The organism is Paludisphaera sp. (assembly GCF_037189885.1).
In the GTDB taxonomy this organism is placed as follows: domain Bacteria; phylum Planctomycetota; class Planctomycetia; order Isosphaerales; family Isosphaeraceae; genus Paludisphaera.
Genome location: NZ_JBBCIR010000007.1, coordinates 1 through 115343 on the forward strand (window position 1 = coordinate 1; position 115343 = coordinate 115343).

78 protein-coding genes and 1 pseudogene (1 of these 79 running past the window's edge) are annotated in these 115343 nt (G+C 70.9%); 57 read left to right on the forward strand and 22 right to left on the reverse strand.

The features are described from left to right. Positions 1–114: 114 nt before the first annotated feature. The 6 genes from WG209_RS02545 to WG209_RS02570 are packed head-to-tail and all read left to right on the forward strand — an operon-like array spanning position 115 to position 14584. A complete protein-coding gene (locus WG209_RS02545; protein WP_337173427.1) occupies positions 115–3201 on the forward strand; it encodes an SDR family NAD(P)-dependent oxidoreductase in 3087 nt (1028 codons plus the stop codon). Beyond that, positions 3198–9821 carry a beta-ketoacyl synthase N-terminal-like domain-containing protein gene (locus WG209_RS02550; RefSeq protein WP_337173428.1) on the forward strand — a complete coding sequence of 2208 codons (6624 nt, stop codon included), beginning with the start codon at positions 3198–3200 and terminating at the stop codon, positions 9819–9821. Before WG209_RS02545 ends, WG209_RS02550 begins: the two co-directional genes overlap by 4 nt. 39 nt (positions 9822–9860) lie before the next feature. Next, on the forward strand, positions 9861–10922 hold the full coding sequence (locus WG209_RS02555; RefSeq protein ID WP_337173429.1) for a 3-oxoacyl-ACP synthase III: 1062 nt from the start codon (positions 9861–9863) through the stop codon (positions 10920–10922). Positions 10923–10927: 5 nt separating this feature from the next. After that, a complete protein-coding gene (locus WG209_RS02560) occupies positions 10928–11875 on the forward strand; it encodes an alpha/beta fold hydrolase (RefSeq protein ID WP_337173430.1) in 948 nt (315 codons plus the stop codon). Continuing rightward, positions 11862–13535, forward strand: a complete 1674-nt coding sequence (locus WG209_RS02565) for a fatty acid CoA ligase family protein (RefSeq protein WP_337173431.1) — start codon at positions 11862–11864, stop codon at positions 13533–13535. Before WG209_RS02560 ends, WG209_RS02565 begins: the two co-directional genes overlap by 14 nt. Further along, positions 13532–14584 (forward strand): NAD-dependent epimerase/dehydratase family protein, encoded by a 1053-nt coding sequence (locus WG209_RS02570; RefSeq protein ID WP_337173432.1) that lies wholly within the window; start codon positions 13532–13534, stop codon positions 14582–14584. The genes WG209_RS02565 and WG209_RS02570 overlap by 4 nt, the downstream gene beginning before the upstream one ends. Here the strand turns inward: WG209_RS02570 and WG209_RS02575 are convergent. Further along, the gene (locus tag WG209_RS02575; RefSeq protein ID WP_337173433.1) at positions 14548–15663 is read right to left on the reverse strand and encodes an ATP-binding protein; all 1116 of its coding nucleotides are present in this window, start codon (positions 15661–15663) and stop codon (positions 14548–14550) included. The genes WG209_RS02570 and WG209_RS02575 overlap by 37 nt on opposite strands. 197 nt (positions 15664–15860) lie before the next feature. Between WG209_RS02575 and nadA the strand changes: the two genes are divergently transcribed. Beyond that, positions 15861–16973, forward strand: a complete 1113-nt coding sequence (gene nadA, locus WG209_RS02580; RefSeq protein ID WP_337173434.1) for a quinolinate synthase NadA — start codon at positions 15861–15863, stop codon at positions 16971–16973. Between the two features lie 117 nt (positions 16974–17090). Beyond that, a complete protein-coding gene (glgB, locus tag WG209_RS02585; protein WP_337173435.1) occupies positions 17091–19358 on the forward strand; it encodes a 1,4-alpha-glucan branching protein GlgB in 2268 nt (755 codons plus the stop codon). 165 nt (positions 19359–19523) lie between these two features. Here the strand turns inward: glgB and WG209_RS02590 are convergent, their stop codons facing one another. After that, a complete protein-coding gene (locus WG209_RS02590) occupies positions 19524–21506 on the reverse strand; it encodes an alkyl sulfatase dimerization domain-containing protein (protein ID WP_337173436.1) in 1983 nt (660 codons plus the stop codon). Between the two features lie 638 nt (positions 21507–22144). Between WG209_RS02590 and WG209_RS02595 the strand changes: the two genes are divergently transcribed. Together WG209_RS02595 and WG209_RS02600 are read left to right on the forward strand one after the other, a co-directional pair. Next, positions 22145–23116: a cation diffusion facilitator family transporter gene (locus tag WG209_RS02595; RefSeq protein ID WP_337173437.1), complete on the forward strand. Its 972-nt coding sequence runs from the start codon at positions 22145–22147 to the stop codon at positions 23114–23116. 87 nt (positions 23117–23203) lie between these two features. Then, positions 23204–24175: a ThuA domain-containing protein gene (locus WG209_RS02600; protein WP_337173438.1), complete on the forward strand. Its 972-nt coding sequence runs from the start codon at positions 23204–23206 to the stop codon at positions 24173–24175. Positions 24176–24187: 12 nt separating this feature from the next. Here WG209_RS02600 and WG209_RS02605 read toward each other — a convergent pair whose 3' ends face one another. Further along, on the reverse strand, positions 24188–25399 hold the full coding sequence (locus tag WG209_RS02605) for a hypothetical protein (protein ID WP_337173439.1): 1212 nt from the start codon (positions 25397–25399) through the stop codon (positions 24188–24190). A 223-nt stretch (positions 25400–25622) separates the two neighbouring features. Further along, positions 25623–26483: a neutral zinc metallopeptidase gene (locus WG209_RS02610; protein ID WP_337173440.1), complete on the reverse strand. Its 861-nt coding sequence runs from the start codon at positions 26481–26483 to the stop codon at positions 25623–25625. A 241-nt stretch (positions 26484–26724) separates the two neighbouring features. On the opposite strand from WG209_RS02610, the gene WG209_RS02615 reads away from it, so the two are divergent. The 4 genes from WG209_RS02615 (at position 26725) to WG209_RS02630 (ending at position 33923) form a co-directional block, all read left to right on the forward strand. Next, complete coding sequence (locus tag WG209_RS02615) at positions 26725–28212, forward strand: amino acid permease (protein ID WP_337173441.1); 1488 nt, start codon at positions 26725–26727, stop codon at positions 28210–28212. 76 nt (positions 28213–28288) lie between these two features. Beyond that, positions 28289–32359 carry a HEAT repeat domain-containing protein gene (locus tag WG209_RS02620; RefSeq protein WP_337173442.1) on the forward strand — a complete coding sequence of 1357 codons (4071 nt, stop codon included), beginning with the start codon at positions 28289–28291 and terminating at the stop codon, positions 32357–32359. 88 nt (positions 32360–32447) lie between these two features. Further along, the gene (locus tag WG209_RS02625; RefSeq protein ID WP_337173443.1) at positions 32448–33239 is read left to right on the forward strand and encodes a hypothetical protein; all 792 of its coding nucleotides are present in this window, start codon (positions 32448–32450) and stop codon (positions 33237–33239) included. A gap of 15 nt (positions 33240–33254) precedes the next feature. Further along, a complete protein-coding gene (locus tag WG209_RS02630) occupies positions 33255–33923 on the forward strand; it encodes a hypothetical protein (protein ID WP_337173444.1) in 669 nt (222 codons plus the stop codon). Between the two features lies 1 nt (position 33924). Here the strand turns inward: WG209_RS02630 and WG209_RS02635 are convergent, their stop codons facing one another. Further along, a complete protein-coding gene (locus WG209_RS02635) occupies positions 33925–36210 on the reverse strand; it encodes a prolyl oligopeptidase family serine peptidase (protein WP_337173445.1) in 2286 nt (761 codons plus the stop codon). A gap of 223 nt (positions 36211–36433) precedes the next feature. On the opposite strand from WG209_RS02635, the gene WG209_RS02640 reads away from it, so the two are divergent. The 4 genes from WG209_RS02640 (at position 36434) to WG209_RS02655 (ending at position 42473) form a co-directional block, all read left to right on the forward strand. Further along, on the forward strand, positions 36434–38617 hold the full coding sequence (locus WG209_RS02640) for a DUF1549 and DUF1553 domain-containing protein (protein WP_337173446.1): 2184 nt from the start codon (positions 36434–36436) through the stop codon (positions 38615–38617). A gap of 60 nt (positions 38618–38677) precedes the next feature. Then, a complete protein-coding gene (locus tag WG209_RS02645) occupies positions 38678–40000 on the forward strand; it encodes a DUF1501 domain-containing protein (protein WP_337173447.1) in 1323 nt (440 codons plus the stop codon). Beyond that, complete coding sequence (locus WG209_RS02650; protein WP_337173448.1) at positions 39997–41637, forward strand: PPC domain-containing protein; 1641 nt, start codon at positions 39997–39999, stop codon at positions 41635–41637. The genes WG209_RS02645 and WG209_RS02650 overlap by 4 nt, the downstream gene beginning before the upstream one ends. 83 nt (positions 41638–41720) lie before the next feature. Further along, the gene (locus WG209_RS02655) at positions 41721–42473 is read left to right on the forward strand and encodes a DUF72 domain-containing protein (protein WP_337173449.1); all 753 of its coding nucleotides are present in this window, start codon (positions 41721–41723) and stop codon (positions 42471–42473) included. 9 nt (positions 42474–42482) lie between these two features. On the opposite strand, the gene WG209_RS02660 is transcribed toward WG209_RS02655, so the two are convergent. The 5 genes from WG209_RS02660 to WG209_RS02680 all read right to left on the reverse strand — a co-directional run bounded on the left by WG209_RS02660 (position 42483) and on the right by WG209_RS02680 (position 47089). Next, positions 42483–43787 (reverse strand): alpha/beta hydrolase, encoded by a 1305-nt coding sequence (locus WG209_RS02660; RefSeq protein WP_337173450.1) that lies wholly within the window; start codon positions 43785–43787, stop codon positions 42483–42485. A gap of 121 nt (positions 43788–43908) precedes the next feature. Then, a complete protein-coding gene (locus WG209_RS02665; RefSeq protein ID WP_337173451.1) occupies positions 43909–45033 on the reverse strand; it encodes a D-TA family PLP-dependent enzyme in 1125 nt (374 codons plus the stop codon). Beyond that, on the reverse strand, positions 45030–46331 hold the full coding sequence (locus WG209_RS02670; protein WP_337173452.1) for an amidohydrolase: 1302 nt from the start codon (positions 46329–46331) through the stop codon (positions 45030–45032). The genes WG209_RS02665 and WG209_RS02670 overlap by 4 nt, the downstream gene beginning before the upstream one ends. 28 nt (positions 46332–46359) lie before the next feature. Next, a complete protein-coding gene (locus tag WG209_RS02675; protein ID WP_337173453.1) occupies positions 46360–46683 on the reverse strand; it encodes a tetratricopeptide repeat protein in 324 nt (107 codons plus the stop codon). Positions 46684–46783: 100 nt separating this feature from the next. After that, positions 46784–47089 carry a hypothetical protein gene (locus tag WG209_RS02680; protein ID WP_337173454.1) on the reverse strand — a complete coding sequence of 102 codons (306 nt, stop codon included), beginning with the start codon at positions 47087–47089 and terminating at the stop codon, positions 46784–46786. Positions 47090–47256: 167 nt separating this feature from the next. Between WG209_RS02680 and WG209_RS02685 the strand changes: the two genes are divergently transcribed. The 5 genes from WG209_RS02685 (at position 47257) to WG209_RS02705 (ending at position 53008) form a co-directional block, all read left to right on the forward strand. Continuing rightward, positions 47257–48042 carry an alpha/beta fold hydrolase gene (locus WG209_RS02685; protein WP_337173455.1) on the forward strand — a complete coding sequence of 262 codons (786 nt, stop codon included), beginning with the start codon at positions 47257–47259 and terminating at the stop codon, positions 48040–48042. Next, positions 48035–49243 carry an HRDC domain-containing protein gene (locus tag WG209_RS02690; protein ID WP_337173456.1) on the forward strand — a complete coding sequence of 403 codons (1209 nt, stop codon included), beginning with the start codon at positions 48035–48037 and terminating at the stop codon, positions 49241–49243. The genes WG209_RS02685 and WG209_RS02690 overlap by 8 nt, the downstream gene beginning before the upstream one ends. 5 nt (positions 49244–49248) lie before the next feature. Continuing rightward, positions 49249–50082 carry a sugar phosphate isomerase/epimerase family protein gene (locus WG209_RS02695; RefSeq protein ID WP_337173457.1) on the forward strand — a complete coding sequence of 278 codons (834 nt, stop codon included), beginning with the start codon at positions 49249–49251 and terminating at the stop codon, positions 50080–50082. Between the two features lie 166 nt (positions 50083–50248). Then, a complete protein-coding gene (locus WG209_RS02700) occupies positions 50249–51007 on the forward strand; it encodes a CvpA family protein (RefSeq protein ID WP_337173458.1) in 759 nt (252 codons plus the stop codon). A gap of 87 nt (positions 51008–51094) precedes the next feature. Next, complete coding sequence (locus WG209_RS02705; RefSeq protein ID WP_337173459.1) at positions 51095–53008, forward strand: DUF6798 domain-containing protein; 1914 nt, start codon at positions 51095–51097, stop codon at positions 53006–53008. Here WG209_RS02705 and WG209_RS02710 read toward each other — a convergent pair. Both WG209_RS02710 and prfB read right to left on the reverse strand, forming a co-directional pair. Continuing rightward, positions 52966–53586, reverse strand: coding sequence for a hypothetical protein (locus WG209_RS02710; RefSeq protein ID WP_337173460.1), 621 nt, complete (start codon positions 53584–53586; stop codon positions 52966–52968). The genes WG209_RS02705 and WG209_RS02710 overlap by 43 nt on opposite strands. A 31-nt stretch (positions 53587–53617) precedes the next feature. Next, positions 53618–54740, reverse strand: a protein-coding gene (gene prfB / locus WG209_RS02715; RefSeq protein WP_337173461.1) for a peptide chain release factor 2 whose coding sequence is annotated in 2 segments (ribosomal slippage) — positions 53618–54670 and positions 54672–54740 — 1122 coding nt in all. Because the reading frame shifts where the segments join, the coding sequence is not laid out codon by codon here. A gap of 141 nt (positions 54741–54881) precedes the next feature. Here prfB and gluQRS point away from each other — a divergent pair. After that, a complete protein-coding gene (gene gluQRS / locus WG209_RS02720) occupies positions 54882–55895 on the forward strand; it encodes a tRNA glutamyl-Q(34) synthetase GluQRS (protein ID WP_337173462.1) in 1014 nt (337 codons plus the stop codon). 491 nt (positions 55896–56386) lie between these two features. On the opposite strand, the gene WG209_RS02725 is transcribed toward gluQRS, so the two are convergent. The 3 genes from WG209_RS02725 to ybaK all read right to left on the reverse strand — a co-directional run bounded on the left by WG209_RS02725 (position 56387) and on the right by ybaK (position 61425). Next, positions 56387–57793: a DUF1501 domain-containing protein gene (locus WG209_RS02725; RefSeq protein WP_337173463.1), complete on the reverse strand. Its 1407-nt coding sequence runs from the start codon at positions 57791–57793 to the stop codon at positions 56387–56389. A gap of 21 nt (positions 57794–57814) precedes the next feature. Then, entirely contained in the window at positions 57815–60775 is a 2961-nt protein-coding gene (locus WG209_RS02730) for a PSD1 and planctomycete cytochrome C domain-containing protein (protein ID WP_337173464.1), read from the reverse strand. Positions 60776–60939: 164 nt separating this feature from the next. Continuing rightward, positions 60940–61425: a Cys-tRNA(Pro) deacylase gene (ybaK, locus tag WG209_RS02735; RefSeq protein ID WP_337173465.1), complete on the reverse strand. Its 486-nt coding sequence runs from the start codon at positions 61423–61425 to the stop codon at positions 60940–60942. A 165-nt stretch (positions 61426–61590) separates the two neighbouring features. On the opposite strand from ybaK, the gene WG209_RS02740 reads away from it, so the two are divergent. The 10 genes from WG209_RS02740 to WG209_RS02785 all read left to right on the forward strand — a co-directional run bounded on the left by WG209_RS02740 (position 61591) and on the right by WG209_RS02785 (position 71141). After that, the gene (locus tag WG209_RS02740; RefSeq protein WP_337173466.1) at positions 61591–61869 is read left to right on the forward strand and encodes a hypothetical protein; all 279 of its coding nucleotides are present in this window, start codon (positions 61591–61593) and stop codon (positions 61867–61869) included. A gap of 256 nt (positions 61870–62125) precedes the next feature. Continuing rightward, the gene (locus tag WG209_RS02745; protein WP_337173467.1) at positions 62126–63373 is read left to right on the forward strand and encodes a formylmethanofuran dehydrogenase subunit B; all 1248 of its coding nucleotides are present in this window, start codon (positions 62126–62128) and stop codon (positions 63371–63373) included. Continuing rightward, a complete protein-coding gene (locus tag WG209_RS02750; protein ID WP_337173468.1) occupies positions 63370–65031 on the forward strand; it encodes a formylmethanofuran dehydrogenase subunit A in 1662 nt (553 codons plus the stop codon). Before WG209_RS02745 ends, WG209_RS02750 begins: the two co-directional genes overlap by 4 nt. Continuing rightward, the gene (gene fhcD, locus WG209_RS02755) at positions 65028–65924 is read left to right on the forward strand and encodes a formylmethanofuran--tetrahydromethanopterin N-formyltransferase (protein ID WP_337173469.1); all 897 of its coding nucleotides are present in this window, start codon (positions 65028–65030) and stop codon (positions 65922–65924) included. The genes WG209_RS02750 and fhcD overlap by 4 nt, the downstream gene beginning before the upstream one ends. A 92-nt stretch (positions 65925–66016) precedes the next feature. Continuing rightward, the gene (locus WG209_RS02760; protein ID WP_337173470.1) at positions 66017–67030 is read left to right on the forward strand and encodes an SPFH domain-containing protein; all 1014 of its coding nucleotides are present in this window, start codon (positions 66017–66019) and stop codon (positions 67028–67030) included. A 3-nt stretch (positions 67031–67033) separates the two neighbouring features. After that, on the forward strand, positions 67034–67879 hold the full coding sequence (locus WG209_RS02765; RefSeq protein WP_337173471.1) for a formylmethanofuran dehydrogenase subunit C: 846 nt from the start codon (positions 67034–67036) through the stop codon (positions 67877–67879). A gap of 8 nt (positions 67880–67887) precedes the next feature. Beyond that, positions 67888–68838 (forward strand): methenyltetrahydromethanopterin cyclohydrolase, encoded by a 951-nt coding sequence (gene mch, locus WG209_RS02770; RefSeq protein ID WP_337173472.1) that lies wholly within the window; start codon positions 67888–67890, stop codon positions 68836–68838. Between the two features lie 9 nt (positions 68839–68847). Continuing rightward, positions 68848–69735 (forward strand): RimK family alpha-L-glutamate ligase, encoded by an 888-nt coding sequence (locus tag WG209_RS02775; RefSeq protein WP_337173473.1) that lies wholly within the window; start codon positions 68848–68850, stop codon positions 69733–69735. Further along, positions 69732–70595, forward strand: a complete 864-nt coding sequence (locus WG209_RS02780; protein WP_337173474.1) for a triphosphoribosyl-dephospho-CoA synthase — start codon at positions 69732–69734, stop codon at positions 70593–70595. The genes WG209_RS02775 and WG209_RS02780 overlap by 4 nt, the downstream gene beginning before the upstream one ends. Before the next feature lie 54 nt (positions 70596–70649). Then, positions 70650–71141: a 6-pyruvoyl tetrahydropterin synthase family protein gene (locus WG209_RS02785; RefSeq protein WP_337173475.1), complete on the forward strand. Its 492-nt coding sequence runs from the start codon at positions 70650–70652 to the stop codon at positions 71139–71141. Here the strand turns inward: WG209_RS02785 and WG209_RS02790 are convergent. Next, positions 71130–71888: a HisA/HisF-related TIM barrel protein gene (locus tag WG209_RS02790; protein ID WP_337173600.1), complete on the reverse strand. Its 759-nt coding sequence runs from the start codon at positions 71886–71888 to the stop codon at positions 71130–71132. The two genes, WG209_RS02785 and WG209_RS02790, sit on opposite strands and share 12 nt — an antisense overlap. On the opposite strand from WG209_RS02790, the gene WG209_RS02795 reads away from it, so the two are divergent. The 4 genes from WG209_RS02795 to WG209_RS02810 all read left to right on the forward strand — a co-directional run bounded on the left by WG209_RS02795 (position 71887) and on the right by WG209_RS02810 (position 76665). Then, on the forward strand, positions 71887–73989 hold the full coding sequence (locus WG209_RS02795; RefSeq protein ID WP_337173476.1) for a hydantoinase/oxoprolinase family protein: 2103 nt from the start codon (positions 71887–71889) through the stop codon (positions 73987–73989). The genes WG209_RS02790 and WG209_RS02795 overlap by 2 nt on opposite strands. Beyond that, entirely contained in the window at positions 73982–74587 is a 606-nt protein-coding gene (locus WG209_RS02800) for a uridylate kinase (protein ID WP_337173477.1), read from the forward strand. Before WG209_RS02795 ends, WG209_RS02800 begins: the two co-directional genes overlap by 8 nt. Before the next feature lie 85 nt (positions 74588–74672). Then, positions 74673–75122, forward strand: a complete 450-nt coding sequence (gene dtd / locus WG209_RS02805) for a D-aminoacyl-tRNA deacylase (protein WP_337173478.1) — start codon at positions 74673–74675, stop codon at positions 75120–75122. Between the two features lie 25 nt (positions 75123–75147). Then, the gene (locus WG209_RS02810; RefSeq protein WP_337173479.1) at positions 75148–76665 is read left to right on the forward strand and encodes an FGGY-family carbohydrate kinase; all 1518 of its coding nucleotides are present in this window, start codon (positions 75148–75150) and stop codon (positions 76663–76665) included. A gap of 114 nt (positions 76666–76779) precedes the next feature. On the opposite strand, the gene WG209_RS02815 is transcribed toward WG209_RS02810, so the two are convergent. Both WG209_RS02815 and WG209_RS02820 read right to left on the reverse strand, forming a co-directional pair. Next, positions 76780–78048 (reverse strand): NTP transferase domain-containing protein, encoded by a 1269-nt coding sequence (locus tag WG209_RS02815; RefSeq protein WP_337173480.1) that lies wholly within the window; start codon positions 78046–78048, stop codon positions 76780–76782. A gap of 478 nt (positions 78049–78526) precedes the next feature. Beyond that, entirely contained in the window at positions 78527–80359 is a 1833-nt protein-coding gene (locus WG209_RS02820) for a cation:proton antiporter (protein ID WP_337173481.1), read from the reverse strand. A 240-nt stretch (positions 80360–80599) separates the two neighbouring features. On the opposite strand from WG209_RS02820, the gene gatC reads away from it, so the two are divergent. From gatC to ccsA, 9 genes are all read left to right on the forward strand, one after another. Continuing rightward, complete coding sequence (gene gatC, locus WG209_RS02825) at positions 80600–80887, forward strand: Asp-tRNA(Asn)/Glu-tRNA(Gln) amidotransferase subunit GatC (RefSeq protein ID WP_337173482.1); 288 nt, start codon at positions 80600–80602, stop codon at positions 80885–80887. A gap of 49 nt (positions 80888–80936) precedes the next feature. After that, positions 80937–82436 carry an Asp-tRNA(Asn)/Glu-tRNA(Gln) amidotransferase subunit GatA gene (gene gatA, locus WG209_RS02830; protein WP_337173483.1) on the forward strand — a complete coding sequence of 500 codons (1500 nt, stop codon included), beginning with the start codon at positions 80937–80939 and terminating at the stop codon, positions 82434–82436. 207 nt (positions 82437–82643) lie between these two features. Next, on the forward strand, positions 82644–84128 hold the full coding sequence (gene gatB, locus WG209_RS02835) for an Asp-tRNA(Asn)/Glu-tRNA(Gln) amidotransferase subunit GatB (RefSeq protein WP_337173484.1): 1485 nt from the start codon (positions 82644–82646) through the stop codon (positions 84126–84128). Positions 84129–84145: 17 nt separating this feature from the next. Next, the gene (locus WG209_RS02840) at positions 84146–85024 is read left to right on the forward strand and encodes a sugar phosphate isomerase/epimerase family protein (RefSeq protein ID WP_337173485.1); all 879 of its coding nucleotides are present in this window, start codon (positions 84146–84148) and stop codon (positions 85022–85024) included. A 257-nt stretch (positions 85025–85281) separates the two neighbouring features. After that, positions 85282–85725, forward strand: coding sequence for an excisionase family DNA-binding protein (locus WG209_RS02845; protein ID WP_337173486.1), 444 nt, complete (start codon positions 85282–85284; stop codon positions 85723–85725). Positions 85726–85728: 3 nt separating this feature from the next. Next, positions 85729–86295, forward strand: a complete 567-nt coding sequence (locus tag WG209_RS02850) for a PIN domain-containing protein (protein WP_337173487.1) — start codon at positions 85729–85731, stop codon at positions 86293–86295. A gap of 304 nt (positions 86296–86599) precedes the next feature. Beyond that, positions 86600–87487: a sigma-70 family RNA polymerase sigma factor gene (locus tag WG209_RS02855; protein WP_337173488.1), complete on the forward strand. Its 888-nt coding sequence runs from the start codon at positions 86600–86602 to the stop codon at positions 87485–87487. 289 nt (positions 87488–87776) lie between these two features. Beyond that, positions 87777–89930 carry a cytochrome c biogenesis protein ResB gene (locus WG209_RS02860; protein WP_337173489.1) on the forward strand — a complete coding sequence of 718 codons (2154 nt, stop codon included), beginning with the start codon at positions 87777–87779 and terminating at the stop codon, positions 89928–89930. Positions 89931–90031: 101 nt separating this feature from the next. After that, complete coding sequence (gene ccsA / locus WG209_RS02865) at positions 90032–92677, forward strand: cytochrome c biogenesis protein CcsA (protein WP_337173490.1); 2646 nt, start codon at positions 90032–90034, stop codon at positions 92675–92677. On the opposite strand, the gene WG209_RS02870 is transcribed toward ccsA, so the two are convergent. Beyond that, on the reverse strand, positions 92604–93161 hold the full coding sequence (locus WG209_RS02870; protein ID WP_337173491.1) for a DUF309 domain-containing protein: 558 nt from the start codon (positions 93159–93161) through the stop codon (positions 92604–92606). The genes ccsA and WG209_RS02870 overlap by 74 nt on opposite strands. 271 nt (positions 93162–93432) lie before the next feature. Between WG209_RS02870 and WG209_RS02875 the strand changes: the two genes are divergently transcribed. The 3 genes from WG209_RS02875 (at position 93433) to ric (ending at position 97222) form a co-directional block, all read left to right on the forward strand. After that, positions 93433–94830 (forward strand): nucleotide pyrophosphatase/phosphodiesterase family protein, encoded by a 1398-nt coding sequence (locus tag WG209_RS02875; RefSeq protein ID WP_337173492.1) that lies wholly within the window; start codon positions 93433–93435, stop codon positions 94828–94830. Continuing rightward, positions 94827–96254, forward strand: a complete 1428-nt coding sequence (locus WG209_RS02880) for a sulfatase-like hydrolase/transferase (protein WP_337173493.1) — start codon at positions 94827–94829, stop codon at positions 96252–96254. Before WG209_RS02875 ends, WG209_RS02880 begins: the two co-directional genes overlap by 4 nt. Positions 96255–96502: 248 nt before the next feature. After that, a complete protein-coding gene (gene ric, locus WG209_RS02885) occupies positions 96503–97222 on the forward strand; it encodes an iron-sulfur cluster repair di-iron protein (RefSeq protein ID WP_337173494.1) in 720 nt (239 codons plus the stop codon). Between the two features lie 62 nt (positions 97223–97284). Here the strand turns inward: ric and WG209_RS02890 are convergent. The 3 genes and pseudogenes from WG209_RS02890 to WG209_RS02900 all read right to left on the reverse strand — a co-directional run. Then, a pseudogene (locus WG209_RS02890) lies at positions 97285–97824 on the reverse strand (methyltransferase domain-containing protein); the annotation flags it as partial. Between the two features lie 154 nt (positions 97825–97978). Further along, positions 97979–99022: an NAD-dependent epimerase/dehydratase family protein gene (locus WG209_RS02895; RefSeq protein ID WP_337173495.1), complete on the reverse strand. Its 1044-nt coding sequence runs from the start codon at positions 99020–99022 to the stop codon at positions 97979–97981. A 481-nt stretch (positions 99023–99503) separates the two neighbouring features. Further along, a complete protein-coding gene (locus WG209_RS02900) occupies positions 99504–99812 on the reverse strand; it encodes a helix-turn-helix transcriptional regulator (protein WP_337173496.1) in 309 nt (102 codons plus the stop codon). Between the two features lie 32 nt (positions 99813–99844). On the opposite strand from WG209_RS02900, the gene WG209_RS02905 reads away from it, so the two are divergent. From WG209_RS02905 to drmA, 7 genes are all read left to right on the forward strand, one after another. Beyond that, positions 99845–100036, forward strand: coding sequence for a hypothetical protein (locus WG209_RS02905; protein ID WP_337173497.1), 192 nt, complete (start codon positions 99845–99847; stop codon positions 100034–100036). A gap of 866 nt (positions 100037–100902) precedes the next feature. Further along, positions 100903–104055, forward strand: a complete 3153-nt coding sequence (gene drmD / locus WG209_RS02910; RefSeq protein WP_337173498.1) for a DISARM system SNF2-like helicase DrmD — start codon at positions 100903–100905, stop codon at positions 104053–104055. 2 nt (positions 104056–104057) lie between these two features. Further along, positions 104058–104561 (forward strand): hypothetical protein, encoded by a 504-nt coding sequence (locus WG209_RS02915; protein ID WP_337173499.1) that lies wholly within the window; start codon positions 104058–104060, stop codon positions 104559–104561. A gap of 56 nt (positions 104562–104617) precedes the next feature. Further along, positions 104618–108733: a hypothetical protein gene (locus WG209_RS02920; RefSeq protein ID WP_337173500.1), complete on the forward strand. Its 4116-nt coding sequence runs from the start codon at positions 104618–104620 to the stop codon at positions 108731–108733. Further along, complete coding sequence (locus tag WG209_RS02925) at positions 108733–110634, forward strand: RNA-binding domain-containing protein (RefSeq protein ID WP_337173501.1); 1902 nt, start codon at positions 108733–108735, stop codon at positions 110632–110634. Before WG209_RS02920 ends, WG209_RS02925 begins: the two co-directional genes overlap by 1 nt. Before the next feature lie 267 nt (positions 110635–110901). Next, a complete protein-coding gene (locus WG209_RS02930) occupies positions 110902–112395 on the forward strand; it encodes a hypothetical protein (RefSeq protein WP_337173502.1) in 1494 nt (497 codons plus the stop codon). Between the two features lie 56 nt (positions 112396–112451). Then, positions 112452–115343: the 5' portion of a DISARM system helicase DrmA gene (gene drmA / locus WG209_RS02935; protein WP_337173503.1), read on the forward strand. It continues 792 nt past the right edge of the window; the window shows 2892 of its 3684 coding nt (coding positions 1–2892); it begins with the start codon at positions 112452–112454; its stop codon lies off the right edge, out of view.

The window sequence follows — 115343 nt, forward strand, 5'->3', positions numbered from 1 at the left end:
CCCGCCCCGACCGCTATCGCGATCGCGACCGCCCCCGCGCCGATGCCCATGACGCCCGCGCGGCCGACCCACTCCCCCATCGAGCGGACCATGAACGCCCCCGACCGCATTCCCATGCCCTCGACCAACGGCCACGCCCCCGCCCCCGCTCGGGTCGCGCCCGCCCCCTCGCCGGTGCCCGCGCCCGCGACGGCCGACCACCTGCTCGCGCTCCAGCAGCTCGCCCAGCAGACGGCCCGCCTGCACCAGCAGTTCCTGGAAGGCCAGGAGACGGCCCAACGCACGTTCCAGATGCTGCTGGGGCTCGCGCCCGCCCCGGCCGCCGCGCCCGCCCCCGTCGCCGCGATCGCCCCCGCGCCGGTCGTGGCGCCGCCACGCGCCCAGGCACCGGTCGTCGACCGCCCCGCCTCGCCCCGTCCCGCCCCGGCCCCCGAGCCCGAGCCGAAGCCCGAGCCGCCCCGGGAAGAAGCCCGCCGGCCCGAGCCGTCGCCGGCCCCGGCGAGTTCGCCCGCGTCGTCGGCGGTGGCCTCGGCGCTGCTGGAGGTGGTGGCGGAGAAGACGGGCTATCCGGCCGACATGCTGGAACTCGGCATGAGCCTGGACGCCGACCTGGGGATCGACTCGATCAAGCGGGTGGAGATCCTCTCGGCCCTCCAGGACCGCCTCCCCGAGGCGCCGGCCATCGGGCCGGACCAGCTCGGCTCGATCCACACGCTGGGCGACATCGCCGCCTTCCTCGGGGGAGCGGCGGCGGCCCCGGTCGAGGCGCCGACCCCGACTCCGACCCCGACGGTGGCGATCCCCACGCAGGCGTCGCCCGTCCGGCTGGAGCGGCTGACGCCCCGCCCGCGTCCGCTGCCGACGCCCGACCGTCGCGAGCGGCTCCCCCTCGCGCCTGGGGCCGAGATCGCGGTGGTCGATGATGGCTCGGGCCTGGCGGCGGCCATCCGAGCCGAGCTGGAAAAGCAAGGGTTCCAGGCGCGGACGATCGGCCTGGACGCCGCGGATGCCGTCGCTGTCGGCGCGTTCGCCGGGCTGATCCTGACGGCCCCGGCGACCGTCACGCCCGATTTCCTGAAGCGGGCGTTCGGGCTGATCCGCGCCGCTTCCCCGTCGCTCCGTCGCGGCGGCGCCTCGGCGCTGCTGACGGTCTCGCGGCTGGACGGCGCGTTCGGCCTGGACGGGCTCGACATTGAAGCCGACCCGGTCGCCGGGGGCCTGGCCGGGCTGGCGAAGACGGCCGGGCACGAGTGGCCCGAGGTGAACTGCAAGGCCCTCGACGTGGCCCGCGACGTGGCCGACGGCGAGGCCGCGCGGCGGATCGTCGACGAGCTGACGGCACGCGGGCCGGCCGAGATCGGCGTCTCCTCGCGTGGCGTCGTCGAGGTCGCCCTGGAGCGGACCGAGTGGACTTCCGGCAACCACCGTCGCTCGCCGGTCCTGGATCGGGGCGACCTGGTGGTGGTGACCGGGGGGGCCCGCGGGATCGCCGCCGAGGCGGCGATCGAGCTGGCCAGGGCGTACCGCGCCAACCTCCTGCTGCTCGGCCGGACCCCGGCCGCCGACGCGTCCGAGCCCCCCGCGCTGGCCGCCGCGCGGGACGAGCCCTCGCTCCGCGCCGCCATCTTCCGAGAGGGGATCGAGACGACCCCCAGGAAGGCCGACGAACGGGCACGGGGCATCCTCGCCCGCCGCGAGATCGCCGCGACCCTCGCCCGGATCCGCGAGGCGGGCGCCGAGGCGGCGTATGAAGCCGTCGACGTCCGCGACCGCGACGCCGTCCGCGCCGCCGTGGGCCGCGCGGTCGCCCGGTTCGGCCCCGTTCGCGGGCTCGTCCACGCCGCCGGCGTCCTGGCCGACCGGAAGATCGAGGACCAGACCGACGACCAGTTCGCGGGCGTCCTGGACACGAAGGTCGACGGCCTGCTCGCCGTGTCCGACGCGCTCGACCCCGCCGCGCTGCGGGCGATCGCCGCCTATTCGTCGTCGACCGGCCGGTTCGGGCGCGTCGGCCAGGTGGCCTACGCCGCGGCAAACGAGGTCGTCAACAAGTGGTGCCAGGTCCAGGCCCGGCGGCTGCCGGACTGCCGGGTCGTCTCGTTCAACTGGGGCCCGTGGGAAGGGGGCATGGTCACCCCGTCGCTCCGCGCCGTCTTCGAGCGCGAGGGGATGGGACTGATCCCGATGGCCGAGGGCTCCGCCCTGGTCGCCCGCGAGATCCAGGAGTCGCGCGAGAACCCGGTGGAGATCGTCGTCCTTGCCGATCCGCCGGCCTCGCTGGTCGCCCCGCCAGTGGCCCCCGCCGCCGAGCCCGCCGACGCCGACATGCGGACGGCGTTCGAGCGCCCGGTCGACGTCGACGCCTTCCCGGTGCTGCGGTCGCACGTCATCGACGGCCACGCGGTCCTGCCGATGGCCCTGATCCTGGAGTGGCTGGGGGAGGCCGCGCTGCACCGCCACCCGGGCTTCGTCGTCGCGGCCGTGGAGGACCTGCGGCTGTTCAAGGGGGTCGTCCTCCGCGACCGCCGGCCGGTCCCCGTCTCGCTCCGGGCCGGCAGGGGAGACCTCAGCGACGGCTCGTTGGTGGTCCCCGTCGAGATGCGCGGGACGTTGGGCGAGGGGCGCGAGATCGTCCACGCCCGCGCGTCGGTCGTCCTGGCGGATCGCCACCCCGCCGGCTCGCGGGCGATCGCCGACGCCCCGCTGCCGCCGCTCGCCGAGCCGCGCGAGTCGATCTACGACGGAGTCCTGTTCCACGGCCCGGACATGCAGGCGATCGAGCGCGTCGAGGGCTGCGACGATCGCATGATCGCCGCGCGGGTGGCGACCTCGCCGCCGCCGTCGGAGTGGGCCGCCCGGCCGCTGCGTCGCGAGTGGCTGACCGACCCGCTGGCGATCGACGCGGCGTTCCAGGCGATGGTCCTGTGGTGCCGCCGGCGCTCGGGGGTGAACTCGCTGCCGACGGCCGTGGGCGCCTACCGCCAGTACCGGCGCAAATTCCCGGCCGACGGCGTCCGCGTGGTGATCGAGGTCAAGCAGGCCGCCGACCATCGCGCCGTGGCCGACGTCGAGTTCCTGGACGATCGCGGCGAGCTGGTCGCCCGGATCGACGGCTATGAATGCGTCGCCGACGCCTCCTTGAACCAGGCGTTCAAGCGCAACCGGCTGCCCCGGATGCAGGGGGCCGCGAACCCGCGATGAACGGCCGACGAACCGGCGGAGTGGCGATCGTCGGCCTGGGGGCGGCGTTCGCCGGGGCGACGGACGCCGAGTCCTTCTGGCGGCTGGTCGTCGAGGGCCGCGACGCCACCACCGAGGTCCCCCCCGGCCGCTGGCTCCTCGACCCCTCGCGGGCCTTCGACCCGGCGGTCCCCCGCGCGGACCGCGCCTACACTACGCGCGGAGGCTTCCTCCTCGAAGGGGCGTTGGAATTCGACGCGTCGGACCTGGACGTCGACCCCGCGCTCGTCGCCCGGCTCGACCCCTGCTTCCGCCTGGCCCTCCGCGCCGCCACCGAAGCGTGGCGGTCGGCCCGGACGGACGGGCTGGACCGCTCGCGGGTCGGCGTCATCTTCGGCCACATCGTCCTGCCCACCGAGACGACCTCGGCCCTCACCCGAGCGACGATCGGCCGCGAGATCGAGGAGGCGCTGGGCGTCCCGCCGTCCGAGCCGGCCGACTTCGAGGCTCGCAACGCCTTCCCCGCCGGCGCCCCCGCCCGGCTGATCGCCGACGCGCTAGGGCTGGGCGGCCGCGCCTTCACTCTGGACGCCGCGTGCGCGTCGTCGTTGTACGCGCTCAAGCTGGCCTGCGACGAGCTGCTGACAGGCCGGGCCGACGCCATGCTCGCCGGCGGGGTCTCGCGGCCGGACGCCCTCTACACGCAGATGGGCTTCTCGCAACTCCGAGCCCTCTCCCCGCGCGGCCGCGCCGCGCCGTTCGACGCCGAGGCCGACGGCCTGATCGTCGGCGAGGGGGGCGGGCTGTTCCTCCTCAAGCGGCTGGAGGACGCGGTCTCGCACGGCGACGCGATCCTCGGCGTGATCCGGGGCGCGGGGCTCTCCAACGACCTCCGCGGCGACATGCTCGCGCCGGCCACCGAGGGGCAACTCCGGGCGATGCGGTCGGCCTACGAGCGGGCCGGCTGGTCGCCGGACGAGGTCGACCTGATCGAGTGCCACGCCACCGGGACGCCGCTGGGCGACGCCGTCGAGTTCGAGAGCCTGCGCGCCCTCTGGTCGGACCTCCCCCGCCCCGCCGAGCCCGGCCGCTGCGCGCTGGGCTCGGTGAAGTCGAACGTCGGCCACGCCCTGACAGCCGCCGGCGCGGCGGGGCTGCTCAAGGTCCTGCTCGCCTTCAAGACGCGGACCCTGCCGCCGGTCGCCAACCACCGCAGCCCCTCGCCGAAGGCGCCGATCGACGGCAGCCCCTTCCGCGTCCCCCTCGCCGCCGAGCCCTGGCCCGAGACGCCCGGCCGGCCCCGGCGAGCGGCGATCAGCGGCTTCGGCTTCGGCGGGATCAACGCGCACTTGCTCGTGGAGGAATGGCTCGGCGAGGCCGACGCGCCGGCCGCGACCGCGACGGCGGGCGAGCACGTGGCGATCGTCGGCCTGGGGATCCGCCGGGGCGACGAGGCCGGCGCCGACGCCTTCGCGCGCCGGGTCCTGGGCGGCCTGGATCCCGACGCCCGGTCGACCGCGCTCGCGGAGCTGCGCGTCCGGGTGGGCCGGTTCCGCATCCCCCCGCGCGAGCTGGAGGAGATGCTGCTCCAGCAATCGCTGACGCTCCAGGTCGCGGCCGACGCGATCGAGGACGCGCGTTGGGACCCCGACGCCTCCCCCCGGTCGAGCGTCCTGGTCGGGCTGAACCTCGACCTCAACACGACCAACTATCACCTGCGCTGGTGGCTCGCCGAGCGGGCTCCCGCGTGGAATGCCGAGCAGGGCTGGGGCCTGTCGGACGACGAGCTTCGGGCGTGGGTCGCCGAGGCGGCCGACGCGATCCAGCCGGCGCTGACGGCGAACCGGACGATGGGCTCGCTCGGCGGCCTGGTCGCCAGCCGGATCGCGCGCGAGTTCGGCGTCGGCGGCCCCAGCTTCAGCGTATCCAGCGACGAAGCATCGGGCGTCGACGCGCTGCGCGTGGCCGCCGACTGGCTGGCTCGCGGCGAAATCGACGCCGCCGTCGTCGCCGCGGTCGACCTGGCTCGCGACCCTCGCCTCCGGCTCGCCGCCGAACGGCTCCGGCCCGACGCCGAGATCGAGCCCGCCGACTGCGCCGTCGCGCTCGTCCTGAAGCGCCTGGCCGACGCCCTCCGCGACGGCGACCGCGTTTACGCCGTGCTCGGCGACGAGGCCGAGGGGCCGTCGACGCTGGCCCTGAGAAGCCTCGCCGATCGCGAGGGCCAGTATGTCCCGGTCGACGGCGGCGACGTCTCGGCGTTGGAGGTCAACCTGCGCCCCGCCCCGGATGGCTGGACCGGCGCGGCCGAGGGGCTGCTCGACGTCGCGGCGGCCGCCGTCGCGGTCCATGCGGGGCTCGTCCCTCCGGGCGCCCGGCGGGCGGGACCGGGCGGGGAAGCGCCGTGCTGGGGCTTCTGGCCGGCGAACCGCGACGAGCACCGACGCGCGGTCGTCCCCCGCGGCCTCGTCGTGGAAGGGGTCCCCGGATCGCCTCCCCGCTTCGCCCGGCCGGTCGAAGGGCTCGACCCCGCGCTCTTCCCGGTTTATGGCGGCGTGGAAGGGCTGGCGGCCCTGGCGCGTCACCTGGAGGAGCGGCCGGAGCGAAGCGTCCGCGACCTCGCCCGCTCCTGGTGGGCCGAGATCCGCGGGCGTCGCGCGAGCGGCGAGTCGCTGGCGTTCCTGGCCGTAGACGCCGGCGCCCTGGCCGGCTACGTCGAAATCAACCTGGAGTCGATGAGGGAGTCCCGCGACCTCGTCTGCACGACGGCCTACGGGGCCGACCTGTTCGCCTCGGAGCTCGACCTCGGCCTCGACGGCGCGCCGCCGCGCGTCGCGTTCACCTACCCCGGCCTCGGAGCGGCGAAGCCCGCCATGGGCGCACACATCTCGGGGCTGTTCCCGGAACTGATGCGCGAGATGGAGGAGCGGTACGCCACCCTCCGCGACCAGTTCGCCCCCGAGGTGTGGTGGACCCGCGGCCGCACGCCGCCGGCCGACGACCACCGCCCGGCGATCCTCGGCCAGATTTCCGTCGGCTCGCTGATGACGTCGCTGTTCATGAAGCTAGGCGTGAAACCCTCGGCGGCCGTCGGCTACAGCCTCGGGGAATCCGCGGCGCTGGTCTCGCTGGGGGCGTGGGACGACCGCGACGAGATGGCCCGCCGGCTGATCGAGTCCCCCCTGTTCCAGACCGAACTCGCCGGGCCCTGCCTCGCCGCCCGCCGCGTCTGGGGGCTGGCCGACGACGAGCCGGTCGACTGGGTGGCCGCCCTCGTCCCGCGTTCGAAGGAGCAGGCGGAGGCGGCCATCGGCGACGAGCCGCGCGTTTACGTCCTGATCCGGAACACGCCCGACGAGGTGGTGATCGGCGGCCGCCGCGACGCCGTGCACCGCGTCGTCGAATCGCTCCGCTGCCCCTGGCTCCCCCTGCCGACCGTCAGCACCGTCCATTGCCCGATCGGCAAGGAGGTGGAGCCCGCCTATCGCGCCCTGCACGACCTGAAGACCACGCGCGGCGACGACGTCGCCTACTACAGCGGCGTCTGGGGGACCGCGTACCTCCCGGACCACGGCACCGCCACCTCCGCCATCACGGCGCAGGCGTCGCGGATGGTCGACTACCCCAAGGCCGTCGAGAGGGCGTACCGAGACGGCGTCCGCGTGTTCGTCGACATGGGCCCCGGCCCCGGCTGCGCGCGGCTGATCAAGCGCATCCTCGGCGACCGCCCCCATCTGGCCGTTTCGGTCGACGGCGGGACGGCGCGCGACAGTCGCGATATCTTCGACGACTCGTATTCGCCGGACGGCTACCTTGAAGCCCTGGCGAGTCTCATCGCCGCCGGCGTCCCCGTCGACCTGGACTTCCTGTACGGCGACCGCCCCGAGCCGGTCGCGACGCCCTCGGCGCGCGAGGTCGTCATCGAGCGCCGGACGCCCCCCCTCCGCATGCCGTCCCCGCCCCCTGTCCGAGTCCGCGTCCGGGCGACCTCCGCACCCCCGCCGCCCCCCGCCGCGCCGGCCCCGATCCAAGAACCCCTCCCGAGTTTCGCGCCGATGATCCCCGAGCCGACGCCTCCGCTCCCGCCCGCTCCCGCGCCCAACCTCCCCGCCGCGACGCGCGGCTTCCTCGAAGCCCAGCGAGCGACGGCCGACGCCCACGAGGTCTTCCTGCGGCTCTCGCGCTCCTTCGTCGAGTCGGTGGCCGCGATGGCGGCCGGCGGCGTCGCGACGGCCGCCCCGGAACAGGCACGGCAAGTCGCGGTCGCGACCGTCGTGGAAGAGGAGGCGGCGCCTTCGCTGCTGGCCCCGCGCCGCCCCGACCTGTTCATGGACCGCGACCAGTGCCTGGAGTACGCCGTCGGCTCGATCGCCGCGGTGCTCGGGCCGGAGTACGCCGCGGCCGACTCGTACCCCACCCGCGTCAGGCTGCCCGACGAGCCGCTGATGCTGGCGGATCGGGTCGTCTCCGTGGAGGGGACGCAATTCGAGCTGGGACACGGCCGGGTCGTCACCGAGCACGACGTGCTCCGCGACGGCTGGTATCTCGACGCCGGCCGGATCGCGTCGTGCGTGGCGATCGAGTCGGGCCAGGCCGACCTGTTCCTCGCCGGCTGGCTGGGGATCGACCTGATCACGAAGGGGCTGGCGGTCTACCGGCTCCTCGACGCCACCGTCACGTTCCACCGGCCGCTGCCCGGCCCCGGCGAGACGATCCGCTACGACATCCGCATCCTCCACTTCTTCAAGCAGGGCGAGACCAACCTGTTCCGGTTCGAATTCGACGGGACCGTGAACGGCGAGCCGCTGCTGACGATGCGCGACGGCTGCGCGGGGTTCTTCTCGGCCGCCGAGCTGGCCGCCGGCAAGGGGGTCGTCCCCCGGCCGCTCGACGCCATCCCTCGCGCCGGCAAGCGGCCCGACGACTGGCCCGAGCTGGCCCCGCCGGGCCGGTGCGCGCTCGATCGCGCCCAGGTCGACGCCCTCCGCGCCGGCGATCTGGCCGCCGCGTTCGGCGCGCCGTTCGACCGGCTCGGGCTCTCGGCGCCCGTCGCGCTGCCGGGGGGCCGGATGACGCTGGTGAATCGCGTGGAGACGCTCGACACCGCCGGCGGCCGGTTCGGCCTGGGGCACATCCGCGCCGAGTTCGACGTCCATCCCGACGATTGGTTCATCGTCTGCCACTTCGTCGACGACCGCGTGATGCCCGGCACGCTCATGTACGAGTGCTGCCTGCACACGATGCGGATCCTCCTCACCCGCATGGGATGGACCGGCGAATCCGCGCGAGCCCGGTTCGAGCCGATGACCGGCGTCCCCAACCGCCTCCGCTGCCGCGGCCAGGTGACCGAGACGACCCGCATGGTGACGTACGAGGTCACCATCAAGGAGATCGGCCACGGCCCCGAGCCCTACGCGATCGCCGACGCCCTGATGTACGCCGACGGCAAGCCCATCGTCGAGATCTCCGACATGGCCCTGCGCCTGGCCGGCACCGACCGCGACGAGCTGGAGAGGCTCTGGGACCGGGCCCGGCCGACCGCCCAGCAACCCGCGCCCACGCAGGTCTACGAGTCGCCGCGGATACTCGCCTTCTCCGAGGGGAAGCCTTCCGAGGGCTTCGGCGACCGCTATCGGCCGTTCGACGACGGCCGTTTCATCGCCAGGCTCCCGCGCCCGCCTTACCAGTTCCTCGACCGGGCGACGATCGTCGAGGGCAGGCCGTGGGAGCAGGTCGAGGGGACGACCGTCCGCGCCGAGTACGCCGTCCCGCCGGACGCCTGGTACTTCGAGGCCGACCGCCAGCCTCGCGTCCCGTACGCCGTGCTGCTGGAGGCCGCGCTCCAGTCGTGCGGGTTCGTCTCGGCCTTCATGGGCTCGGCCCTGCTGAGCGACGAGCCGCTGAAGTTCCGCAACCTGGGCGGGACGATGACCCAGCACCGCGCGGTCGATCGAGACTCCGGCGTGCTGACGACCACCGCTCGGGTGACGAAGATCAACCGCTCCGCCGGCATGATCATCCAGAACTACGAGCTATCAGTCCGCGACCGCCATGGCCTGGTCCTGGATGGCGACACCTACTTCGGCTTCTTCCACCCCAGGGCGCTGGAGAACCAGGTCGGGCTGCCGGACGCGAGGGCGTACGTCATGACCGACGCCGAGCGGGCCGTCGCCGCGTCGTTCGACGTGCCCGACCGCGTCCCCCTGCCCGACCGTCGCTGGCGGATGGTCGACCGCATCACGGCGCTCCTGCCCTCCGGGGGGCCGAATGGGCTGGGGTTCGTGGCGGGGGAGGCCGACGTGGATCCCTCGGCGTGGTTCTTCCGGGCGCACTTCCTGGGCGACCCGGTGTGGCCCGGTTCATTGGGCTTGGAATCGCTGCTGCAACTCCTTAAAGTCTTTGCTGAGTCCCGATGGGGAGTGGACGCGCGCGCCGTGTTCGCCTCCCCCGCGCCCGGGGCCACGCACGGCTGGACCTACCGCGGCCAGATCGCCCCGGGTTGCGGCGTCGTGACGAGCCAGGCGTGGATCACCGCCGTCGACGACGCCCGCCGTCGCGTGACGGCCGACGGCCTGCTCGCCGTCGACGGCAAGCCCATCTACCACATGACCGGCTACGCGCTGGAATCCCTGCCCGGCTGATCGATCGCTCCGACCACCCCACCCCTTGCGGCGGCCCTCATGGCATCGATGAAATATCAGAACGTCTACATGGAGGCCATCGGCTACGAGGTCGCCCCGGTGGTCGTCTCGTCGGCCGAGCTGGAGGAGCGGCTCGCGCCGGTGTACGAGCGGCTGCACCTGAACGTGGGGCAGCTGGAGGCGCTGACCGGGATCGTCGAGCGGCGGTGGTGGGAGGAGGGGCACCGAGTCTCCGACGGCGCGATCGCCGCCGCCGGCAAGGCGCTGGAGGCGGCGGGGCTGCCCGCCGGCAAGGTGGAGGCCGTCGTCTACGGCGGGGTCTGCCGCGAGGAGTACGAGCCGGCCACCGCCTGCCGCGTCGCCGCCGAGCTGGGCGTGAGCCCCTCGGCCGTCGTCCACGACTTGAGCAACGCCTGCCTCGGCGTGATCGACGGCATGATCGACGTGGCGAACCGGATCGAGCTGGGCCAGATCCGCGCCGGGCTGGTCGTCGCCTGCGAGACGGCCCGCGAGATCAACGAGGCGATGATCGCCCGGATGAACCAGAACCCGACGATGGACTTCTTCAAGCACGCGCTGGCCACGCTCACCGGCGGCTCGGGCGCCGTGGCCGTGCTGCTGACCGACGGCTCCCTCTCCCGTCAGAGGCGGCGCAGGCTGCTGGGCGGCGCGATGCGGTCGGCCCCGCAGTTCAACCGGCTCTGCCGGTGGGGCGTGGAGGACGCCGGGCCGGCGGCCCCGGGGCTGCTCCGGGCGTTCACGTCGACGGACTCGGCCGCCGTCCTGACCCATGGCGTCGAGCTGGGGGTGAAGACCTGGCAGGCGTTCCTCGGCGGCCTGGGCTGGATCCGCGAGCGGGTCGACCGGGTCATCTGCCACCAGGTCGGCGGGTCGCACCGCGACGCCATCCTGCGGTCGATCGGCGTGCCGGTCGAGAAGGACTTCTCCACCTTCGCCTACCTGGGGAACATGGGGACGGTCGCCCTGCCGATGACCGCCGCCATCGCCGAGGACCGCGGCGTCCTGAAGCCCGGCGACCGCACCGCGTTCCTGGGGATCGGCAGCGGCCTGAACTGCCTGATGCTGGGGCTGGAGTGGTGACAGGGATGACGACGACCGCGGCCCCGCCGACCACGACCGCCAACCCCGACCTCGCCGCGTTCCTCGCCGCCCACCCCGGGCGCGATTGGGACCGCGACGGCCTGCGCCTGCACTACCTCGACGAGGGGGACGGCCCCCCGGTCGTCATGCTCCACGGCAACCCGTCGTGGTCGTTCCTCTATCGCACGCTCGCCGAGGCCGTCTCGCCGACGCGCCGGGTGATCGTCCCGGATCACATCGGCTGCGGCTTCTCCGACAAGCCCGACGATTCCCGCTACGTCTACACGCTGGAGAGCCGCGTCGACGACCTCGAACGCCTGCTCGACCACCTGGGCGTCCGCGAGGACATCTCTCTCGTCGTCCACGACTGGGGCGGGATGATCGGGACCGCCTTCGCGGCGCGGCACCCCGGGCGGATCGCCAAGCTGGTCGTCATGAACACGGCCGGCTTCCACATGCCGAGGGACAAGAAGTTCCCCTGGGCCCTCCACGTCTGCCGCGACACGCCCGCCGGCGCGTGGGCCGTCCGGGGGCTCAACGCCTTCGTCCGCGGCACCGCCTGGATCGGCTGCAAGAACCAACGGATGCCGAAACGCCTCCGCGACGCCTACTCCGCCCCCTACGGCAACTGGGCCGAACGCATCGCCATCCATCGGTTCGTCCAGGACATCCCCCTGAAGCCCGGCGACCGCGCGTACGACCTCGTCACCGCGACGCAGGACCGGCTGCCGCTGCTGGCCGACGTCCCCATGTTCATCGCCTGGGGCATGAAGGACTTCGTCTTCGACGAGCCGTTCCTCCGCGAGTGGCAACGCCGCTTCCCCAGGGCCGAGGTCCACCGCTTCCCGAACGCCGGCCACTACGTCCTGGAGGACGAGGCCGCCACGCTGGTCCCGATGATCCGCGACTTCCTGAACCGCCCCTCGGAGCCCCCCGCCGATGGCCGCGGTTGACGCGCGCCCGGCGGCGAACATCGCCTCGCACCTGCGCGCGATGGCCGAGTCGCAGCCCCACCGCGCCGCGGTGGTCGTCCCCCAGGGGCGGGGCCCGGCCGGCAAGACGCGGTACGCGCACTTCACGTTCCGCCAGCTCGACCGCGACAGCGACGCCCTCGCCGCCGGCCTGATCGCCGACGGCGTCGCGCGCGGCGCCCGCGCGGCGGTGATGGTCCCGCCGGGGCTCGACTTCTTCTCGCTGGTCTTCGGCGTCTTCAAGGCGGGCGTCGTCCCGGTGCTCATCGATCCCGGCATGGGGATCAAGAGCCTGGGGAAGTGCCTCCAGGAGGCCGAGCCCGAGCTGTTCATCGGCATCCCCAAGGCCCAACTCGCCCGCCGCGTCCTGGGCTGGGGCAGGCGGAGCATCCGGCGGACGATTCGGACCGGCCGCCCGCTGGACGAGCTGCGCTCGCGCGGCCGCGCCGCCATCGCCGACGGCCGCGTCGCGTCCCCCGTCGAACGCGGCGTCGAGGAGGGCGAGACGGCCGCCGTGCTGTTCACCAGCGGCAGCACCGGCGTCCCCAAGGGGGCCGTCTACACGCACTCGATCTTCGAGGCCCAGGTCGCCGCGTTCCGCGACCTCTATGACATCCGGCCCGGCGAGATCGACCTCTGCACCTTCCCCCTGTTCGCGCTGTTCGCCCCCGCGCTCGGGATGACCTCCATCGTCCCCCGGATGGACCCGACCCGCCCGGCGAAGGTCGACCCCGAGGCGATCCACGAGGCCATCGAGGACTTCGGCCCCACGAACCTGTTCGGCTCGCCCGCCCTGCTCAGGCGCGTCGGCCCGGCGTTCGCGAAGGCGGGCCGCAGGCTCCCGACGCTCCGCCGCGTGGTGACCGCCGGCGCCCCGGCGAACCCGAGGACGCTGGAAACCTTCGCCGCGCTGCTCGCCCCCCCCGCGCAGGTCTTCACCCCCTACGGCGCCACCGAATCGCTCCCCGTCGCCTCCATCGGCAGCGACGAGATCCTGAACGACACCCGCGCCGACACCGACGCCGGCCGGGGCGTCTGTGTCGGTGTCCCGTGCGAGACCGTCACAGTCCGCGTCATCAGGATCACCGACGACCCGATCCCGACGTGGTCGGACGAGCTGGAACTGCCGACGGGGGAGGTCGGCGAGATCGTCGTCTCCGGCCCGGTCGTCACCCGCGAGTACTTCGGCCGCCCCGAGGCCACCGCGCTCTCCAAGATCCAGGATCCCGCGCGGGGGACGTTCCACCACCGGATGGGGGACGTCGGCCATCTGGACGACCGCGGCCGGCTCTGGTTCCGCGGCCGGAAGTCGCACCGCGTCGAGCTGGCCGACGAGACGCTGCACACCATCAGCGTCGAGCGCGTCTTCGACACCCACCCGGACGTGGCCCGCACGGCGCTCGTCGGGGTGGACGGGCCGACGGGCAGGACGGCGGTGCTCTGCGTCGAGCCGGCCCGCCGGCTGGGGCGTCGCGACCGCGCCCGCGTCCGGGCGGAGCTGCTGGCGATCGGCGACCGGTTCGACCACACGCGCAAGGTGCGGACGATCCTGTTCCACCCGTCGTTCCCGGTCGACGTGCGGCACAATTCCAAGATATTCCGCGAGAAGCTGGCGGCCTGGGCCGCGAGGAAGACGCCATGACCCTCGACCCCGCGCGTCCCGTCCTGGTCACCGGCGGCGGCGGCTTCCTCGGCGGGGCCGTGGTCGCCATGCTCCGCGGGCGGGGGCTGCCGGCGCGGTCGCTGTCGCGACGGCGGTACGACCGGCTCGACGCGATGGAAGTCGAGCAGATCCAGGGGGACGTGGCCGACCCCGCCGCCGTCGATCGGGCCGTCGCGGGCTGCCAGGCAGTCTTCCACGTCGCCGCGAAGGCGGGGCTGTGGGGCCCCCACGCGGAGTATTATCGGGCCAACGTGCAGGGGACGCGGAACGTCATCGAGGCCTGCCTGCGCCACGGGGTCCGCAAGCTGATCCACACCAGCTCGCCGAGCGTCGTCTTCCACGGCACCGACCTGGAAGGGGTCGACGAATCCGCCCCCTACGCCGACCGCTACGAGGCCGCCTACCCCGAGACGAAGGCCGTCGCCGAGAAGCTGGTCCTGGCCGTGGACGGCGCGGACCTGGCGACGGTGGTCCTGCGGCCCCACCTGATCTGGGGGCCGGGGGACAACAACATCCTGCCTCGCATCTACGCCCGGGCGCGGGCCAACCGGCTGTTCCGCATCGGCCGGGGGAACCCGCTGATCGACCTGACGTACATCGACAACGCCGCCGCCGCCCACCTGCTCGCGGCCGATCGACTTGACGTGGGCTCGCCGATCGCCGGCAAGGTCTACTTCATCGCCCAGGGGGAACCTGTCCCCCTCTGGGACATGGTCGACCGCTTCCTCGCCATCGCCGGCCTGCCGCCCGTCAGGCGATCCGTCCCCAAGGGACTGGCGGTCACGCTCGCGGGCGCGCTCGAGGCCGTCTACCGGACCTTCCGCCTCCCGGGCGAGCCGAGGATGACGCGCTTCCTCGCCCACGAGCTGTCCACCGCGCACTGGTACAACCTGGAAGCCGCCAGGCGCGACCTCGGCTACGCCCCGCACGTCTCCATCGAGGAGGGCCTGCGCCGGCTGGCGGAGTCGCTGCGGGACGACGACGGCCGCGCTCAGCCGGCCGTCGCGACCGGGGCGTCGGGCTCGTAGGCGGGGAGGAGGACGGAGAAGCAGGCGCCGCCGCAATCGTTATTGGCGGCTTCGAGGCGGCCCCCCATCTCGCGGCAGATCTCGGAGGCCAGGTACAGGCCATAGCCGGTCCCGCGCTCGCGGGTGGTGAAGAAGGGCTCGAAGATGCGCCCGAGGTAGACGTCGGGGACGCCCGGGCCGTCGTCGACGACCTCGATCCGCGTCCAGCGACGGCCCTCCTCGTCGACGCAGGCGGCCCGGACGACGACCGCCCCTTCCTTGCCGGCGGCGACGATCGCCTGGTGGGCGTTGGAGAGGAGGTCGAACATCACCTGCATGAGCCGGCCCGCGTCCCCCCGGACGCGCAGCGACGCGTCGCAGCCGGCGGCCTTGATCGTGACCGGGCGACGGTTCGGCGGCAGGCCCCGGACGAACAGGTCGACCGTCTCGCTCAGCAGCGAGCCGACGTCGATCGGCTGGACCTGGAGCGGGCCCGACCGCACCGCTCCCATCAGGTGCTCCAGGCGGATCTGCAGCAGGCTGGCCCCGCGGAGGATCGAGTCGACCCACTGGGCGTCCTCGGGGCGGTCTTGCAGGCCGATCCGCAGCAGCTCGGCGCTCCCCCGGATGACGGAGAGCGGGCCTCGGATCTCGTGGACGATCCCGGCCAGCAGGCGGCCGACCTGCACGAGCTGGCGGTCGAGCATCGCCAGCCCGGCCATCCGGCGGTAGTGGATCAGCCGGCGGACCCGCGCCAGGATCAGCTCGGGGGCCGAGTCGTGCTGGACGTAGTCGTCGGCGCCGGCGTCCAGCCCCGCCAGGACCGCCGCGTCGGCGTGGGCCGACGACATGATGAGGATCGGCGTGCCGGAGACGGCGGCGTCGGCGCGGATCGCCCGGCAGAGGCCGGTGTCCTCCTCCTCGGAGAGCCCGCGCCCCAGCACGATCAGGTGAGGCCGAACGCGCGCCGCCTCGGCCACGGCGTCGCGCGTCGAGGCCGCCTCGTGGACGACGTGGCCGGCGCGCCCCAGGACGTCGCGCAGGGCCGCGCGGTCGGCCTCGGCCGCGTCGACGATCAGGATGATGGCCTCGGGCTCCAAGGGGGGTCTTCCTCGGCTCGCGACGGGGCGGGCTCGGGCCGGCGGGGACGTCCGCCGGCCGTCCGGCCCGGCATCGCCGGCGCGGCGACGCTTTGTTATCCTGATGGTCGGATATAATGCGGGGGGCGGTCAATGCCGCGCCCCAAGTTTCCAACCCGGCGGGAACGCCGCCAGCCCGAAGGACCAACCGCCGCCCCATGAACGCCACCACGACCCCCCTCGCCGCCGAGCCGCTGCCGTTCGACGACTACCGCCACGCCCCCGACGCCCAGCTCGAGGCGCGCATCGAGGCCGTCAAGCGCGAGATGGGGCGGTCGCTGCTGATCCTGGGGCATCACTACCAGCAGGACGAGGTGATCCGGTTCGCCGACCTCCGCGGCGACAGCCTCAAGCTCAGCCAGCTCGCCGCCGCCGACCGCGACTGCCGCGCCATCGTCTTCTGCGGCGTCCACTTCATGGCCGAGACCGCCGACATCCTCTCGCGCGAGGACGTCACGGTCCACCTGCCGGACATGACCGCCGGGTGCAGCATGGCCGACATGGCCGACCTGGACTCCGTCGAGGCCGCCTGGTCCGACCTCGCCGAGGTCATCGACGTCTCGGACGTCACCCCCGTCACCTACATCAATTCCACCGCCGAGCTGAAGGCCTTCTGCGGCCGGCACGGCGGCATCGTCTGCACCAGCTCCAACGCCCGCAAGGTCCTGGACTGGGCCTTCGCCCGCCGCCGCCGCGCCCTGTTCTTCCCCGACCAGCACCTGGGCCGCAACACCGCCCGATCCATGGGCATCCCGCTGGAGGAGATGATCGTGTGGGACCCCCGCCGCGACATGGGGGGGAACTCGACCCGCGCGATCGAGGACAGCCGCGTCATCCTCTGGCGCGGGCACTGCTCCGTTCACCAGATGTTCAAGCCGGCCCACGTGGCCCAGTTCCGCGAGCGCCACCCCGGCATCCAGATCCTCGTCCATCCCGAATGCTCGATGCCGGTCGTCGAGGCCTCCGACCTCGTCGGCTCCACGGAGTTCATCCTCAAGACGATCGCCGAGGCCCCCGCCGGTTCCGAGTGGGCCGTCGGCACGGAGCTGCACCTGGTCAACCGGCTGGCCAAGGAGCACCCCGACAAGAAGGTCCACTTCCTCTCCCCCATGGTCTGCATGTGCTCCACGATGTACCGTATCGATCTGCCGCACCTGGCCTGGTGCCTGGAGAACCTGGCGCGCGGGACGCCCGTCAACCGCGTCCAGGTCCCGGACGACGTCAAGGCTTCGGCGCGCGAATCGCTCCGGCGGATGCTGGAGCTGGGTTGATCAGGGTCGACCGCCGGACGGGCGTCGCGACCGGGTCGACGCCGGGATGAGGAACACGCCCCGCGACCACGGCACCCCCGATCGGCGCGGATCAAGGTAGAGAGCGAGTCGCGAAACATGGCCCTGATGACACGGCGCTTCTCGACGGTCCCCCAGGCCGACCTGGACCTCATCATCCAGGCGAACCACTGGAACCCGTTCACCGTCCTCGGCCTCCACCCGGCCCCCGGCGCCGACGGGGGCAAGGGCTGGGTCCTCCGCGCCTTCCTGCCGGAGGCCCGCAAGGCCGGCGTCCTGGATCTGACCAAGGGGGAGCCGGGCAAGGCCCTGCCCATGGAGAAGATCCACGCCGACGGCTTCTACGAGGCGTTCTTCCCCGACCGCGACGGCCCCTTCCCCTACCGCCTGCTGATCGAGAACCACGAGGGGCACTCCTGGCAGTCGGTCGACCCCTACGCCTTCGACGCGATCCTGACCGACTTCGACCTCCACCTGCTGGGCGAGGGGACGCACCTCCACAACTACGAGAAGCTCGGCGCCCACCCGATCGTCCACCAGGGGATCCGCGGCGTCCTCTTCGCCGTCTGGGCCCCCAACGCCGGGCGCGTCAGCGTGGTCGGCGACTTCAACCACTGGGACGGCCGCCGCCACCCCATGCGCAGCCGCGGCCCCACCGGCATCTGGGAGCTGTTCATCCCCGACCTCCGACCCGGCGAGGTCTACAAGTACGAGATCAAGAGCCGCAACCACGGCTACACCGTCCAGAAGGCCGATCCCTACGGCTTCGCCTCCGAGATGCGCCCCCGCACCGCCTCGGTCGTCTGGGACATCGACCGCTTCGCCTGGAACGACCAGGAATGGATGGCCACCCGCGCCGCCCGACAGGCGCTGGACAAGCCCATGGCCTTCTACGAGCTGCACCTCGGCTCGTGGAAGCGCAAGGTCGAGGAGGAGAACGGCTTCCTCTCCTACCGCGAGCTGGCCGAGCAGCTCGTCGAGTACCTCGACCAGACCCACTTCACCCACGTCGAGCTGCTGCCGATCACCGAGCACCCCTTCGACGGCAGTTGGGGCTACCAGCCCGTCGGCTACTTCGCCCCCACGGCGCGGCACGGCACGCCGGACGACTTCGCCCAGTTCGTCGACCACCTCCACCAGCACGGCTACGGCGTCATCCTGGACTGGGTCCCCGCCCACTTCCCCAACGACGTCCACGGCCTGGGATACTTCGACGGCACCCACCTGTACGAGCACGCCGACCCCCGCCTCGGCGAGCACAAGGACTGGGGGACGAAGATCTTCAACTACGGCCGCCCGGAGGTCCGCAACTTCCTCCTTGGCAACGCCCTGTTCTGGCTCGCCCGCTACCACATCGACGGCCTCCGCGTCGACGCCGTCGCGTCCATGCTCTACCTGGACTACTCGCGCAACCCCGGCGAGTGGGTCCCCAACATCTTCGGCGGCAACGAGAACCTGGAAGCGATCGACTTCCTGAAGAACCTCAACGAGATCTGCCACCGAGAGCACCCCGGCATCCTCACCATCGCCGAGGAGTCCACGAGCTGGTCGGGCGTCTCCCGCCCCACCTACCTCGGCGGCCTGGGCTTCAGCCTCAAGTGGAACATGGGGTGGATGAACGACACCCTGCGCTACATGGCGAAGGACCCCGTCCACCGCAAGTACGAGCACGGGGCGCTCACCTTCAGCATGATCTACGCCTTCACCGAGAACTTCGTCCTGCCGCTGTCGCACGACGAGGTCGTCCACGGCAAGAAGTCGCTGCTCGACAAGATGCCCGGCGACCTGTGGCAGAAGTTCGCCAACCTCCGCCTCCTCTACGGCTACATGTACGGCCACCCCGGCAAGAAGCTCCTCTTCATGGGCGCCGAAGTCGCCCAGTGGCGCGAGTGGGACCACGACGACAGCGTCGACTGGCACCTGCTCCAGTGGAAGGACCACCAGGGGGTCTACCGGCTGGTCACCGACCTGAACGCCCTCTACCGCCGCGAGCCCGCGCTGCACGAGATCGACTTCGACTGGCAGGGGTACGAATGGCTCGAACTCCACGACTGGGAGAACAGCGTCATCGCCTTCCTCCGCCGGGGCAAGGACCCCAGCGAGGCCGTCGTGGTCGTCTGCAACTTCACCCCGGTCGTCCGTTATGACTACCGCGTCGGCGTCCCCTCCGGGGGCTTCTACCGCGAGCTGATGAACACCGACGCCGAGACCTACGGCGGCTCCAACGTCGGCAACCAGGGGGGCGCCTGGGCCGTCCGCGAGCCTCACGCCGGCCGCCCGTTCCACATCTCGCTCAAGGTCCCCCCCCTGGGCGTCCTCTTCCTCAAGGCCCCCAAGCCCGGCGAGGAGGAACCGACCCCGGCCTGAACGCGGATCGGCCCGGTGAGCGTGAAACCCGCGTCCCCTCCCCCGGCGGCGGAGGGGACGGAGCGTCCGCTCGGCATCGCCTGATTTTTGACCCCGATGCCGACCTGGCGCGGATACTCGGCGTCCGGGTCGGCGTCGGGGCGCGAGCCCGCGTTGGATCGGGGTTCACGGCGTCACGATATCGAACCAGAACTCGAAGGCGTCAAGCGACGCGATCAGCCCCTCCAGCTTCGCGCGATCGCCGTCGATCCTCACGTCGCCGGAACGGACCGCGTCGGCCAGCTTCGCCTCGCCGAGGGCGATCTTGTCGAGCGCGTCCCGCGAGAGGGTCAAGGTCGCGTCGGCGTCGGGGGCCTGGCGGTCCGCCGTGTGGTTCAGCACGCCGTGATCCATCTCGAGCACGTACTTGCCCGCGTCGCCGAGGTCGAGGTTGAACACCCCCTTCGCGTCGCCCGACTTCTCGCGGTTCAGGCGAACGGAGAGGTAGTCGAGGAAAAGCTCCAGCGTCATCGCGCGCACGGTGTCGGGGCTGGCGGCGTTGGGCGTGGGCGGCCTCTTCACCCCCTCGCGCAGCTCCTTGGCGCCGGACAGGTAGAAATTCCGCCACGGTCCCGACTCGGCCTGGTAGCCGAGCTGTTCCAGCGCGTCCGCCTGGAGATCCTTCGCGGCCTGGTTCTCCGGCTCGGCGAAGACGACGTGGTTGACGACCTGGGCCACCCAGCGGTATTCGCCCCTGGCGAACGACTCCCTCGCCTTCGCCAGCACGGCGTCGGCCCCCCCCATGAACTCGACGTACTTCTTGCTGGAGTCGACCGGCGTCAACTCGTGCAGGGTCGCGGGGTTCCCGTCGAACCAGCCCAGGTAGAGGACGTAAGTCGCCTTCACGTCGTGGCTCACCGAGCCGTAGTAGCCGCGGTTGGCCCAGACGTGGGCGAGCCCGTCGGGCATCCGGAACCGTTCGGCGATCTCGTCCCGCGTGTATCCGTGGTTGGCGAGGCGGAGCGTCTCGTCGTTGATGTAGCGGTACAGGTCGCGCTGGGACCGGAGCAGCTTCTTCACCTCGGCGTTGCCGAACGACGGCCAGTGATGCTGGGCGAACATGACCTCGGCCTTGTCGCCCCACATCGCCAGCGCCCGGTTGAGGTACTTCGACCAGGGTAGCGGCTCGCGGATCTTCGCTCCCCGGAGCGAGTAGGTGTTGTGTAGCGTGTGGGTGCAGTCCTCGGCGGCGGAGATCGCCTTCTTCTCCTCGATGAACCAGAGCATTTCGGCCGGGGCCTCCGAGCCCGGGGCCAGCAGGAACTCGTAGGTCAGGCCGTCGATGGTCCGCTTCTCGCCCGTCTCCTTGATGATGTCGGTCGGCGGGATGAGCGTCACCGTGCCGGCGGAGGTCGTCGAGCCCAGGCCGGCGCCGACCTGCCCCTTGGCGTCGGGCGGCAGCAGGTTGCCGTACATATAGCTCGCCCGCCGGCTCATCGCGTTGCCGGCGAAGACGTTCTCCGCGACGGCCGCCTCGAGGAAGCCCTCGGGCGCGTAGATCTTCACCTCGCCGGCCTTCACGTCCGCCTCGTCGATCACGCCGCGGACGCCGCCGTAGTGGTCGACGTGGCTGTGTGTATAGACCACCCCCTTCACCGGCCTCTTGGGGCGATGCTGGAAGTACAGCCCCAGGCCGACCCGGGCCGTCTCCTCCGAGATCAGGGGGTCGACGACGACGACCCCCTCGGCCCCCTCGATGATGGTCATGTTGGAGAGGTCCAGGTTGCGCACCTGGTAGATCCCGTCCGCGACCTTGAAAAGCCCGCCGATGTTGATGAGCTGGGATTGCCGCCAGAGGCTCGGGTTGACGCTGTCGGGCGCCCGCTCGCCTTCCTGGATGAAGCCGTACTTGGCCGGATCCCAGATCGGATTCCCGGCCCTCCCCTTGATGATCTCGGTCGGCAGGGGCGCGATCAGCCCCCGCTTCGCGTCGACGAAGTCGGACTCGTCGGCGAAGGGGAGTCGCTCAAGCACCTCGGCGTTCGCCGCCTTCGTGGCGTCGGACGCGTCCTTGCGGGGAGCCTGGGCCTGCGCGGCGGCGCAGGTCGCCGCCACCGCGAGCAGGAGGCCGAACACGGATGGGCAGGCCGGGCGGGCACCTCGTTTCATGAGCACACCCCTTTCGAGAGGTCGAGGATTCGACGGCGATTCGCCGATGGGAGCCGACGGGACGTGAAGTCAGCTTTTCCCGCGGGCCGGGGCCAAGCCCGGCTTGCGAAGATTCGCGCCGCGCGCCGAGGGGGTGCCCCAGACGCGATGCCGTCGGAGACGGGCGGCCACCCGCGCCATCGTAGCGGGGAGACTTGCGGGAAAAAAGGACCGCCCGCCGGCCTTCGCGAACGCCGTCCGAAAATAAACCGCTGCCATCGCGCCTACTTCGTTCCCAAATTTCGCCGCGCCCCCGTTTCGTGTGCATGGACATGGTGGCGGCATTGCGCACCGAGGGCGGCGAGGAGGGGGGACGAGATGAGCGCGACCCTTCGACATGACAACAGGAACCGGGGCGGTCTCCCCCCCGTCGTGCCCTCGCGCGCGGTCGTCGAGCGGCGCGAGGCCGTCGCCCGGGGGCGTCGCGCCGACCTCGAAGCGGCGACGACGGCCCGCCGAGAGCACATCGTTTTGCGCGAACGAAGCCAACAAAAACCGCGATAATTCCTTTTCTGGAAAGGGCTTACGGTCGGTGGCTTCGTTCGTCTCGTCGACGAACGGACCCACCCCTGGGCGTTGCCGGGCGGGCGGCGGGAGTTATGATGGAGTTCGCCGGGGGCGGGCGCGCCGTCGCCGCGGCGGTGGACGCGACGATGGCGGAGTGCGCGGAGATCGAGAAGCGTCGGCTCTACCGCGAGGCGACTCGCGCGACCACCCTGGGGTTGGTCATCAACCTGGCGCTCGGCGCGGCCAAGCTCGCGGGGGGCCTGATCGGCGGGTCGCGGGCGATGGTGTCGGACGCGGTCAACTCGCTGGGGGACGTCCTGACATCGGCCGTCGTCCTGACCGCCTTCCGGGTCGCCCAGAAGCCGGCCGACGCGGAACACCCCTACGGCCACACCCGCGCCGAGGCCGTCGCCGGGTCGAACGTCGCGGTGCTGGTCATCGTCTCCGCCCTGCTGGTCGGCTGGGAGACCCTGCGCTCCCTCCCCCCCGCCCCGACGACCTTGCTCCCCCCCTGGTGGACCCTCGCCATCGCCGGCGTCAACGTCGCGATCAAGGAGGGCCTGTACCATTACAAGATCCGCCTGGGCCGGCGGCTGGGGTCGAGCGCCCTCGTCGCCAACGCCTGGGACCACCGCTCCGACGCCCTCAGCGCCCTGGCCGTCCTGATCAGCCTGGCGACGGTCCGGATCCTCGGCCCCCGCTTCGCGTTCCTGGACACCGGAGCCGCCCTGGTCGTGGTCGGGATCATCCTGGCCTCGGCGACCCGCCTGCTGGTCTCGTGCGCCCAGGAGCTGCTGGACGCCCAGGCCGAGCCCGAGCTGGTCGACGCCGTGCGGCGCGTCGCCTCCGAGATGGCCGAGGTCCGCCGTGTCGACAAGCTCTGGGTCCGCAAGAGCGGCCTGGAGTACCTGGTGGACATCCACGTCCAGGTCCCCGGCGACCTGAGCGTGGACGAGGGGCACCGGATCGGCCATCGGGTGAAGGATCGCCTGCTGGAGCGTTTCCCCAGCCTTCGCGACGTCCTCGTCCACCTGGAACCCTTCCCCCACGACCACGAGCCCTGACGCCCGCCCGTTGCAAGGCCCGCCCGGCCCCCTTATAACCGCTATCGAAGCCCTCCCCCGCGACGCAACCGGCCCGAGGACGCCCCCATGATCCGCCCGCTCGCCCGCTGGACCTTCGCCGCGCTCCTGCTCACAGGCCTCGCCGCGCGCGGGGACGACAAGGCCCCTCATGTCGTCTTCATCACCGGCGACGAGGAGTATCGGAGCGAGGAATCGCTGCCGATGCTGGCGAGCATCCTCGACAAGGTCCACGGCTTCCGGGTCTCGGTCTGCTACGCGCTCGACGCCGAGGGGAAGGTCGACCCCAACACGCTGACGAACATCGCCGGCCTGGAGGCGCTCGACGACGCCGACCTCGTCGTCATGTACACGCGCTTCCGCAAGCTCCCCGACGACCAGCTCGCCCGGATCAAGAAGTACGCCGACTCCGGCCGCCCGCTGGTGGGCTTCCGCACCGCCACGCACGCCTTCCGCTACGACGGCCCCCCCCACGCGGCCGAGATGAACGACGACTGGCCGCGCAAGGTCTTCGGCCAGAAGTGGATCACCCACCACGGCCACTTCGGCGACGGCGAGGAGATGCTCACCCGCGTCTCCGTCGCGCCGGACCAGGCCGGCCATCCCATCCTCCGCGGCGTGGAGTCCCCCTTCGAGGTCTTCTCGTGGCTGTATCACGTCGAGGGGGGCGGCGACTCGCTGGAAGGGGCTTGCGACCGGCTGCTGATCGGCAAGGCGTTGAAGTCGGGCCACGCTCGGGAGTTCGACCGCTTCCCCGAGACCAACCCCGTCGCCTGGACCAAGACCTTCACGGGCGCGGAGGGGAAGCCGGCGCGGGTCTTCTTCACCACGCTCGGCCACCCCTTCGACTTCAAGGCCGAGCCCATGCGGAAGCTCGCCCTCAACGGCATCTTCTGGGCGCTCGGCAAGGAGGCCGACATCCCCGCCGACGGCCTGGACGCGGACTTCGCCGTGCCCTACGAGCCGAATAATTCCGGCGTCGGGGGCTTCAAGAGGGACCTCGCGCCGGCCTACCTGCCGGCGGCCGGCGCGGGTCGATGACTCCCCGGCCGATCAGGGGGCGATGCCGCCGCCGGCGACGACCGCGTCGGGCTGGATCAGGACCCCGCCGGGGCCGACGATGGGCGGCAGCCCGTTGGTGAACTGGAACCGGCTGAAGCCGCTGACGAAGCCGTTGACCCGGAACTCGCTGTCGATCTTCCGGCCCACGTTGAAGGAGCCGCCGGCGGCGATGATCAGGTCGCCCTGGACGTACGCCGAGACCGGCGGGAACTGCTCCGTCGACTGGGTGCCGACGAGCGGGACGTTCAGCGTCAGGACGTTGGAGCCGGTCCCGGTCCCCTTCGGCGGCTGGGAGACGAGGCCGATGTCGCGGGCGACGTTGAACGCCGAGCCCTGCTGAATCGAGAGGGTCCCCCCCACGTTCAGCAGGTTCAGGTCGCGGCCGATCGAGATGAAGCCGCCGTTCGAGAGGTCGAGCCCCGACAGGACGTCCAGCGTGTTGAGGTCGCCGCCCGTCGTGATCGAGCCCCCCGCCCCGATCGAGCGGAACGCCATCCGGTCGATCGAGTCGGTCCCGTTGACCACCACCGGCCCGGTCAGGTTCGTGGTATGGAACCCCAGGATCGAGGCGATCCGTCCGTTGTTGACGGTGATCGAGCTGACGTCCAGCACGCGGGACTGCTCGGCCTGCCCGTAGGCGAAGCTGTGGGCGTACCCCTTGCGGATCGACCGCGGCAGCGGGTTGATCGTCAGCTCGGTGTTGGCCGTCGAGCCGTCCACGATGATGCCGACCGAGCCGTCGGGCCGGGGGTAGACCCGCACCGTCCCCTGCGGCTGCGGCGTCTCCGTCGGCTGGGCGAGCCCGAAGGCCACGTTGCCCGAGCCGGCCGCGTAGGCGCCGTTGGCGCCCTCGACCGCGGAGACCTGCTGCGTGTTGGAGACGTACCCGAGCTGGATCCGGAACCGCGAGCCGTCGGTGGTCACGACGTTGACCGCCTGGCCGCCGCGGATGGTCTGGATCGCCGGGGCGTAGATCGTCCGGGGCTCCTCGGCGACCCCCGGCGCGTTCTTCGTGAAGGCGGGGAAGCCCACCACTCGCGCCAGCCGGGGCGAGGGGTTGTTGAGCAGGCGTCGCGAGAGCGTCAGGTACTCATGGAGCGTCACCGGCGAGGCGTTCGACATGACCACCCGCTCTTCGAGCCGGGCGTCGGCCGTCGGCCGGAACGAGTGACGCGACGAGCGACGGTTCGACGGGGCGGGCATGCGACGATCCTCCGTGATCGCGGGTACCACGCGGCGCCCGACGGGATTCCTCCCCGGGCCACCCGGCCCGGGCCCGACGCCGCGACGAGACCCGGCGCGTGCCCGCCGGATCCCGAATCACCCTCTGTATCGGCCCCGGCGCCGGGTCGACCGCGCCGATTCGACGCCGTCGACCCGGCGCCAGGTCCCGAGGCGCGGGTTGCGCGGGTCGCGCCGGTCCCGCTCAGAGGTCGGCGGCGTCCACCTTGAACGTGTCCCCCTGGTCGATGTCGCCGGTCTTGAACCCTCGAATGAACCAGCGCGCCCGCTGTTCGCTGGTGCCATGGGTGAAGGAGTCGGGTACGGTGTAGCCTTGCGCCTGCTTCTGGAGCGCGTCGTCGCCGATCGCCGTGGCGGCTCGGAGGCCGGACTCGATGTCGCCGGGCTCCAGCACCTGCTCGCGCTCCTGGATGTGGTGGGCCCAGACCCCGGCGAGGAAGTCCGCCTGCAACTCCAGCCGGACGGAGAGCGCGTTCGCCTCCGCCTGGCCCACCTGCCGCTGGGCCCGCGTGACCTCCTCGCTGATCCCCAGGAGGTTCTGGACGTGATGCCCCACCTCGTGCGCCAGGACGTAGGCCCTGGCGAACTCGCCCGGGGCCTTGAACCGCCGCTCCAGCTCGTCATAGAAGGTGAGGTCGATGTACACCCGCTGGTCGGCCGGGCAGTAGAACGGCCCGACGGCCGAGCTGGCGAAGCCGCACCCCTCGGTCGAGACCTGCCCCGAGAAGAGCACGAGCGTGGGCTCCTGGTACCGCTTGCCCATCTCGGCGAACTGGTCCCGCCACACGTCCTCGGTCATGCCCAGGAGCCGGCGGGCGAACTCGCCCTGCCGCTCCTCCTCCGGGGTCAGCTCGCGCTGCCGTTGCTGCTGGGCGGCGGGCCCGCCGCCGCGGTTCATGACCTGGAGCAATGGCCGGGGATCGATGCCGAAAAACAGCCCCAGGAGGATCACGACCAGCGTCCCGAGGCCGCCCCCCACCATGGCCGGCGACATCCCCCGGCGATCCTCGACGTTCCCGCTCTCCCGCCCGCTTTGCCAGCGCATGACGATCCTCCCCCGATGTTCCGCGTCGAATCGGACGGCCCCCCGCCCGCCCCGTAGCGGTCGCGGCGCTCTCGGAGTGAGGGTATGGGCCGACGGAGCGAGACGCAAGGAGCGTGCCGACGGACTTCCCGGACGACGGGAGCGTCGCGCGCGACGCCGCCTTTACCGCCGGGGCGATGCGCCTTACCCTGGTCTCTCCCACCGACCGCCCGCGACGTGACCTGGAAGGCAGGCCCGACGAATGCGACCCCCCTCAAGTCCACTGTTCCGCCGCAAGCCGGCGTCCCAGCTGCTCGGAGAGATGGACGACGCCGACCGCCTCAACCGGCGGCTGGGTCCGTTGTCGCTGATCGCGCTGGGAGTGGGCGCCACGGTCGGCTCTGGGTTGTACGTCCAGACGGGGATCGTGGCGCGGGACGTCGCCGGGCCGTCGATCGTCCTCTCGTTCATGATCGCGGCGATCGGATGCGGCTTCGCCGCGCTCTGCTACGCGGAGATGGCCAGCATGGTCCCCGTGGCCGGCAGCGCGTACACCTACGCCTACGCCACGATGGGCGAGCTGGTGGCGTGGATCATCGGCTGGGACCTGATCCTGGAGTACGCCGTCGGCTCCTGCTTCGTCGCCAACGGCTGGTCGGGCTACTTCGACTCGATGCTCAGGAACCTGTTCGGGGTGCAACTGGACCCTAGGCTGTGCGCCTCGCCGTGGGACTACGCCTCCCACGGGTTCGTCTGGAACATGGTGACGCTGGCCGACGGCTCGCAGGCGATGGCCTGGTTCAACCTCCCCGCGGTCCTCGTCACTCTGGCGGTGACGGTCATCCTCGTCGTCGGCATCCGCGAGAGCGCCGGGTTCAACGCGGCGATGGTGCTGCTGAACGTCGGAGTCATCCTCACCCTCATCGGCGCGGGGGCCGCGTACATCGACCCGGAGAACTGGAAGCCGTTCCTCCACGCCGAGAACGGCTGGCAGGGGGTGGCGATGGGCTCGGCCAAGATCTTCGTGGCCTACATCGGCTTCGACTCGATCTCCACCCACGCCGAGGAGGCCCGCGACCCGCGCCGGGACATGCCCATCGGGATCATCGGCGCCCTGATCGTCGTCACTCTGCTGTACGTCGGCACGGCCGCGGCGCTGACGGGGATGACCCACTACACCGAGCTGGACGTCACCGCCCCGCTGGCCGCCGCTCTGCAGTCGAAGGGGCTGACGTTCGCCGGGACGCTGGTGACGCTGGGGATCCTCGCCGGGATGACCAGCTCGCTGCTCGTCGGCAACCTGAGCCAGCCCCGCGTCCTTCTCGCGATGGCCCGCGACGGGCTCCTGCCGCTCCGGTTCTTCGGCGCGATCCACCCGCGATTCAAGACGCCCTGGAAGTCGACGATCCTGGTGGGCGTGGTCGTCGCGATCGGCGGCGCGTTGGCGCCCCTGGGATTCCTGGCCGACCTTGTGAGCATCGGGACGCTGTTCGCCTTCGTGGTCGTCTCGGCATCGGTCTGGCTCCTGCGAATCTCCGACCCGGACCTCCCGCGAGCTTTCCGCGCCCCGTTCGTTCCGTTCGTCTCCACGATGGGAGTGCTGATCAACGGCGGGCTCATGTTCTGGCTCGGCCGCGAGAACTGGATCCGCCTCCTCATCTGGCTGGGCATCGGCCTGCTCGTCTACTTCGGCTACAGCCGTCGCCACTCCGCCCTGAACCGCCAGTCAGAGGGCGCGGCCGAGGGGTGATTCCTCCTACAATGCAAATAGGAGGGCCGGCGACATGACGTGGGACGCGACGAGGGCCGCCGTCGGGAGAGGGGACATGGTTCGCGCTACCCTCCCCGTTCTCGCCTTGTTCCTTGCGACCGCCAGCGTCGTCGTCGCCGAACCGTTCCGCGCCGAAGCCGTCCTCGCGACCGGCGATTCCTGGTCGCGCTCGCTGGGCGAGTTGAAGGCCGGCCGGCGCGGCGAACTGGTCGTCTCGATCGTCGCGCCTGGCGAATCGGACCGCGTGGCGGTCGAGTTGACCGGGGCCGACGGGACAGCGCTTCGCAAACAGCTTCACGCCGGCGACCCGGACGTCTACCTCCCGTATCGTCCCGCCCGCGACGGCGAGGCCATCGTCCGCCTCGCGCGCGAGGCCCCGGCGGGATCGGCCCCCCTCCCCGTGTTCGTCTCCTGGAGCATGAACGACCCCGACGACGTCGATGCCCTGGAGGCCGAGCCCAACGACGATTGGCGATCCGCGAACCGCCTCGTCCTGAGCCGCGCGGTTTACGGCTCGGCCGACGACGTCGACTGGCTGGAGAACGCCGAGGAAGGTCGCGCCGGGTTCGACTGGTTCCGCTTCGAGGTCGATTCGGAAGGCCCCATCCTCGCGACGTTCACGCTCAACCTGGTCGACCGCGACGTCTCCGCCGACCTGGCCCTGTATACGATGAAGGACGACAGGCCCGAGCCGTATCTGAGCGGCAAGGACCCGATGGAGATCGTCCACGATCGCGAACGCGAACGGTACTCCAAGAACCTGATGAGGACACTCTCGAAGGGGACCTATTTCCTCCGCGTCAACGCCAACCACCCGGCTTATATCCTCCGATCGCGCGTCTCCGACGTCCCGCCGTTCGAGGATCCCGCGAAGGCCGTCGACGCGGGCCTGCACTACCTGCTGAGCGCCGGGGACGCCTGGCTCGGCCAGGTTCCGCGCGAGGGGAACCGCTTCGTCCGCGCGGCGAATCTCCACGAGACCAGCCTCCGCTGCACCGGCTGCCACGCCACCTCCTTCCCCGCCGAGGCCGCCCTCGACGCCCTCCGCGCCGGTTATGCGATCGAGGCCCGGGCCGCGCTGGCCAACATGGTCGACCGCATCGCCGACAGCCCCGCCCCGCTCTACGGCGGCACCGGGCTGAACTGGCAGCGGTTCAGCGCGACGCCGCTAGAAGGCCTCTCGGCGCAGGGGGGCATCCTGCTCGACTTCGACCGCCAGGTCGCCGACGTCCCGATCGAGACGGTCGGACGCTTCGGCCCGTTCCTCGGCGCCGCGTGGGGATCGCGGACGCATTTGCCCGAGGACGAGCAGAACGTTATCCCGGCGGAGAGCAAGTTCAGCGTCGCCCGCAAGGGCCGGCGCGTGCTCGCGGAGCTGGGCAATCGTCAGGACCGCGACGACTACGCCCAAGCCGCGACGAACATCGCGGCGCTGGCCGGCGGCCGCGCGGCCGACCGCCGGGTCGAGACGCTCCAGGACCGCATCCACCGCCTGATCGCCTGGGCCGAGGTCGACCGCGAGGCCAACGCGAACAAGATTCGCCGCGAGACCGGCATGCTGCTGGCCCTCCAGAACGACGACGGCGGCTGGCACGAGAGCGACGCCCAGCCCGGCCCGAGCGCCGTTTACGCCACCGGACAGCTCGTCGACGCCCTCCTGCAAGTCGGCATCCCTCGCGACCACCCGGCGATCGCGCGAGCCCTGAGGTTCCTGCTGGCCTCGCAACACGATTTCGGAGGCTGGTTCCAGACGGACACGCATGAAAATTTCCGCACGCCCATGCGCGAAACCCGATGGGCCGTCGCCGCGTTGGCGCGGGCCTACCCCCGTGACGAGCCGCCGCGTCGTGGCTGGGGCGGTCCGCCGGCGCGCGAGCCGCGGGTTGGTTCCCTCGCCAGCACGCTCGACGACCTGGAAGCCGCCTGGGACGCCCCGGATGCCGACGCCCCCGCCTTCCTCGCGGCCGTCGTCGCCCTGCTGGAACACCCCTCGCCGCTCGCCCGCGCGTCGGCCGCCTCGTGCCTGGGGCGTCTGGGGGGCGAGGGGAGCGTCGCGTCGCTCGTCAAGGCGCTGGACGACCCGTCGAAGATCGTCCGCCGGGCCGCCGGGGCCGGCCTGCGGGCCCTCGGCAATCGCGGTATCGGAGTCGACGCGACCCTGGATGCCCTCGCCTCTGATTCCCCCCGCGTCCGTCGCGAGGTCGCCGCTCTGCTGAATCGTCAGGTCCCCGGATTCGAAGGCCGACCGGTCGTCGATCGGCTCGTCCGGGTCGCCGACGATCCGGACATGCTCGCTCGCTTCGAGGCCGCCCGTTCCCTACGGCGCTGGTTCTACCGCGTCGACGACCCGACCGCGCGACGGCGGATCGTCGAGGCCTTCCTCGCCCGCCTCGCCGTCGAGCGAGATCCGCGACTCCGGCGGAACCTGAGCGAGAACCTTTACATCCTAATGGATGAGAACCTGGGCGGCGGCGTGAGCCTCCAACGCCAACTGGCCGCGCTGCCGGAGCCGATGCGCGCCCCGGCGATGGAGGCTCGCGCGGACCTCGAACGCGAGGCGATCCTCGGCCCGATCCTGGCTGCGCTCCGCGACGGCGGCGCCCTCCAGCGGTCCGGCGTGCTCCGGGCGTTCGACGGCTCGTTCTTCGCGGGCCGGACCTACGCCAGGCGCCCCGCCGGCGCGGTCGACGTCGGCAACGACCGCGAGTTCGGCTTCGTGCATGAGCCGCCCATCGAGGACGTCGAGCCGACCTTCGCCGCCCTGCTCTCCGCGACCCCGTCCGGCCCCGATCGGCGCGACGCCCTCCGCCTGGCAGGTTTCTTCCAGGTCTTCGAGCGGACGCGATCGCCGGCCGTCCAGGGGGCTGTCCTGGCGGCCGTCGCCGATCCCGACGTCGAGACCCGCGCGGAGGCCCTCCGGATCGTCGCGCGGGAGACGAGCTTCCGCGGGGCCGAAGACTCCCCGGAACTGGTCGCGGCGATCGCCGCCCGGCTCGTCGATTCGCCCGAGGTCCGCCCCGCGCTGATCGCCGCCGTCGGTCGCAACCCGAAGCTGACGGCGCGGCCAGAGGTCGCCGCCGCGCTCACCTCGCTGGCGGGTCGAACCGACGCCTCGCCCGACCTTCTGCCGGTCCTCGACCGGCTCGACCTCCCCGACGCCGAGGTCGTCGCCGCGATCGAGCGGGGGTGGGACCGCCACGACGCAACCCGGAAAGGCCAGGCGCTCGACGTCCTCCTGCGTCTATCGCCGTCCGAGGCCGTCGGGGCGATTCTCACGAAGGCGTCCGCCGATGCATCCGAGTCGATTCGCGAGAGGGCCGTCGCGAAGCTGATCGAGCGGGCGCCGTCGACCGCCGAGGCGGCCGCCGCGATCGTCCCGGCGCTCTCCGACCCCGCGCCGGCGATCCGACGCCTCGCCCTGAACGCGACCGCCCAACGGGCCTCGTTCTGGGACCGCGCCGACGCGCTGGAAGGCCTCGCCCGGCTCCTCGTCGACCCGGACGCCGACGTCCGCGGCGACGCCCTCGACCTGGTGAAGCATCATCGACTCCTGGTCCGCTACCCCGTCCTCGCCCGCCGCGTGAAGGCGCTGGCGGATGACCCCGCGCTCGGCCGTCGCGTCGACGCCATGCTCCGCGCCGCGGGGAGGGAGCCGACGGAAGTCGCGCCCGACGTGGCGACCGATCGGCCCCTGATCCTCGACCCGGAGACGTTCCGCCGAGACGTCAACCCGCTGTTCTACCGCCGCGGCGCCGACGGTCACGCCTGCGTCGACTGCCACGCCAGCCACGCGCTGCTTCGCATCGCCGAACGCCGCGCGGGGGGGCCGACCGACGAGGACGTGGCGCTCAACCTCATGTCCGCGTCCCGCGTCGTCGACCTCGCCCGGCCCGAGGCGAGCCTCCTGCTCCGCAAGCCGCTGAGCCCCCACGGCCAGGGGGAGGACGACCCCGACGGCCCCACCGGGACCACCCACGTCGGCGGCCCGCGCTGGGAGTCCGCCGACGATCCCGAGTACCGCGCCGTGCTCGCCTGGCTCCGCTCCTCCGCCGCGCAAGCCGAGCCGCCTCCCGCCGTCGCCCCGCGCGACGACGATCCGGAGGTGCTGGCGCCAATAATCCCGTGAGACGCGGCGGTCGGCCGTTGACGGACGAGGCTTTGCCTGCCAAAGTGACTCGACTCTGTGTTGCAAAGTCATCGAGGGGAGGCGCGCGATGGGGAACGAGGAGTCGGAACTCGGGGAAGGCGGGGGCTGGTCGCGGGGGTTCCGGGAACTGGACCGAATCCTGCGCGGGGAGATGACGAGCCTGGGGGGCGAGCCGCGTATCGCGGCCGGGCGGCTGACCTGGGTCGTGGTCTTGCTGTGCATGGCTTACGGGGCATGCATGGGGACGTTCGCGGTCCTGGCGCCGGACGGGCCGGGGCCGATGCAAGTACTGGCGTCGATGGTGAAGGTCCCGCTGCTGTTCTACCTGACGCTGGTGGTGACGCTGCCGTCGCTGTACGTCCTGAACGCGCTGGTGGGCTCGCGACTGACCTTCGGCTCGGTGTTCCGGCTGCTCTCGGCGTCGCTGGGGGTGAACGTGGCGGTATTGGCCTCGATGGGGCCGATCGTGGCGTTCTTCTCGGCCTGCACGACGAGCTACCCCTTCATGGTGCTGCTGAACGTGGCGGTCTTCGCGACCGCCGGGTTCCTGGCGATGGGGTTCTTGCTCCAGGCGCTCCAGCGGCTGAGCGACGAGCAGTGGCCGGCGAACGCCGCCGACGCCGAGATCGTGGGCGAGCCGACCGCCGCGACCCGCCCGCAGGCGGCCCGACGGCCGGAGCCTCGGGTGCGGACGATCTTCCGGCTCTGGATGGTGCTATTCGGCCTGGTGGGGGCCCAGATGGGCTGGGTGCTGCGGCCGTTCATCGGCCACCCGGACCTGCCGTTCGCCTGGTTCCGGCCGCGGCAGTCGAACTTCTTCGAGGCCGTGTATCACGCGCTCGTCGCCCTCTTCTCCTGATCGGGGCCGCGACGCATGACGACCCCCCACCTGCTCCACCGCGCGGACGCCCTGCTCCGGGGCCTCCCCGAGCCGTCTCCCCCGGGCGCGACGGCCTGGCGATCGCGGCTGGCGATCCTGGCGGCGTTCGGCGCCCTGTACGGCGCGACGATGGGTTCCTTCGGCGAGAGGCCGCTCCAGGCGGCGTTCTCCGCGCTGAAGCTGCCGCTGATGCTCGGGGCGACGTTCGCCATCAGCCTGCCGCCGTTCTTCGTGGTCAACACGCTGTTCGGCCTCCGCGACGACTTCCGCCGCGTGGTCGGGGCGCTGGCCGCCGCGCAGGCCGGGCTGGCGGTGATCCTGGCCTCGCTCGCCCCGCTGACGGCGTTCGGCTACCACGCCTGCGGCCTGGGACATCGGCCCGCGATCCTCCTCAACGGCCTGATGTTCGCCCTCGCGAGCCTGGGGGCGCAGGTGGTGTTGCGGCGGTCGTATCGCGGGCTGATCGCGGCCAGGCCGGCGCATCGGGCGATGCTGCGGGCCTGGCTCGGGGTCTACGTCTTCGTCGGCATCCAGATGGGATGGGTGCTGCGGCCGTTCGTCGGCTCGCCGGGGCTGCCGACCCGCTTCTTCCGCGAGGATAGCTGGACGAACGCCTATGTCGTGGTGTGGGAGATCGTCGCGTCCGTCCTGTCCGGATCGTGACTCAACGGGCGCGCGGCTCCACGCCCAGCAGGTGCCGGACGAAGAAGTCCCGACGGCGTCGGTCGCCGTAGGGGCTCTCGCCGACGCCGTGGTCCGCGCCGGGGAAGACGACGAGGTCGAAGTCCTTGTCCGCCCTGATGAGCGCGTCGACCACCTGCATGGTCGAGGCCGGGTCGACGTTCCGGTCCAGCTCGCCGACCGTCAGAAGCAGCTTGCCGGCCAGCTTGTGGGCGTTGGTGACGTTGGACTGCTCGGCGTAGTAAGGGCCGACGGGCCATCCCATCCACTGCTCGTTCCACCAGATCTTGTCCATGCGATTGTCGTGGCAGCCGCAGTCGGCCGCGGCGACCTTGTAGAAATCGCCGTGGAATAGGAGAGCCCCCAGCGCGCTCTGCCCGCCGGCCGATCCGCCGTACACGCCCACTCGCGACAGGTCCATCGCCGGCTCCTCCGCGGCGGCGGCCTTCATCCAGAGGATGCGGTCGGGGAAGCCCGAGTCGGCCAGGTTCTTCCAGCAGACGTCATGGAACGCCTTGGAACGGCCGTTCGTCCCCATGCCGTCGACCTGAACCACGATGAACCCCAGCTCCGCGAGCGCCTGATGGCTGTGGAACGCCGCGAACCGCTTGGGGACGAAGGAACCGTGCGGGCCCGCGTAGATCTGCTCGATCACCGGATACCTGGCGTCGGACTTGAACTCGCGAGGGAGGCAGATGATGCCGTGGATGTCGGTCTTGCCGTCGCGCCCCTTCGCGACGAACCGCCGGGGCGGCTTCCAGCCCGTGGCCTCGAGCCGCGAGACGTCGGCGCGCTCCAACTCGCGGACGAGCGAGCCGTCGGCCGATCGCCGTAGTTCGACGACCGGCGGCATGTCGACGCGCGAGTAGGTATCGACGAAATACTCCCGGTCGGGCGAGAATTCGACCTCGTGCGTGCCGTCGCCTTCCGTCAGGATGACGAGATTGTTCCCGTCGAAGTCGGCCCGAGCGAAGTGGACGTGGTACGGATCCTGGCCGGGCCTGATGCCGCCGGCGCGGAACCAGACCTGACGCTTCTCCTCGTCGACGCGGTCGACGCCCAGGACGGCCCATTCGCCGCGGGTTATCGGGTTCTTCACGCGGCCGTCGGTCAGGTCGATCAGGTACAGGTGGTTCCAGCCGTCGCGCTCGGACATCCAGATCAGGTCATTCGTCTTCTCCATGCGGCGTTCGAACAGCTTGGAGGAATAGCAGAAGAAGGTCTCGGGCTGCTCGTCGACTATCGCGGTCGCCACGCCGGTCGTCGCGTCGACGGCGATCAGCCGCATCACCTGATGCCCGCGCTGGTTGTACAGGAACGAGAACCCCGAGGAGTCCGCGGCCCAGGCAAAGCGTTCCACGCTCCAGGGGTTCGGGGCGAGGTCCGGGTCGATCGGGATCTCCTCGCGCGTCTCGACGTCGAACAGGTGGGGCTTCGAGACGGGGATCTGGTCGCCGGGCTTGAGGTAGTCGTGGGTGATCAGCTTCGGCTGCAACTGGTCTCGCGGCGAGGAGGCGACCATGTGGACCTTGTGGTCCGACCCGCTCCGACGCCGCAACGCGACGAATCGGCGCGAATCGGGCGACCAGAACACGCCGGGCTCGTAGGCGTCCACGTCGCTGCCCTCGAAACTGACGCGCGTCTCCCGGCCGCCGTCCTTCTCGCGGAGGATCAGGTTGTGGTCGCGTACGACGACCGCGAGCTTGCCGTCCGGCGAATCCTCCCCGCGCGGGGATTGCCGGGTCTCGTGGCCGACGTCGGGACGCCATCGCCCGCGCCCGCGCCCGGTCCGGGATTCGGTCGGGGACTCCTCGGCCGGCGTGGGTATCTCCTTGAGTTCGCCCGAGGGGTCGAACCGATAGAACTTCCCTTCGAAGGCGAAGCTCGCCGCGCCTTCATCCGCGATGTCGAGGCGTTCGAGCGTCAGCTTCGCCGCGTCGATCGGCTTGCTTGTCGCCGTCCGCAGCGCGTCGGCCAGCGCGGCGTGGTCGAACGCCGGCCGTCGCTCCCCCTTCGCGGGGTCGACCAGGATGTACTCGCGGCCCCCTTCGGCCAGGTCGTTGCGATACCAGAATCGGGGCCCGTCCGCGATCCACTGGGGCCGCGCGGACGACCGGAAGACCGTGTCGCGCGTCGACTCGTGCAGGCCGTCGGCCCGCGCGTAAGCGGCCTTCGACCCCCCGTCGTCCGCCCGAGCGACCGGGACAACCCCCAGGGCCAACGCCGCGACGAACAGCCCGGCGACGCGGGAATCGATATGGACGAACAAGATGCATCCTCCCAGGTCGGACCCCGCGCGCCCCGCGCGCCGGCGGAGCGATCATTATGGCGTCGGCCCCGTTCCCGGAGGAAGGAAGCCGCGGCCCCCGTGGTCGTCGCGCCGATGTTGTTTGGAGGCGGCGCCGCTGTCGAATAATTGTTGAAGCGGGGCCAGCAATGGGTTACAACCGGACGGATGAAGGACTCGATCTGTCGCGAGCCGGGAAGATGAGATGCGTCCGATGATCCTGGGCCTCGTCGCGATCCTCGCGGGGACGGCGGGGGCGGCCGAGCCGTCGCCGACCGTCACGTTCGAGCGGGACGTCCAGCCGATCCTCACGCGGGCCGGCTGCAATGCCGGGGCGTGCCACGGCAAGGCGAGCGGGCAGAACGGGTTTCGGCTCTCGCTCCAGGGCTTCGACCCGACGTTCGATCATATCGCCATCGCTCGCGAGGAGGGAGGCCGGCGCGTCCACCGCCCGGCGCCGGAACAGAGCCTCCTGCTCCAGAAAGGGGCGGCGACCGTCCCCCACGGCGGCGGGCAACGGCTGGACCCCGACGGCCCGTTTTACGAGACCATCCGCCGCTGGATCGCCGACGGCCTCCCGCGCACCCCGGCCGACGCCCCCAAGCTCGCCCGGGTGAGCGTCGAGCCGACCGAGCGCGCGCTGAAGCCCGACGAGGCGTTCGAACTCCGCGTAACGGCCCATTTCTCCGACGGGTCGAGCGAGGACGTGACGGAGCTTTCGACCTACGGCTCCAGCGAGTCGACGACCGTGGCCGTCGACGAGGAAGGCCGCGTCCGCGCGGGCAAGCTCGCCGGCGAGGCCACCATCTCGGCCCGCTACGAGGGCCTCTTCGCCAACTGCGACGTCTTCATCCCTCTCGAAGGGGATGTCGACGAGGCCGAATACGCCGCGTTCCCCCGCGCGAACTTCATCGACGACCTGGCGGTGGCCAAGTGGAAGAAGCTGGGGCTGACGCCGTCGGCCGTCGCCGGGGACGCCACGTTCCTCCGCCGCGCCCATCTGGACGTCATCGGCCGCCTCCCCACGCCCGAGGAGGCCCGAGCGTTCCTCGACGACACCTCGCCGGACAAGCGGGCCCGGCTGGTCGACAGGCTCCTCGAACGCCCGGAGTACGCCGACCACTGGGCGACGAAGTGGATGGACCTGCTGCGGCCCAACCCCTACCGCGTGGGGATCAAGGCGGTCTTCAACCTGGACGGCTGGATCCGCCAGGCCTTCCGCGACAACCTCCCCTACGACGAGTTCGTCCGCCGGATCGTCACGGCCCAGGGGAGCACCTTCGAGCAGGGTCCCGCCACCATCTTCCGCGACCACCGCGACCCGATCGAGATCGCGCCCGTGGTCGGGCAACTGTTCCTCGGCATCCGGCTCGACTGCGCCAAGTGCCACCACCACCCGTTCGAGTCGTGGAGCCAGGAGCAGTTCTACGAGTTCTCGGCGTTCTTCACCCGCGTCGGCCGGAAGGGGACCGGTCTCTCCCCGCCGATCTCCGGCAGCGAGGAGGTCGTCTTCACCGCCAAGTCCGGGTCCCTCAAGCACCCGCAGACCGAGGCGGAGCTGGCGGCCAAGCCCCTCTTCGGCGAGGCCCCGATTCCGGACGACCCCGACGCCGACCCGCGCGAGGCGCTCGCCCGCTGGATGACCGCGCCGGAAAACCGCTACTTCGCCGAGGTGATGGCCAACCGCGTCTGGGGCGACCTGATGGGCGTCGGCATCGTCGACCCCGTCGACGACATCCGGGCGACCAACCCGCCCAGCAACGCCCCCCTGCTGGAAGCCCTGGCCGCCGACTTCCGAGACCACGGCTACGACGTGAAGCACCTGCTCCGCGCGATCATGGCGTCAAGCGTCTACGCGCTCGAGTCCGAGCCCAACGAGAGGAACGTCGCCGACGCGCGGAACTTCTCGCGGCATTATCGGCAGCGGCTGCGAGCGGAGACGCTGCTGGACGCCGTCAGCGACGTGACCGGCGTGCCGGACTCGTTCGACGCCTCGCCGCCGGGGAGCCGGGCCGTCTCGACCTGGACCAACCGCATCCCCTCGCTGTTCCTGGACACCTTCGGGCGTCCCGACGCGAACCAGGATCCCCCCTGCGAACGGACCACCGACACGGCCGTCGTGCAGGCGCTCCACCTGATGAACGCGCCGGGCGTGAACCAGAAGCTGACGTCCGACGAGGGCCGCGTCGCCGCGCTGGCGAAGGGCGACGCGACGCCCCGGGCGATCGTCGAGGAGCTGTTCCTCGCCACCTACTCCCGCCTCCCCTCCGACGAGGAGCGGGAGGTCGCCGAGGCCCTCTTCCAGGTGCCCGACAAGCCCCGCCGCGCCGCCGTCGAGGACGTGGTGTGGGCGCTGCTGAACTCCCCCGAATTCGTGTTCAAGGACTGAGCCGCCGGCCCCGCCGCGCGCCGTCCCCTCCTCCCCCCCTCCTCGGCGAGAGCGAGAGCCATGACCCCACCCCGCAACTGCCAGACGACCGCCTCCCGGCGCGACTTCCTCAAGCTCGGCCTGGGCGCCCTGATGGGGGGCGGCCTGGTCGACGCCCTGCGGGCCCGGAGCGTGGCCGCCCCGGCGGGGGCGAGGCCCGCGAGCTGCATCCTCGTCTGGATGGACGGCGGCCCCAGCCACTACGAGACCTTCGACCCCAAGCCCGACGCCCCCGCCGAGGTCCGCGGCGAGTTCCGCGCGATCGAGACGGCCATCCCCGGCATCCGGTTCTCCGAGCACATGGAGCGCCTGGCGGCCATCGCCGACAAGCTGGCGATCGTGCGGTCGATCCGCCACGACCAGGGGAACCACGGGGCGGGGAATCATTACATGATCACCGGTGCCCCGCCACGCATCCCGGTGGGCTGCGGCGCGTTCGTTAGCTTCCACCCCAGCATGGGCTCCGTCGCCGCGCACGAGCGCTCGGCGCCCGACGGCCTGCCGTCGTACTTCTCCATGCCGAGCATGACCCGCTCCGGCGGGCCGAACTTCCTGGGCGCCCGATACGCGCCGTTCGTCGTCTCCGACGATCCCAACGCCAACGGCTTCCGCGTCCGCGACGTCGCCCCCCCGGGCGGCCTGGAGATTGATCGCGTCGACGACCGCCGCGGCCTCCGCGAGCGGCTCGACAACTTCAAGCGGTTCGCCGACAAGGCCGCCGGCGACCCCGCCCTGGCGCTCGACGAGTACTACCACCAGGGCTACGAGCTGATGGCCTCCCCCCAGGCCCAGCGCGCCTTCGACGTCTCGCAGGAAGACCCCAGCGTCCGCGACATGTACGGCCGGAATTCCTTCGGCCAGCGCTGCCTGCTCGCCCGCCGCCTGGTCGAGGCCGGCGTCCCGTTCGTCACCCTCAACGAGGGGGGCTGGGACCACCACGTCGGCATCTTCGACGGCTTCAAGAAGCGCATGCCCCGCTTCGAGGGGGCCATCGCCGCGCTCATCCAGGACCTCGACCGTCGCGGGCTGCTGGACTCCACGCTGGTCGTCGTGCTCGGCGAGTTCGGCCGGACGCCGAAGATCAACAAGGACGCCGGCCGCGACCACTGGTCGAACGCCATGTCGGTCCTGATGGCCGGTGCCGGCACGCCCGGCGGCCAGGTCGTCGGCGCGACCGACGCCTACGGATTCGCCGCCAGCGAGCGCGTCCTGTCGCCGGAGAACTTCGTCTCCACGATCTACCACAAGCTCGGCATCGACCCGGCCAAGATCCTCCACACCCCCTCCGGGCGGCCCACGTTCATCGTCTCCGACCCGACCCCGATCCGGGAGCTGATGGGATGAGGCGGCACCGTGTCGCCGCCTCGCTCGCCGTGCTCCTCGGCATCGCCTCGACATGCGCGGCCAAGCCGCCGACGATCACCGCGCTCTTCCCCGCCGGGGCCGAGCGCGGCCAGACCGTCTCGGTGAAGCTCTCCGGGAATTTCGACCACTGGCCGGCGAAATGCTGGCTGGACGGCGAGGGCCTGACCGTCACCCCGGCGGAGGAGAAGGGCGTCCTCTCCATCGCCGTCGCCGGGGACGCCCTCCCCGGCGTCCGTTGGTTCCGCGTGTTCGACCAGGACGGGGCGTCCTCTTCGCGGCCGTTCGTCGTGGGCGTCCTCCGCGAGATCGCGGAGGTCGAGCCCAACGACGACCCGCGCAAGCCTCAGAAGGTCGAGGAGCCCCGCGTCACGATCAACGGCCGGCTGGCGAAGAACGGCGACGTCGACGGGTTCGCGGTCGAGCTGAAGGCGGGCGCCGTCCTGACGGCCGACCTCCAGGCCGCCCGCCCGATCGGCTCGCCGATGGACGGCGTGCTCCAGGTGGTCTCGGCCGACGGCTTCGTCATGGCCCAGAACGACGACGACGTCGGCATGGACCCGCGGATCGTGTTCGAGGCCCCTTCCGACGGGACCTACATCGTCCGCCTGTTCGCCTTCCCCGCCGCGCCGGATAGCAGCATCCGCTTCTCCGGCGGCGACGCCTACGTCTATCGGCTCACCCTCACCACCGGCGGCTTCGTCGACCACGCCTTCCCGCTGGCCGTCGCGGCCGGCGGCCCGGCGGAGGTCGCCGCCGTGGGGCCGAACGTCCCCGCGCCCGGCCCGGGCTCCGCGCTCGCCGTGCCCGCCGGCGACGACCCCGGTCGCGTCGCCCTCGCCCACCCTTCCCTGCCGGGGATCGCGGAGGTCCGTCGCGTCGCGGGGCCTACGGCCGTCGAGGCCGAAGTTGCGGCCGACGACCATCCCCAGCCGCTCGCGGATCTCGGCTCCGTCAGCGGCCGACTCGATCTTCCGGCCGAACGCGACATCTACCGGATCGCCCTGAAGAACGGGGAGACGCGCGTGTTTCGCGTGGAGTCGCGCGAGTTCGGCCTGCCGCTGGACCCTGTCGTCGCGGTCCTTGACGCCGAGGGGAAGGCCCTGGCCGAGGCCGACGACCGTCGGCGATCGTCGAAGGATCCCGAGCTGAAGTTCGCCCCCAAGGCCGACGGAGAATACCGCGTGGTCGTCCGCGATCTCCACGGACGGGGCGGCCCGCGCTACGCGTACCTCCTGAGCGTGGCGAAGCCCGAGCCCGACTTCGAGCTGACGCTGGCCGCCGACCAGTTCGAGGTGACGCCCGGCAAGGAATCCAAGGTCGCCGTGACGATCGACCGTCGCGAGGGATTCGCGGGGGAGATCGAGATCCGAGCCGAGGGACTCCCCGCCGGCGTGGAGGCGACGAAGGTCGTCTCGAAGTCCGGCGACGACTCGGCGAAGTCCGTGACGCTGGAGATCCGCGCCGCGGCCGACTCCAACGCCCCCGCCGGCCCCTTCCGCGTCTTCGGACGACCCGTCGAGGGAGACGGCCGGGATCGGCCCGCGCGGGTCAACCTCGCCGATTTCGGGGCCGAGACGGAGCAGCCCTGGCTGACGGTCCTCCCCGCCCCGAAGTGAAACCCCGGGGCGATCGGCCCGCCCCTTGCGAGGGCCTAATCCTCGCACGGGTGTGATGGCCGGCCGCCTACGGGGGTGTCGACGTGACGAGGAAAGAGCCAGCCGGGAGGCACGCCGTCCGGGTCGGGGTCGCCGGCTGGTCGATCCCAAAGGAGCACGCCGAGCGGTTCCCCGCCGAGGGGACGCATCTGGAGAGGTACGCCGCGACCCTACCCGCCGTCGAGATCAACTCGTCCTTCTACAGGCCTCATCAACCGAAGACCTACGCGCAATGGGCCGAATCGGTCCCGGAGGGCTTCCGGTTCGCCGTGAAGGCGCCGAGGGCCGCCACCCACGAACGGCGCCTGATCGACGCCGACGACGTGCTCGACAGGTTCCTCGCGGAGGCCGGCCAACTCGGCGAGAAGCTGGGGCCGATCCTCGTCCAGCTCCCGCCGAGCCTGCCGTTCGCGTCGGACGTCGCCGATCGGTTCCTCGGCTCGCTCCGGGATCGGTTCGACGGGCTCATCGCCCTGGAGCCCAGGCACGCGACGTGGTTCGGCCTGGAGCCGGAACGACTCCTGACGCGGCGGCGCGTCGCGCGAGTGGCCGCCGACCCGGCGGTGGCGCCGACTGCCGGGGAGCCGGGGGGATGGGACGGCCTGGTGTACTACCGCCTTCACGGCACGCCGAAGGTCTACTATTCGGACTACCCGGCCGAGTACCTTGCGGCCGTCGCGCGGAAGCTGGAGGAGGCCGCGCGGACGGCCGAGGCGTGGTGCATCTTCGACAACACCGCCGCCTTCGCCGCGCCGGGGAACGCGCTCGACGTGCTCGAACGGCTCGGCGCGGGCTGACGGCGGGCCTTAACCCTCGATCTCGGCCGGCTGGCATTCCTCGGCGAACTCGGCCAGCAGCCGGTCGAACTCGCCGTGGTGCTCGACCAGGCCCAGGTGCCTGGCCGGGGAGAGCGTGGCGAGCCTGCCCCCGGGGACTTGCCCGGCGATGAACTCGCCGGCCTCCGGCTTGGTCGTCGTGTCGAGGTCTCCCACGACGACCAGCGTCGGTACGTTGATCCGCGGGAGAGCCTCGGTCGCGTCGTACGCCAGCATCCCGAGCATCCCTCGGGCGAGGACGTCAGGCCGGGCGCGCGGCATGAACTCGGCGAAGAAGTCGAGCTGGCCGCGGGTCTCGCCGCCCGCGAACGACGACCTGTGCGTCGACCGATGGACGGTGCCGTTGAGGTAGCTCAGCCAGTTGAGCGCCCAGGCCAGCGGCCACAGGCCGATGGTCAGGTATAGCAGCGGCACGATCACCGGCTCCTCGAGCGCCGTGTACAGGGCGGCCATCTGGGTCGTGCGGACGGGGTTCGTGTAGGTCGTGTGGACGAGGACCACGCCGGCGACCCGCGCGCCGAGCGCCTCGGGATGCTCCTTGCAGTAGGTCAGCGTGGCCATGCCGCCGATGCTGTGCCCGACGAGCACCGCGGGACGGCCGTCGGCGAGCGCGAGCACGGCGTCGAGGTCGGCCGCGAACTTCTCGAGCCGATAGTCCTTATTGGCCGGCTGCGTGGAGAGGCCCAGCCCCGGCTCGTCCCAGATGATCACGCGGAACCGCTCGGCCAGGTATCGCTTCTGGTAGAACCACGCCGTGCTGTCGACGCCCCAGCCGTGGGAAAAGACGATCGGGGGCGCGTCTCGGCGGCCATGACACTCGACGCGTAGCTCGGTGCCGTCGGGGCGCCGGATCGTGTGGCTCTCGCCGGTCCGATCGCCCGATGGATCGACGTCCGCCTCCGGGCCGATGGTCGCGGCACCGCCCCGAGCGCGAGCGTCCCGGGCGTCGGTCGCGCCAGACGGCGCGCCTCGCCTGAGCGTCAGCCTGGAGAGGCCGTGCCCGATCGCCCCGCCCGCGGTCCCCCAGATCAGCAGGGCCAGGGCGGCACCCAGTTCCAGGGTGGGCCGGTTCCAGCCGGGGTCGAACCGGAACACGCGGCGATTCGCCACGGTCTCGACCGTCGCCCCGTCGGCGCGGCGCGAGGTGGGGATTCGCTCCACGACGTGGGCGTCGTCGTACCAGCGATTCAGCAGGTAGACCCCGCCGGCCAGGATCGCGACGGCGAGCAGGCCCCGGAACCACATCCCGAGGATGTTGAACGGCATGAAGAACATGGCGCGACCCGATGACGATGCCGGGGGCGTCGAAGGCGCGGCGACCCGCCGCGCCGCTCGGCCCCGGGGCACGGCCTGTCTAGCAAACCACATGCCCGGCTCGACGGGTCGCGCCCGCGGTTCAGAACGTCAGGCGACGGTCGCGCGCGGTGGTCTCCCACTCGTCCACGACGTGGCCGCCGGCGACGACCAGGGCGCGGCGGTGGAGGGCCACGGTGGGGCAGATGTGGGCGGGGATCGCCAGCAGGGGCGCGCCGATGGGGAAGCGCTCGGCGTCGGCGACGTCGAGGAACAGGTGCTCCTCGCTGTGGCCGGCGACCCTCGCGTCCGGCAACGCGGGGAGCCACGCGCGTAGGCCGGGCGGCGGCGTGTCGGCGGCGACGGCCTTGTGGCCCAGGTCCAGGCAGAGGCGGCCGGCGCGTGGCCGGCTGACGACGCGAGTCAGGAGGAGCGCGGCCGGCGTGAACGGCAGGTCGGGGAACCGCGACGCGTAGTTGTAATCGTGGTAGACGACCGTCCCCGGCGAGCATTCGACGCCCGGCTCCCGGAACGCGCCGTGGATCGGGAACGTCGGCGTCCCCCCCATCACCAGGCGGGGGACCGGCAGGCCCGACCCCGCCAGGCGGTCGCGGAACCCCACGACGACCTCCTCGACGCCCCTCGCCGCGGCCGTCCGTTCGCCCACGTCCGCGATGCCCAGGTGGCCGTCGTAGGCGTGGATGCCGTCGGGGACCAGGCCCGGCGACAGGTCGATCCGCTCGTACACCCGCGCCGCGGCGTCCCCCGGCGCGATCCCGGTCCGGCCCATGCCGACGTCCAGGTCGAGCAGCGTGGGGATGGGCCGGTCGAGCTGCGCGGCGGCGTCGGACAGCCCCAGGACGTGCTCGGCGGCGTCGACCACGGCGCGGAAGGCGACATCGGGGAAGGCGGCCGAAAGCGAGGCGAAGCGGGCGAGGTTCGGCCCGACCAGCGGGTAGGCGAGCAGCACGTCGGTCGCGCCGGCCCGCGCGAGCATCTCGGCCTCGGCGATCGTGGCGCACTTGTGCCTGGTGATCCCCCGAGCAAGGCCCATGCGGATGACGTCGGCCGATTTGTGGGTCTTGGCGTGCGGCCGGAGCCGATCGGCCCCCCGCGCCAGCCCGATCATGGCGTCCAGGTTCGCCGCGACGAGGTCGCGGAAGACCAGCAGCGACGGGCTGGGGATCGAGTCGGGGTCGTCCAGACGGTACGGCGGCGAATCGATCATGGCTGGGGCCGCCGGTTCGGCGGGAGGAGGCCGGAGACGGCGGCGGTCATGGCCTTCACGCCGACGGCGATGCTCCCCTCCGGCTCGGGATAGTACTTGTTGGAATGCAGGCCGGGGAGCGGCTCGCCGGCGTCCTTCGCCGCCTGGATGCGCTCGGCGGGGACGGTCCCCAGCCAGAGCATCATGATCGGCACGCCGTCGCGGGCGTAGAGGGCGAAGTCCTCCGACCCCATGACGGGCTGGGCCTCGTGGACGTGGTCGTCGCCGAGGGCCTCGCGCAGCATGGGGGTCACGCGGGCCACCAGCTCAGGGTCGTTCGAGGTCTCCGGGGTGTGCTCGACCACCTCGACCGTGGGCTCGGGGGCGCGGTGAGCCTCCGACAGCGCTCGGGCCCGGCGCTCGATCCCCTCGATCAGGGCGAGGCGGACCGAGTCCTTGTACGAGCGGAGCGTCAGCTCCAGCTTCACCTCGTCGGGGATGACGTTGTGCTTCAGGCCGCCGTGGATCGAACCGACGGTGACCACGGCCGGGTCCAACGGCGAGATCTCCCGGCTCACGATCGTCTGGATGTCGAGCACCACCAAGGCGGCGAGGGTGATCGGGTCGATGGTCTTGTCCGGCATGGAGCCGTGCCCGCCGCGGCCCCGGATCGTCACGTCGAGCGCCGTGGAACTCGCGAGCATCGGCCCGGCCCGGTAATGGACGTCGCCCACGGCTCCATCGGCCATGCAGTGGAGGGCCAGCGCGAAGTTGGGCTTCGGGAAACGCTCGTAGAGCCCGTCGTCCAGCATGGCGCGGGCCCCGGCGATGCGCTCCTCGGCCGGCTGGGCGATCAGGACGACCGTGCCGCTCCAGCGGTCCTTGTGATCGGCCAGCCAGTTCGCGACGCCGACGAGCGTGGTCATGTGGACGTCGTGGCCGCAGGCGTGCATCACGCCGACTTCGCGCCCCTGGGGGTCGACCGCCTTGGCCTTGCTCGCGTAGGGGAGCCCCGTCTCCTCCGTGACCGGCAGCCCGTCCATGTCGGCGCGGACCAGGACGACGGGCCCGGCGCCGTTCTCCATCACGCCGACGACGCCGAGTTGGCCGACGCCCGTCGTGACCTCGGCGCCGGCCTTGCGCAGCTCGTCGGCCATGCGGGCGGCGGTCTTCTCCTCCCGCATCGACAGCTCGGGCGCACGGTGCAGGTCGGTGTAGAGCTTCAGCAGCTCGTCGCGATGGGCGTCCAGCTTCGGCCCCTCGGCGCGGGCCGAGGCGGCCGACGCCAGGAAGGCCGCGAGGATCAAGGCTCGGCGCATGGTCGGGCTCCGGTCGTTGGGGGTCGGATCAGTCCTCGATGCCGTGCTGCTTGTTCCACGACATCGCCTTGGCGTGCTCGGCCTCGGCGATCCGGCCGCAGCGGACGTAGATGACCGAGAGCGCCGTGTAGCTGAACGCGTCTTCCGGCTCCAGCTCCACGACCTTCTGGGCGTGCGCGATGGCCTTCTCGGACTCGCCGAGATCGACGTAGAGCCTGGCGAGCATCCCGTGGCCGATGGCGAACCTCGGGTCGGCCGCGACGGCCTCCTCCAGCTTCGCGATCGCGCCGGGCTTGTCGCCCTGGTCGCGGAGGTTCACGGCTTCGTCGTAGAGCTGGTTCGGCGTGGGCATCGGGGCGATCCTGGCTTGAACTGGGGGACGCGGGCGAGCCGGCCCGCGGCGAAGGACCCATTCTAGGCTCGCCGCCGCGGGGCCGCCACTGGGCCCGCGATTACCCCACCCGCGCGTGGCGGACCTTGTTCTCGGACAGCCAGGCGAGCAGGTCTTCCTGCTCCTCGGACAGCTCGACCTCGGTGGCGTTGTCGGAGTCCAGCGGGGAGACGAGGTGGATGACCCCGTCGTCGAGCCACTTCGCGACCTCGTCGCGGTCGAACCAGTATTCGTTCTCGCCCAGCTCGGGCCGGTCGGGGGCGTCGGGGCCGGACACGAAGTAGACGAGCTGGCCACGGAGCCGATCCGAGATCGGGAGCGGCGGCAGCTCGGGGCGGTCGAGGGGGATCAGCTTCGGTCGGTCCATCGTGGTCGCGTCCGGTGGGAGGGGGTTCGGGGGGCGTCGTCGATGATTCTCCCCGCCCGCCCCGCGGAGATCAAGCGCGGGCGGGCTTGGCTACTCGCGTTCGGGCCGGCGGCACACTAGAATGGCGGGCGTGACGGGGGGACGACTCGACCGAAAGGGGTGGCGCCATGCGATTGGCATTCAGCGACGTGGGGAGCGGGCCGGTCGTGGTCCTGCTGCACGGGTTCCCGCTGAACCGCGCGATGTGGGACGCCCAGATCCGGGCGCTCGCGCCGAATCACCGGGTCATCGCGCCGGACCTCCCGGGGCACGGCGAGTCGCCCGCGCCGGATGGCGTCTATACGATGGACGAGATGGCCGACGCGGTCGTGGCGACGCTCGACGAGCTGGGCGTCGAGGGCCCGGTGGTGGTCGGCGGGCTGTCGATGGGCGGATACGTCGCGCTCTCCATGGCCCTGAACCACCAGTCGCGGGTGGGCGCCCTGGTCCTGGCCGACACCCGCGCGGCGGCCGACACGCCCGCGGCCGCCGCCAAGCGCGAGGAGACGGCCCAGGCCGTCCTGCGGTCGGGCGACGTCGGCCCGGTCGTCGAGGGGATGCTCCCCCGCCTCTTCTCCCAGGCGACCTTCCGCGAGCGGCCCGGGCTGGTCCCGCCGCTGAAGGCCGCGATGGAGGGGACCCCGCCGCCGGGCGTCGTCGGCGCGCTCCGCGGGATGGCCTGCCGTCCCGATCGCCGCGAACGCCTCAAGGAGATCTCCTGCCCGGTCCTCGTCGCGGTCGGCGAGGACGACGCGATCTCGCCGCGCGACGAGATGAAGGCCATCGCCGACGCGCTGGGCGAGTGCCGGTTCGTGGTGGTCCCCGCCGCGGGGCACCTGGCGCCCTACGAGAACCCCGACGCCTTCAACTCCGCCCTCCTCGACTTCCTGAGAGACTTCCCCCTTGATGCCTGACACGAGACAAGAGGGCCTCGTCGCCACCGCGGCCGGCCTCCGCGAGCTGGTCGATCACATCCGCGAGGAGCGGCGGCTCGGCTTCGACACCGAGTTCGTCTCCGAGGACACCTTCGAGCCGGTCCTCTGCCTGATCCAGGTGGCGACCTCGAAACGCCTGGTCGTCGTCGACCCGCTGGCCGTGGGCGACGTCGACCCGTTCTGGGAAGTCGTCCTGGACCCCGAGATCGACGTGGTCATGCACGCCTCCGGCGAGGACATGCGGATCTGCCACCTGAGGACCGGCAGGCTCCCGCGGCGGGTCTTCGACGTCCAGATCGCGGCCGGGCTGGTCGGCTACAGCTACCCCCTGTCGCACACGAACCTCGTCCATCAGCTCCTCCGCGCCACGGTCTCCGGCAGCGAGACCCGGACGGACTGGCGCCGCCGGCCGTTGTCCTCGGCGCAGGTCAAGTACGCGCTGGACGACGTCCGATTCCTGCTGGCGATGGAGGAGAAGCTCCGGGGCGAGCTGGACCGGATGGGCCGCGCCTCGTGGGCCGAGGCCGAGTTCGCGGACTATCTCAAGACGATCGAGCAGCGCGCCGACCAGGACCGCTGGCGACGCCTGCCCGGCCTGAACCAGCTCAATCGGCGCTCGCTGGAGGCCGCCCGCCGGCTGGCCGACTGGCGCGAGAACGAGGCGCGTCGGCAGAATCGGCCGATGCGCCAGGTCATGCGCGACGACCTCGTGACCGCCATCGCCCGGCGGATGCCGGCCAACCGCCGCGACCTGGAAGCCCTGCGCGACTTCAACCGCCCCGGCCTGCTCCAGCGGGCCGACGACATCCTGGCGGCCGTGGCGGCCGCCCGCGCCGTCCCCGAGGACCGGCTGCCCGAGCCGGCAAGCCGGCCCGACGACGCCCCGGGGGCCTCGACGGTCGCGAACCTGCTGGCCGCCGCGCTGGCGCAGTGCTGCCTGGAGAACCAGGTGGCGGGCTCGCTCGTCGCCAGCAACGCCGACCTCCGGAGCCTGATCCGCTGGCGGCTCGAGGGGCGGCCCGACGGCCACCTCCCTGCGCTGGCCGAGGGCTGGCGGGCCGAGCTGTGCGGCAAGCTCCTGCTGGACGTGCTGGACGGCCGGACGGCCCTGCGCGTGGTCGACCCGGAGAGCGAATTCCCGGTGGCGCTGGAGCCGATCCGGGACGGAGAGGGATCCTGAAAGTTATGCACACTCTGAGCTGCTTCACCAACTGCTACGGCGCCGCCGGCGTGCGCGCGGCCGTCGAGATGATCCGCGACGCCGGCATCCACCACCTGGAGCTGGCCCTGCGCGGGCACGACTTCGGCGGCCTGGTCATCCCCGAGTCGGCCGTCGTCACCGAGAAGGCCGACGACGCCACCGCCCAGGCGTTCGTCGACCTGCTGGACCGCCACGAGGTGAAGGTCAGCGGCTGCAACGTCGGCGGGGCCGACATCCGCACCGAGGACGGCGTCGCCCTGACCGAGCGCCGGATCCGCTTCGCCGCTCGCTGGTTCAACGTCCCGATCTGCGTCACCGGCGCCGGACAGCCCGCCGACGCCGACCAGCGCGCGACGGTCGTGAAGGCCCTGCGACGGCTGGGCGACGTCGCCGCGAACGTCGGCGTGACGCTCGCGCTGGAGACCCACAAGGGCCCGACCCAGAACGCCGACGCCATGCTCGCCCTGATGGGCGAGGTCGACCACCCCCACGTCCTGCTCAACTTCGACACCGGGAACATCGCCTACTACAACGAGGGCGTCGACCCCTGCGACGAGTTGGAGCGGGTCAAGCACCTGGTCCGCAACGTGCACGTCAAGGACAACCGGGGCGGGCTGGAAGACTGGTACTTCCCCGCCGTCGGCGACGGCGGCGCGGTCGACTTCGGGCGTGTCCGCTCGATCCTCGACGGCGTCGGCTACCGAGGCGCCTACACGATCGAGATCGAGGGGATCGGCGGCGAGCCCGAGCCCGGCCTGGAGGAACGCCAGCGTCGGATCGCCCGCAGCGTGGCCCACCTCAAGGCCCAGGGCTACTGAGCCGACCCCGATCCCGCTTCCTCCCCGGATTCCCTCAAGCCTCGCGGCGGCCGGGCCGATGACAGCCGATACGGCCATCGAGTTTCATCGGGGATCAAGAACCGGCCGCCGGCGGCGAATAGCTCATCGGGCGATCTCGCCGTTTCCGGTTCGGGAGGAGGGGGAGATGGGGCTGGACCTCGCGCTGGGGGCGGTCATCCTGATCGCCGCGATCCGCGGTTGGCTGCGGGGGTTCGTCGGCCAGGCGATCCGCATCGCGGGGTTCGTGGCGTGCTTCTATCTCGCCAGCCCGGTGCGAGACCAGGCGCGGCCGTATGTCCTGGAGCGTCTCCCGAAGGTCGATCCGGCGTTGATGGATCGGATCCTCTGGTGGACCTCGGCCGCGGCGGCATACGTGGTGATCGTCGGGACGACCACGCTGCTCGTCAGGCTCGCCCGCCGGCCAGACCCCTCCGGCAAGGCGGAAGCCCGGCGCGACGACCGATTCGCCGGCCTCATCCTGGGCGCCGGGAAGGGGGCGCTCGTGGCGGTGTTCCTGCTGGCGGCGTTCCAGAAGTACGCCGGCGAACTTCGGGATCGGATCGGCTGGGTCGGCGACATGGCCGACGGCTCCAAGGCCCTGGAATGGAACCGAGAATACGATCCCGCGCCGAAAATCTGGGAGTCGGTCCCGGTGCGTCGGTTCGTCGACCATATCCGCCGCAATGGCCTGAGCAAGCCGACCGAGGGCCCCGTGGCGAGCGAGGCCGACGGCCAGGTCGCCGAGGCCCGCGACCCCGAATCCCCGCGCCCCATCCCGCGTCTGGAACTCCCGGAGCCCCCCGCCGCGACCGACTTCGACCCCGAGATCCTCGCGGACCTCGAACGGTTCAAGGCCGAGCGAGACGCCCGCCGCGACCGTGGGCCCGAGCCCGACTGGCGTTGACCCCTCGCCCGGTCGGGCTAACATCCCGGGTTGAGCACGCCGGGAAGGCGGGCCGATCGCGGTTCGGGGAAGGTCATGGACGACGCAATGGATCGACCGCGCGGGACGCCCCCATGGCGCCTCGTCTTCCTGGCCCTTGGCGCCTATCTGACGATCAAGGGCTACCACAGCCTCGACGGCGATCAAGCCCATCGGCTGCCGATCCTCCTGCATCGGCTCGACCCCGCGGTCTTCGCCGACGACCCGTTCGTCCGGTGCTTCGACGACTTCAACCCCCATCGCGGGTCGCTGCAACTCCTGGGGGCGCTGACGCTGGCGATCGGCCTGCCCGCCACGCTCGCGGGGATGTTCGCGCTGACGTTCGCCCTCACCGTCCGCGGGGTGCATCGACTGGCCTCGGCGTTCTGGGGCGAGCGAGCCGGGGCGATCGGGTGGACGGCGGTCGTCATGTTCATGGCGGCGAAGGCCGGGAACATCGGGACGAACCACCTGTTCGAGGCCATGCTCCTCGACCGTTTGCTGGCGCTGGCGCTGGGGTGGGTCGCCGCGGCGGAGGTGGTCGAGGATCCCCGGCGCGGTTGGCGGCGGTCGGCCGCGCTGCTCGGGCTGGCGGCGTGGATCCATCCGTCGATGGGGCTGCAACTGGCGATGGTCTTCTCCGGGGCGTGGCTCGCGTGGGCGATCCTGGACGGGGCATCGCGGCGGCTGGCGGTCGGGGCGATCGCCGCGATGGGCTTGGCGATCGCGCCGGGGCTGCTGGTGAACCTGGCCCCGTTCGGGAACCTGCGAGAGGGCCTGCCCCCGGAGACCTTCCGGCTGCTGACCGTCGAACTCCAGAGCCCGCAGCACATGCTGCCCCACCTGTGGCGGAAGCCTCAATGGCTGGCGGCCGGGGCGTACCTCTTGCTGGCGGGCGTGGCGATGGCGTGGCCGCGGCCCGAGGCGGCGGCCTCGCCGCGACGGCGGTTGCTGTCGATGCTCGGCGTGGCGCTGGCCTGGCTGGCCGGGTCGTGGGTGGCGGTGGAAATCGTCGAGCATGTCGGCGCGACGGTCTTCCAGCCGTTCCGCGTGGCGACGCTCGCCCGCGGGCTCTGCCTTGTTGTCGCGAGCGGGCACGTCGTCGGGCTATGGCGGCGTGGAGGGATCGTCGACCGCGCGCGGGCGCTGCTGGTGGTCGTCGCTTGCACCGGCGACTGGACGTTCGCGGTCGTCGCGGCGATGGAAGTGGTGCTCACCGCGATGGAGTCGGCGAGGGTCCGCGGCCGGATCCGCGACGCGGCCTTCGTCGGAATGCTGATCTGGGCCGCGGCGTTCCTCTCCCGCCACGACACGGAGCGCGGGCATTGGGCGTTCCTAGGCGCGGCCGTCGCCGGGATGGCGATGGGGCTCGCCGCCGGTCGGGTTCCATTCGGCTACCCCGCCATCGGGAGGCGGCGGCTGTACCGGATCGCGCTCGTCGCGGCGTGGGGGGGGCCGGCGGCCGGGCTGATCGCCGGGTTGGCGCCGACCTCCCACCCGGCGGCGGCGGAGCTAGCGTCGCGGTGGCGGTTCGCGCCGGTCGCGGCGACGGATGACGAGCGGCTGGGGGAGTGGTGCCGAGAGAACACGCCGGCCGACGCCCGGTTCATCGGGCCGCCGGGGCCGAAGGGGCTCCGCCTCTGGTCGCGGCGAAGTTGGGCCTTCAACCGCGCGGGGAGCCCGTACCACGCGCGGGGGTTGGGCGACTGGTACGAGCGGTTCCGCGACCACGTCGCATTCGAGGGCCCGCCGGAAGGACTGGTCCGCGCGTACCACGAGGGGCGGCATCGGTTGGAGGGGCGGTACGACGCCATGACCGACGCCCAACTCGCGGCGCTCGCGGGTCGCCAGGGGGCGGAGTACGTGGTGGCGGGGGCCGATCGAGACGAGGCCTCCGGCGGTCCGCTGGCGCGGCTGCACGCGGAGGGGGAACTCGCGGTCTACCGAGTGATGCCGGGACGGGTCGCCCAGGTCCAGCGATAGCGCAGGCGGTGGGTGAAGGTGCCGGGCGAGATGACCGCCACGGCCTGCGCCAGCATGGAGCGCGGGCCCTTGGCGGTGGTCGCCAGGCCGGTGCCGCCGATCGCGGCCATCGTCAGCGAGGCGTCCCCGAGCGACCACGTCGCGACTTCCGGGGTCGCGTCTTCCAGCTCGCCGGGGGCGAGCCGGACCTCGTAGGTGGCGGCCAGTCGCGATACGGCGTCGCGGCAGCGATCGGCGACGTCCAGGTCGACGATCGTGGCCCCCGAGTCGTCCACCTCAATGGTCAGCACGGCCGAGAAATGGTGCTTGTGCAGCAGCCCGGTGAGCAGCAGCCGGACGCGACGATCGTCGTCGTCGAACGAGTGGTGCTGGACTTCCTGGTAGACCGGGCTGACGACCTGGGAAGGGTCGTCGGCGTCCGGCGGGTTCTCGACCGTAGCCAGCCAGGGGGGGCCGTCGGCCGGGCCGACCTCGTGTATCCATCGATCGGCGACTCGACGGAGGTCGACCCGGACGGCGCGCGTCCGGATCGTCACCAACTCGTCCCCCTCCGACAACTCCCACGAGGCACCCGGCATCCCGTCGGCCCTTCTTTTATATATGGCGGCGTTACTGCTTGCTCAGCTCGGCGCCCTTGGCCAGCTTCGCGCGGAGGTAGGTCTCGATGAAGCCGTCGAGGTCGCCGTCGAGGACGGCGCGGGGGTTGCCCACCTCGTGGCCGGTTCGCGAGTCCTTGACGAGCTGATAGGGCTGGAGGACGTACGAGCGGATCTGGCTCCCGAAGGAGACCTCGCCCTTCTCGTCGTACTTCTTGGCATACTCGGCCTCGCGCTTCTCCTCCTCCATGCGGATGAGCTTGGCCTTGAGGGCGGCCAGCGCGATGGCGTCGTTCTTGTGCTGCGAGCGTTCGCCGCGGGATTCGGCGGCGACGCCGGTCGGGAGGTGCGTGTAGCGCACGGCCGACTCGGTCTTGTTCTGGTGCTGCCCGCCGGGGCCGCCGGCGCGGAAGACGTCGCGCTTCAGCTCGTCGTCCTTCAGGACGATGTCGATCGTGTCGTCGACCTCGGGGATGACGTCGACGGAGGCGAACGAGGTCTGTCGCCGGGCGTTGGAGTCGAACGGGCTGATCCGGACGAGGCGGTGGACGCCGGTCTCGCCGCGGAGGTTGCCGTAGACGTAGGGCCCGGTGATCTGGATGGTGGCCTCGGCGATGCCCGCCGCGCCCCCTTCCTCGCGGTCGGTGATCTGGACCTTGAAGCCGCGCCCCTCGGCCCACATCATGTACATGCGCAGGAGCATCTCGGCCCAGTCGCAGGCCTCGGTGCCGCCGGCGCCGGCGTGGACGGTGAGGAAGGCGTTGCAGTGGTCGTTGGGGCCGCTGAGCATGGACTGGAGCTCGAAGGCGGCGAAGTCCTTGCTCGCCTTGTCGGCGGCGGCGCGGACGTCGTCGTCGAACTCGTCGGTCTCCATCTCCTCGGCCAGCTCGATCGAGGCGGCCAGGTCGTCGGCCTGCTTGACCAGGTCCTCGAACGGCTTGAGGACGCCGTTGAGCGTCTTCAGCTCGGCGATGGTCGCCTTGGCCTTATCCTGGTCGTTCCAGAACGACGGACCTTCCATCTCGGACTGGAGCGTGTCGCGGCGGGACTGCTTTTCGCCCAAGTCAAAGAGAGTCTCGCAGATGGATGATCCGGTCGATCACGTTCCTGGCGGCTCGCTTCAGCTCGGCGTCCACGGCGATGCTCCGTTCGATGTCGGGCGCGATCCGGCCTGGCCGTCCCGCGCGTCGGGATACTAAACTCATGCCCATTAGAACCGAACGCGCGGCCCGCCACCAGGCCAGTCGGGCCCGGCGCGGGGCCCGGAGGGGACGGACTTGGAGCCTCGGCAAGATATCCGAGCCGGTTGCGGCCGGCTGGCCCCGTCGCCGACGGGGGGCCTGCACTTCGGCCACGCCCGCACCTTCCTGATCGCGTGGCTGGCGTCGCGCCGCGAGCGGGGGCCGATCGCGATGCGGATCGAGGATCTCGACGCCGCCCGCGCCCGCCCCGAGGCGACCGCCGCGGCGCTCGTGGATCTCGCCTGGCTCGGCCTGGACTGGGACGAGGGCCCGGACGTCGGCGGCCCGCGCGGGCCCTACGTCCAGTCCCAGCGGCGGGCGATTCACGACGAGGCCCTCGCGCGATTGAAGGCGGCCGAGCTGGTCTATCCCTGCGTCTGCACCCGCGCCGAGATCGAGCGCGCCGCCTCCGCGCCCCACGCCGAGGACGAGGGCCCGACCTACCCCGGCACCTGCGCCGGGCGCTCGGCGGCCGACGCCGAGGCGCTGGGCGACCGGCCCTTCGCCTGGCGGTTCCGCGTGCCCGACGGCCCGGTCGTTTGGGACGACCTGGTGCTGGGGCCGAGGTCGCTCGACCCCGCGCGGCTGGGGGGCGATTTCCTGGTGGGACGCAACGGGCTCGGCCCTTCGTATCAGCTCGCGGTGGTGGTGGACGACGCCCTGATGGGGGTGGACCGCGTGATCCGGGGGGACGACCTGGTCCCCAGCACGCCGCGACAGATCTTGCTGTACCGGGCACTCGGCTGGACGCCGCCGCGCTTCGGCCACGTCCCGCTGGTGCTCGGCCCGGACGGCCGGCGACTGGCGAAGCGCGACGGCTCGATCAAGCTGGCGACCCTGCGCGAGCGGGGCCTCGACCCGCGCCGGCTCGTCGGCCTCCTGGCGCGTTCGTGCGGCCTCGCCGACGAGTCGATCGACTCCGCCCCCGCCGACTGGATCGACGCGTTCGACCTCGCCCGGCTCCCCCGCGAGCCCTGGACGGCCGACCCGGAAGCCTGGCTCCGTTTGGGTTCGTTCGTCGTCGCGCCCGACGCGGGAGGCAAGTCGTAAAGCGTTGTAGTGGCGAATTCTAGCGTCGGTTTCAGCCGCCTGAAAGTTGGCTTCGTTCGTCGAAATCGATCGCGTTTCGCGAGGTGTCGCTCGACGCGGGGCCGCGACGAGGCGGGCGGGTTGGATGGCCGCCACCAGACCCAGGAAGTCGTCAGCCGCCGCGCGGCCGCCCTCTCCCGGCGAGACGGGGGACGCTTTCAAATCGGCCTGCTGTCGCGCCGAGCGGTAACCGCCCGATGCCCGAACGGTCGGACGCCAGGGAGACGGCCGGCGTCCCTGGGGCCGACCCCGCGCGGGGACGTTGGTGAGGGTCGAGCAAGCCGCTTGATCGACCAGTCCCGCCGTTTCGATCGTCCCCATCGGCCGCTCTCCGGTCGAACGCGCGATACCCCCATTGTGACGGTGTATACGGATTGCGCGGAGGGAGGAGTTTGCGATGAAACACGGCCGAGGACGGACGGAATGGAACCGGAGACGGGCGGGGCGCGGTCTCAGGCCAGGATGGGGGTGACCACTTCGCCGTGGACGTCGGTGAGGCGCATGTCGCGTCCGCCGAAGCGGTAGGTCAGCCGCTCGTGGTCCAGGCCAAGGAGGTGGAGCATCGTGGCGTGGAGGTCGTACATCTCCACCTTGTCGACGACGGCGTGGTAGCCGTAGTCGTCGGTCTCGCCGTGGGTCACGCCCCCCTTGACGCCGCCGCCGGCCAGCCAGACCGTGAAGCCGAAGGGGTTGTGGTCGCGGCCGTCCTTCCCCTGGGCCATGGGCGTCCGGCCGAACTCGCCCCCCCAGAAGACCAGCGTGGAATCCAGCAGCCCGCGTCCCTTCAGGTCCGTCAGTAGCCCGGCGATGGGCCGGTCGACGGCGCGGGCGTTCCGCTCGTGGCCCCCCTTCAGGTCGGAGTGCTGGTCCCAGCGGTCATGGCCGACGGACGGGCAGAGGACCTCCACGAACCGCACCCCGCGCTCGACCAGTCGCCGGGCGGCCAGGCATTCGCGGGCGAAGATCCGCGTCGGCTCGTACTCGTCGTCCAGGCCGTACAGCTTCTTCGTGGCGGGCGATTCGCCGTCCAGGTCCATCAGGCCCGGCACGGACGCCTGCATCCGGAACGCCAGCTCATAGTTGGCGATGGCCGCCTCCAGCGCGTCGGGGCGGCCCATGCGGTCGGCGACGCCGCGGTCGAGGTCGCGGATCAGGTCGAGCTTGCGGAGCTGGCCGCCGGGCGCGGACTCCGCCGGCCGGATGTTGGCGACGGCCTCCGCCGATGGCCGAAAGACCGACCCCTGGAACGCGGCCGGGAGGAAGCCGTTGCTGAAGCAGTCCATCCCCCCCGGCGGGATCAGGCCGCCGCTCAGGACGACGAAGCCTGGGAGGTCCCGCGACTCGCTCCCCAGGCCGTAGGTCGTCCAGGCCCCGTGGCTGGGCCGGCCCTGGAGCCCGCTGCCGGTGTGCAGGAAATAGTTGGCCGTGGTGTGCTCGGAGAACTCCGAGGTCATCGACCGGATGATGGCCATCTCGTCGACGTGCCGCGCCACGTTCGGGAAAAGGTCTGAGACCGGGGCGCCGCACTCGCCGTATCGGCGGAACTTCCAGGGGCTCTTGAGCACGGCGCCCACGTCGTTGAATTGGGTCGGCGCCGTCTTCACCCCGATCGGCCTGCCGTGCTCGCGGTCGAGCCTGGGCTTGGGGTCGAAGGTGTCCATCTGCGACGGGCCGCCGTCCATGTACAGGAAGATGACGCTCGTCGCCATCGCCGGGTGGTGCGTCCCGGCGGCGGACGGATCGGCGGCGAAGGCCCGGTCGCGCAGCAGGGCCGAGAGGGCCACCGCGCCGAAGCCGTTGGCGCAGCGGGCGAGCATGCCGCGGCGGTCGATCGGAGTGGAGAAGCTTCGGCGATGCATGGCGGGCCCCGTTCGCGGCGGTCAGTCGACGTACACGAATTCCTTGACGTTGAACAGCGCGTGGGCCAGCTCGGCCCACGCCCCCTCCGCGCCCGCGGGCCGGTCCGCCAGGAAGGCGAGGCATCGGGCCGACTCGTCGGCGGTCGGCGGCCGGGCGAACGCCTCCTGGTACAGCCGCTCGACGCGCGCGGCGTCGTCGGACACCTCGGACAGGACGCGCGCGGCCCACGCCCCGGCCAGCTCGACCGTCAGCGGGTCGTTCAGCAGGGCGAGCGCCTGCGCGGGGACGTTGGTGGCGTGGCGCCGGCCCGTCGTCGCGGCCGGGACCGGGGCGTCGAAGACCAGGAACAGCGGGTTCAGGAAGTTGCGCCGGACCTGGAGGTACAGGCCGCGGCGGCCGTCGCCGTCGAGCGGGCCGCTCCGGCCGGGCCGCCCGCGGCCTTCCATGTACGGCGAGAGGTGCGGCGGGACGCTCGGCCCGCCGGCGCGACGATCCAGGCGGCCGGAGACGGCCAGGAGCGCGTCTCGCACGGCCTCGGCCTCCAGCCGGCGGACGTTGGACCGGTGCAGCAGGGCGTTGGTAGGGTCGGCGCGGTCGGCGTCCGGCGTGGCGCGGGCGACCATCCGATACGCGGACGAGCCGACCATCAGCCGGTGCATCGCCTTCAGCGACCAGCCCCCGCGGACGAACTCCGAGGCGAGCCAGTCGAGCAGCTCCGGGTGCGAGGGCTCGCGGCCCATCGCCCCGAAGTCGTCGACCGAACTCGCCAGGCCCTCGCCGAAGTGATGCCGCCAGAGCCGGTTGACCAGGACGCGGGCGATGAGGGGATTCGCGCGGACGTCCACCATGGCGCGGGCCAGCTCCAGCCTCCCGCTGCCGGGGGCGTCCGGCGCCGGGCCGCCGCCGCCGAGGATCGCGAGCAGCCGGCGAGGGACGGCATCGCCCAGCGTCCTCGGGCTGCCGCGGACCATGAGGAATTCATCCTCGCCGTCGCCGTCGAGGGCCGCGGGGGCGAGCGCCGGGTCGGGGATGCGGGCTTCGATCTCGCGATGCTCCTCCAGCGCCGCGGCGATCCGCGCGGCCAGGGGCGAATCCACCGCCGCGATCTCCCGGACGAGGTCGGCCGGATCGACCGCGACCGCCGTCGGGACCTCGACCGCCGGCGGGGCCGGGCCGTCGCCGAGCCGGACGGCGTGAAGGTTGATCCAACCCCTCCCATCCACGAGGGTCGCGACGGACCCGCCGAAGTCGGGCGTCGCGCCGTCGCAGGCCTCCAGGTACGCGCGGTGGCCGACCCACGCGGCGACGTCGATCGTGATCCAGCGCGGCGCGTCGGGATGGTTTACCGCGACGGTCAGGCCGTCGTAGATCGGCCCTCGGATCTTCTCGAATCCGTCGATGACGACGTTGAGCCGCCCGCCGGCCCCGCCGGCCAGGACGTGCAGACGACTCCCCGCGATGGTGAACGTGGGCGACCTTGCGACCCCCTGGAGCCGGTCGGAGATCCAGCCGCTGCCCGGCGAACCCGCCGGCGCGGCGACGAGGCGGGAGGGCTCGACCCGGAAGGGGACCGTCGGCCGCGCCCGGAATGCGTCGCCGGAGAGGCGCCAGGCTGCCAGATCCTCGGGCGCCGGGCGAGCCTCGCCCGCCCCGGCCTCGGGAGCGCTCAGGAGCGCCTCGACCTCGGCCCGGCGAGGCGCGGGGAGCTTCGGCGCCGCCTCGGCGAGCATCGCCGCGAGCGCGGCCTTGCGCTCCTCCAGCTCGGCGACGATCGGGGCGATGCGGACGTCCGAGTCGAGGAACGCCTGCTGGATGCGCGTGCTCCGCATGAACCCGGCGAGGGCGTAGTAGTCGCGGGCGCCGATGGGGTCGAACTTGTGGTCGTGGCACCGGGCGCAGGCGACCGTCAGGCCGAGGAACGTCTTGGAGACGACGTCGATCTGGTTGTCGACCCGGCGCGCGCCCTCGTCGCGGAGGTCCAGGGGCGAATGGACGCCCTCCCCCAGCCAGAAGAAGCCGGTCCCCTGGATGGACTCGTTGGAGCCGTCCGCCGGGTTCCGACGGGGCTCCGGGAGGAGGTCGCCGGCCAGGTGCTCCACGACGAACTGGTCGTAGGGGAGGTCGGCGTTGAGGGCGCGGACGACGTAGTCGCGGTAGCGCCAGGCGTTGACGATGTCGTAGTCGAACTCGTGTCCGGAGGTCTCGGCGAAGCGGACGAGGTCCAGCCAGTGCCGCCCCCAGCGCTCGCCGTAATGGGGGCTGGCGAGGAGCCGCTCGACGAGGCGGTCGTAGGCGTCGGGGGCGTCGTCGGCCAGGAACTCGGCGACTTCCGCCGGCGTCGGCGGCAGGCCGACGAGGTCGAACGACAGGCGGCGGATCAGGGTGCGGCGGTCGGCCTCCGGGGACGGCTCCAGACCCTTCTCGGCCATCGCCGCCAGCAGGAAGCGGTCGATCGCCCCGCGCGGCCAGTCGCCGCCCACGGCCGGGGGCTCGACCTCCCGGATCGGCTGGAAGCTCCAGGACCGCGCGCGGCGGGCGAACTCTTCGGAGTCCTCGAACGCGCCCCCCTTCGGCGACGCGGCGGGCCTTTCCGGCTCCGGGCCCCACGGCGCCCCGCGGGCGATCCACGCCGTCAGGATGTCGATCTCGGGCTGATCGAGCTTCGACCTGGGCGGCATGCGCACGTCGCCATCATGGCGGATGGCCTCGGCAAGCATGCTGGCGTCGACGTCGCCGGGCTCCACGGCCGGGCCGCTGTCGCCGCCGGCCAGCGCCCCGGCGCGGGAGTCGAGGCGCAGCCCCCCCTTCGCCTTCTCCGGGCCGTGGCAGCTCACGCAGCGCTCGACCAGGATCGGCCGGACGCTCCGCTCGAAGAACTCCACGGCCGCCGGATCGGCGGGCTCGTCCCCGAAGGCGACCGTCGCCAGGGCCAGCCAGGCCGTCCATCCCAAGGCCGCCCGAAGGCGTCGTCCCCACATCATGCGCCCGCCCCGAGGGTGTGCCGATCGTCCGCCCGCCAGCTTGCACAACAAAAATCCTACGGGGCGGGAGGGCACCTCGCCACTCCGATCCGGGGCGGATCGACGATCACGCGGCCGAGATCACGGCCGCATCCGGGATGCGGCGGGGCGTCGGCGTCGATCGGTCACGCCTTGGGCTTGGCGATGGGCGCGATCGTGGCGGCGACGGCCCGGATGTAGTCGGCGGGGGCGAGGAGGATCTGGACGCCGCGGATGCCGGCGGAGACGGATATTACGTCGAACAGCTCGGCCGTCTCCTCCAGGAAGACGGGATAGGTCTTCTTGCACGCCATGGCCGTGACCCCGCCGCGGATGTAGCCGGTGAGGGGCTCGACCTCCTTGAGCGAGACGGTGTCGATCTTCTTGTCGCCGGTGGCCTTCGCGAGCGCCTTGAGGTCCAACTCGCAGTCGGCGGGGACGACGGCCAGGCAGACGCCGCGCTTGTCGCCGCGGGCCACCAGGGTCTTGAAGACCTGCTCCGGCGGCAGGCCGATCTTTCGGGCGACCGACTCGGCGACGAGGTCGTCGGGGTCCACATCGTAGTCGCGGAGTTCGTAGGGTATCCCCAGACGGTCCAGCAGTCGCACGGCGTTGGTCTTGGCGATGGCCACCGATCGGGCCCTCCATCCGTCGTAATCGTCGCGGTCGGAAGCCGCGAGGATACCCGGGCGGGGGGGACGCGGCCAATCGCGGAATCGGTGGCACGCGGCGACGGCCGAGCGGCATGGGCCGGATGGATGCAGCCTCGATCCCTTCCCGAAAAAGGAGCCCGGCCGATGGGAATGTTCCTCGTCCACGCCCTGCTCATCGCCCTGATCCTCCCCCTCGCCTCCCTGCTGGGGGGGCCGGAAGGCGCGCCGTCGCGATCGAGGTCGGACTATCGCGGGCCGGCGGCCGTCGCCCTGGCGCTGGCGGCGGTCTTCTTCGGACTGATCCTGGTCCACCCCCACGACTCCCCCGACGCCTGGGCCTTCCGCGCCTTCTACGGCGTCCTCTGCGGCCTGACCGTGGCCGCCGCCAACCTGTTCGTCTGCCTGGAGCACTCGCACGCCTGAAGGGGACCGCGTTTCCTCAACTTTTGGGCGAGCGCGCAACGCGCGTCCCCTCTCCCGCCGCTCTCGCGGCCTTGCTCTTTCGGCGGGAGAGACTACCAGACCGGCGGCCTGGACGACGAAAGTCCGGGCCCATCCCCAAGCGTTGTCGGGCCGCGGCGTTGATGCCTGATCCCTTGGTCGGCGTCCGCCGGCCTGCTATGTTCATGGGCGGCCCGGCGCGAGGCCGGACGATGGGTGACTCGACGACCGGCGGACCATGCTTCCCTACACCTGCACGCTCTGCGGCTGCCTGTGCGACGACCTGGAGATCCGGGCCGATGCGGGCGTCGTCGTCGAGGCCCGAGGGGCCTGCGAATTGGCCAGGCCGAAACTCGTCGGCCTGTCGGTCGAGCCGGCGGTCGCGCCGCCTTGTCGGGTAAATGGCCGCGAGGTGGTCGCGGACGAGGCGGTCGAGGCGGCGGCGGCGATTCTGGCGGGGGCGAACGCCCCGGTGGTGCTGCGGCTGGAGCGCGCGACGAACGAGGCGGCCCGGCGGGCCGTCGCGCTGGCGGACCGGATCGGCGCGGCGATCGAGGCCGGGGACGCGGCGACGGCCTGGCCGCGGGTCGTCGCGATGCAGCGTTACGGGGCCGTCGGCGCGACGCTCGGCGAGGTCAAGGCCCGCGCGGACGTCGTCGTCTTCTGGGGCTGCGACCCGGCGACCACCCATCCTCGTCACTTCGAACGCTACTCGCTCCCCGATCGCGACGGCCGCCGCGCGATCGTCCTGGACGCGACCGAGACCGACACCGCCCGGCGGGCCGACGTCTTCCTGCAAGTCGCGCCCGAGCGGGAACTCGACCTGCTGCTGACGCTCCGGGCGCTGGCGCGCGAGGCGCCGCTCGATCCCCATCGCGTGGAGACCGCGACCGGGCACGGTCTGGCGACGTTGCAAGAGTTGGTCGAGACGCTGCAAGGCGCCCGCTACGGCGCGTGGTTCACGGGAAGCGCCGCCGGCCGGGGGGCTGGCTCGCTGGTCGAGGCCCGCCGGCAGGCGGTCACAGCGCTCGTTCGCGATCTGGCCCGCAACACGAGGTTGGTGACAATCGGGCTGGGCGAGGCGGGCAACCCGCACGGGGCGGAAGGCGTGATGGCGTGGCAGACCGGGTTCGCTCCCGGGGTCGACCTGGGCGCCGGCTTCCCGGAATCGTGGCCGGGCGAGTCCTCGGCCGCCGCCAGGCTGGCGCGCGGGGCGTTCGACGCCGCGCTGGTGATCGGCGGGCCGACTTCGGGAGCCGTCCCGGGCGGCAATCCGTGGATCTTCATCGGCGACCCGGGCGACGAGGCGTTCGCGCTGGCGACGGTCGCGCTGCCGGCGGGGACGCCGGGGGTCGACGACGCCGGCACGTTCACGCGCGTCGACGGCGTTTCGCTGCCGGTCCGGGCGTTGCGGGCGGCGACCATGCCGGGGGCCACGGAATGGCTGGAGCGGCTGCGGGCGGCGGTCGGGGAGGAGGCGCCGTGAGCACGCTGCTGATCCGCGGGGGCCATGTGGTCGACCCGGCGAACGACGTGGACGGCGTGGCGGACGTCTGGATTCGCGACGGCCAGGTCGTCGCCGCGCCGGCCGATCCCGACGCCCGCGCCGACCGCGTCATCGACGCGCGGGGATATGTCGTCATGCCGGGGGGCGTGGACGTCCATTCGCACGTCGCCGGCTCCAAGGTGAACGCCGCGCGGATCATGCGGCCGGAGGAGCGCCGGGGCGAGGACGACGTGCTCCGGCGCGCGCGCGGCTTCCGCTCGGGGACGCTGGGGAGCGTCCCCAGCTCGTTCGCCACCGGCTACCATTACGCGGGGCTCGGCTACACCACGGCCGTCGACGCCGCCATCCCTCCGCTGGCCGCGCGGGGCGCGCACGCCGAGTTCGCCGACGTGCCGCTCGTCGACAAGGCCATGCTCGTCCTGATGGGGAACAACCACCTGATACTGGAAGCCGTGCGGGCCAGGGACCGGGCGGCGGTCGAGCGGACGGTGGCGTGGCTGCTAGAGTCCACGCGGGGCTTCGGCGTGAAGGCGGTCAACCCCGGCGGGGTCGAGCAGTGGAAGGAAGGGGGCTCGCGGCTGTCCGGCTGGGATGACCGCGTCGACGGCTTCGACGTCAGCCCGCGCGAGATCGTCACGGCGCTCGCGGAGGCGGCCGACGCGCTCGCCCTGCCCCACCCGGTCCACTTCCACGGCCTGAACCTGGGGGTCGCCGGCAACTGGGAGCAGACGCTGGAAGGGATGCGGACGCTCCAGGGGCGTCGCGTCCACATGGCGCACGTCCAGTTCCACAGCTACGGCGGATCGCCCGACGCGCCCGAGGACTTCGGCGCGATGGTCGGCCCGCTCGCCGATTTCGTGAACGCCCACGACGGCATCACCGTCGACGTCGGCCAGGTGATGTTCGGCGAGACCACGAGCATGACCGCCGACGGCCCCACCGGCCACTACCTCGCCGCGCTGACCGGCCGCAAGTGGTACAACCACGACGTCGAGCAGGAGGACGGCTGCGGCGTCTCGCCCATCGAGTACAGGGACCGGAACTTCGTCCACGCGATCCAGTGGGCCGTGGGCCTGGAATGGTTCCTCCGCGTCGACGACCCCTGGCGCGTCGCACTCTCCACCGACCACCCCAACGGCGCCTCGTTCCGCTCGTACCCCGACGTGATCGCGCTGCTGATGGACCGGAACCTCCGCGACGAGACGCTCGGCCGGCTGCCGGAGAAGGCCCGCGAGCGCACCGGGCTGAAAGACCTCACGCGCGAGTACACGCTGAGGGATGTCGCGATCGTCACCCGGGCCGGCCCGGCGCGGATCCTCGGGCTGGACCGCAAGGGCCACCTCGCCCCCGGCGCCGACGGCGACGTGACGATCTACGCCCCGGACGACGACCGCCGCCGGATGTTCGCCCTGCCGCGATGGGTCGTGAAGGCCGGCGAGGTCGTGGTGGACGACGGCACGCTGGCCGCCGCGCCGGTCGGCCGGACGCTCTTCGCGGAAGTGGGCGTCGATGCCGACGCGGGCGCGGCGCTCTCGGCGCGGCTGGGCGAGAAGGCGTCGTTCCACCCGGCGAACTTCGCGCTGGGGCTCGACGACGTGGCGAATCCGCTGGGAGTGCGGACGGGGGCCCGGCCATGATCCTGGACGGCGTGGCGATCGTCGACACGTTCGCCGAGGCGTTCCCGATGACCGCCGCTCGCGCGATCATCACGGCGGATTCCGCGCGATGGGCCGGCATCGCGGGCGCGACGATCTCCGGCTATGGCACCAGCGTCATCGGCTGCGACGCCGAGGTCGCCGTCGAGCGCCGGCTCTCCGAGGCCGAGACGCCCGACGGCCGACCGGGCGTGAGCGTCCTGGCGTTCGCGTTCAGCCGCGACGCCCTGGAGAAGGCGCTCGTCAACCGCGTCGGCCAGTGCGTCATGACCTGCCCCACGACCGCCTGCTTCAACGGCCTCCCGCTCGGGGAGAAGGACATCGTCGTCGGCGGCCGTCTGCGGTACTTCGGCGACGGCTGGCAGATCTCGAAGCGGCTCGCGGGCCGTCGCTACTGGCGGATCCCGGTCATGGACGGCGAGTTCGTCTGCGAGGAAGCCTTCGGCACGACCAAGGGGGTGGCCGGCGGCAACATCATCATGATGGGCGCCGACCCCGCGGGCGTCCTCGCCGCCGCCGAGGAGGCCGCCGACGCGATGCGAGCGGTCGAGGGAATCATCCTCCCCTTCCCCGGCGGGATCGCGCGGTCGGGGTCGAAGGTGGGGAGCAAGTACAAGAAGCTGCGCGCCAGCACCAACACCGCCTACGCGCCGAGCCTCCGCGGACTCGTCCCGACCGACCTGCCGGCCGACGTCCGTTGCGGCTACGAGATCGTCATCGACGGGCTGACGCTCGAAGCCGTCGAGCGCGCCACGGCCGTCGGGGTCCGGGCCGCGGTCCGTGGGGATCGCGGGCTGGTGGCGATCACCTCGGGAAATTACGGCGGCAAGCTGGGGCCGCACCACATCCGACTGCGCGACGCGCTGAAAGCGTGACGGCGCGGCGTGTCCGGCGTAAGAAAATCGGCCGCCGTGCGAATACACGATCGCGACGGATCAAGGTTCCAACGATGTGAGGTAGGTGGCCCATGGAGTATCTGATCGGCATCGGCGTGCTGGTGTTCCTGGGGCTGATCGTGATGATGATCTTCGGGCCGTTCTTCACGGTGCAGCAGCAGACGGCCGCGATCATCCAGAGCTTCGGCAAGTTCGTCCGGGTGGCCCAGCCGGGCCTGAACTTCAAGGTGCCGTTCGTCGAGCTGGTGGCCGGCCGGATCAACCTGCGGGTGCAGCAGCTCGACGTCCGGGTGGAGACGAAGACCGAGGACAACGTCTTCGTCCACGTCGTCGTCTCGGTGCAGTACGCGGTCCTGCCGGACAAGGTGTATGACGCCTTCTACAAGCTGTCCGACCCGCACACGCAGATGGCGGCGTTCATCTTCGACGTCGTCCGCGCCCGGGTGCCGCGGCTGAAGCTCGACGACGTGTTCGAGAAGAAGGACGAGATCGCCGACGTGGTGAAGAACGAGCTGTCGCACGTGATGTACGACTTCGGCTACGGCATCGTCAAGGCGCTCGTCACCGACATCGAGCCCGACCGCAAGGTGAAGGAGGCGATGAACGAGATCAACGCCGCCCAGCGCCTGCGGATCGCCGCCACCGAGAAGGGCGAGGCCGACCGAATCCTGAAGGTCAAGGCGGCCGAGGCCGAGGCCCAGAGCAAGGCCCTTCAAGGCAAGGGCATCGCCGACCAGCGGCGCGCGATCGTCGAGGGCCTCCGCGAGTCGGTCGACGAGTTCCAGAAGTCGGTCCCCGGCACCAGCGCCCAGGACGTGATGAACCTGGTGCTGATGACGCAGTACTTCGACACGCTCAAGGAGATCGGCGCCAGCTCGCGCAGCAACACGATCCTGATCCCCCACACGCCCGGCAATCTCGGCGAGCTGTCCAACCAGATGCGCGACGCGATGGTCTCCGCCGGGCTGGTCACGGCCGACGTCCAGGCCGGCGCCCGGAACGGCGAGCCCATCGAGGCGGTCTCTCACCCGTCCGCCCGGCGCCATCGCCACGATCAAGACCACGATCACGACCATGAGTCCTGACACATGAGCCTCACCCTCAGGCGGCGGGCGTCGATCGGCATCCCGGTCGACGGCTCGCCGATCAAGCCCGAGACGTTCCGCGGGCGGTCCCCCTCCGAGGCCGCCCGCGTCCCCTTGCGCCTGGGGAACGCGACGGCCGAGCTTGGCGAGCTGTTCGATGTGAGCGGCGACGCGGGCGACGACCGACTGACCGTCGAGGGAGACCTTTCGGACGTGGCGGCGATCGGCCGGGAGCTGGCCTCGGGCACGCTGGTCGTCCGGGGAGACGTTGGGCCTCGATTCGCGGCGGGGATGTCGGGAGGAGAGGTCGAGCTGCACGGGTCGTGCGGCGACTGGGCCGGCGCGGAGATGTCCGGCGGGCTGCTGCGGATCCGGGGGTCCGCCGGCGACGGCCTGGCCGCGGCCTTCCCCGGCAGCCGTCGCGGCATGCGCGAGGGGATCGTGCTGGTCGAAGGCGACGCCGGGGCCGACGTCGGCCTGATGATGCGGCGGGGCCTGATCGCCGTGCGCGGGTCGGTCGGCCCGCTCCTGGGGCGGGGGATGATCGCCGGGACCATCGTGGCCTGCGGCGCGGTCGGGGCGTCGCCCGGGGTCGGCATGAGGCGCGGGACGCTCGTGCTGGCGGGGCTGGACGACGACGGCTCGTCGCTCATCCCGCCGACGTTCGCCCGCGCGGGGTGCTTCGCCTTCCCTTTTTTGCGGATGTATCGCGACCACCTGGCGGGGCTCGGCTTCGAACTGCCGCGGGCGGTGTCGTCGGCGCGGTTCGAGCGGTACAATGGCGACCTGGCGGGGGGGGGCCAGGGCGAGGTCCTCATCCCATCGCCGAGCGTCGTCTCGCCCGCTTGAGGTCCGCCATGCCGCTGAACCTGAACGCCCGCGCCGCGGGGATCGTCGAGGCGTTGGTCGCCGCCGCCGAGGAGCGCCGGGTCGCCTCCAGCGAGATCGACGGCGGCGGCCGGCTGATCGATTGCGGCGTCAAGCAGCGCGGGGGCCTCGCCGCCGGGCTGGACCTGGCGCGGGCGTGCATGGGGGGTCTGGCCGAGGTTTCCCTCTCCATGGGGGAGGTCGACGGCCACGCCATGCCGATCGTCCGCGTGTGGACCGACCATCCCGTCCAGGCGTGCCTGGCCAGCCAGTACGCCGGCTGGGCCCTCTCCGAGGGGAAGTTCTTCGGGATGGGCTCCGGGCCGATGCGCGCGGCGAGGGGCAAGGAGGAGATTTTCGACAGGATCGGCTTCCGCGAGGACTCCGAGTCGATCGTCGGCGTGCTGGAGACCGGGAAGATCCCGCCCCCGGAGATCTACGCGAAGATCGCCCGGGAGTGCGGCGTCGAGCCGTACAACGTGACGCTGCTGGCCGCCCCCACCGCCAGCCTGGCCGGCGGCTTGCAGGTGGTCGCCCGGTCGATCGAGACGGCGCTGCACAAGCTGGCGGAATTGAAGTTCGACCTGTCCCGGATCGTCTCGGCCCACGGCTCGGCCCCCCTGCCCCCCGTGGCCGGAGACGACATGGCGGCGATCGGCCGCACGAACGACGCGATCCTCTACGGCGCGCGCGTCGTGCTGCACGTCGCCGGCGACGACGACATGCTGGCCGAGAACGGCCCGCGCGTCCCCTCGTGCGCCTCGGCCGACTTCGGCGAGCCCTTCGCCGCCATCTTCGCCCGCTACAACCACGACTTCTACGCCGTCGACCCCCACCTCTTCAGCCCCGCCGAGGTGACATTCCAGAACGTCGACACCGGCCGCTCGCACACCTTCGGCGCCCCCCGCCCGGAGATCGTCGCGCGCTCCTTCCGGGGCTGAGCGAGTCGAATGCCCTCATTCGCCGCGCTGACATCCGGGACCGGCTGGCACGTCGAGGATCTGCTGCGCGCGGCGGGGGCGCTCGGGGTGTCGCTGCGCGTGCTGCCGTTCGCGGAAGTCGAGGCGAACGTCGGCGGCGGGCCGTGGGGCGTGGGCGCCTCGGGTGTCGGGCTGGACGGGGCGGACGGAGTACTGGTGCGGATGATGCCGCCGGGAGGCCTGGAGCAGGTGGTGTTCCGGATGGACGCGCTCCAGCGCCTGTCGGCCGCGGGGGTGCCGGTGTGGAACCCGCCGAAGGCCGTGGAGGCGGCGGTGGACAAGTACCTGACCCTCGCGCTGCTGGAGCGTCGCGGGCTGCCCGTGCCGGAGACGTGGGCGGGGCAGACGGCGGCCTCGGCGCTGGCGGCGTTCGAGGCGATCGGCGGCGACGCGGTCGTCAAGCCGCTGTTCGGGTCCGAGGGCCGCGGGCTGACGCGCGTGAGCGACCGCGAGATGGCCTGGCGATGCTTCCACGCGCTCGAGCGCATGGGCTCCGTCATCTATCTGCAAAAGCCCATACCGAACGACGGCCGCGACCTGCGGCTGTTCGTCCTGCGGGGGCGGGTCCTCGCGGCCATGAGGCGCTTGGCGCGTCCTGGCGACTGGCGGACCAACGTGGCGCTCGGCGGCCGGGCCGAGGCGTGGACGCCCGACGCCGAGGCCGAGGCGCTGGCGGTGGCCGCGACGGCGGCGGTCGGCGCCGAGTTCGCGGGGGTCGACGTGATCGAAGACGAGGATTCGGGCCGACGACTGATCATCGAGGTCAACGGCGTCCCTGGCTGGAAGGCGCTCTCCCGGGCGACGGGCGTCGACGTGGCGGTCGCCGTGCTGGACGCGCTGCGGGAGGCGTCGCGATGAACGGCCTCTCGCCCGGCGCGCTGGCCCAGATCGCCTGCGTCATGGAGGCCACGGCGCGGAAGCCGGGGAACGTCCACCGCTTCGCCGACTTCGCCGACCTGGATTATCTCGACTTCCTGCTCGCCGCGTCGGCCGTCGCCGGGCCGCTGGACCGGGCCGCCGCCGACGGCGTGGGCCTCGCCGTTCTGCGGGCCGTCGAGGCGACGCGCCGGATCGTCGCCACCAACGCGAACCTCGGGATCATCCTGCTCCTCGCCCCGATGGCCGCCGTGCCGACGGGCGTCGACCTGGCCGTCGGACTCCCGCGCGTCCTCGAAGGGCTGGACGTCGACGACGCCCGCCACGTCTATCGGGCCATCCGGCTGGCGAACCCCGGCGGCCTGGGCCGCGCCGACGCGCAGGACGTGGCCGACGAGCCGAACGTCACGCTCCGCGAGGCCATGGCCCTCGCCGCCGACCGCGATCTCGTCGCCCGCCAGTACGCCGACGGCTACTCCCTGGTGCTGGGCGAGGGGCTCCCCGCCCTGCGGCGGAACCTCCGATCGGGCCTCTCCCTGGAATCGGCGATCATCGGGACATTCCTGGCGATGATGGCGGAACACCCGGACACGCTCATCGCCCGCAAGCTGGGGCCGGACGCCGCGCGCGCGGCGTCGCGGCGCGCCCGCGAGGCGCTCGACTCCGGCGCGAGCCCCGAGGCCCTCGCCGCGCTCGACGCCTGGCTCCGCGGCGACGGCCACCGCCGCAACCCCGGCGCGACCGCGGATCTGATCGCCGCCGTCCTGTTCGCCGCCCTCCGCGAAGGGACCGTCTCCCTGCCGCGAGCCGTCGGCCCTGGGGCTTGGTCCGGTCGCGAGTAGCGCGTGAATATCCCCCCTCCCATCGCAGGCCGCAAGCCACAGGAATATCCAGACATGCCCACGGCGTCGTACAAGGTCCGCGTCATCAAGGACGAGCTGGTCTTCTCGTCGGGACACTTCATCACGTTCAACGGCGACCACTGCGAGCGGATCCACGGCCACAACTACCGGGTCGCCGTGGAGGTCGACGGGCCGCTGGACGAGAACGCCTACGTCGTGGACTTCATCGCGCTACGCGACATGATGAAGGCCCTCGTCGCGGGACTTGACCACCGCATGCTCCTCCCCGGCGAGAGCCCGAGGATCCGCGTGACCGAGGAGGGCCGCAACACCGTCGCGCGTTACGATGATCGGTTCTGGAGCTTCCCGACCGAGGAATGCGTCGTCCTGCCGATCGCCAACACCACGGCGGAACTCCTGGCCCGCTACCTGGGCGACCGACTCCTCGCCGACATGAAGGCGCGCGGCTGGGCCGACCCCCGCGCCCTCCGCGTCGAGGTCGAGGAATGCTTCGGCCAATCGGCCGAGGTCGAGCTAATCCCGTGAGGGCGCGTTGATTCGTTCGAGGGCGGCGCGGTCGATTCGGCCGTCGTGCAGCGCCGAGGCGACCAGGGCGGCGGACGCCCCGCGGCGGCGGGCTTCGATCAGATCCGCCGCGCTCGCGACGCCGCCGCCGATGATCACCTGGACTTCGGGATGGCCGCAGGCGATCGATTCGAGCAGGGGGAACGTCCCGACGCCCGCTCCCCGCCCGACGCGCGCCAGGTCCAGCAGGATGACGCGCCGGACGCCGATCGCGACCAACCGCGAGGCAACCTCCGCGGCTTCGACGCGTCCCCAGGCGTCGGGCGTCGGCGTGATGGGGCGGCCGTCGCGGAGGTCCAGGCTGACGATCAGGCGGTCGGGCCCGGCCAGGTCGAGCATCGCGGCGATCGCGTCGGGGCCCGAAGCGGTCTCCAGGCCCGCGACGACGCGCAGGCCGTCGATGGTCAGCAGCGGCGGGAGGTCGTCGGCCTCGCGCGCGCCGGCGTCCACCCAGAGGCTCGTCGCGATGGCCGCCAGGTCTCGGTAAAGCGGCAAGTCCCGTCCGCGCCCGGCGATGGCGTCCAGGTCGGCCAGGTAGAGCGGGGACGGGCCGAGGGCGTCGCGGAAGCCCCCCGCCAGTTCGCGCGGGTCGTCACCGGCGGCTATGATGCTCCGCACGGGCCGATATCGGGCCCGATCGCCGCCGACGGCGTGGACCGCTCGCCCGCCGAGGACGTCGACGACCGGAACGACCTGGAAGTCTCGCATGCTCAAGCCGTCGCCCCTATCCATCCTGATTTATGAGCACATGACCGGCGGAGCCCTGGCCGGCGAGCCGGCTCCCGAATCGCTGGCGGCCGAGGGCGCCGCGATGCGCCGGGCGCTCGCCGCCGAGTTCGCCGCCGTCCGCCCCTGCCCGCGCGTGACGGTCGCCCTGGATCCTCGCCTGCCCGACGACCCGGGACCGTGGGAGACCGCCCGCGTCGACTCGGTCGAGCGGCTGGAGGAGCTTGCGCGGGCGTCGGATTGTACCCTGCTGATCGCGCCGGAGACCAACGGCGTGCTGGCGGGGCTGATCCGCCGCCTGGGTCGCGGCCCAACGCGGCTGATGAACGCCTCGTCCGAGGCCGTCGACCAGGCCGCCGACAAGTGTGCCTCGGCGCGTCGGCTGCGAAGCCATCGGCTGCCGACGCCTCGGTCGATCGTCCTCGATCCCGGCGACCTCCCGCCGGGCGACTGGCCCTATCCGGCCGTCGTGAAGCCCGTCGAAGGCGCGGGGTCGATCGACACGTTCCTGATCGACGGGCCGGACGACTTCCCGAAGCTCCCCGCCGGCGTCCGTCGGCTGCTCCAGGAATTCGTCCCCGGGCGTCCGCTTTCCGCAACCTTCCTGGTCCGGCCCTTCCGCCGCCCCGGATTGCTCGCCCTCGGCGAACAGCGCGTGGAGATTATCGACGGCCGGTTCACTTACGGCGGCGGGAGGCTGCCGATCGCCGAGCTTGAGGCATTCGACGCCGGCCCGCTGATCAGGGCGTTGGAGGCGTTCCCCGGCCTGGACGGGCTGGTCGGCGTCGACTTCATCCTCGAACCGGGCGGACGGATCGCGATCCTGGACGTCAACCCGCGCGCCACCACGTCCATCGTCGGTATTCTGGGCCTCGCGCGTCCGGGGAAGCTCGCGGAGTGCTGGTTGTTGGACGAATCCGAGGATGAGTCCGATTGGCTCGACCGGATCAACGGCATCCGGGCCGACGTCGACCGCGAGGGGCCGATCGTCTTCGCCGCCGACGGCTCTACGATCCGGCTCAAGGACTCGGAGGTCACCCGGACGACGCCGAAGGCCGCCGGCCCGTCGCCCCGCCGGCTGGCGGTCGACGTGGGGGGCGCAAACCTCAAGGCGGCGCACTCGGGGGGCGAGACCAGGTCGTCCCCCTTCGCCGTCTGGCGCGACCCGGATGGGCTGGCCGCGGCGCTCCGGGAGCTGGCGGCCGCGATGCCGGAGTTCGAGGGCGTCGCCGTCACGATGACCGCGGAGCTTTGCGACTGCTTCCAGACGAAGCGCGAGGGGGTCCGGCGGATCGTCGAGGCGGTCGTCGATGCGTTCGGCGGGCATGACGTCCTGTTCTGGGGGACCGACGGCACGTTTCATGACGCCGGGGCGATCCTGCGGAGCCCATCCCTGGCGGCGGCCTCGAACTGGCTGGCGTTGGCGACCGTCGCCGCGGGGCTCGCGGGCGAGGGGCCGGCGGTGCTGATCGACGTGGGGTCGACGACGACGGACATCATCCCGCTCGCCCGAGGTCGTGTCGCCGCCCGAGGCCGCGACGACACCGGGCGACTTCGCAACGGCGAGCTGGTCTACGCGGGCGTCGGGCGAACGCCGGTTTGCGCGCTCGCGGCGAGCCTCCGGTTCCAGGGCGCCGCGACGGGCCTCGCGGCCGAGCTGTTCGCGACGACTCGCGACGTCTACCTGCTGCTCGGCGACCTGCGCGGCGACCCGGCCGACACGTCCACCGCCGACGGCCGACCCGCCGACCGCGCGCACGCCCGCGACCGCCTGGCTCGCATGGTGTGCGCCGATCGCGACTCGTGCTCGCTCGACGACGCGATCGAGCTGGCCCGCGCGGCCGACCGCGCGCTGTTCGACCGGCTGCTCTCCGAGGCGCGGCGGGCGTGCGAGGCGACCGTCGGGACGCCATCGCTCGCGATCGTCTCCGGCTCGGGCGAATTCCTGGCGCGTCGCGTGGCCGAGGCACTCGTGGGCTCGTCGGGAGTAGTCCGGTCGCTCGGGGAACTCTGGGGGCCGGGAGGCTCGGAGGCAGCGTGCGCGCGGGCGCTGATCGAGCTGGCGGAGGCGCGCGATGGCTGACGTCCGCGCGGTCGTCGTCAAGGTCGGCGGCAGTTTGCTGGGGTGGGAAGGCCTGAGGGATCGGCTTTCGCGATGGCTCGCGACGATCGAGTCGCGCGGGGAGAACCCGGTGCTAATCGCGGGAGGCGGGCCGGTCGTCGACGCCTTGCGCCAACTCGACGCGGCGCACGGGCTGGGGGAGGAGGCAAGCCATCGCCTGGCGCTCCGTGGGATGGACGCCACGGCTCGCGTGCTGGCGGCGCTGGTGGCTCGCTCGCGGGTGGTCGAAATCCTGGGAGAGCTTCCCGACGTCTGGGCTGAAGGGGACCGGCCCATCCTGGCGCCGCGACGGTTCTTGGAGGAGATCGACGAGCGGGCGGCGGATCCCCTGCCCCTCTCATGGGCGACGACGTCCGATTCGATCGCCGCGAGGGTGGCGGCCCATGTCGGCGCGCGGCTGGTGCTGCTCAAGAGCGGGCCGACCGCCGCGAGGACGCGCGGGGAGGCCGCGGCGGCCGGCTACGTCGATCCGGTCTTCCCGACGGCGTGCGCCGGGCTGTCACGGGTGGAGGCAGTCGACCTGCGCGACCCGCGATGGCCAGCGACCCGGCTCGATTGACGGCCCCTCCTACCGCGAGCGCCGGGCGCGGGCTAAGATGTTCGCCGGACCTGGAGCCTTGGCGGTCGGGGGGGGCGAGCGGGCGATGCGAGCGGTGATCCAACGGGTTTCGAAGGCGTCGGTCGAGGTCGGCGGCGAGGTCGTCGGCGCGATCGGCCGGGGGTGGCTGGTCCTGCTGGGGGTCGGCCGCGACGACACGCTGGACGACGCGGCGAGGCTCGCCGAGAAGGTCGTCAACCTCCGCGCCTTCGAGGACGAGGCCGGCAAGATGAACCGGAGCGTCGCCGACATCGACGGCGCGATCCTGGTCGTCAGCCAGTTCACCATCATGGCGGACTGCCGCGCCGGGCGTCGTCCTGGCTTCTCCGACGCCGCGCCGCCGGAGCTGGCCGAGTCCCTGTATGAGGAGTTCGTCCGCCAGGTCGACGCCCTGGGCCGGCCCGTCGCGACCGGCCGATTCCGCGCCGAGATGGCCGTCTCGCTGGTGAACGACGGCCCGGTCACGTTCCTGCTGGACAGCCGCCGCCAGTTCTAGCGCGGCGCAACCCGAGACCTCTCCCATGACCGAACTTCCGATCGTCCTGGGCCTCGATGTCGGCACCCAGAGCCTCCGCGCCGCGCTGGTGGATCTGGACGGCAAGACGATCGCGTACGGCGTCGAGCCGATCGAGACCGTCTACCCGCGACCCGCCTGGGCCGAGCAACGCCCCGTCGACTGGTGGGCCGCCGCGAAGTCGGCCACGCGCAAGGCGCTCGCGGCCGGGGACGTGAGCCCGGATCGCGTCGTCGCGATCGGGCTGGACGCGACTGCCTGTACGGTCGTCGCCTGCGACGCCGACGGCGAGCCGATCCGTCCGTCGCTCCTCTGGATGGACCAGCGGTCCCACCGCGAGGCCGACGAGATCAGCGCGACAAACGACCCCGGTTTGCGCTACTACTCCGGCCGGGTCTCGCCGGAATGGATGCTCCCCAAGGCGCTCTGGCTGAAGCGGAACGAGCCCGGCGTCTACGCCCGCGCCGATCGGGTCGTGGAATGCACCGACTGGATGATGCACCGGCTGACCGGCGAGTGGAGGCTGTCGCTTAATCATCTGGCGGTGAAGTGGAATTACGCCCGCCCGGACGGCGGCTGGCCGCTGGCGATGATGAAGGCCGTGGGCCTGGACGACCTGGTCTCGAAGTGGCCGGCGGAGATCCTGCCGCTGGGCAGGCAGGCCGGGAAGCTCTCCGCGAAGGCCGCCGCCGACCTCGGGCTGAACGCGGGGACGCCGGTCGCGCAGGGGGGGATCGACGCCTATCTCGGGATGCTCGGCCTGGGGGCGACGGGCGACGGCGACGTGGCCGTGATCGTCGGCTCCAGCACCTGCCACCTGGCCCAGACGCGCGAGGGGGTCTTCGGCTCCGGCGCCGCCGGCTGCTACCCCGACGCGACGGTCGAGGGGCTGTACACGATCGAGGCCGGGCAGACCGCGACCGGCTCCATCCTCGACTGGTACCGCCGCCATTTCGCCGGCCGGGAGCAGGCCGAGGCCGAGGCTCGCGGGGTGAACGTCTACAGCGTGCTCGACGAGCAGGCCGCGGCCGTCCCGCCGGGGTCGGATGGGCTGGTCGTCCGCGAGGACTGGCAGGGCAACCGCTCGCCGTACAAGAACCCGCAAGCTCGGGGCGCGATCGTCGGGCTGTCGCTGGCCCACGGCCCCGGCCACGTCTTCCGGGCGCTGTACGAGGCGACCGCCATGGGGACGCGCGCCATCCTCGACGATTGCTCCCGCCACGGCCTGGGCGTGGAGCGGATCTTCATCGGCGGCGGCGGGGCGAAGTCGCCGCTTTGGCTGAAGATCCACGCGGACGTCCTCCAGAAGCCCATCCACCTGACTCGCGAGGGGGAGTCGTGCGCCCTGGGCTCCGCGATGTGCGCGGCCGTCGCCGCCGGAATCTACAAGGACTTCGACGAGGCCGCCGCCGCCATGGTGGCCGTCGAGCGCGTCGTCGAGCCCGACCCCGGGAACGCGGCGGCGTATGACGAGTTGTTCGCGCGTTACGCCGACCTGTACCGGCGGCTGAACGAGCCGGCGTGAGCCCGGCGGGGGGCGAGGTCGGATGCCGGCCGCGTCGGGATTTCGCAGGCCGGGTCTCCACCCGGCCTACGAGGACTTCGATCCCGTCGACCTCCGGTCGCGCCCCTCTTGGCCTCAGTCGGCGGCCGGCTTGAGCGGCTTCGCCGGGACGCCGGCCACCGTCGTCCCCGCCGGAACCTCGCCCCGAGGGACGACCGCCCCGGCGCCGATGACGGCGTTCGCGCCAACCTGGACGGGGGCGACGAGGACGGCGTTGGCGCCGACGCGGGCGCCGTCGCCGATGGTGGTGGGGTGCTTGCGCTCGCCGTCGAAGTTGGCGGTGATCGCGCCGCCGCCGATGTTGACGTCGCGGCCGACCTTGGCGTCGCCCAGGTAGGCCAGGTGGCGGGCGATCGTGCCGGAGTCCAGCGTCGAGCGGTTCACGTCGACGAACGAGCCGACCTCCACGTCGTCGGCCAGCGTCGTCCCCGATCGGATGTGCGCGAACGGGCCGATCTTGCAGCGCTCGCCGATGGTCACGACGCCGGTGATGACGCTGAACGGGTGGATCAGCGTGTCGCGGCCGATCTTCGCGCGGCCGTCGATGTAAGTGTTGCCGGGGTCGACGATCGAGACCCCCTCGGTCATCCAATGGTCCTGAATCCGGGCCTGCATGATGGCCCCGGCCTGGGCCAGGTGCTGGCGGGTGTTGACGCCCAGGATGTCGTCGGCCGAGAGGACGTTGAGGGCCAGCACCTTGCCGCCGGCGCGCAGGAGCTGCTCGGGGGCGTCGGTCAGGTAGTACTCGCCCTGGGCGTTGCTGGTGCCGATCTGGTCGAGGGACGACCAGAGGGCCGGGGCGTCGAAGACGTAGCAGCTCGGGTTGACCTCGCGGATCGCGCGCTCCTCGGGGGAGCAGTCGCGCTCCTCGACGATGCGGAGGAAACGGCCGGCGGAGTCGCGGAGGATGCGGCCGAAGCCGGTCGGGTCGTCGACCTCGGCCGTCCCCAGCAGGCAAGGGGCGCCCTCCTTGCGCTGGCGCTCGAACAGGTCGGCCAGCGGCTCGGGGCGCAGGAGGGGCTCGTCGCCGACGAGGACCATGATCGGGCCGTCATACCCCTCCAGGAGCGGCCGGCAGACCTTCACGGCGTGGCCGGTGCCGAGTTGCTTGTCCTGGACGGCGAAGCGGATGTCGGGCTCGCCGTCGAGGGCGGCGTAGAGCTGGTCGGCCGCGTAGCCGACGACGACGATGATGGTCCTGGCGCCCGCGCCGCGGGCGGCGTCGACGACGTAGGAGATCATCGACCGGCCGCAGACCTCGTGCAGCACCTTCGCCCGGTCGGAATTCATCCGCTTCCCCTGGCCCGCCGCCAGGATGATCGCCACCGGCCCTTCGATCGCCATGCCGTTACCCCTACCGCCGCCCAGGCGCGGTCCCGCGCCCTCCGTCGCCGCCGGGGCCGTTCCCCGGGGCCGTCGCATCATAAAGCCGCCGCGCCGAACACGTCAAACTCCCGGCGCCGCCCCGTTGCCCGTACGCCCCGTCCGCGAGGCGAAAGCTCCCAGGCCCCTTGTGATTTCACGACCCCGGTCGTCGTCGGAGGGGGTCAACGCCGCCAGGGCGTCGCAAGTCCCCTGAGCCCGGGAGCCTCGCGGCCATGAATCGCGTCGTCGTCCGCCTCGACGGGATCGGGAACGTCCCCGCCGACGACGACTTGCCCTCCGACCCGCGGATCGAGATGAATGCGGGCCGCCAAGACGGTTCGAGCCGGGAGGTCGGCCTCGACGGCGTCCGTCGGGCGTCGGCGCCGGTCGAAGGGACATGATCTCCCGCGACGCGCTGGGGGCGGGGCTGGACGACCATGCCTGGCGGGCCGCCCGCTCAGCCTCGCGACGAGTCCGCGCCTCGGCTCTCGGCGGGCTCGGGGACGCGCCGGGGCGTCGGGTCCTCGCCCTGGGGCGTCATGGCGGCGGGCTGGGTGCCCTCGTCGTCGGGGCCGATCATGGCGGAGAACTCGGCGTGGACGCGGGCGCGCTCGCGGTCGATCTGCTCGGCCGTGGCGCCAAGGCGGTGCAGCAGGGACTCGGTCATCGCCAGGGCGACCTCGCCCTCGCCGGAGAAGACGGCGTCGGCGCCGGCGTCGCGCATCTCGGCGACCTCGCGGAGGTAGGTCGTCCGGGCCAGGATGAAGACGTCCTTGTTGATCTCTCGGGCCAGCCGGATCGTCTCCTTGCCGCCGCTCATGGTGGAGCTGCTGAGGATCAGGGCGATCGCCCGATCGGCCCCGGCGTGCTCCAGGACCTCGCGGTGCATGGCGTCGCCGTAGAGGGCGCGGACGCCTTCCCCCTCCAGCCGCCGCACGGTCTCCATGTTCAGCTCGATGACGACCGGGTCGATCTGGTTCTCGCGCAGCAGCCGCGAGAGCGTCTTGCCGACCGGCCCGTAGCCGATCACCACCACGCGATGCCGCCCGGACTCCTCCGGGTCGTCCTCGTCGTGATGGACCCGGTTCTCCACCGGCGCGGGGTCCTTGACGAACCGCTTGAGGAACCGCTCCATCGTCCCGATCGTGCGATAGAGCATCGGGTTGAGCGTGATCGTGATGATGGCCGCCGCGATCAGCGCGTTGCTCGCCTCGTCGTCCAGGACCCCCAGGGCCTTGGCGCCGGCGGCCAGGATGAACGAGAACTCGCCGATCTGCGCCAGGATCGCGGCGATGGAGATGGCCGTCCGCAGGGGGTAGCCCATCATGTGGACAATGACCCACGCCGCCAGCGGCTTGCCGATCAGGATCACCGCCAGCGTGCCCGCCAGCAGGCCCGGCGACTCCCAGAGGGCGCGGGGGTTGAACAGCATGCCGACCGAGACGAAGAAGAGGACCGCGAAGGCGTCGCGCATCGGGAGGGCCTCGGTGGCCGCCCGTAGGCTGAACTGCGACCGGCCCACCACCATCCCGGCGAGGAACGCCCCGAGGGCCATCGAGACGTCGAAGACCTTCGCCGCCGTGACCGCGATCCCCAGGGCCGTCACCAGCACCGTCAGCGTGAACAGCTCGCGCGAGCGGGTCTCGGCCACGCGGTCGAGGATCCAGGGGATGATGCGGTCCCCGACCAGGAACGTCAGGGCCACCATCACGCCGACCTTGAACGACGCGGTCCCGACCCCCGCCAGCATCACCGACGGCGAGTGGTCGCCCGGCCCGAACAGGGCCGGCAGCATCACCAGCGCGAGGACGGTGAAGAGATCCTCGACGACCAGCCAGCCCACCGCGATGTGGCCGGTCTGCGTGTGGAGGTCGTCGTTGTCGGCCAGGACTCGCACCAGGACGACGGTGCTCGCCACCGAGATCGCCATGCCGAAGACCAGCCCCGCCGACCATCCCCATCCGTGGTGATGCCCCATCATCGCCCCGAGCGCCGTGGCCGTCAGGCTCTGGGCGATCGCGCCGGGGATCGCGACGCGGCGGACCGCCAGCAGTTCCTTGAGGTGGAACTGGAGCCCGACGCCGAACATCAGCAGGATCACGCCGATCTCGGCGAGCTGGTCCGCCAGGTGCTGGTCGGCCTGGAAGCCCGGCGTCGAGGGGCTGACGGCGACCCCCGCCAGCAGGTAGCCGACGATCGGCGAGAGCCGGAGCCGGAAGGTGATGTAGCCGCAGACGAGCGCCGCGGCCAGGCCGCCGGTGAGGGTCAGGATCAGGTCGATATTATGCATAAGGAACGTCCCCGCGGCGGATGGCCCATGTTTTCAGGTCCTCCCCCCTCGCGAGCACGAACGGTTCGGCGCCCATTCCGGCCGGCCATTATGAGGGACGCCGCCCCCCCCGCACCAGAGCGATTGACGACGGATCCCGCGTCTTGAAGGCCGGGGCCGATTCTGTCAGACTAAGCCCGGCGCGCCGGACCCGGGGGTGGTCCGGGCGCGGCAACGAGCGCGGAAGGAGCGGGCCGGATCATGTCGCTGTCGACCGAAGAGGTGGCCAAGGTCGCCGTGCTGGCGAGGCTGCGCCTCGCGCCGGAGGAATTGGAGACGTTCACCGGCCAGCTCAACGCGATCGTCGACTACGTCGCCCAGCTCCAGGCGCTGGACACGACGGGGGTCGAGCCGTTGGCCCACGGCGTCGAGGTGCGGAACGTCTTCCGCGACGACGCCCGCGGCCCCGCGCTCCCCCGCGAGGCGGCGCTGGCCAACGCGCCGAAGCGGAACGCGGAGAGCTTCCTCGTCCCCGCAGTCCTCGACTGACCGTCCGTCCCCCAACGCCCGAAGCGCCCGAGCCGAGACCCCGCCCCCCATGAACGACCTGCTCAAAGACGCGACCGTCACCTCCCTGCTGGCGAAGCTGGAAGCCCGGGAGGTCTCCAGCGAGGAACTCGTCCGGGCCTACGTCGACCGCGCCGGCGCCCTCGGGCGGCTCAACGTCTACGCCCATCTCGACGCCGACCGCGCCCTCGAACGCGCCCGGGCGATCGACGCCGACCGCGCCGCCGGCCGCCCCGTCGGGCCGCTGGGCGGCGTGCCGGTGGCGATCAAGGACGTCCTCTGCGTCGAGGGGGAGCCGACCACCTGCGGCAGCCGGATGCTCCGCGACTTCCGCCCCCCCTACGACGCGACGGCGATCGTCAAGCTGAGGGAGGCCGGCGCGGTCCTGTTCGGCAAGACGAACATGGACGAGTTCGCCATGGGCTCGTCCACCGAGAGCAGCTTCCACGGCCCGACGCTCAACCCCTGGGACGAGACGAGGATCCCCGGCGGTTCGTCCGGCGGCTCGGCCGCGGCGGTCGCCGCCGACCTGGCGCCGGCCTCGCTGGGGACCGACACCGGCGGCTCGATCCGCCAGCCGGCCTCCTTCTGCGGGGTCGTCGGGCTGAAGCCCACCTACGGCCGCGTCAGCCGCTACGGGCTGATCGCCTTCGCCAGCTCGCTCGACCAGATCGGCCCGTTCACCCACGACCTGGCCGACGCCGCCCTGCTCCTGAAGGTCATCTCCGGGCGCGACGAGCGCGACGCCACGAGCGTCGACCGGCCGGTGCCCGACTACTCGGCCTCGCTCGACCGGAAGCCGGAATCGCTGCGGATCGGCGTCGCCCGCGAGTTCTTCACCGAGGGGCTCGACCCCGAGGTCGAGTCGGCCGTCCGCGAGGCGATCCGGGTCTACGAGAAGGCCGGCGCGAGGATCAAGGAGGTCTCGCTGCCCCACTCCGGATACGGCATCCCGGTCTACTACATCGTGGCGCCGGCCGAGTGCTCCAGCAACCTCGCCCGCTACGACGGCACCATCTTCGGCCACCGCGCCGAGGACTGGTCGCCCAGGTATCCCGGCGAGGAGGACCTGCACCCGCTGGTCCGCATGATGATGGCCAGCCGCGCCGAGGGCTTCGGCGCCGAGGTCAAGCGGCGGATCATGCTGGGGACGTTCGCCCTCTCCGCCGGCTACGCCGACCAGTACTACAACCAGGCGCTGAAGGTCCGCCGCCTGATCCGAGACGACTTCGACGCGGCGTTCCAGGACGTCGACGTGATCGTCGGCCCGACCTCCCCCACGCCGGCCTTCGAGCTGGGCGGGCGCTCCGACGACCTGCTGTCGATGTACCTGTCGGACATCTACACGGTCACGGCGAACCTCGCCGGCATCCCCGGCCTCAGCGTCCCCTGCGGCCAGACGAAGACCGGCCTGCCGATCGGCCTGCAATTGCTGGCCCCGGCCTTCGCCGAGGAATCGCTGCTCCGCGCCGCCCGCGTCTTCGAGCGCGAGACCGACTGGCACCTGAGGCGGCCGGCGATCGGGTCATGAGCGAAGCCAGTGCCGGGACTGGTCCGAATCCGGGTCCCGGGCCGCCGGGGCGATCTCGATGCGCCCGGCCACTCGGAAACCGCCATCGACCGCGTCCGGGCCGACTTGAACAACTCCCGGGCCGCGACCGTCCCCCCGGGCGGGGGCGGGCCGCCCGATCGAACGCCACGACATATCCCAAGTGCCAGCACGCCGGACCACCGCCCCATGAGCAGCCAACCCTACGACGTCGTCATCGGCCTCGAGATCCACGTCCAGCTCCAGACGGAGAGCAAGATGTTCTCCTGGGGGGGGACCGAGTTCGGGCTGCCGCCGAACACCCAGACCGACCCGGTCTCGCTCGGGATGCCCGGGACGCTGCCGGTGATGAACCGCAAGGCGTTCGAGCTGGCCCTCAAGACGGCCGTCGCGCTGGGGGCGAAGATCGCCCCGTTCACCAAGTGGGACCGCAAGAACTACTACTACCCGGACCTGCCGAAGAACTACCAGGTCAGCCAGTACGACCTCCCCTTCTCCACCGGCGGGAAGCTGGACATCCCCCCCCGCAAGGACGGCGGCGGCGGCGGGCATTGCGCCCTGACCCGCGTCCACCTGGAGGAGGACACCGGAAAGCTCACCCACGGCGTCGGCGAGCATTCGGAGATCGACCTCAACCGGGCCGGCATCCCGCTGCTGGAGATCGTCGGCGAGCCGGAGATCCGCTCGGCCGCCGACGCTCGCGGCTGCCTGGAGGAGCTTCGCCTGACGCTGCGCTACCTCGGCGTCTCCGACTGCGAGATGCAGGAGGGGTCGCTCCGCTGCGACGCCAACGTCAACCTCCACATCCATAAGGATGGCAGGACGATCGCCACGCCGATCGTCGAGATCAAGAACCTGAACAGCTTCCGCGCGGTCGAGAAGGCCATCAACTACGAGGCCGACCGCCAGTACGAGAAGTGGAAGCGGGACGGCCTGACGATCAAGGACGCCCCCAAGGGGACGTGGGGCTGGGACGACGACCTGGAGCGCACCAAGCCTCAGCGCGAGAAGGAGACGGCCGCCGACTACCGCTACTTCCCCGACCCGGACCTCGTGCCGGTCGTGGTCGACGAGGCCTGGCTGGAGCGGGTCCGCGCCTCGATCGGCGAGCTGCCGGCGGCGCGTCGCCGGCGGTACGAGACCGAGCACGGCCTGTCGGCCTACGACGCCAACGTCCTCGTCGAGCAGGGGGACGACGTGGCCGCCTATTACGACGCCGTCGTGGCCGCGGGGGGGGAGCCGAAGCTGGCGAGCAACTGGATCCAGCAGGACGTCCTCCGGACGATGAAGGACCGGAAGGTCGCGATCGCCGAATTCCCCGTCAAGCCCGACGCGCTGGCCGACCTCATCGGCCGCGTCGGCCGCAAGGAGCTGAACACCAACCAGGGCCGCGAGGTCCTGGGCCGGATGATCGAGACCGGCGACCCGGCCGAGAAGGTCATCGAGCTGGGGGGCTACAAGATGGTGTCGGACAACGACGCCATCGCGAAGGCCGTCGAGGCCGCGCTGGCCGCCAACCCGCAGGCGATCGCCGACCTGAAGGGGGGCAAGAAGAAGCCGGAGGCCGTCAAGGGCTTCCTCCGCGGCCAGGTGATGAAGCAGACCGGCGGCAAGGCCAATCCCGCGCTCGTCGGCGAGCTGTTGGAGGCCAGGCTGTCGGAACTCCTCGCGTGATGAAAGGGAGGACGACCGTGCAGGACCGGACCATCGACCGCAGGGGCTTCCTGGCGACCGCCGGGGCCCTGGCCGCCGCCTCGGCCCTGGGGGGGAGCGCCCGCGCCTCCGCCCCGACGCCCCCCGGCTGGAAGAAGGCCTACATGCTGGGCCAGACCAAGGGCCCCATCCTGCCCACGTTCCAGATGCTGAAGGAGGCCGGCTTCCAGGGCGTGGAGCTGATCAGCCCCAACCAGCTCGACCAGCGGGAGGTCCTCGACGCCCGCGACGAGACCGGCCTGGTCATCCACGGGGTTAGCGGCGGCGCCCACTGGGCCAAGCCCCTGTCCGACCCCGACCCGGCCGTCGTCGCCGAGGGGGTCGCGGCGATCAAGCGGGAGTTCCTGGACGTCAAGGCTTACGGCGGGGACACCGTGCTCGTCGTCCCGGCGGTCGTCACCAAGAAGGTCTCCTACCAGGAGGCCTGGGACCGGTCGCAGGAGCAGATTCGCGGGCTGATCCCGTTCGCCGAGGAGGCCGGGGTCAAGATCGCGATCGAGGAGGTCTGGAACAAGTTCCTCCTCAGCCCGCTGGAGTTCGCCCGCTACGTCGACGAGTTCGAGAGCCCGACCGTCGGCGCCTACTTCGACGTCGGCAACGTCGTCGAGTTCGGCTTCCCCGAGGAGTGGATCCGCACGCTGGGCAAGCGCATCCTCAAGGTCCACATCAAGGAGTACGCCAAGCCCAAGCGGTTCGACTACAAGCTGGGCGACGGCGGCGAGATCGACTGGCCGGCCGTCAAGCAGGCCCTCGTCGACGTCGGCTACGACGGCTGGATCACCGCCGAGCTGGGCATCCCCGACCTGGCCGAGGCCAAGGACGTCGTCGCCCGCATGGACAAGCTCCTCTTCAGCTGAGTCGCCCACCGCGCCGGCGGGCGGATCCGTCCTGGGTCCGTTCGTCGGGCGCGACGAACAAAGCCAACGGCGCAAGCCCCATCAGGCCAAGGCTTTGACCGCGATTTTGGCTGGCTTCGTTCGTCAAAATCGAATGCATTGATCGCGTCTCCCCGCCGGGTCCAACGGTCCGACGCGTTTCGTTTATTGCGAATGATCGCCGGGCAGGCTATCTTACGGATAGGAAAGCCGAGGGCGATCGGGGCGGGAGGCGACCCATGAACGGCAGCGACGTGATCACGCCGACGAAGGCCGACGCGAGGCTCGCCGAGGAAGCGGGGCGGAAACTCGCGGCGCACCTGGGTCGGGGCGAGGGACTTCGAGTCGAGCTGACGGAGACGAGCGAGGAGTTGAGGCTCCCGCCGGTCGCCTTGCGACTTCTCGTCCGCGTCCTTGATGAGTTGGGGAGGGGCAACGCCGTCGAGCTGACTCCGGTCCGCGCCGAGCTGACGACACAGCAGGCGGCCGACCTGCTGAACGTCTCGCGGCCGCACCTGGTGAAGCTCCTGGACGAAGGGGCGATGCCCTCCCGCAAGGTCGGCACTCATCGGCGGGTTCGTCTCGCGGACGTCCTGGCGTTTCGAGACGAGTGGCACGCGCGGCGGCACGCCGCCCTGGACGAACTGACGGCGATGAGCCAGGACCTGGACATGGGCTACTGACTCGTGGCCCCGACGGTCCTCTACGACGCTTGCGTGCTCTATCCGGCCCCGCTGCGCGACCTGCTGATGCGGCTCGCTCTGACGGGGCTGTTCCAGGCCCGCTGGACGGACGAGATCCACGACGAATGGACGCGGAACGTGGCGGCCAACCGGCCGGACATCACGGTCGACAGCCTGGATCGATGTCGGAAGTTGATGGACGACCACGTCCCGGACAGCCTCGTGGTCGGCTACGAGCATCTCATCCCAGGACTTACGCTCCCGGACCTGGACGATAGGCACGTGCTCGCGGCGGCGATCCACGGAGGCGCGGGGACGATCGTGACCTTCAACCTGGGTGACTTCCCGGCGTCCGTCCTGGATGGCTATCACATCCGGGCCATCCATCCGGACCGCTTCGTCGTCCGCCTCTGGAGCGAATCGCCCGAGGCGATCCTGGAGGCCGCGCGTCGTCAGCGCCAGGCGTTGAGGAGACCGCCCAGGACCGCGGCCGAGTATCTGGCGACGCTCAGCCAGTGCCGCCTGACCGAGACGGTCGCATGCCTGCTGCCCTTTGAGCACGACATCTGACGAGCCCCGATCGGCCCTGGCTCCGGGACGGGGATTCGATTCACGCGAATTGCCAAGGAGCCATTCCGGACGATCCACAGGTCGGCCTCCGAGATTTCATGGATCCGCCGAAAAAACTTGATTCACGCGACGATCACGCGGCAGATTCGGCGCAAGTCTTTGTCGAGCGGCGACTCCGGGAATCGGGGGGAGATTCTCGGAAAAACGCATTCGCCGGGGGGGTGGATCGGCATAATGACATGAGGGGCGAACGGGAGCGGGAGGTACCGGTGTCACGATGATCGATCGGGCGACGGACGCGAGCTTGTTGAGGCGCTTCGCCGAGCGCCGCGAGGAGGAAGCCTTCGCGGAACTGGTTGCGAGGCACGCGCCCAGGGTCCGTCGCGTCTGCCGGAGGTTCCTACACAGCGAGCACGACGTCGAGGACGTGGCGCAGGCGACGTTCCTCCTGCTGGCGAGGCGGGCCGGGGACGTGGCCTGGCGCGACTCGGTGGGGGGCTGGGTGCGCGACGCCGCCCGGCGCCTGGCGCTGAACGCCCGCTGCGAGATCGCCCGCCGGGGTCGACGCGAGACGCCCGTCTCCGCGTTCCGGCTCGGCGACGCCGGCGCCCTGCCCGACCCAGAATGCCCGCTCTCCACGTTCACCGACGAGATCGAACGTCGCGACGTCCGCCGGCTGATCGACGGCGCGATGGAGGAACTCCCCGAGAAATATCGCGCCCCCCTGGCCCTCTGCTACCTGGAAGGGAAGACGAACCACGAGGCCGCCGCCGCGCTGGGATATCCGGTCGGCTCGATCTCGCGACGGCTCGACCGCGCCCGCTCGTTGCTCCGCAAGCAACTCGTCGGACGGGGAGTCGCCCTGGCGCTGCTGGTCGCCGCCGCCGCGTGGATCGTCGCCGGTCCCGGGTCCGATCGGCGGCCGAGCCGGACGCTCCGCCCCGTCGGGGTCGCCGCGGCCGCCCCGTCCCCCGAGGATCGACGCGGGCTTACAGAACTTTTCGCGGCCCTGGAGCGTAAGGACGGCCAAGGGCTGGACCGCGCCCGGTTCGACCGGGGCGTCTCCCACGCCGAGGCCCAGGGCGCGGAAGTCCGCCTCGCCGCGATCGACGCGGACCTCGATCCACCCGGCGCCGCCGACGTCTCCCGACTGCTGGCGACCTGCGTCCGGTGTCATGGGGAGTACAGGTGACGTGGCGCGGAGGCCGGCGGGCCGTGGAACCGGCGCCGGTTCATGTTCTTCGGACAACCGTCGGCGGCCCCGAAACCCGACGACCCTCACCCGCCGCTGGCGCGGCTACCCTCTCCCGGCGGGAGAGGGGACGAGAACAGACCCGGCCCCGGGCTCGCGCCCGCCGCGTCTCTGGCCTTCCGCAACGCTTTTGAAGTACGATGGATAAATCTCGGGCCGGCCCCAGGCGGGCCGCCCCGATCCCGCCCCGCTATCCCCGACCTCATCCACACCCGGCAGGTGCGACATCATGGCGACGGCCACCAAGCAGCCCTCCAGCGCTTCTCCCGCGACGCCCGAAGGCGGGCGTTCGGTCTGGGGGAGGATCCTGGCGGCGATCGACGAGTTGTACAGGTTCCTCGCGTCGCTGAAGCTGGCCGTGCTGTCGCTCTCCAGCCTGGCGCTGGCGCTGGCGTTCGCGACGTGGTTCGAGTCGACCTACGGCACCAAGGCGGTCCAGGCGTTCGTCTATCAGAGCGCCTGGTTCTCGCTGCTGCTGGCGTTCCTGGCGATCAACATCCTCTGCGCGGCGACCATCCGGTTCCCCTGGAAGAAGCGTCAGACCGGGTTCGTCATCACGCATACCGGGCTGCTGGTGCTGATCGCCGGGTCGTACGTCCACTTCCAGTCGGGCGACGAGGGGCTGGTCGGGATGCAGGAGGGGGAGAGCCGCCGCGAGATGCTGCGGACCGACTTCCCCGTCTTCCGGCTCCGCGAGGTCGACCCGCACACGAGCCAGCCGACCGCGACCTACGCCATGCCGTTCGACGAGACCGGCCCGTTCCCCTGGGGGGACGGCCAGCCCCGCATCCGCAACATCTTCGACCTGACGGTGAACCGCCTCACCGGCGGCATGTTCCCCAGGCCCCACGACGAGGCGGACGTCCTCAGCCGCGAGGGGGATCCGTTCACGCTGGCCGTCCGCCAGTACCTGCCGGCCTCGGCCCCGGCCACCGTCCGCGAGCCCGATCCCAAGGGCCAGCCGATGGCCCGGATGCTCCTGAAGTTCAAGGGCCCCGGCATGCCGGAGGCCCGCGACGCCAACCCGGAAGACGCCGCCCAGTGGTTCAAGCTCGACCGCCGCTTCCAGCGCGTGGCGCGCAGCGGGGGCATGCCGACGCTGATGTCGTTCGCCCACGTCGACCGGCCCGAGTACGTCGAGGACTTCCTCAACCCCCCGCTCGACGCGAGCCCGACCGGCGTCGCCCGGTTCCGCTACGCCGACAAGGAGGGGAAGGAGCGGTCCTATGACTTCGTCCTGGAGACGAAGGCGGGCGAGTTCATCCCGCTCCCCGACAGCGACCTGAGCGTCTCGCTGGACAAGCTGGCCACCTTCCCCACCGGCGAGCTGGCCCGGACGGTGGGCGAGGACGCGATCCCGATCGCCGTCTTCGACATCAAGAAGGGGGACGGCGAGCCGATCGAGCACGTCGCGATGGGGGCGATGCCGATGTTCCCCAACGTGATCCCGCGGGCGACGGACGACGGCGGCAAGCCCCCCGAGGCGCTGGCGCGGATCCACCTGATGCTGCCGCCGGACCTCGACCCGCGCACCAGCTCGATGTTCGGCCAGATCGACGTGCTGGCCGCGCCGGGGGACAAGCTGTACTACCGCGCGTTCGGCCGGGGCAAGGACAACAAGCCCGAGCTGCGGTCGTCCGGGCCGGTGACGATCGGCAAGGAGATGAACGTCTTCGGCGGGGCCGACGCGGCGATGACGCTGACGTTCCAGGTGGCCGAGTACCACCCGTCGGCCGTCGAGCGGCGGATCTACCGCCCTGCGCTGGCGATCGGCACCCAGATGGACGAGGCGCTGCCGGCCTGCCTGATCGACGTGACCGTCGATGGCGCGACCGAGTCGATCTGGCTGCAGCGCGGCGAGTCGCTGGACGCCCCGCTGTACCGCCCGCTGCCGATCGGCGGCCGGTCGTTCGAGATCGCCTACGACGTGGACCGCAAGCCGCTGGGCTTCGAGCTGAAGCTGAAGGACTTCGAGGTCGGCTTCGAGCCCGGGACCGAGCAGCCGACGAAGTTCGTCAGCACGGTCGCCGTGGACGACCCCGGCCAGGCGGCGACGGAGGAGGAGCACGTCATCTCCATGAACGAGCCGATGACCCACCGGGGGCTGACGTTCTACCAGATGCGATATTCGCCGCTCGTCGACCCGAGGACGGGCCAGCGCACGGGCGAGTTCCAGTCGGTGTTCCAGGTCGGCAGCAACCCGGGCCGGCCGATCATCTACTTCGGCAGCCTGCTGGTCGTCCTCGGGACGTTCGCGCAGTTCTACATGCGGGCCGGCCTCTTCTCCGACGGCGGGCGTCGCGAGCGCGCCCTGGCGGCCAAGAAGGCGGGCCTCCCGCCGCCGGACGAGCCGGAGACGCGCCAGGCCGAGGAAGAGCTTTGACGAGCGAGGCGACGCCCTCCCCCGCCCCCTCGGGGGGGACGCATCAAGCCAGTAGCATTTGCATGAGCCATCGAAACGCACGCCGCTCCGGGAGACACGCGATGAGACCATACGGGCGATTCCTGACCAGCCTGGCCGCTTGCGGCCTATCGGGCCTGCTGGGGCTCGCGATCGCCGGGACGGCGACGGCGGAGGAGGCCGCGGGGCCCGCCGGGGCCTCGGCGAAGCCGGGCCGGCTGGGCGACACCCCGGCCTACGATCGGGTCGGGCGGATCGCGGTCATGCACCAGGGGCGCGTCAAGCCGCTGGACACCGTGGCGCGCGAGGAGGTCAAGCAGATCTTCGGCCGCGAGACGATCAAGCTGCTGGACGACCGCAACCAGGTCGTCGAGTCCTGGTCGCCGGTCGCCGCGTTCGTCGACTGGATCGTCCGGCCCGAGCACTGGGACTCGCAGCCGTTCATCCTGGTCGACTACCTGCCGCTGAAGCGCGAGATCCTCAAGAGCACGCTCAACGCGAAGTTCCTGGCGATCGCCGAGCGTCCCGAGACCCCCGACGCGGACAAGCAGGCCCTCGCCGCGCTGGCCGACGACGAGGACATCGACGCCGCCCGGCTCCGCGCCTTTTTGAGGACGGCGAAGATCGAGAAGGTCGACGCCGACGCCCTGGAGGCGATGGCGGCGAAGCTGGCGGAGGAGCACAAGTGGCTCTCGCCAGAGGAGCTGCGCGACGCGCGGATCCGCCACGGCGACCACGAGGAAGACTTCATGGCGTGGGTCTCCCAGCTCGACGAGCAGCGGCGCCAGTTCGACACCAGCCCGACCCTCGCGGCGCGGCTGACCGAGGTGGAGCGTCGCGCGGTCGAGGTTGGGCAGCGGCTGGCGACGTACATGGCGTACTCGGGCGACGAGATGCGGTCGGTCGGGCTGATCCGGATCATGCCCCGTCCGTTCGGCCCGGAGGCGTTCGCGTTCATCAAGGACGTCGTCGAGCGCGTGCGGTCGGACCGGAACCTCAGCCCGCGCGACCTGCCGCCGGTCGACTTCGACGCCCTGAAGGCGCTGGACACCTACCTCAACGACGTGCCGGGCGCCGACCGCCACGACCCGGGCGAGGACGCGGAGTTCGACCGGAAGTTCGCCGCGTACCTGGCCGAGAACTCGGTCTGGACGCCGCTGAAGGTCATGCTGAAGGCCGACCCCGAGACGCTGGTGAAGGCCGGCTACCCCGAGGCCCAGACCCGCGCGTTCCTGGACGCCTACGCGGCCTTCGTGGACGCCCAGAACAGGTACCCCGGCGAGGTGCCGCTGGAGACGGCCGACGCCCTGCTGACGGCCTCGCGGGAGCTGGGGCAGGCCGTAAACCCCGAGCACTACCCGACCGCGGCGAAGATGGACCGCGAGTGGCGGTTCAACGCCGTCAACCCGTTCTACCTGGCGCCATTCGCCTACGGCCTGGCGACCGTCCTCCTGGCGATCGCGCTGGGCTTCGCCGGCGGCCGCGTCGGCGAGATGGGGTCGTTCGGCCGGACGATCTACGGCGGAGGGATGCTCGGGCTGCTGGCCGGGATCGGCCTGGAGTGCTACGGCTTCTACGAGCGGGTTCTCATCACCGGATGGGCCCCGGTCACGAACATGTACGAGACGGTCATCTGGGTCGCCCTGGTGGCCGGCGTGATGGCCTTCATCTTCGAGCTGATCTACCGCCGGACGTTCGCCGGGGTCGCCGGCTCGGCGGTGGCGCTGCTGGGGACGATCACGGCGGTGAACGTGCCGCTGCTGGACCCCAGCATCAAGAGCCTCCAGCCGGTGCTCCGCAGCAACCTCTGGCTGACGGTCCACGTCATCACCGAGGTCTCCAGCTACGCGGCGTTCGGCATGGCCTGGGCGCTGGGGCTGATCGCGACGCTCTTCTACCTGACGGCCACCTACCGTCGGTCGCCCTCCTACGGCGAACTGGCCTCGCCGCTGGTCCCGGGCTTCCCGCTCTTCACGGTGGGCTTCGGCGGGATGGCGGCGGGCTACGGGATGTTCGGGCCGGACTGGGCGATGTCCGACAACCTCTTCTATGCCTTCTCGACGATGGCCGCGATCGGCGGGACGATCTCGCTGGGGACGACGCTGGCCCTGGTCGGCGAGATGTTCAACCGGGCGACCTCGAACGTCGTCCGCGGCGAGCAGCCCTCCGCCACGGCCGATCCGATCGCCTCGCCCGGCCCCGACGCCCCGCGGCCCCGGCCGACGGTCGAGCAGATCCGCGCCATGGCCGCGCCGGCGACCCTGGACGCCCGCGGCGAGGCGATGCAGAGAACGGCCGCGGTGATCAAGCCGATCTCCAACTTCATCTACCGCTCGATGCAGGTCGGCGTCCTGCTGATCGCCGCCGGGACCATCCTGGGCGGCGTCTGGGCCGACTACTCGTGGGGGCGGTTCTGGGGCTGGGATCCCAAGGAGGTCTGGGCGCTGATCACGCTCCTGGTGTACCTCGTGCCGCTGCACGGGCGGTTCGCCGGCTGGGTGAGCACGTTCGGCCTGGTCTTCTGGTCGGTCGCGTGCTTCCTGTCGGTCATCATGGCGTGGTACGGCGTGAACTTCGTGCTGGGCGTCGGCCTCCACAGCTACGGCTTCGTGGAAGGCGGCTCGCAGGGCGCGATGGGCCTGATCGTCTGCGGCGTCATGTCGCTGCCCCTGGGCGCCTGGTGGCGTCGCAAGCTGGCGAGCCTGCGTCCGGTCGAGACGGTGGCGTGAAGACGACGACCGCCTGACCCGCGGGGGAGGCCGACTCCCCCGGCGGATTCTCCGCCAGCCCCCTCGCGAAGTCGATCCACGCGGCGAGGTCGAGCCCCAGCAACGCGGGCCCGGCCTCGCCGCGAGCCGTTTCGAAGTGCCCCGCCGCGCGCGTCGCCAGCGACCGGACGCCCCCCGGCCGCCCCTGCCGCGCCTTCACTCCGGCCGCCGCCAGCTTGATGAGCCCCTTCAGCACCATCGCGACCGGCCCCGCCCTGCCGTGGGCGTGCCACAGCGCCTCCCAGCGCTCGTGAGCCTCCCAGTAGAACCCGGCGTCGAACAGGTCGAAGCCGCGGAGGTAGGCGTCCGACTCGCGCCAGGCGTCGTCGACGATCGGCGCGGCGTCGATCGGCCCGCCGTCGTCGCCGGGTCGCGGCCGGCCGCCTCCGGGGACGTAGGTGGAGGACGGCAGCGGTCGCGGCTGGTATGCTCGGGGCGTTTCCATCGTCGCGAACTCCGAGGAGATAATCCCAACGGCCTTCTCCCCTGGAGGGAGAAGGTGGCCCGGAGGGCCGGATGAGGGGGCGCGAGCGGCACGAGCATCGGGGTACGAAGGGACCTCCCGAGGCAGTCGGCCTGGGCCGTGGTGTCGAAGTCCGATGCTCCCCGCGCGCCTCCCCCTCATCTGACCGCTTCGCGGTCTGTCTTCCCCCTCCAGGGGGGAAGAGCGCGACAATCGCCCTTGATCCGCATTCGGTCCCGGAGCCGCGCGCCTGATGTCGCAACCGCCCGTCTTCGTCGTCAACGCCGTGGGGATGACCCGACGGCTGCTGGAGCACGCACCTCGCCTCCGCTCGCTGGCCGAGGCCGGCTGGGCGCGGCCGCTGGAGGAGGTCCACCCGGCCGTCACCTGCACGGCGCAGGCCAGCCTGTTGACCGGCAAGCTCCCTCGGGACCACGGCATCGTCGCCAACGGCTGGCTGTTCCGCGATACCCGCGAGGTCCGATTCTGGCAGCAGTCCGCCGCGCTGGTCCAGGCCGAGACGATCGAGACGACGCTGCGCCGGCTCGGCCGGGATCGCGGCCGGCCGTTCAAGGTCGCCAAGCTGTTCTGGTGGTTCAACCAGGGCGCCGAGGTCGACCTGAGCGTCACGCCCAAGCCCTATTACGGCGCCGACGGCAACAAGGTCTTCGGCATTTCCGGCACCCCCGACGGCCTGTGCGAGCGCCTGGAATCGCGACTGGGCAAGTTCCCGTTCCACACCTTCTGGGGGCCCAGCGCCGGGCTTCCATCCACCGCCTGGATCGCGAGGGCCGCCGCCGACGTCCTGCGCGACGACCGGCCCGACCTGACCTTCGTCTACCTGCCGCACCTGGACTACGAGCCCCAGCGCAAGGGGCCCTCCGGCTGCGACATGCCGAAACTCGTCCGCGAGCTGGACGACGCGGCGGCTCCGCTCCTGGACGCCGCCGCGTCCGTCGGCGCTCGCGTCTGGGTCGTCAGCGAGTACGGCCATCGCGACGTCTCCCGTCCCGTCCTGCTCAACCGCGCGCTGCGAAAGGGGGGCCTGCTCACCGTCCGCCCCGGCCCGTTCGGCGAGATGATCGACGCCTTCAACAGCCGCGCGCTCGCCGTGTGCGACCACCAGCACGCCCATGTTTATGTGCCGAACCCCGAGGATGTCCCCGCCGCGCGCGAGTTGATCGCCGCGCTGCCGGGCGTGGCGCGGGCGCTGGCCGGCGAGGAACGGGCGGAGATCGGCCTGGATCACGAGCGGTCCGGCGAGATCGTCGCCCTCTCGGAGCCAGACGCCTGGTTCGCCTACCCGTACTGGCTGGACGACGCGAACGCGCCGGACTTCGCGCGGACGATCGACATCCACCGCAAGCCGGGCTTCGACCCCTGCGAGATGTTCTTCGACCCCGCGCTCGCCTGGCCGAAGGGCCGCGCCATCCGTCGGCTGATCCAAAAGAAGCTGGGGTTCCGCGCGCTGTTCGACGTGGTGCCGCTCGACCCGAACCTCGTCCGAGGGGGCCACGGCCTCCCCGCCGACGACCCGCTCGACCGCCCCGTCCTGGTCGCCGACGGCCCCGCGCCGGGGGGCGACTCGCTCAAGACCACGGACTTTCGCGACCTGCTGCTGAACGCCGTCGCCCCGGAGGGTGCCCGATGAGGATGAGAACGCTCGCCGCGCTGATCGCGCTGACGCTCCCCGCCCCCCTGCTCGCCGCGCCCGCGACGCCCGACCGGCCGAACGTCGTCGTGATCTTCTGCGACGACCTGGGCTACGCCGACCTGGGCTGCTTCGGCGCGACGAATTACGCCACGCCCAACCTCGACCGCATGGCCGCGGAGGGCGCGAAATTCACGGATTTCTACGTGGCGACCGCCGTCTGCTCGGCCTCGCGCGCGGCGCTCCTGACGGGCAGCTATCACGAGCGGGTCGGCATCCGGGGCGCGCTCGGCCCCAGGACGAACGTCGGGCTTTCTCACGCCGAGACGACGATGGCCGAGATGTTCCGCTCGGCCGGCTACGCGACCGGCATGGCCGGCAAGTGGCACCTGGGCGCGCGGCCGTCGCAATCCCCGATCCATCACGGATTCGACGAGTTCCTCGGCCTCCCCTACTCCGGCGACATGTGGCCCCACCACCCCGAGCACCCGGAGGGCTATCCGAAGCTCCCGCTGATCGAGGGGGATCGGCCGGCGATCGCCGACGTCACCGCCGAGATCCAGAAGTCGCTCACGACCCGATTCGCCGCCCGCGCGGTCGACTTCATCGGCCGCAACAAGGACCGGCCGTTCTTCTTCTACCTCGCCCCCAACATGCCCCACGTCCCGCTCTTCGTCCGCGACGACAACGCCGGCAAGAGCGGCGCGGGGGCCTACGGCGACGTGATCCGCGAGATCGACGAGGCCGTCGGCTCGATCCTGTCGGCGCTTCGCGAGGCGGGGGTCGACGACAGAACGCTGGTCGTCTTCACCTCCGACAACGGCCCCTGGCTGAGCTACGGCGACCACGGCGGCTCGGCCGGCCCGCTTCGCGAGGGGAAGGGGACGAGCTACGAGGGGGGCGTCCGCGTGCCGTTCCTGGCCCGATGGCCGGGCCATATCCCGGCGGGCCTCGTCCAGCCGCAGCCCGCGGCGACGATCGACCTGCTGCCGACGTTCGCCGCGATCGCCGGCGCCGAGCCCCCCGCCCCGCAGATCGACGGCCTGGACATCCGCCCGCTCCTGTTCGGCGAGCCCGACGCCCGGAGCCCCCACGAGGCCCTCTTCTTCTACTACGGCGCCGGCGAACTCCAGGCCATGCGGTTGGGCAAATGGAAGTTGATGTTCCCCCACGAAACCCGCACCATGCTAGGCCAGGCCCCCGGGCGCGGCGGCACGCCGGGCAAATACCGGCCGCTCGCCGTCGGCCTGGAGCTTTACGACCTCGATTCGGACGTCGGCGAGACGAACAATCTAGCGGCCCAACACCCCGAGATTATCGCGCGCCTCCAGCAAACGGCCGACGCCATGCGCGCCCGCCTCGGCGACCGGCTAACCGGCCACGCCCCCGCCGAGGTCCGCCCCGCCGACACCGCGAGGGATTGACCATGGACCGCGGCCGCGCCGCGACGTTCGATCTCCGCACCGGCGTGCGGGGTCGCCCGTCGCGCGCGCCATATCCCCTGGCCCGCGCATCCCTGATTCGCCGACGGTCGAACGCACCCCTTGAGCGGCTCGAGCCTTGAACTCTCGCCGCGCGTCGCTATTCTGTATATCGAGGTGCAGATTATCGATTCTCGGCTTCCCCGGCGATCGAAGACGATTCGCGGGGCTGATGGAGGAGGGCGGCAACGATGGCGATTGACGCGACGCGGGCGGTCGGCGAACTGGTGGCCGAGAAGATTTCGAGGGCCTCGGTCTTCGATCGGTTCGGCCTGGATTATTGCTGTCATGGGCAGGTCGCGTTGGACGAAGCGTGCCGGCGCAAGGGCGTGGCGGTGGGCGAGGTGGTCGCGGCGATCGCGGCCGACGACGCGGCGCCCCCGGCGGAGGACGAGCCCGATTACGCGAGCATGCCGCTGACGGAGCTTGCCGACCGGATCGTGTCGACCCACCACGCCCTCCTCCGGCGCGAGCTGCCGAGGCTCCATGAGCTGCTGTCCCGGGTCGTCAACGCGCACGCCGACCGCCACCCCGAGCTTCGCGAGGTCGCGACGACCTACGCGGCCTTCCGAGAGGAGCTGGATTCCCACCAATCGAAGGAGGAGCAAGTCCTCTTCCCGATGATCCGCGAGCTTGAGGCGGCTACCAGTTCTCCCAGCTTCCATTGCGGGAGCGTCGAGAACCCGGTCCGGGTCATGATGCACGAGCACGATTCCGCCGGCGCGGCGATCGCGCGGATGCGGGAGTTGACCGGCGACTTCGCGACGCCCCCCGACGGCTGCACGACTTACCAGGCCCTGATGGCCGGGCTGGCCGCCGTCGAGCACGACCTGCACCGCCACGTCCACAAGGAGAACAACATCCTCTTCCCCCGCGCCGTCGCCCTGGAAGCGAGTCTGGCCGGGGTTTGACGCCTCCCGTTGCGATCCCCCGCCCCGCCACCGGGGCGCGGGATCGGCCTATCGCGGCCGGATCAACGCCGGGACCTTTCGGGGATTGCATAGTACGAATCCACGGCGGGCTGGCCGGTGTAGTTCGGGCCCGCCTGGTCGTCCGCCCCCAGGTAGCGATAGGGAAGGTTGAGGGTCCGAGGCCCCCGACCGGTCAGCAGCCGCCGCCTACGGTCATATGCCAGCCCGGCCCGGCGAAGGTCGGCGGCGAGCCGACCGCCGATCGATCTCCCGTCGGCGGCCTTCAGGCTGTGAACGTCGAGGCTCGCCGCGAACTGGCCGTCCTCGGCCAGGCACGAGCCGGCGCGGGCGACCAGGCCCAGCTTGTCGCCGACGTAGTGCAGGGCGTGGACGCAGGTGACGAGGTCGAAGCTCCGGCCTGGCTGCCACCCTCGCAGCGACGCCTCGACCAGGCTCGGGCTCTCCATGCCAGGATCGATCGGCCGGAACATCCCCGCCAGGTCGACGCCGATGATATCCAGGTCGAGGCCTTCTTCCCGGGCGATCCGCGCGGCTTCGATCAAGGCCTTGCCCGAGCCGCGGCAGAGATCGAGCCAGGCGACCGGACCGCGATCGCTCGACGCGCTTTCAGCGCGTCGAGCGGGTTGAAGCCGAGTTCGCGGTCATAGCCGTTGGAACCGAGGAGGCCACGCTCCCGGTTCATCAGGCAGTTGGCGACGACCGACGACCGCTCCAGTCCCTCGTCGTCCTTGAGCCTCACAGGAGTTGACGCCCGACCGGACCTCGGTCACCCCCGATCTCGCCGAGGAGTTCGTCCTCGGCCTCGTAGTCCAGCAGGCCGAGGCCATGCAAGGTCGTCGGCGGATTGGCCCGCTCCCAGGCGATCGTCATGGCCAATGCCTCGTCCGGCGGGGTCGTCTCGGCGTAATCCAACTCTCGACGGATGCGGCCGGAATCCATGTCGACATCCTGATTCATGTGGTAAGGGAGCGGGATCCGCCCGACCGGCGCCGCGACGATCCTCCCCCGCCACCCGACGGCCTCGCCGATCCGGCGGACCCATCCGGCCTCGGTGAGCGAGTCCCGCTCGGCGACGTTGTAGACCCGGCGCTCCGCCCGGTCGTCAACGACCGCGGTCGCGATCGCCGCCGCCACGTCCTCGACGTACCCGCGGGGGCACTTCCATCCGGCCATCGCCTCGTCGAGCACGATCGCCGGCCGCCCGTCGTCCATCCGCCTGATATACGCCGAGAGCCGTCGATAGGGGTCGCCGGGACCGTGGACCATGGGCAGCCTCAGGACCGTGCCGGGCAGGTCCGGCTCGCCCAGGATGACCCGCTCGACGGGGATCTTGTCGTAGGAGAAGAAAAAATCGTCCGGTCCCTCGGCCCGCGGGCGGAAGGGAAACAGGACCTCCCGCGACGGCGAATCCTCCGTCAACGGCGTCGGCTCGATCGGCCCGTCCTCGAACCCGATGAACCGCCCGTAGGCCCGGTACACGTCGCCGCTGGAGACGACGACCGCGCGGCGGGCCAACGCACGAAACGTCTCGACGAGCCCCAAGGCGTCGCCTTCGGTGAATGCGATCATATCCACGACGACATCCGGTGCGAACCGACGGAACTCATCCACGCGCGACCCGAGATCGCGCCGGTCGCCCAGGATGCGCCCGACGCCAACCGGCAGCTCGGCCCGCGTCCGGCCCCGGTGGAACACCGCGACCTCATGCCCCATCCCGACCAGCCGCCGTGTAAGCGCGGGCCCGATGAAGTTCGTCCCGCCGATGAGCAGCACCCGCATGCGACGCCCTCCAATCGGCCCATGATCCCTCGGCGGGCACCCTCGACCCATCGAAGATGGCCCTTGAGCCGTCAATCACCTCCGACGAGGAATGCGGCCAAGTCCCGAAATCGAATCGCCCCCCCGCTCGCCTCCAGATTTTCGTGGCTGCCTGGAGAAATCGATCATGCCCGTCGCCCCCGATGGCCGGAAACCATGTCGACCGACCCCGTGGCTCGACATGAGCGCAACGAAAAAGCCCCCTCGCGGCAAACCGCGAGGGGGCTGTCAGTGGAGGCGGCGGGAACAAAACGAGGTCTCTCGATCTCTTGAAAATAAAGGACTTACGGCAATATGCGTCGTCCTTATCTGACACCTTATCTGACACCTTCACGAGACGGGTTTGAGGCGCCCTTCCTCCACCACGCCTCAAGAGAGAAGGTTGCCCGATAAAGTCGTCTCCTGGCATGATTACACGAGCGCCGAATTTCGGCAGGCACGATCAACCGATCTGCTTGATCAGCCGGTCGAGCGTCTGATCGTCGAGCCCGGCGAGGACCCGGAACGCATCGGGGCGCTCGATCACCCGCCTCTTGATCGACTCGGGGATCTTCTCGGCCAGCAGCAGGAGTTCGTCGGGGTCCTCCCCCAAAGCCTCGGCGAGCTTCAGGATCGTCCCCTCGCTGGGATACCCGGCGAAGTCGAGCTTGCCGTTCTCGATCTTGCTGAGATACGTGAAATTGAGGCCGACTCGCTCGCCCAGGCAGGATATCGGACCGACACCAGGACGCTCACGCTCCAGCCGGTCCACGTCGCCCGCCCTCGAAGCGGTACGACACGCCGATGGCGAAGAAGTCCTGCACCGACTACATCGGAGAACTCGGGCGGTTCTTCCGCTGGCTGCACCAGGCCGGCGAATTTCAGTGGCGGAAGCCCGAGGAGTACGACCTCATCCGCCGCCCGCCCCGTGAACTCGACGACGACATCGAGGAGGCCCAGGACGTCCCGGTCTGGGCCGTCAAGCTGAACAAGTAGGCCACGCCGATCGAGCAGACCTTCCTGCTCCTGGGCCTCAATTGCCCCTACGGGGCCGACCAGGCCGGCCGCCTCAGGATCAGACACCTCCATCTCGACGGCAAATCGCCCCACATCCGCCGCATCCGCAACAAGAAGAAGACCATCTCGATCCACCTCCTCTGGGGGCAGACCGCCGACGGCCTGTGGTGGGCTTCGGATCGGAGGCAGAAGGTCGAGGACGACATCCTGCTGCTCACCGAGAAAGGCCAGCCCTACTGGCGGAAGACCAAGGGCGGCAACCGAGCTAAAGCGATCCCCGGACTCTGGGCCGACCTTTTGAGGAGGGTCCGGGTGGACCACCCCGACTTCCCGATGCTCCCCTTCAACTCGCTCCGGGACACCTCGGCCGACATGGTGCGGCAGTTGGTTGGCGAGGAGGTCGCCCTGTTGCACCTCGCCCACAAGCACCAGAGCAAGGACGAGAACCTTCGTCGATACACCGACCCGGTCCGTAAGAAGCATTTCAAGGCTTTACGTCGTCTGGAGCGGAAGCTGTCGGTGGTGTTCACGGCGTCCGGGGACGCCCCCTGGGTCCGTCCCCCCAAGAACCACATGGGCAGGGCCAAGGGCGATAAGGTCCGGGAACTTCGGCGGCAGGGCGAGCCGCCCAAGATGATCGCCGCCAAACTGGAAATCTCGGTCGCATCGGTCTACAGGCTTGCTCGCTCCTCGGTTGAATCGAAGCCGTGGCATGCGACGACTTATCGCCCGGTCTACCAAGTTGAAAGGCTCACTCTGGCAGGTTACGCTATTTCAGCCACAATCACTCATTCAATTAGGTCGGTGCCGACCCAACACAAAAGCCGAAAGCTCGGAGGGGACCGATGGCCACCACCCCGACCACGGCCCCCGAACAGGGCCAACTCGTCAGCGTCCGGTCCCGCAACTGGATCGTCAACGAGGTCGCCCCGAGCACCCTCCCGGCGGGCGGCCTGGACGCCCTCGGCGGCGGCCAGACCCTCGTGTCGCTGGCGTCCGTCGAGGACGACGGCCTCGGCGAGGAGATCCGGGTCGTCTGGGAATTGGAGCCGGGCACCCGGATCAACGAGGACGTCGCCCTGCCCGAGCCCACCGGCTTCGACCCGCCCGACCAGTTGAACGCCTTCCTCGATGCCGTCCGCTGGGGTGCCTCCTCCTCGGCGGACGTCCGCAACATCCAGGCCCCGTTCCGCTCGGGCATCGACATCGAGGACTACCAGCTTGACCCGGTGGTCCGGGCCATTCAGATGCCTCGGGTCAACCTCCTCGTGGCCGACGACGTGGGCCTGGGCAAGACCATCGAGGCCGGGATGGTCGCCCTGGAACTGATCATCCGCCACCGGGCCAGGAAGGTCCTGATCGTCTGCCCGTCGTCGCTCCAGGTCCAGTGGAAGGAGCAGATGCGGGACAAGTTCGGGCTCGACTTCCGCATCGTCGGCGGCGAACTCATGAGGGAATTGCGGCGGGAGCGGGGCATCCACGTCAACCCGTGGAACCACTTCCCCCGCCTGATCACCTCCATCGACTTCCTCAAGCGGGAGCGGCCTCTGCGGATGTTCCGGGAGATCCTGCCAGGCCCGAACGACCCGCTCTATCCCCGCAAGTTCGACCTGCTGATCGTGGATGAGGCCCACAACTGCGCCCCGTCGGGCCGGGGCAAGTACGCCACCGACTCGCTCCGCACCAAGGCCCTGCGGCTTTTGGCCCCGCATTTCGAGCACAAGCTCTTCCTGACGGCCACGCCCCACAACGGCTACCCCGAGAGCTTCTCGGCCCTGCTGGAACTGCTCGACGACCAGCGGTTCGCCCGCAGCACGCCGCTCGACCGGAAGCAACTCGACGCCGTGATGGTGCGGCGGATGAAGTCGGAGTTGCCTCCCCGCTGGGACGGCTCGCCACGGTTCCCCAAGAGGTCGCTGGAGCCGCTGGAGGTCCCCTACACGGACGAGGAGAAGGCGATCCACGGCGTCCTCAAGCTCTACGCCGCCTTACGATCCAAGCGGGCTCAGGACGACGCCGAGTCGATGGCGACCGACTTCGTGCTCAAGACGCTCAAGAAGCGGCTGTTCTCCAGCCCGGCGGCGTTCCTCACGACGCTGAACAAGCACGAGGCATCCCTGCGGACGGCGACGAAACGGGCGAGCATGAAGCCGACGGTCGGCATCCTCAAGCGGGAGATCGACCGGATCGACGAGGACTACGCCGACGACGAGGAGTACGACGAGGCGACCGGCGATGCCGTCGAGGCCGCCACCCGGCTGTTCTCGGAGCCGAGCGACGAGGAACTGTCCCTGATCAAGCGGATGCGGGACTGGGCGGAACGGGCCTGCTCCCAGAACGACTCGAAGGCCCGCCAGTTGATCGCCTGGCTGAAGGAGCACATCCGCCCGGACGGCCGGTGGACCGACGAGCGGGTCATCCTCTTCACCGAGTACCGGGCCACGCAGAAGTGGCTTTCGGAGGTCATGGCCTCGGAGGGGTTCGCCGGGCAGGACCGCATGACGTCCATGTACGGCGGGATGGACTCGAAGGCTCGTGAAGCGGTCAAGGCGGCGTTCCAGTCCTCGCCCGAGCAGAGCCCCGTGCGCATCCTGCTGGCGACCGACGCCGCCTCGGAGGGCCTGGACCTCCAGAACTTCTGCTCGAAGCTCGTCCACTACGAGATCCCGTGGAACCCGAACCGAATGGAGCAGCGGAACGGGCGGATCGACCGGCACGGCCAGAAGTCCGACCGGGTGCGGGTCTTCCACTTCGTCTCGAAGGGCTACCGGGAGCGCCAGGGCCGGGCGTTCGAGGTCCCCGCCGGCGACCTCGAAGCCGACCTGGAATTCCTGATGCGGGTCGCCCAGAAGGTGGAGAAGATCCGGGAGGACCTGGGCAGCGTCGGGCAAGTCCTGGCCGACGACGTGGAGATGGCGATGCTGGGCCGGGGCTACAGCCTGGCCCGCACCGACACCGCCGAGCGGGGCTCCGAGCCCGTCCGCAAGATGCTCAAGTTCGAGAGGGACCTCGCCAAGCACATCCAGGCCCTCCTGGAGCAGTACCGAGAGACGCAGAAGGAACTGCGGCTCTCGCCCGCCAATGTCCAGAAGGTCGTCGAGGTGGGCCTGAAGCTCGCCCAGCAGCCCCCCTTGATCCCTGTCAAGAACTCGGGCGACAGGCCGATCTTCCGGCTGCCCGCCCTGCGGGGAAGCTGGGAGGCCAGCAGAGAGGGGCTGGAGCACCCGCACACGAAGGAGATCCGCCCGATCACCTTCGACCCTGCGGCGTCGAACGGGCGGGACGGCGTGGTTCTGGTCCACCTGAACCACCGGCTGGTCCAGATGTGCCTGCGGCTCCTGCGGGCAGAGGTGTGGTCGGACGCCGGTCGCAAGAAGATGCACCGGACCGAGGCCCGTGTCGTCCCCGACGCCGCCCTGCCGACCCCGGCGGTGATCGCCCACGCCCGCCTGGTTGTCATCGGCGGCGACAGCCAGCGGCTCCACGAGGAGATCATCACGGCGGGCGGCTACCTGAAGGAGGGCCGGTTCAGCCGGATGAACGTGGGCCAGGTGTCCGAGGCGCTGTCGGCGGCGACCGACGAAGAGCCCTCGGAGGCGACGAAGAGGCGGTTCCTCAAGCTCTGGGCCGACCTCGCTCCGTCGCTCCAGCAGGCCCTGACCGCCCGCATGAGCGACCGCTCCAAAGGTTTGGAGAAGCGGCTGCTCGAACGGGCCGCCAAGGAGGCCGGGGACATCGAGTCGATCCTGCTGGAGTTGAAGCGGCGGATCGAGGCCAAACTCGGCGACCCGGAGTACCAGCAACTTGAACTGTTCAGCGACCCGGAGCGGGACCAGTTCGAGCGTGACAAGGACTTCCTGCGGGACCGGGTGAAGCAGATCCCCGCCGAGATCGAGCGGGAGACGGCGGCGATCCGGGCTCGGTTCGCCGATCCGCAGGCCCGGATGTTCCCGGTGGCGGTGACGTTCTTGGTGCCGGAACGACTTCGAGAGGGTTAATCATGCCTAATAAACCTAGTTTCGTTCTCCTGTCGAGGGATAAAGCGCAGGAATTGAAGCGTTTATGCCCTGCGGACGAATCTGAGCCCTGGTACAGGGTTATTCCGCAAGAGCAGATTCCCTCTGTCTTCCCAGCATCCTTTCGTTCCAAACTTGACCACGCCGTCATTATGGGATCTGGCGATGCCAATGGGATGACCTATCTCGTCGTCAACGCTCAGAGAATTGACGAGAAGGCGTCAGCCATTGATCAAGAACCCTTCGGGATGGTGTTCGACAACGGGGTGGCGAGTGAAAGTGGTGTTTTCGTTCACCACGGCGACTGGGCTGGACGGACGGAAAGTGGCGTGCCACCTGCATTTTGGGATCATGTCTCTGCAAGTGGCATCGGCAATTTTTATCCACCTCCCAGTTTGCCTCCGAACGCTTCAGGATCACTTCAAGACCTTGAGATGACGAGCAATATGCATGCGTTCAATCAAACCCTAAAAAAGCTGCTCGGCTAATATCGGGCACTGTGGATCATCCAAAATTCAACGATTGCACTGTTAAGTAGGCCGCCATGTCCATCGCCAAGCAGCACGCCGAGTGGCTGTCGCTCATCGAGGTCTCGGGGCCGTTCCTGAGCCTGCCGGTGCTCGTGCAGCGCTTCCCCCAAGGGATGGAGGCTCACGATCCCGAGCACACCAAGGCGTTGCGGCAGGTCCACGAGGAGTGGGACCAGGACCAGAACGGCGACCGACCGGACCGGGCGATCCACCGGCAGTGGATCGACTGGGTGCTGCGAAATACGCTCGACCTGGGCGACGTGCTGGTCGAGGGGCAGGACATTCCGCAGACGCTCAAGGCCGACCTGCCCGAGCACGGCGAGACATTGCGACCCGACAAGGCCGTCATGGAGCCGGATGGCAGCCGGGCCAGGCTGCTGATCCAGACGTATCCGCTGAAGCAGAAATTGGGGCGGGTGGTCGAGGGGAAGCCGTGGGCGGCCTCGCCGGACACCCGGATGATGCAACTGCTGCACGACACGGGCGTGCGGCTGGGGCTGGTCACGAACGGCGACCAGTGGATGCTGGTCGACGCCCCGAAGGGCGAGACGACCGGGTACGCCTCGTGGTTCGCACCGCTCTGGCTGGAGGAGCCGAAGACGCTCCAGGCGTTCCGCACCTTACTCGGCCTGCATCGGTTTTTCGGCGTGCCCGAGGAGGAGACGCTCGAACGGCTGCTGGCCCAGAGCGCCCAGGACCAGCAGGAAGTCACCGACCAGCTTGGCTATCAGGTGCGGCGGGCGGTCGAGGTGCTCGTCTCGTCGATCGACAAGGCGAACCGGGACAGCGGCGGGTCGCTGCTGAAGGGCGTGCCCGAGCCGGTGCTGTATGAGGCCGCCCTGACGGTGATGATGCGGCTGGTGTTCCTGTTCTGCGCCGAAGAGCGGGACCTGCTCCTCCTGGGCGACGAACTTTACGACAGGAACTACGCCGTCTCGACCCTGCGGGAGCAGTTGCGGGGCACGGCCGCCGACTTCGGCGAGGAGGTCCTGGAGCGCCGCCACGATGCCTGGAGCCGCCTGCTGACGACGTTCCGGGCGGTGTACTCGGGCGTGCGGCACGACCGGCTGAAGATCCCCGCCTACAAGGGCAAGCTGTTCGACCCGGATCGGTTCCCATTCCTCGAAGGGCGGCCCGCCGGGACGAGATGGCAGGACACCCTCGGCCAGCCGCTCCCGGTCGATAACCGGACGGTCCTGCACCTCCTGGAGGCCCTTCAGGTGCTCCAGGTCAAGCTGCCGGGCGGGGGGCCGGCCACGCCCCGCAAGCTGAGCTTCCGGGCGCTCCAGATCACGCAGATCGGCCACGTCTACGAGGGCCTCCTGGACCACACGGCGGTCCGGGCGACCGAGCCGGTGCTGGGTCTGAGCGGGTCTCGGGATTCCGAGCCGGAGGTGCCGCTGGCCCGTCTGGAGACCCTGGCGGCGAAGGGCGAGGACGACCTGCTGAAGTTCGTCAAGGACGAGACGGGGCGGTCGTCAGTCGCCACGGTGAAGCGGCTTCTGGCCTCGAAGCTCGACGATCAGGCCCTCAGCCGGTTCCGCACGGCCTGCCAGGGGGACGAGCGGCTCTGGGAGCGGGCCAGGCCGTTCGCCGGGCTGGTGCGGCTCGACACGTTCGACTACCCGGTGGTGATCCCGTCGGGCGGCGTCTACGTCACGGCGGGGACCGACCGGCGGTCGAGCGGCACGCACTACACGCCCGAGAGCCTGACCGAGCCGATCGTCCGCCACACGCTGGAGCCCCTGGTCTACGTCGGGCCTGCCGAGGGGACGCCACGGGACCAGTGGCGGCTGAAGTCGGCGGCCGACCTGCTCGACCTGAAAATCTGCGACATGGCGTGCGGGAGCGGGGCGTTCCTGGTCCAGGTCTGCACCTACCTGTCGCTGCGGCTGCTCGAAGCGTGGGAGGAGGCCGAGCGGCGGGTCGAAGGCACGCCCCGAATCACGCCCTACGGCGAGGTCTCGAAGGGGCTGCCCGACGAGCAACTCATCCCCCTTGACCGCCAGGAGCGGGTGCTCTACGCCCGGCGGCTGGTGGCCGAGCGGTGCCCGTACGGTGTGGACAAGAACCCGCTGGCCGTCGAGATGGCGAAGCTGTCGCTCTGGCTGCTGACGCTGGCGAAGGACAAGCCGTTCACGTTCCTCGACCACGCCATCCGGTGCGGCGACTCGCTGGTGGGCCTCAGCAGCATCGACCAGTTGCTCCGTTTCTCGATGTCGGAGAACGCCAAGGTCCGCCCGCTGATGGAGCAGCAGCGGCAGCAGATCGAGAGGCGACTCAACGCCACGATGCTGCTCCGCAGGCAAATCGAGACGGTGCCCTCGAACACGCCGCAGGACATCGAGCGGAAGACGCTGATGTTCGCCAACGTCGAGGATCAGAGGATGCGGCTCACCTACGCCGCCGACATGCTGCTGGCGGCGACCTGGGAGGCGAAGAACGCCAGCGAGTTAGAGTCGGCCCTGAATGGGATGCTGGCCGAGGTCGAGTACAAGTTCAAGGACCTGCCGGTCGTGCAACTGGAAGCGGAGGCGAAAGGGCGGCTGCGGAAGGCAGTGATCGAGGGCCGGTTCCACTGGGCGTTGGAGTTCCCCGAAGTATTCATGGACCGGGGGGGGTTCGATGCCTTTGTCTGCAACCCGCCGTTCATGGGCGGAAAGAAGATCACCGGGAACTTGGGGACCGACTACCGGGATTTCCTGGTTCAGCACCTCGCTGGGGGGAAGCGTGGCAATGCCGACCTGTGCGCATACTTCACACTTCGTGGGGCTTCGCTGCTCCGGGAGGGGGGGCACTTCGGCTTCCTGGCGACGAACACGATCGCCCAGGGGGACACCCGAGAGGTCGGTCTCGACCAGTTGACGACGTACGGCTTCGTCATCCCCCAAGCCGTCTCCAGCCGCCCCTGGCCGGGCGTGGCCAGCCTCGAAGTCGCCCACGTCTGGCTCCGGCGAGGACGCTGGAGTACGCCGTACTTCCTCGACGACAAGCCGGTGTCGGGCATCTCGCCGTTCCTCACCGAGACGGGTACGGTCTCCGGCCCACCCCATCGCCTCGTCGCCAATGCCGGGAAGTCGTTCCAGGGCTCAATCGTCCTGGGCATGGGCTTCGTGATCGAGCCGGACGAGGCCCAGCGGCTGATCGACAAGGACTCCCGCAATAAGGACGTCCTGTTCCCCTACCTCAACGGCGAGGACCTCAACTCCCGCACCGACCAGTCCGCCAGCCGGTGGGTGATCAACTTCTTTGACTGGCCTTTAAGTCGGGAGACAGCCCCCGACGCCCACACAGGGCCAGTAGCGGCGGACTTTCCCGATTGTTTGGCGATTGTCCAAGAAAGGGTAAAACCGGAGCGTGACAAGCTCGGACAGAAGAAAGATTCGTCAGCACAGGGGTATGCCAGATTTTGGTGGCAGTACGGACGCAAGGGGGTGGAACTCTACCGGACCATCGCCGGGATGGAGCGAGTTTTAGCTGTCCCTCTCGTGTCCAAGCACATGATCACCTCTTGGCAGAATATCGATCAAGTTTTCTCGCACGCTCTCGGTGTCATCGCCTGCGACTCGGATTCGGAACTTTCAATAACTCAAAGCACTCTCCATGAAGAATGGTCCCGTTCCTGCGGGTCCACCCTTGAGACCCGGATGCGCTACACGCCTTCCGACTGCTTTGAGACTTTCCCCTTTCCAACTGGTTCTTACTCGCTTCTCGCTTCGATCGGCGAAGCCTACCACAGCCACCGCCGGCAGATCCTACTCTCCCGCCGGGAGGGCCTGACCAAGACCTACAACCGCTTCCACGACCCCGACGAAACCGCCGCCGACATTCAGGCGCTCCGTGACCTCCACGTTGAGATGGACCGGGCCGTCGCCGCTGCCTACGGCTGGTCCGACCTCGACCTCGGCCACGGCTTCCACGAGACCAGGCGGGGCACCCGGTTCACCATCGGCGAGTCGGCCCGCCGAGAGGTCCTCGCCCGCCTCCTGAAGCTCAACCACGAGCGATACGCCGAGGAGGTCGCCCAGGGCCTCCACGACAAGAAGAAGGGCAAGCCCGCCAAGGCTCCCCGGAAGCCGAGGGGGAAGGCGGCCTCCGAGCCGAGCCTCTTCGGCGAGGAGGACGGCTGATGGACACCAGCGCCATCCTCGCCGCCCTCAGCCTGGGCGAGGAGAAGGACTGGGAGTTCAAGGCGGCCAGGGGCGGCCTGCCGGGGAGCGTCTGGGACACCTACAGTGCGATGGCCAACACCGACGGCGGCGTCATCGTCCTCGGGGTCGCCCAGAAGGACGGTCGGTTCGCCGTCGAGGGCGTGCCCGACGCTTTGAAGATGAAGCAGGACTTCTGGAACCTCGCCAACAACCGGGGCAAGGTCAGCATCAACCTGCTCTCGAACGACGACGTGACGATCGAGACGATCGACGGCCAGTCGGTCATCGTCGTCCGAATCCCCAGGGCCACCCGGCGTCAACGCCCGGTCTACGTCGGCCAGAACCCGATCGAGGGGACCTTCCGGCGCTACCAGGAGGGCGACTACCGCTGCTCCCACGACGAGGTGGGGCGGATGCTCGCCGACCAGGCCGAGGACCCGGCGGACGGCGAGATCCTCGAACACTTCGGGATGGACGACCTCGATCCCGAAAGCCTGAACCAGTACCGCAACCGCTTCTCGGCCCGTGCCCCGGCCCACCCCTGGCTCGCCCTCGACGGGCGGGGCCTGCTGGAGAAGCTCGGCGGCTGGCGGACCGACCGGCCCACGGGCCAGCACGGGCTCACCGTCGCCGGGCTGCTGATGTTCGGCAAGGACGAGGCGATCCGGGACCACTCGGCGATCCCGCAGTACCACGTCGATTACCGAGAGCGGCTCTCCGACGACCCCGAGGTCCGCTGGACGGACCGCCTCACGGGCGACGGGACGTGGACGGCGAACCTGTTCCAGTTCTACCAGCGAGTCCTCTCCCGCCTGTTCGCCGACCTCAAGGTGCCGTTCCAACTCCGGCCCGACATGTTCCGCAAGGACGAGACCATCGTCCACGAGGCGATCCGGGAGGCGCTGGTCAACGCCCTGATCCACGCCGACTACCGGGGCAAGGGTGGGATCGTGATAGAGAAGTACCGGGACCGGATCACGCTGTCCAACCCCGGATCGCTGTTGCTCCCGGTCGAGCAACTCTTCCGGGGCGGGATCAGCGAGTGCCGGAACAAGTCGCTCCAGTTGATGTTCCAGCAGATCGGCGGCGGCGAGAAGGCCGGGTCGGGGATCGACAAGATCCGCCAGGGCTGGGCCTCCCAGAAGTGGCGGCTGCCCCTGATCCGGGAGACGACGAGGCCGGAACGGGTCAGCGTGGTCCTGCCGATGGTCAGCCTGCTGCCCCCTGCGTCCCTCGATAAGCTGCATCGGCTGCTAGGGGCGAAATTCGGCGGTCTGGGCCCCGAGGAGGTCCAGGCGCTCGTCACGGCGGACGTCGAGGGGGAGGTGACGAACTTCCGGCTCCGGCAGTTCTCCGACCGCCACACGACCGACATCACGAAGCTGCTGCAAACCCTCGTCTCCAAAGGGCTTCTCGACAAGGACGGCTATGGTCGGGCTGCCACGTACCAGCTAGCCGGGCCGCTGGTCGCATTCATCACTCCGGCTACAGCCGAGGCGAGGTCCGGTCACAGGGGGCCGAACTCCGGTCATAAGACGGAGGGGTCCGGTCATAAGGGAGAGGAAGCTCCGGCCATAGACCCGGAGCACGACCCCGCCCTGCTGGCCATCGCCGAGCCCGCCCGCCTCAGCCCCCGCCTCAAGCCCGACGAGATGCGACCGATCGTCCTGCGGCTTTGCGAGGATCGTTACTTGACCTTCCGCCAGCTTGCCACCCTCCTGGGCCGGGAGCCCGGCGGCCTCCAGCGTTGGACGCTCCGGCCCATGGCGCAGGAAGGGCAACTGCGGCTCAAGTACCCGGAAACGCCCAATCACCCCCGCCAGGCGTATCGCAGCAGCCCAAGAAGTGCGGACGGCGGCGTATCCGGCGAAGCGAGTTGAGGGACTATCATGCCGCAGATATGTCCCACGCCGGCAATCCCAACACTGGCCTCGCAGGAGGAGATGACCGTCGAGGGACATCGAAGACCTGTCTGCGGCGATGAGGACAAAGTCCCCTATCGTATCAGGGAAGAATCCAGGTCGCTATGTGGTGTTAGCGCTTCCGCCGACGAAGAAGCCATAACGTAGTTGATATCCTCTGCCAGACCCCGGCCATACCGACTCTTCCTCCAATCCGGCGGTCCGTTGTGCATCAAAAGGGTTGTTATGATTCCCGATCATCCGAACCTCAGGGATTCGCTTGCGGCGTTGAGCTTGGAGGAGGTGAAAGAGCTTCCCCCCTCAGGAGAGCATCTCGTTATCTGCGATAAGAGCCAACGGCGAGAGGCGGATGGGACGTTCTTCGCCGACCTCACGGAGGTCGTTCTGAAGCAGTCGGAGGGAGTGCCGGTCAGGCTGAACGGACTCGTGGAGAAGGTCGCCGAGTCGCTCCATCGTGCAGGTCACGCACACGTCGAGCCGAAGACCCCCGGCAGACGAGCCTTTGGCTCGATAATCCTGGCCTTCGCCGCATTAAGACGAGAGTCTCGGGACGGTACGCTCGATTCGTTGAACCAGATCCTTGAGAAGATCGGCGAGACGAGAGTCACCCAATGGGCCGTGTTGAAAACCCCTTGGACTGAGCCCGAGAAATACAATTTCGGAGACTTCGAATTCGGCGTAATGGATTCGGACCTGCTCCGGCACCGCTCGGAGAGGGCAGGCAGCGACTTTGCGCAACGGTATGGGGATGAATTTCGAGGCCGTCTGGCCCTCCGGCGTGATGATCGCACCATCAGATTTGCGAACTTCCGTGCAATCAAGCGGTTCCCTGTGTTGACGTCGCCTTCTTCGCTGGCCTACAGGCTGCTTGACGATTACTTCGGTCTCCTCTCGGATGCGGAGCGACGGCGATTCCTCACTGATCTCGATCAGCAGCAGGCAATCTACGGGGCGGCAGGGCTCGGCACGATCCCCTCCGATTTTTTGCGGAAAGCCGATGCCTTCATGGACTGGATCGCCGTGTTCACGACTCAGCAACGTGGTGTCGGATGGGTCGTCCCCACGGGGGGGATTCCCACGATGCACGTCACCTCGCCAGGGGAGCTGGCGAAAGGGCGTGCAGAGATCGAGGCTGGCTTGAGGATCTCGGAGTGGGGCACGAAGGGGCTGGACGGCACCATCCAACTCTTCGCAGAGTACCTCTACACGGCGAGGAACTTTGAAGATGACGGGCGCATTGAGGAAGCGCTCCTCCATTCCGTCTTTGCGCTCGATCTGCTCCTCGGGGGCGAATCGGGCGAGTCGCTCACTGCCGCACTCGCAGGACGTGCCGCAATGGTGTCACATATGGCGCTGGGGAAGGACTTCGACGAGGTCGACCGATTCGTTCGCCAAAGCTATGACATGCGTAGTGGATATGTGCATCGTGGTGAGCGAGGGAATCTGTCTGAGTCGTCGAGAGACTCTTTGGTCGATCGTTACTCACGGCTGAAGGCGATTTGCCGGGCCGTGCTCGGGGCCGCTTGCTTCGCCAGGGTCCAACCCTGGAGCGACCATCCGGATGCGAAGAGGATTTGGCTTGGTCGTATTGATATACTTATAAAAAAGCGTGATATAGGGCAAAGTCTCGACGCTGACGAGGTTGGGACGCTCGGCTTGGACAAATGCGACCTAGATCACGGGAAGATCCCTGGCGTCACGATTCGCTGGGCGAGATGACGACGGATCATCGATCGATTTTATTCACGGGTTTAATGAAGCAAGGCTGCGAGGACATGGCTCAAACGGCCCTTAAACAAGCCGTCCCCTCCTCCCTCGAACTCCGGAACCTGCTGGAGGAAATGGCGGTCCGGGAACTCCGTGGACCCGTCCAGGGGGAGGAGGAAGAGGTCCCCGGACGCATACGGGACCGCTACCTCGTCGGCATCCTCGCCCCACGCCAGCGGGCCGAGGGCGAGGCCCCGCCCCTGTTCGACCGCCCCGCCGCCCCGCCCGCCGAGGATGACGACACGCAGGAAGGCGACCTACCGCCCGGCGACGACATGGCGGTCGAGGGGTCCGGGCGGGGCAACCTCGGGGGCGACGACGGCCCGACCGAGCGGACGCCCTCGCTGTCCAAGGCCGTCTTCCCCTCGTCGCTGGGCCTCTCATTCTGCGTCCCGCTCGACGTCCCCTCCCTGAAGGTTACGCCCCGCTGGGGCCGCTACGACAAGGCCCCCAGCGCCTTCGAGACCAACCCCAAGACCGGGACCCCGAAGCGGGTCTGGAAGCGCCAGCCCTGCGGCACGTCCCACGAGGTCCCGCTGGAGGCCGGGCCGGTCGGCCCCATCGTTGCAGACGAGGCGTTCCCCGACGCCAAGGTCCGGGGGCTGATCCGCCGCCGCACCGACCACTGGAGCGTCACCCTCTTCCTGGTCAACGAGGGGGTCGAGCCGCCGCCGCCCAACCGGGAACGCACCTGGATGTTCCAGTGCGAACTGGCGGTCGAGGCCCCCGACGGCTCGCCGGTCTTCCACAAGCGGTTCGCCCGGATCGACCTGGACGGCACCGACGAGGCGTACAAGCAGGAGGCTGACATGCTGGCGATGATCTATCGTCGCCACGTCGAGTTTGCCGTCGGCCACGGCACGGCGGTCCACGCCGACCTGGACCCGGCGGACCCCAACCGGGCCTCCCGGATCACGACCAGGGCCATCCCCAGCTACGAGATCCCCAAGACCACCCCGCCGACCGTCGAGGATGCCGACCGGAACCCCGCATTCGCCAAGCTGGACGGGCTCGTCCTGGACATGAAGCTCCTGCACGAGACGCCCCAGGCCGGGCTCCGTGCCAGGCTGGAGCCGCTGGTCTTCGCCTACCGGGAGTGGATCAGGCTGGAGAAGGCGAGGATCGATGACCCCGCCGAGAACCTCGACCACTTCAAGTCGGTGGCGAGGACGGCCATCGAGCGGTGCGAGAAGACGCTCAGGCGGATCGAGGAGGGGCTCGACCTGCTGGTGTCCGACCCGCAGGTGGCCGACGCCTTCCGGTTCATGAACCAGGCCATGTGGCTCCAGCGGACCCGCTCGCTCTTCTCCGAGGGCGTCCGGCGAGGCCGGGACATCGACTACAACGACGTGGACGTCCCGAAGAACCGCTCCTGGTATCCCTTCCAGTTGGCGTTCATCCTGCTGAACCTCCCCGGCCTCTCCCGGCTCGACCACCCCGACCGGGCCGAGAGCCCCGACGCCGTGGCCGACCTCCTCTGGTTCCCGACCGGCGGCGGCAAGACCGAAGCCTACCTCGGCCTGACGGCCTTCACCGTCGCCATCCGCCGCCTCCAGGGGGTCGTGGAGGGCCGCTCGGGCGAGGACGGGATCGCCGTCCTGATGCGGTACACCCTGCGGCTGCTGACCCTCCAGCAGTTCCAGCGGGCGACGACCCTGATCTGCGCCTGCGAGGTCATCCGCCACCAGGCCGAGGCACGGGGCGACCACCGCTGGGGCACGACGCCGTTCCGCATCGGGCTCTGGGTCGGCTCGGCCTCGACCCCGAACCGCACGGCCCACGGCGAGGAGGCGCTCAAGACCGCCACCGGCAGCGCCGACAAGAAGCGGCACGGGGCCGTCGGCGGAAGCGGGTCGCCCCACCAGTTGACCAACTGCCCCTGGTGCGGCTCGAAGATCGACTTCACGCCCCGCTGCTACCACATCGAGACCGCCAGCAAGGGGCGGGGCCGCACCTTCGTCTACTGCGGCGACAAGTTCGGCCAGTGCGCCTTCAGCCGGCGGCAGTCCCCCGACGAGGGCCTGCCGATCCTGGTCGTCGATGAGGAGATTTACCGGCGGCTGCCCTGCCTGCTGATCGCCACGGTGGACAAGTTCGCCCAGATGCCGTGGAAGGGCGAGGTCGAGATGCTCTTCGGCCAGGTGGACGGCCTCTGCGAGCGGCACGGGTTCCGGTCTCCTGAGATCGACGACGCCGGGAGCCACCCGAAGAGCAAGGACGGCAAGTTCCCTCCCGCCCGCACGGTCCCGGCCAATACGCTGCGGCCCCCGGACCTGATCATCCAGGACGAGTTGCACTTGATCAGCGGCCCGCTCGGGACGCTGGTGGGCCTCTACGAGACGGCCATCGACCGCCTCTGCTCGTGGAAGGTCGGCGGCAAGGTCGTCCGGCCCAAGCTGATTGCCTCGACGGCGACGATCCGCCAGGCCAGGGATCAGGTCCACGCCTTGTTCATGCGGGACACCAGCGTCTTCCCGCCCAACGGCCTGGACGTGCGGGACAACTTCTTCTCGCTCCAACGCCCCTCGACCGAGGCCACGCCGGGCCGGAAGTACATCGGGATCTGCGCCCCCGGACGCAACTTGCGGAACTGCCTGATCCGCACCTACGTGACGATGCTCTCGGCGGCCCAGGTCCTCTTCGACGAGCACGGGGAAGCCTCCGACTCGTGGATGACCCTGGTGGGCTACTTCAACAGCCTGCGGGAACTCGGCGGCATGCGGCGGATGGTCGATGACGACGTGCGGACCCGCCTGGGCAAGATGGCCGAGTGGGGCCTCGCCAAGCGCATCCTGTACTCGCCCGACTCGGTGAAGGAGTTGACCTCCCGGCTCGGCTCGGCGGCGATCCCCGAGACGCTGGACCGGCTGGAGAACGTCTTCGACCCGGCGATGGAGGAG

Excerpts from the sequence above, each read along its gene's own strand:
- WG209_RS02545 (WP_337173427.1), top strand. The coding sequence starts at position 115 with ATGCCCTCGACCAACGGCCACGCCCCCGCCCCCGCTCGGGTCGCGCCC.
- WG209_RS02550 (WP_337173428.1), top strand. The coding sequence starts at position 3,198 with ATGAACGGCCGACGAACCGGCGGAGTGGCGATCGTCGGCCTGGGGGCG.
- WG209_RS02555 (WP_337173429.1), top strand. The coding sequence starts at position 9,861 with ATGGCATCGATGAAATATCAGAACGTCTACATGGAGGCCATCGGCTAC.
- WG209_RS02560 (WP_337173430.1), top strand. The coding sequence starts at position 10,928 with ATGACGACGACCGCGGCCCCGCCGACCACGACCGCCAACCCCGACCTC.
- WG209_RS02565 (WP_337173431.1), top strand. The coding sequence starts at position 11,862 with ATGGCCGCGGTTGACGCGCGCCCGGCGGCGAACATCGCCTCGCACCTG.
- WG209_RS02570 (WP_337173432.1), top strand. The coding sequence starts at position 13,532 with ATGACCCTCGACCCCGCGCGTCCCGTCCTGGTCACCGGCGGCGGCGGC.
- nadA (WP_337173434.1), top strand. The coding sequence starts at position 15,861 with ATGAACGCCACCACGACCCCCCTCGCCGCCGAGCCGCTGCCGTTCGAC.
- glgB (WP_337173435.1), top strand. The coding sequence starts at position 17,091 with ATGGCCCTGATGACACGGCGCTTCTCGACGGTCCCCCAGGCCGACCTG.
- WG209_RS02590 (WP_337173436.1), bottom strand. The coding sequence starts at position 21,506 with ATGAAACGAGGTGCCCGCCCGGCCTGCCCATCCGTGTTCGGCCTCCTG.
- WG209_RS02595 (WP_337173437.1), top strand. The coding sequence starts at position 22,145 with ATGATGGAGTTCGCCGGGGGCGGGCGCGCCGTCGCCGCGGCGGTGGAC.
- WG209_RS02600 (WP_337173438.1), top strand. The coding sequence starts at position 23,204 with ATGATCCGCCCGCTCGCCCGCTGGACCTTCGCCGCGCTCCTGCTCACA.
- WG209_RS02605 (WP_337173439.1), bottom strand. The coding sequence starts at position 25,399 with ATGCCCGCCCCGTCGAACCGTCGCTCGTCGCGTCACTCGTTCCGGCCG.
- WG209_RS02610 (WP_337173440.1), bottom strand. The coding sequence starts at position 26,483 with ATGCGCTGGCAAAGCGGGCGGGAGAGCGGGAACGTCGAGGATCGCCGG.
- WG209_RS02615 (WP_337173441.1), top strand. The coding sequence starts at position 26,725 with ATGCGACCCCCCTCAAGTCCACTGTTCCGCCGCAAGCCGGCGTCCCAG.
- WG209_RS02620 (WP_337173442.1), top strand. The coding sequence starts at position 28,289 with ATGGTTCGCGCTACCCTCCCCGTTCTCGCCTTGTTCCTTGCGACCGCC.
- WG209_RS02625 (WP_337173443.1), top strand. The coding sequence starts at position 32,448 with ATGGGGAACGAGGAGTCGGAACTCGGGGAAGGCGGGGGCTGGTCGCGG.
- WG209_RS02630 (WP_337173444.1), top strand. The coding sequence starts at position 33,255 with ATGACGACCCCCCACCTGCTCCACCGCGCGGACGCCCTGCTCCGGGGC.
- WG209_RS02640 (WP_337173446.1), top strand. The coding sequence starts at position 36,434 with ATGCGTCCGATGATCCTGGGCCTCGTCGCGATCCTCGCGGGGACGGCG.
- WG209_RS02645 (WP_337173447.1), top strand. The coding sequence starts at position 38,678 with ATGACCCCACCCCGCAACTGCCAGACGACCGCCTCCCGGCGCGACTTC.
- WG209_RS02650 (WP_337173448.1), top strand. The coding sequence starts at position 39,997 with ATGAGGCGGCACCGTGTCGCCGCCTCGCTCGCCGTGCTCCTCGGCATC.
- WG209_RS02660 (WP_337173450.1), bottom strand. The coding sequence starts at position 43,787 with ATGTTCTTCATGCCGTTCAACATCCTCGGGATGTGGTTCCGGGGCCTG.
- WG209_RS02665 (WP_337173451.1), bottom strand. The coding sequence starts at position 45,033 with ATGATCGATTCGCCGCCGTACCGTCTGGACGACCCCGACTCGATCCCC.
- WG209_RS02670 (WP_337173452.1), bottom strand. The coding sequence starts at position 46,331 with ATGCGCCGAGCCTTGATCCTCGCGGCCTTCCTGGCGTCGGCCGCCTCG.
- WG209_RS02675 (WP_337173453.1), bottom strand. The coding sequence starts at position 46,683 with ATGCCCACGCCGAACCAGCTCTACGACGAAGCCGTGAACCTCCGCGAC.
- WG209_RS02680 (WP_337173454.1), bottom strand. The coding sequence starts at position 47,089 with ATGGACCGACCGAAGCTGATCCCCCTCGACCGCCCCGAGCTGCCGCCG.
- WG209_RS02685 (WP_337173455.1), top strand. The coding sequence starts at position 47,257 with ATGCGATTGGCATTCAGCGACGTGGGGAGCGGGCCGGTCGTGGTCCTG.
- WG209_RS02690 (WP_337173456.1), top strand. The coding sequence starts at position 48,035 with ATGCCTGACACGAGACAAGAGGGCCTCGTCGCCACCGCGGCCGGCCTC.
- WG209_RS02695 (WP_337173457.1), top strand. The coding sequence starts at position 49,249 with ATGCACACTCTGAGCTGCTTCACCAACTGCTACGGCGCCGCCGGCGTG.
- WG209_RS02700 (WP_337173458.1), top strand. The coding sequence starts at position 50,249 with ATGGGGCTGGACCTCGCGCTGGGGGCGGTCATCCTGATCGCCGCGATC.
- WG209_RS02705 (WP_337173459.1), top strand. The coding sequence starts at position 51,095 with ATGGATCGACCGCGCGGGACGCCCCCATGGCGCCTCGTCTTCCTGGCC.
- WG209_RS02710 (WP_337173460.1), bottom strand. The coding sequence starts at position 53,586 with ATGCCGGGTGCCTCGTGGGAGTTGTCGGAGGGGGACGAGTTGGTGACG.
- WG209_RS02725 (WP_337173463.1), bottom strand. The coding sequence starts at position 57,793 with ATGCATCGCCGAAGCTTCTCCACTCCGATCGACCGCCGCGGCATGCTC.
- WG209_RS02730 (WP_337173464.1), bottom strand. The coding sequence starts at position 60,775 with ATGATGTGGGGACGACGCCTTCGGGCGGCCTTGGGATGGACGGCCTGG.
- WG209_RS02740 (WP_337173466.1), top strand. The coding sequence starts at position 61,591 with ATGGGAATGTTCCTCGTCCACGCCCTGCTCATCGCCCTGATCCTCCCC.
- WG209_RS02745 (WP_337173467.1), top strand. The coding sequence starts at position 62,126 with ATGCTTCCCTACACCTGCACGCTCTGCGGCTGCCTGTGCGACGACCTG.
- fhcD (WP_337173469.1), top strand. The coding sequence starts at position 65,028 with ATGATCCTGGACGGCGTGGCGATCGTCGACACGTTCGCCGAGGCGTTC.
- WG209_RS02760 (WP_337173470.1), top strand. The coding sequence starts at position 66,017 with ATGGAGTATCTGATCGGCATCGGCGTGCTGGTGTTCCTGGGGCTGATC.
- WG209_RS02765 (WP_337173471.1), top strand. The coding sequence starts at position 67,034 with ATGAGCCTCACCCTCAGGCGGCGGGCGTCGATCGGCATCCCGGTCGAC.
- mch (WP_337173472.1), top strand. The coding sequence starts at position 67,888 with ATGCCGCTGAACCTGAACGCCCGCGCCGCGGGGATCGTCGAGGCGTTG.
- WG209_RS02775 (WP_337173473.1), top strand. The coding sequence starts at position 68,848 with ATGCCCTCATTCGCCGCGCTGACATCCGGGACCGGCTGGCACGTCGAG.
- WG209_RS02780 (WP_337173474.1), top strand. The coding sequence starts at position 69,732 with ATGAACGGCCTCTCGCCCGGCGCGCTGGCCCAGATCGCCTGCGTCATG.
- WG209_RS02785 (WP_337173475.1), top strand. The coding sequence starts at position 70,650 with ATGCCCACGGCGTCGTACAAGGTCCGCGTCATCAAGGACGAGCTGGTC.
- WG209_RS02795 (WP_337173476.1), top strand. The coding sequence starts at position 71,887 with ATGCTCAAGCCGTCGCCCCTATCCATCCTGATTTATGAGCACATGACC.
- WG209_RS02790 (WP_337173600.1), bottom strand. The coding sequence starts at position 71,888 with ATGCGAGACTTCCAGGTCGTTCCGGTCGTCGACGTCCTCGGCGGGCGA.
- WG209_RS02800 (WP_337173477.1), top strand. The coding sequence starts at position 73,982 with ATGGCTGACGTCCGCGCGGTCGTCGTCAAGGTCGGCGGCAGTTTGCTG.
- dtd (WP_337173478.1), top strand. The coding sequence starts at position 74,673 with ATGCGAGCGGTGATCCAACGGGTTTCGAAGGCGTCGGTCGAGGTCGGC.
- WG209_RS02810 (WP_337173479.1), top strand. The coding sequence starts at position 75,148 with ATGACCGAACTTCCGATCGTCCTGGGCCTCGATGTCGGCACCCAGAGC.
- WG209_RS02815 (WP_337173480.1), bottom strand. The coding sequence starts at position 78,048 with ATGGCGATCGAAGGGCCGGTGGCGATCATCCTGGCGGCGGGCCAGGGG.
- WG209_RS02820 (WP_337173481.1), bottom strand. The coding sequence starts at position 80,359 with ATGCATAATATCGACCTGATCCTGACCCTCACCGGCGGCCTGGCCGCG.
- gatC (WP_337173482.1), top strand. The coding sequence starts at position 80,600 with ATGTCGCTGTCGACCGAAGAGGTGGCCAAGGTCGCCGTGCTGGCGAGG.
- gatA (WP_337173483.1), top strand. The coding sequence starts at position 80,937 with ATGAACGACCTGCTCAAAGACGCGACCGTCACCTCCCTGCTGGCGAAG.
- gatB (WP_337173484.1), top strand. The coding sequence starts at position 82,644 with ATGAGCAGCCAACCCTACGACGTCGTCATCGGCCTCGAGATCCACGTC.
- WG209_RS02845 (WP_337173486.1), top strand. The coding sequence starts at position 85,282 with ATGAACGGCAGCGACGTGATCACGCCGACGAAGGCCGACGCGAGGCTC.
- WG209_RS02860 (WP_337173489.1), top strand. The coding sequence starts at position 87,777 with ATGGCGACGGCCACCAAGCAGCCCTCCAGCGCTTCTCCCGCGACGCCC.
- ccsA (WP_337173490.1), top strand. The coding sequence starts at position 90,032 with ATGAGACCATACGGGCGATTCCTGACCAGCCTGGCCGCTTGCGGCCTA.
- WG209_RS02870 (WP_337173491.1), bottom strand. The coding sequence starts at position 93,161 with ATGGAAACGCCCCGAGCATACCAGCCGCGACCGCTGCCGTCCTCCACC.
- WG209_RS02875 (WP_337173492.1), top strand. The coding sequence starts at position 93,433 with ATGTCGCAACCGCCCGTCTTCGTCGTCAACGCCGTGGGGATGACCCGA.
- WG209_RS02880 (WP_337173493.1), top strand. The coding sequence starts at position 94,827 with ATGAGGATGAGAACGCTCGCCGCGCTGATCGCGCTGACGCTCCCCGCC.
- ric (WP_337173494.1), top strand. The coding sequence starts at position 96,503 with ATGGCGATTGACGCGACGCGGGCGGTCGGCGAACTGGTGGCCGAGAAG.
- WG209_RS02895 (WP_337173495.1), bottom strand. The coding sequence starts at position 99,022 with ATGCGGGTGCTGCTCATCGGCGGGACGAACTTCATCGGGCCCGCGCTT.
- WG209_RS02905 (WP_337173497.1), top strand. The coding sequence starts at position 99,845 with ATGGCGAAGAAGTCCTGCACCGACTACATCGGAGAACTCGGGCGGTTC.
- drmD (WP_337173498.1), top strand. The coding sequence starts at position 100,903 with ATGGCCACCACCCCGACCACGGCCCCCGAACAGGGCCAACTCGTCAGC.
- WG209_RS02915 (WP_337173499.1), top strand. The coding sequence starts at position 104,058 with ATGCCTAATAAACCTAGTTTCGTTCTCCTGTCGAGGGATAAAGCGCAG.
- WG209_RS02920 (WP_337173500.1), top strand. The coding sequence starts at position 104,618 with ATGTCCATCGCCAAGCAGCACGCCGAGTGGCTGTCGCTCATCGAGGTC.
- WG209_RS02925 (WP_337173501.1), top strand. The coding sequence starts at position 108,733 with ATGGACACCAGCGCCATCCTCGCCGCCCTCAGCCTGGGCGAGGAGAAG.
- WG209_RS02930 (WP_337173502.1), top strand. The coding sequence starts at position 110,902 with ATGATTCCCGATCATCCGAACCTCAGGGATTCGCTTGCGGCGTTGAGC.